General features: G+C 59.8%; 107 protein-coding genes, 1 tRNA gene and 1 other RNA gene (1 of these 109 running past the window's edge). 43 read left to right on the forward strand and 66 right to left on the reverse strand.

Annotation, left to right across the window (positions count from 1 at the left end):
- Positions 1-533: 533 nt before the first annotated feature.
- Together CORTU0001_RS00360 and CORTU0001_RS00365 are read left to right on the forward strand one after the other, a co-directional pair.
- Positions 534-965, forward strand: coding sequence for a hypothetical protein (locus CORTU0001_RS00360; protein ID WP_005326490.1), 432 nt, complete (start codon positions 534-536; stop codon positions 963-965).
- A 1,021-nt stretch (positions 966-1,986) separates the two neighbouring features.
- Positions 1,987-2,295, forward strand: a complete 309-nt coding sequence (locus tag CORTU0001_RS00365; protein ID WP_005326492.1) for a hypothetical protein — start codon at positions 1,987-1,989, stop codon at positions 2,293-2,295.
- 219 nt (positions 2,296-2,514) lie between these two features.
- Here CORTU0001_RS00365 and CORTU0001_RS00370 read toward each other — a convergent pair whose 3' ends face one another.
- From CORTU0001_RS00370 to ftsE, 11 genes are all read right to left on the reverse strand, one after another.
- On the reverse strand, positions 2,515-4,053 hold the full coding sequence (locus CORTU0001_RS00370; RefSeq protein ID WP_005326493.1) for a DNA primase family protein: 1,539 nt from the start codon (positions 4,051-4,053) through the stop codon (positions 2,515-2,517).
- Positions 4,050-4,925, reverse strand: coding sequence for a bifunctional DNA primase/polymerase (locus tag CORTU0001_RS00375; protein ID WP_084771585.1), 876 nt, complete (start codon positions 4,923-4,925; stop codon positions 4,050-4,052). Before CORTU0001_RS00375 ends, CORTU0001_RS00370 begins: the two co-directional genes overlap by 4 nt.
- Positions 4,915-5,175, reverse strand: coding sequence for a hypothetical protein (locus tag CORTU0001_RS11670; RefSeq protein WP_005326498.1), 261 nt, complete (start codon positions 5,173-5,175; stop codon positions 4,915-4,917). Before CORTU0001_RS11670 ends, CORTU0001_RS00375 begins: the two co-directional genes overlap by 11 nt.
- Positions 5,175-5,384 carry a helix-turn-helix domain-containing protein gene (locus CORTU0001_RS00385; protein ID WP_005326499.1) on the reverse strand — a complete coding sequence of 70 codons (210 nt, stop codon included), beginning with the start codon at positions 5,382-5,384 and terminating at the stop codon, positions 5,175-5,177. Before CORTU0001_RS00385 ends, CORTU0001_RS11670 begins: the two co-directional genes overlap by 1 nt.
- A 257-nt stretch (positions 5,385-5,641) precedes the next feature.
- Positions 5,642-6,328, reverse strand: a complete 687-nt coding sequence (locus CORTU0001_RS11255) for a hypothetical protein (protein WP_050776564.1) — start codon at positions 6,326-6,328, stop codon at positions 5,642-5,644.
- On the reverse strand, positions 6,328-7,623 hold the full coding sequence (locus CORTU0001_RS00400) for a tyrosine-type recombinase/integrase (protein ID WP_005326502.1): 1,296 nt from the start codon (positions 7,621-7,623) through the stop codon (positions 6,328-6,330). The genes CORTU0001_RS11255 and CORTU0001_RS00400 overlap by 1 nt, the downstream gene beginning before the upstream one ends.
- Before the next feature lie 169 nt (positions 7,624-7,792).
- Positions 7,793-8,173: a transfer-messenger RNA gene (gene ssrA / locus CORTU0001_RS11330) on the reverse strand.
- A gap of 62 nt (positions 8,174-8,235) precedes the next feature.
- On the reverse strand, positions 8,236-8,592 hold the full coding sequence (locus CORTU0001_RS00405; RefSeq protein WP_005326504.1) for a DUF488 domain-containing protein: 357 nt from the start codon (positions 8,590-8,592) through the stop codon (positions 8,236-8,238).
- On the reverse strand, positions 8,585-9,088 hold the full coding sequence (gene smpB / locus CORTU0001_RS00410) for an SsrA-binding protein SmpB (RefSeq protein ID WP_005322310.1): 504 nt from the start codon (positions 9,086-9,088) through the stop codon (positions 8,585-8,587). The genes CORTU0001_RS00405 and smpB overlap by 8 nt, the downstream gene beginning before the upstream one ends.
- 44 nt (positions 9,089-9,132) lie before the next feature.
- Entirely contained in the window at positions 9,133-10,035 is a 903-nt protein-coding gene (ftsX, locus tag CORTU0001_RS00415) for a permease-like cell division protein FtsX (RefSeq protein WP_005326506.1), read from the reverse strand.
- On the reverse strand, positions 10,032-10,721 hold the full coding sequence (gene ftsE / locus CORTU0001_RS00420; RefSeq protein WP_034667888.1) for a cell division ATP-binding protein FtsE: 690 nt from the start codon (positions 10,719-10,721) through the stop codon (positions 10,032-10,034). The genes ftsX and ftsE overlap by 4 nt, the downstream gene beginning before the upstream one ends.
- A gap of 109 nt (positions 10,722-10,830) precedes the next feature.
- On the opposite strand from ftsE, the gene CORTU0001_RS00425 reads away from it, so the two are divergent.
- Positions 10,831-12,450 carry an AbgT family transporter gene (locus tag CORTU0001_RS00425; protein ID WP_005326508.1) on the forward strand — a complete coding sequence of 540 codons (1,620 nt, stop codon included), beginning with the start codon at positions 10,831-10,833 and terminating at the stop codon, positions 12,448-12,450.
- Between the two features lie 83 nt (positions 12,451-12,533).
- Here CORTU0001_RS00425 and prfB read toward each other — a convergent pair whose 3' ends face one another.
- Entirely contained in the window at positions 12,534-13,637 is a 1,104-nt protein-coding gene (gene prfB, locus CORTU0001_RS00430; protein ID WP_005326509.1) for a peptide chain release factor 2, read from the reverse strand.
- 60 nt (positions 13,638-13,697) lie between these two features.
- On the opposite strand from prfB, the gene CORTU0001_RS00435 reads away from it, so the two are divergent.
- Together CORTU0001_RS00435 and hisN are read left to right on the forward strand one after the other, a co-directional pair.
- The gene (locus CORTU0001_RS00435; RefSeq protein ID WP_005326511.1) at positions 13,698-14,534 is read left to right on the forward strand and encodes an inositol monophosphatase family protein; all 837 of its coding nucleotides are present in this window, start codon (positions 13,698-13,700) and stop codon (positions 14,532-14,534) included.
- Positions 14,527-15,309 (forward strand): histidinol-phosphatase, encoded by a 783-nt coding sequence (gene hisN, locus CORTU0001_RS00440; RefSeq protein WP_005326513.1) that lies wholly within the window; start codon positions 14,527-14,529, stop codon positions 15,307-15,309. The genes CORTU0001_RS00435 and hisN overlap by 8 nt, the downstream gene beginning before the upstream one ends.
- A gap of 253 nt (positions 15,310-15,562) precedes the next feature.
- Here the strand turns inward: hisN and feoB are convergent, their stop codons facing one another.
- The 3 genes from feoB to CORTU0001_RS00460 form a co-directional block, all read right to left on the reverse strand.
- Complete coding sequence (feoB, locus tag CORTU0001_RS00450) at positions 15,563-17,485, reverse strand: ferrous iron transport protein B (protein WP_005326515.1); 1,923 nt, start codon at positions 17,483-17,485, stop codon at positions 15,563-15,565.
- Complete coding sequence (locus CORTU0001_RS00455) at positions 17,485-17,730, reverse strand: FeoA domain-containing protein (protein ID WP_050776569.1); 246 nt, start codon at positions 17,728-17,730, stop codon at positions 17,485-17,487. The genes feoB and CORTU0001_RS00455 overlap by 1 nt, the downstream gene beginning before the upstream one ends.
- Positions 17,731-17,992: 262 nt before the next feature.
- The gene (locus CORTU0001_RS00460; RefSeq protein WP_005326518.1) at positions 17,993-19,081 is read right to left on the reverse strand and encodes a trypsin-like serine protease; all 1,089 of its coding nucleotides are present in this window, start codon (positions 19,079-19,081) and stop codon (positions 17,993-17,995) included.
- A 149-nt stretch (positions 19,082-19,230) separates the two neighbouring features.
- Between CORTU0001_RS00460 and CORTU0001_RS00465 the strand changes: the two genes are divergently transcribed.
- Positions 19,231-19,674 (forward strand): DUF1990 domain-containing protein, encoded by a 444-nt coding sequence (locus CORTU0001_RS00465; protein ID WP_005326520.1) that lies wholly within the window; start codon positions 19,231-19,233, stop codon positions 19,672-19,674.
- Between the two features lie 66 nt (positions 19,675-19,740).
- On the opposite strand, the gene CORTU0001_RS00470 is transcribed toward CORTU0001_RS00465, so the two are convergent.
- The 7 genes from CORTU0001_RS00470 to CORTU0001_RS00500 form a co-directional block, all read right to left on the reverse strand.
- Entirely contained in the window at positions 19,741-20,448 is a 708-nt protein-coding gene (locus CORTU0001_RS00470) for a hypothetical protein (RefSeq protein ID WP_005326522.1), read from the reverse strand.
- Positions 20,449-20,472: 24 nt separating this feature from the next.
- Positions 20,473-21,285, reverse strand: a complete 813-nt coding sequence (locus tag CORTU0001_RS00475) for an ABC transporter ATP-binding protein (RefSeq protein WP_005322324.1) — start codon at positions 21,283-21,285, stop codon at positions 20,473-20,475.
- A 2-nt stretch (positions 21,286-21,287) separates the two neighbouring features.
- Positions 21,288-22,271, reverse strand: coding sequence for a FecCD family ABC transporter permease (locus CORTU0001_RS00480; protein ID WP_005326524.1), 984 nt, complete (start codon positions 22,269-22,271; stop codon positions 21,288-21,290).
- Positions 22,261-23,223 carry a FecCD family ABC transporter permease gene (locus tag CORTU0001_RS00485; RefSeq protein ID WP_005322326.1) on the reverse strand — a complete coding sequence of 321 codons (963 nt, stop codon included), beginning with the start codon at positions 23,221-23,223 and terminating at the stop codon, positions 22,261-22,263. The genes CORTU0001_RS00480 and CORTU0001_RS00485 overlap by 11 nt, the downstream gene beginning before the upstream one ends.
- Positions 23,223-24,098, reverse strand: coding sequence for an ABC transporter substrate-binding protein (locus tag CORTU0001_RS00490; protein WP_005322327.1), 876 nt, complete (start codon positions 24,096-24,098; stop codon positions 23,223-23,225). The genes CORTU0001_RS00485 and CORTU0001_RS00490 overlap by 1 nt, the downstream gene beginning before the upstream one ends.
- A gap of 148 nt (positions 24,099-24,246) precedes the next feature.
- Positions 24,247-24,323 (reverse strand) — tRNA-Met (locus tag CORTU0001_RS00495).
- A gap of 151 nt (positions 24,324-24,474) precedes the next feature.
- Positions 24,475-27,432 (reverse strand): UPF0182 family protein, encoded by a 2,958-nt coding sequence (locus tag CORTU0001_RS00500; protein WP_034667819.1) that lies wholly within the window; start codon positions 27,430-27,432, stop codon positions 24,475-24,477.
- A gap of 123 nt (positions 27,433-27,555) precedes the next feature.
- Between CORTU0001_RS00500 and CORTU0001_RS00505 the strand changes: the two genes are divergently transcribed.
- A complete protein-coding gene (locus CORTU0001_RS00505) occupies positions 27,556-28,092 on the forward strand; it encodes a PPA1309 family protein (RefSeq protein ID WP_005322346.1) in 537 nt (178 codons plus the stop codon).
- A 46-nt stretch (positions 28,093-28,138) separates the two neighbouring features.
- Positions 28,139-28,810, forward strand: coding sequence for a hypothetical protein (locus tag CORTU0001_RS00510; protein ID WP_005322348.1), 672 nt, complete (start codon positions 28,139-28,141; stop codon positions 28,808-28,810).
- Positions 28,811-28,815: 5 nt separating this feature from the next.
- Here CORTU0001_RS00510 and CORTU0001_RS00515 read toward each other — a convergent pair whose 3' ends face one another.
- Positions 28,816-29,880: a YlbL family protein gene (locus CORTU0001_RS00515; protein ID WP_005322350.1), complete on the reverse strand. Its 1,065-nt coding sequence runs from the start codon at positions 29,878-29,880 to the stop codon at positions 28,816-28,818.
- Positions 29,881-29,973: 93 nt separating this feature from the next.
- Here CORTU0001_RS00515 and CORTU0001_RS00520 point away from each other — a divergent pair, with 93 nt between their 5' ends.
- The gene (locus CORTU0001_RS00520) at positions 29,974-31,395 is read left to right on the forward strand and encodes a zinc-dependent metalloprotease (protein WP_005326529.1); all 1,422 of its coding nucleotides are present in this window, start codon (positions 29,974-29,976) and stop codon (positions 31,393-31,395) included.
- Here the strand turns inward: CORTU0001_RS00520 and CORTU0001_RS00525 are convergent.
- Positions 31,392-31,913: a M48 metallopeptidase family protein gene (locus CORTU0001_RS00525; RefSeq protein WP_005326531.1), complete on the reverse strand. Its 522-nt coding sequence runs from the start codon at positions 31,911-31,913 to the stop codon at positions 31,392-31,394. The two genes, CORTU0001_RS00520 and CORTU0001_RS00525, sit on opposite strands and share 4 nt — an antisense overlap.
- 62 nt (positions 31,914-31,975) lie before the next feature.
- Here CORTU0001_RS00525 and CORTU0001_RS00530 point away from each other — a divergent pair, with 62 nt between their 5' ends.
- On the forward strand, positions 31,976-32,863 hold the full coding sequence (locus tag CORTU0001_RS00530) for a hypothetical protein (protein WP_005326534.1): 888 nt from the start codon (positions 31,976-31,978) through the stop codon (positions 32,861-32,863).
- On the opposite strand, the gene CORTU0001_RS00535 is transcribed toward CORTU0001_RS00530, so the two are convergent.
- The 8 genes from CORTU0001_RS00535 to CORTU0001_RS00570 form a co-directional block, all read right to left on the reverse strand.
- Complete coding sequence (locus tag CORTU0001_RS00535; protein ID WP_005326537.1) at positions 32,841-34,898, reverse strand: ATP-dependent DNA helicase UvrD2; 2,058 nt, start codon at positions 34,896-34,898, stop codon at positions 32,841-32,843. The genes CORTU0001_RS00530 and CORTU0001_RS00535 overlap by 23 nt on opposite strands.
- Entirely contained in the window at positions 34,891-35,622 is a 732-nt protein-coding gene (locus CORTU0001_RS00540) for an NAD(+) diphosphatase (protein WP_005326539.1), read from the reverse strand. Before CORTU0001_RS00540 ends, CORTU0001_RS00535 begins: the two co-directional genes overlap by 8 nt.
- Entirely contained in the window at positions 35,623-36,741 is a 1,119-nt protein-coding gene (locus CORTU0001_RS00545; protein ID WP_005326540.1) for a potassium channel family protein, read from the reverse strand.
- A 72-nt stretch (positions 36,742-36,813) separates the two neighbouring features.
- Entirely contained in the window at positions 36,814-39,993 is a 3,180-nt protein-coding gene (locus CORTU0001_RS00550) for an ATP-dependent helicase (RefSeq protein ID WP_005326542.1), read from the reverse strand.
- The gene (locus CORTU0001_RS00555; protein ID WP_208853845.1) at positions 39,986-43,093 is read right to left on the reverse strand and encodes an ATP-dependent helicase; all 3,108 of its coding nucleotides are present in this window, start codon (positions 43,091-43,093) and stop codon (positions 39,986-39,988) included. Before CORTU0001_RS00555 ends, CORTU0001_RS00550 begins: the two co-directional genes overlap by 8 nt.
- A gap of 32 nt (positions 43,094-43,125) precedes the next feature.
- Positions 43,126-43,911: a hypothetical protein gene (locus tag CORTU0001_RS00560; protein ID WP_005326547.1), complete on the reverse strand. Its 786-nt coding sequence runs from the start codon at positions 43,909-43,911 to the stop codon at positions 43,126-43,128.
- Positions 43,912-43,920: 9 nt separating this feature from the next.
- Positions 43,921-44,859, reverse strand: coding sequence for a DUF3152 domain-containing protein (locus CORTU0001_RS00565; protein ID WP_005326549.1), 939 nt, complete (start codon positions 44,857-44,859; stop codon positions 43,921-43,923).
- Between the two features lie 61 nt (positions 44,860-44,920).
- The gene (locus CORTU0001_RS00570) at positions 44,921-45,145 is read right to left on the reverse strand and encodes a DUF3107 domain-containing protein (RefSeq protein WP_005322370.1); all 225 of its coding nucleotides are present in this window, start codon (positions 45,143-45,145) and stop codon (positions 44,921-44,923) included.
- A 71-nt stretch (positions 45,146-45,216) separates the two neighbouring features.
- Between CORTU0001_RS00570 and CORTU0001_RS00575 the strand changes: the two genes are divergently transcribed.
- Both CORTU0001_RS00575 and CORTU0001_RS00580 read left to right on the forward strand, forming a co-directional pair.
- Positions 45,217-46,542 carry a DEAD/DEAH box helicase gene (locus CORTU0001_RS00575; RefSeq protein ID WP_005326552.1) on the forward strand — a complete coding sequence of 442 codons (1,326 nt, stop codon included), beginning with the start codon at positions 45,217-45,219 and terminating at the stop codon, positions 46,540-46,542.
- Entirely contained in the window at positions 46,539-47,777 is a 1,239-nt protein-coding gene (locus tag CORTU0001_RS00580) for an Rv3212 family protein (protein WP_005326554.1), read from the forward strand. Before CORTU0001_RS00575 ends, CORTU0001_RS00580 begins: the two co-directional genes overlap by 4 nt.
- 72 nt (positions 47,778-47,849) lie before the next feature.
- On the opposite strand, the gene CORTU0001_RS00585 is transcribed toward CORTU0001_RS00580, so the two are convergent.
- Positions 47,850-48,338, reverse strand: a complete 489-nt coding sequence (locus CORTU0001_RS00585) for a hypothetical protein (RefSeq protein WP_005326555.1) — start codon at positions 48,336-48,338, stop codon at positions 47,850-47,852.
- A gap of 497 nt (positions 48,339-48,835) precedes the next feature.
- Between CORTU0001_RS00585 and CORTU0001_RS00590 the strand changes: the two genes are divergently transcribed.
- Together CORTU0001_RS00590 and CORTU0001_RS12040 are read left to right on the forward strand one after the other, a co-directional pair.
- Positions 48,836-49,096 carry a WhiB family transcriptional regulator gene (locus CORTU0001_RS00590; protein ID WP_005322377.1) on the forward strand — a complete coding sequence of 87 codons (261 nt, stop codon included), beginning with the start codon at positions 48,836-48,838 and terminating at the stop codon, positions 49,094-49,096.
- Between the two features lie 83 nt (positions 49,097-49,179).
- The gene (locus tag CORTU0001_RS12040; protein WP_100067784.1) at positions 49,180-49,254 is read left to right on the forward strand and encodes a 50S ribosomal protein bL37; all 75 of its coding nucleotides are present in this window, start codon (positions 49,180-49,182) and stop codon (positions 49,252-49,254) included.
- A 265-nt stretch (positions 49,255-49,519) separates the two neighbouring features.
- Here the strand turns inward: CORTU0001_RS12040 and CORTU0001_RS00595 are convergent, their stop codons facing one another.
- Positions 49,520-49,792 (reverse strand): anti-sigma factor, encoded by a 273-nt coding sequence (locus CORTU0001_RS00595; protein WP_005326557.1) that lies wholly within the window; start codon positions 49,790-49,792, stop codon positions 49,520-49,522.
- The gene (locus tag CORTU0001_RS00600; RefSeq protein WP_005326558.1) at positions 49,792-50,394 is read right to left on the reverse strand and encodes a sigma-70 family RNA polymerase sigma factor; all 603 of its coding nucleotides are present in this window, start codon (positions 50,392-50,394) and stop codon (positions 49,792-49,794) included. The genes CORTU0001_RS00595 and CORTU0001_RS00600 overlap by 1 nt, the downstream gene beginning before the upstream one ends.
- A 37-nt stretch (positions 50,395-50,431) precedes the next feature.
- Here CORTU0001_RS00600 and ybaK point away from each other — a divergent pair, with 37 nt between their 5' ends.
- A complete protein-coding gene (gene ybaK / locus CORTU0001_RS00605) occupies positions 50,432-50,935 on the forward strand; it encodes a Cys-tRNA(Pro) deacylase (protein ID WP_005326560.1) in 504 nt (167 codons plus the stop codon).
- Here the strand turns inward: ybaK and CORTU0001_RS00610 are convergent.
- On the reverse strand, positions 50,921-51,568 hold the full coding sequence (locus CORTU0001_RS00610; protein WP_005326562.1) for an SOS response-associated peptidase: 648 nt from the start codon (positions 51,566-51,568) through the stop codon (positions 50,921-50,923). The genes ybaK and CORTU0001_RS00610 overlap by 15 nt on opposite strands.
- Between CORTU0001_RS00610 and aroA the strand changes: the two genes are divergently transcribed.
- Positions 51,567-52,868, forward strand: a complete 1,302-nt coding sequence (aroA, locus tag CORTU0001_RS00615) for a 3-phosphoshikimate 1-carboxyvinyltransferase (RefSeq protein ID WP_005326563.1) — start codon at positions 51,567-51,569, stop codon at positions 52,866-52,868. The genes CORTU0001_RS00610 and aroA overlap by 2 nt on opposite strands.
- Positions 52,861-53,886 carry a ribosome small subunit-dependent GTPase A gene (gene rsgA, locus CORTU0001_RS00620; protein WP_005326566.1) on the forward strand — a complete coding sequence of 342 codons (1,026 nt, stop codon included), beginning with the start codon at positions 52,861-52,863 and terminating at the stop codon, positions 53,884-53,886. The genes aroA and rsgA overlap by 8 nt, the downstream gene beginning before the upstream one ends.
- Here the strand turns inward: rsgA and CORTU0001_RS00625 are convergent.
- Genes CORTU0001_RS00625 through CORTU0001_RS00635 form a run of 3 tightly spaced genes read right to left on the reverse strand, consistent with a single transcriptional unit; the run spans position 53,883 to position 55,073 of the window.
- Complete coding sequence (locus CORTU0001_RS00625; protein WP_005326568.1) at positions 53,883-54,131, reverse strand: hypothetical protein; 249 nt, start codon at positions 54,129-54,131, stop codon at positions 53,883-53,885. The genes rsgA and CORTU0001_RS00625 overlap by 4 nt on opposite strands.
- 16 nt (positions 54,132-54,147) lie before the next feature.
- Positions 54,148-54,663, reverse strand: a complete 516-nt coding sequence (locus tag CORTU0001_RS00630; protein ID WP_005326570.1) for a DUF6912 family protein — start codon at positions 54,661-54,663, stop codon at positions 54,148-54,150.
- A complete protein-coding gene (locus CORTU0001_RS00635; protein ID WP_005326572.1) occupies positions 54,663-55,073 on the reverse strand; it encodes an HAD-IA family hydrolase in 411 nt (136 codons plus the stop codon). The genes CORTU0001_RS00630 and CORTU0001_RS00635 overlap by 1 nt, the downstream gene beginning before the upstream one ends.
- A 176-nt stretch (positions 55,074-55,249) precedes the next feature.
- Here CORTU0001_RS00635 and CORTU0001_RS00640 point away from each other — a divergent pair, with 176 nt between their 5' ends.
- A complete protein-coding gene (locus CORTU0001_RS00640; protein ID WP_005322397.1) occupies positions 55,250-55,633 on the forward strand; it encodes a hypothetical protein in 384 nt (127 codons plus the stop codon).
- Between the two features lie 22 nt (positions 55,634-55,655).
- On the opposite strand, the gene CORTU0001_RS00645 is transcribed toward CORTU0001_RS00640, so the two are convergent.
- The 9 genes from CORTU0001_RS00645 to CORTU0001_RS00685 form a co-directional block, all read right to left on the reverse strand.
- Entirely contained in the window at positions 55,656-56,474 is an 819-nt protein-coding gene (locus CORTU0001_RS00645) for a hypothetical protein (protein WP_005326574.1), read from the reverse strand.
- 151 nt (positions 56,475-56,625) lie between these two features.
- Positions 56,626-59,211, reverse strand: a complete 2,586-nt coding sequence (gene secA / locus CORTU0001_RS00650) for a preprotein translocase subunit SecA (RefSeq protein WP_005322400.1) — start codon at positions 59,209-59,211, stop codon at positions 56,626-56,628.
- Between the two features lie 225 nt (positions 59,212-59,436).
- Positions 59,437-60,081 (reverse strand): ribosome hibernation-promoting factor, HPF/YfiA family, encoded by a 645-nt coding sequence (hpf, locus tag CORTU0001_RS00655; RefSeq protein WP_005322401.1) that lies wholly within the window; start codon positions 60,079-60,081, stop codon positions 59,437-59,439.
- Positions 60,082-60,225: 144 nt separating this feature from the next.
- Positions 60,226-60,765 carry a ComF family protein gene (locus tag CORTU0001_RS00660; protein ID WP_244262067.1) on the reverse strand — a complete coding sequence of 180 codons (540 nt, stop codon included), beginning with the start codon at positions 60,763-60,765 and terminating at the stop codon, positions 60,226-60,228.
- A 123-nt stretch (positions 60,766-60,888) separates the two neighbouring features.
- Positions 60,889-62,622, reverse strand: coding sequence for an MtrAB system accessory lipoprotein LpqB (lpqB, locus tag CORTU0001_RS00665; RefSeq protein ID WP_005326578.1), 1,734 nt, complete (start codon positions 62,620-62,622; stop codon positions 60,889-60,891).
- Positions 62,623-62,624: 2 nt separating this feature from the next.
- On the reverse strand, positions 62,625-64,382 hold the full coding sequence (mtrB, locus tag CORTU0001_RS00670) for an MtrAB system histidine kinase MtrB (protein ID WP_034667897.1): 1,758 nt from the start codon (positions 64,380-64,382) through the stop codon (positions 62,625-62,627).
- An 89-nt stretch (positions 64,383-64,471) separates the two neighbouring features.
- A complete protein-coding gene (mtrA, locus tag CORTU0001_RS00675) occupies positions 64,472-65,164 on the reverse strand; it encodes an MtrAB system response regulator MtrA (RefSeq protein WP_005326582.1) in 693 nt (230 codons plus the stop codon).
- 3 nt (positions 65,165-65,167) lie between these two features.
- A complete protein-coding gene (locus CORTU0001_RS00680) occupies positions 65,168-65,782 on the reverse strand; it encodes a dTMP kinase (protein WP_005326584.1) in 615 nt (204 codons plus the stop codon).
- Positions 65,783-65,863: 81 nt separating this feature from the next.
- Positions 65,864-66,247, reverse strand: a complete 384-nt coding sequence (locus CORTU0001_RS00685) for a DUF4259 domain-containing protein (protein ID WP_005326586.1) — start codon at positions 66,245-66,247, stop codon at positions 65,864-65,866.
- Between the two features lie 216 nt (positions 66,248-66,463).
- Here CORTU0001_RS00685 and CORTU0001_RS00690 point away from each other — a divergent pair, with 216 nt between their 5' ends.
- Positions 66,464-67,252: a hypothetical protein gene (locus tag CORTU0001_RS00690; RefSeq protein ID WP_005326588.1), complete on the forward strand. Its 789-nt coding sequence runs from the start codon at positions 66,464-66,466 to the stop codon at positions 67,250-67,252.
- A 242-nt stretch (positions 67,253-67,494) separates the two neighbouring features.
- Here CORTU0001_RS00690 and manA read toward each other — a convergent pair whose 3' ends face one another.
- Positions 67,495-68,724 (reverse strand): mannose-6-phosphate isomerase, class I, encoded by a 1,230-nt coding sequence (gene manA, locus CORTU0001_RS00695; protein WP_005326591.1) that lies wholly within the window; start codon positions 68,722-68,724, stop codon positions 67,495-67,497.
- A gap of 6 nt (positions 68,725-68,730) precedes the next feature.
- Positions 68,731-69,753, reverse strand: a complete 1,023-nt coding sequence (locus tag CORTU0001_RS00700; RefSeq protein WP_244262068.1) for an exopolyphosphatase — start codon at positions 69,751-69,753, stop codon at positions 68,731-68,733.
- 41 nt (positions 69,754-69,794) lie between these two features.
- Between CORTU0001_RS00700 and cobA the strand changes: the two genes are divergently transcribed.
- Positions 69,795-70,532: a uroporphyrinogen-III C-methyltransferase gene (cobA, locus tag CORTU0001_RS00705; RefSeq protein ID WP_005326595.1), complete on the forward strand. Its 738-nt coding sequence runs from the start codon at positions 69,795-69,797 to the stop codon at positions 70,530-70,532.
- Between the two features lie 106 nt (positions 70,533-70,638).
- On the opposite strand, the gene CORTU0001_RS00710 is transcribed toward cobA, so the two are convergent.
- The 4 genes from CORTU0001_RS00710 to CORTU0001_RS00725 are packed head-to-tail and all read right to left on the reverse strand — an operon-like array spanning position 70,639 to position 74,304.
- Complete coding sequence (locus tag CORTU0001_RS00710) at positions 70,639-71,688, reverse strand: sulfite exporter TauE/SafE family protein (RefSeq protein ID WP_005326597.1); 1,050 nt, start codon at positions 71,686-71,688, stop codon at positions 70,639-70,641.
- On the reverse strand, positions 71,682-72,368 hold the full coding sequence (locus CORTU0001_RS00715; RefSeq protein ID WP_005326598.1) for a sirohydrochlorin chelatase: 687 nt from the start codon (positions 72,366-72,368) through the stop codon (positions 71,682-71,684). The genes CORTU0001_RS00710 and CORTU0001_RS00715 overlap by 7 nt, the downstream gene beginning before the upstream one ends.
- A gap of 11 nt (positions 72,369-72,379) precedes the next feature.
- On the reverse strand, positions 72,380-72,631 hold the full coding sequence (locus CORTU0001_RS00720; RefSeq protein ID WP_005322420.1) for a hypothetical protein: 252 nt from the start codon (positions 72,629-72,631) through the stop codon (positions 72,380-72,382).
- Complete coding sequence (locus CORTU0001_RS00725; RefSeq protein WP_005326600.1) at positions 72,628-74,304, reverse strand: nitrite/sulfite reductase; 1,677 nt, start codon at positions 74,302-74,304, stop codon at positions 72,628-72,630. Before CORTU0001_RS00725 ends, CORTU0001_RS00720 begins: the two co-directional genes overlap by 4 nt.
- 254 nt (positions 74,305-74,558) lie before the next feature.
- On the opposite strand from CORTU0001_RS00725, the gene CORTU0001_RS00730 reads away from it, so the two are divergent.
- Entirely contained in the window at positions 74,559-75,914 is a 1,356-nt protein-coding gene (locus CORTU0001_RS00730; protein WP_005326602.1) for an FAD-dependent oxidoreductase, read from the forward strand.
- Here the strand turns inward: CORTU0001_RS00730 and CORTU0001_RS00735 are convergent.
- Complete coding sequence (locus CORTU0001_RS00735; protein WP_005326604.1) at positions 75,911-77,278, reverse strand: phosphomannomutase/phosphoglucomutase; 1,368 nt, start codon at positions 77,276-77,278, stop codon at positions 75,911-75,913. The two genes, CORTU0001_RS00730 and CORTU0001_RS00735, sit on opposite strands and share 4 nt — an antisense overlap.
- 54 nt (positions 77,279-77,332) lie before the next feature.
- The gene (locus CORTU0001_RS00740) at positions 77,333-77,800 is read right to left on the reverse strand and encodes a DUF3499 domain-containing protein (RefSeq protein ID WP_005326605.1); all 468 of its coding nucleotides are present in this window, start codon (positions 77,798-77,800) and stop codon (positions 77,333-77,335) included.
- Between the two features lie 96 nt (positions 77,801-77,896).
- Between CORTU0001_RS00740 and CORTU0001_RS00745 the strand changes: the two genes are divergently transcribed.
- A complete protein-coding gene (locus tag CORTU0001_RS00745; protein ID WP_005322429.1) occupies positions 77,897-78,367 on the forward strand; it encodes a metallopeptidase family protein in 471 nt (156 codons plus the stop codon).
- Between the two features lie 81 nt (positions 78,368-78,448).
- Here the strand turns inward: CORTU0001_RS00745 and CORTU0001_RS00750 are convergent, their stop codons facing one another.
- The 3 genes from CORTU0001_RS00750 to CORTU0001_RS00760 form a co-directional block, all read right to left on the reverse strand.
- On the reverse strand, positions 78,449-78,697 hold the full coding sequence (locus CORTU0001_RS00750; protein ID WP_005528147.1) for a WhiB family transcriptional regulator: 249 nt from the start codon (positions 78,695-78,697) through the stop codon (positions 78,449-78,451).
- Between the two features lie 565 nt (positions 78,698-79,262).
- Complete coding sequence (gene manB / locus CORTU0001_RS00755) at positions 79,263-80,357, reverse strand: mannose-1-phosphate guanylyltransferase (protein WP_005326610.1); 1,095 nt, start codon at positions 80,355-80,357, stop codon at positions 79,263-79,265.
- A gap of 101 nt (positions 80,358-80,458) precedes the next feature.
- Positions 80,459-81,358, reverse strand: a complete 900-nt coding sequence (locus tag CORTU0001_RS00760; protein WP_005326616.1) for a glycosyltransferase family 2 protein — start codon at positions 81,356-81,358, stop codon at positions 80,459-80,461.
- Positions 81,359-81,482: 124 nt separating this feature from the next.
- Between CORTU0001_RS00760 and CORTU0001_RS00765 the strand changes: the two genes are divergently transcribed.
- The 7 genes from CORTU0001_RS00765 (at position 81,483) to CORTU0001_RS00790 (ending at position 88,613) form a co-directional block, all read left to right on the forward strand.
- Positions 81,483-83,108: an LCP family protein gene (locus CORTU0001_RS00765; RefSeq protein WP_208853844.1), complete on the forward strand. Its 1,626-nt coding sequence runs from the start codon at positions 81,483-81,485 to the stop codon at positions 83,106-83,108.
- A gap of 25 nt (positions 83,109-83,133) precedes the next feature.
- A complete protein-coding gene (locus CORTU0001_RS00770; RefSeq protein ID WP_005322438.1) occupies positions 83,134-83,796 on the forward strand; it encodes a TIGR03089 family protein in 663 nt (220 codons plus the stop codon).
- A gap of 45 nt (positions 83,797-83,841) precedes the next feature.
- Positions 83,842-84,579, forward strand: a complete 738-nt coding sequence (locus CORTU0001_RS00775) for a sulfite exporter TauE/SafE family protein (protein WP_005326623.1) — start codon at positions 83,842-83,844, stop codon at positions 84,577-84,579.
- A gap of 503 nt (positions 84,580-85,082) precedes the next feature.
- The gene (locus tag CORTU0001_RS00780; RefSeq protein ID WP_005326625.1) at positions 85,083-86,474 is read left to right on the forward strand and encodes a hypothetical protein; all 1,392 of its coding nucleotides are present in this window, start codon (positions 85,083-85,085) and stop codon (positions 86,472-86,474) included.
- Positions 86,475-86,622: 148 nt separating this feature from the next.
- Positions 86,623-86,784, forward strand: a complete 162-nt coding sequence (locus CORTU0001_RS11590) for a glycine betaine ABC transporter substrate-binding protein (protein WP_005326628.1) — start codon at positions 86,623-86,625, stop codon at positions 86,782-86,784.
- A gap of 161 nt (positions 86,785-86,945) precedes the next feature.
- The gene (locus CORTU0001_RS00785) at positions 86,946-88,265 is read left to right on the forward strand and encodes an amino acid permease (protein WP_034667827.1); all 1,320 of its coding nucleotides are present in this window, start codon (positions 86,946-86,948) and stop codon (positions 88,263-88,265) included.
- 12 nt (positions 88,266-88,277) lie between these two features.
- A complete protein-coding gene (locus CORTU0001_RS00790; RefSeq protein ID WP_005326631.1) occupies positions 88,278-88,613 on the forward strand; it encodes a YrhK family protein in 336 nt (111 codons plus the stop codon).
- A 266-nt stretch (positions 88,614-88,879) separates the two neighbouring features.
- Here CORTU0001_RS00790 and CORTU0001_RS00795 read toward each other — a convergent pair whose 3' ends face one another.
- The 3 genes from CORTU0001_RS00795 to CORTU0001_RS00805 all read right to left on the reverse strand — a co-directional run bounded on the left by CORTU0001_RS00795 (position 88,880) and on the right by CORTU0001_RS00805 (position 93,637).
- Positions 88,880-90,199: an MFS transporter gene (locus tag CORTU0001_RS00795; RefSeq protein ID WP_005326634.1), complete on the reverse strand. Its 1,320-nt coding sequence runs from the start codon at positions 90,197-90,199 to the stop codon at positions 88,880-88,882.
- A 398-nt stretch (positions 90,200-90,597) separates the two neighbouring features.
- Positions 90,598-91,908, reverse strand: coding sequence for a threonine/serine exporter family protein (locus CORTU0001_RS00800; RefSeq protein ID WP_005326636.1), 1,311 nt, complete (start codon positions 91,906-91,908; stop codon positions 90,598-90,600).
- 511 nt (positions 91,909-92,419) lie between these two features.
- Positions 92,420-93,637, reverse strand: a complete 1,218-nt coding sequence (locus tag CORTU0001_RS00805; RefSeq protein ID WP_005326638.1) for an amidohydrolase — start codon at positions 93,635-93,637, stop codon at positions 92,420-92,422.
- Positions 93,638-93,897: 260 nt separating this feature from the next.
- Here CORTU0001_RS00805 and CORTU0001_RS00810 point away from each other — a divergent pair, with 260 nt between their 5' ends.
- The 6 genes from CORTU0001_RS00810 to CORTU0001_RS00835 all read left to right on the forward strand — a co-directional run bounded on the left by CORTU0001_RS00810 (position 93,898) and on the right by CORTU0001_RS00835 (position 100,679).
- Entirely contained in the window at positions 93,898-94,878 is a 981-nt protein-coding gene (locus tag CORTU0001_RS00810; protein WP_005326639.1) for a carbohydrate ABC transporter permease, read from the forward strand.
- Between the two features lie 27 nt (positions 94,879-94,905).
- Positions 94,906-95,751: a carbohydrate ABC transporter permease gene (locus CORTU0001_RS00815; RefSeq protein WP_050776571.1), complete on the forward strand. Its 846-nt coding sequence runs from the start codon at positions 94,906-94,908 to the stop codon at positions 95,749-95,751.
- A gap of 81 nt (positions 95,752-95,832) precedes the next feature.
- Positions 95,833-97,155, forward strand: coding sequence for an ABC transporter substrate-binding protein (locus CORTU0001_RS00820; RefSeq protein ID WP_005326641.1), 1,323 nt, complete (start codon positions 95,833-95,835; stop codon positions 97,153-97,155).
- 47 nt (positions 97,156-97,202) lie between these two features.
- Positions 97,203-98,324, forward strand: coding sequence for an ABC transporter ATP-binding protein (locus tag CORTU0001_RS00825; RefSeq protein ID WP_005326643.1), 1,122 nt, complete (start codon positions 97,203-97,205; stop codon positions 98,322-98,324).
- Between the two features lie 176 nt (positions 98,325-98,500).
- Positions 98,501-99,118: a zinc metalloprotease gene (locus CORTU0001_RS00830; RefSeq protein WP_034667830.1), complete on the forward strand. Its 618-nt coding sequence runs from the start codon at positions 98,501-98,503 to the stop codon at positions 99,116-99,118.
- Positions 99,119-99,284: 166 nt separating this feature from the next.
- Positions 99,285-100,679 (forward strand): GntP family permease, encoded by a 1,395-nt coding sequence (locus tag CORTU0001_RS00835; RefSeq protein WP_005326645.1) that lies wholly within the window; start codon positions 99,285-99,287, stop codon positions 100,677-100,679.
- Here the strand turns inward: CORTU0001_RS00835 and CORTU0001_RS00840 are convergent.
- A complete protein-coding gene (locus tag CORTU0001_RS00840; protein WP_005326647.1) occupies positions 100,676-101,185 on the reverse strand; it encodes a gluconokinase in 510 nt (169 codons plus the stop codon). The two genes, CORTU0001_RS00835 and CORTU0001_RS00840, sit on opposite strands and share 4 nt — an antisense overlap.
- Before the next feature lie 135 nt (positions 101,186-101,320).
- Here CORTU0001_RS00840 and CORTU0001_RS00845 point away from each other — a divergent pair, with 135 nt between their 5' ends.
- Together CORTU0001_RS00845 and CORTU0001_RS00850 are read left to right on the forward strand one after the other, a co-directional pair.
- Positions 101,321-103,903, forward strand: a complete 2,583-nt coding sequence (locus CORTU0001_RS00845; RefSeq protein WP_005326649.1) for an AAA family ATPase — start codon at positions 101,321-101,323, stop codon at positions 103,901-103,903.
- Between the two features lie 46 nt (positions 103,904-103,949).
- Positions 103,950-105,008 carry a 5-methylcytosine restriction system specificity protein McrC gene (locus tag CORTU0001_RS00850; protein WP_244262071.1) on the forward strand — a complete coding sequence of 353 codons (1,059 nt, stop codon included), beginning with the start codon at positions 103,950-103,952 and terminating at the stop codon, positions 105,006-105,008.
- Positions 105,009-105,152: 144 nt separating this feature from the next.
- Here the strand turns inward: CORTU0001_RS00850 and uriH are convergent, their stop codons facing one another.
- Positions 105,153-106,094, reverse strand: coding sequence for a uridine-preferring nucleoside hydrolase UriH (gene uriH / locus CORTU0001_RS00855; protein WP_005326655.1), 942 nt, complete (start codon positions 106,092-106,094; stop codon positions 105,153-105,155).
- Positions 106,095-106,103: 9 nt separating this feature from the next.
- On the reverse strand, positions 106,104-107,528 hold the full coding sequence (uriT, locus tag CORTU0001_RS00860; protein ID WP_034667834.1) for a uridine transporter UriT: 1,425 nt from the start codon (positions 107,526-107,528) through the stop codon (positions 106,104-106,106).
- Positions 107,529-107,830: 302 nt separating this feature from the next.
- Here uriT and CORTU0001_RS00865 point away from each other — a divergent pair, with 302 nt between their 5' ends.
- Positions 107,831-109,024, forward strand: coding sequence for an amidase (locus tag CORTU0001_RS00865; RefSeq protein ID WP_005326659.1), 1,194 nt, complete (start codon positions 107,831-107,833; stop codon positions 109,022-109,024).
- Here CORTU0001_RS00865 and CORTU0001_RS00870 read toward each other — a convergent pair.
- A complete protein-coding gene (locus tag CORTU0001_RS00870; protein WP_005322490.1) occupies positions 109,021-109,530 on the reverse strand; it encodes a 2'-5' RNA ligase family protein in 510 nt (169 codons plus the stop codon). The genes CORTU0001_RS00865 and CORTU0001_RS00870 overlap by 4 nt on opposite strands.
- A gap of 126 nt (positions 109,531-109,656) precedes the next feature.
- Here CORTU0001_RS00870 and CORTU0001_RS00875 point away from each other — a divergent pair, with 126 nt between their 5' ends.
- The 5 genes from CORTU0001_RS00875 to CORTU0001_RS00895 all read left to right on the forward strand — a co-directional run.
- Positions 109,657-111,186: an ATP-binding protein gene (locus tag CORTU0001_RS00875; RefSeq protein WP_005326661.1), complete on the forward strand. Its 1,530-nt coding sequence runs from the start codon at positions 109,657-109,659 to the stop codon at positions 111,184-111,186.
- A 40-nt stretch (positions 111,187-111,226) separates the two neighbouring features.
- Positions 111,227-113,134: a fructose-specific PTS transporter subunit EIIC gene (locus CORTU0001_RS00880; RefSeq protein ID WP_050776565.1), complete on the forward strand. Its 1,908-nt coding sequence runs from the start codon at positions 111,227-111,229 to the stop codon at positions 113,132-113,134.
- Between the two features lie 564 nt (positions 113,135-113,698).
- Complete coding sequence (locus tag CORTU0001_RS00885) at positions 113,699-114,262, forward strand: CAP domain-containing protein (RefSeq protein ID WP_005326665.1); 564 nt, start codon at positions 113,699-113,701, stop codon at positions 114,260-114,262.
- 212 nt (positions 114,263-114,474) lie between these two features.
- A complete protein-coding gene (locus tag CORTU0001_RS00890) occupies positions 114,475-115,236 on the forward strand; it encodes a LamB/YcsF family protein (RefSeq protein WP_005326667.1) in 762 nt (253 codons plus the stop codon).
- Positions 115,236-115,343, forward strand: the start of a protein-coding gene (locus tag CORTU0001_RS00895; protein ID WP_005326669.1) for a 5-oxoprolinase subunit B/C family protein. Its footprint extends 1,467 nt past the window's final position; only the first 108 of its 1,575 coding nucleotides appear in the window; it begins with the start codon at positions 115,236-115,238; its stop codon lies off the right edge, out of view. The genes CORTU0001_RS00890 and CORTU0001_RS00895 overlap by 1 nt, the downstream gene beginning before the upstream one ends.

Genomic DNA, 115,343 nt, shown 5'->3' on the forward strand with positions numbered 1-115,343 from the left:
GTCCGGATTTCCCGCACCACATGCCAGAGCAACTCCGCGCCAGAAGGCAGGATTCGGTGAGCGGCCTAAGCCATATAGAAGGCCCCAACTCCACTGCGAGATTGCCTTCCCCTAATGCCGCAGGAGAGGGTTCGCAGATCTAAAAGCCATTGCATGGAAAAAGGCCCCCGATTTCTCGGGGGCCTACCGGTGGAGCTGCCGGGAACTGAACCCTGTACCACTATACATGCTGGTAAACGCCCATTCTAAAGAAAGTAAAAGGAATCAATTCCCGTAACTTTCCCGTTTCTACCCGTAAAGACAGGTAACTAACCCATGCACGCAACCCGCACAACAACCACGCCGGCGCGCCGGGATACCACTTCCAGGCCACCACTGCGCCACCTAATCCACCACATCGAACCTAACGGCACCATCCACACACTATGCGGTTTACGGAAGTACCCCAGCCGTGGTGCCACGGTAGCGCCCCACATGGATAAGCAACCATGCGCAGCCTGCGACGCTGCCCGCATCCTCTACGAGGTAGGACTATGAGCCAGCAGCAACTACCACCAGCAGACCAGCCCGATAACTACACCGGCATGTGGAACCGCCACCGCGTGCGCTACCTATACGTAGACCCCGCAGCCGGCCTATGGCACCTAGGGGTAGGTGATGAATACCAGGGCACTTACTGCACTCGCATGAACCCACTAGCCCGCATCGACCTAGCGGGCGTGAAGCTGCGCTTTCGCAACGGCGGCTATCTCGTTGTGCCGCGGGACGGCGCGGAAGTCTCCATCTTCATGCCCCACAAGATGGCCCAGTTCAGGCCAATGACCTACCACGGGCAGGTGCCGGACGTGTGCCCCGACTGTTTAACCATGGCCGCGGTGACAGCGGAAATGAATGGGCAGAATGCCTACCCTGTTAAACGCCTTCTAAAGGCTTTAGCGGGTACTGACACCCCAGCCAATAAATAAAACGCCTTAAACGGCGATATTGAACAGGCAAAACGCCGCCTACCCCCCCCTATCGGCTACAGAGAGAAAATCACTGACAGCACGAGACGGGGCGGTGTCAGGGCGGAGTCTAGTCAGATATTTAAGCCACCCCATACCCGCACAACGCCGCTGAAATGGTGGACGATATGCAACAGTCTTTCTCCAGCTCACCCAAACTTTTGGCCCGTGTGTAAAAAATCTCCGTACCGTGGCGAAACGGTGCAGGGTCAGGACAGCAACCACTCAAACAATTTCGCCGGGTACAGTTTCGCATAACCGCCAAAGCGGCGCGTGGGGTGCTTATCACCCCACATCGCAGTTGGGGTGATCATGCCCCTAACTGATTGGTTTGAACCGTGTCGTGTATGAACACGGTTGCCGGTTCGCGTTTGAAACGCGACCCCGTAACTTTTCGGCACCCTGAAGAAAGTGTCTACAGCACGGGCCAGTTGGGGAGTCGCCCGGCCATTTTCAGATAATTCAGGCACCCTGCTACTTACACGGTGCGCGGAGAGAGACGGCGTGACTCGCAGTGACGGGGCGGGAGTCAGGCCAGGAAGCCGCCTAAGAATTGTCCAGGCCGCATTTCTGGAACCCGTACATACTGCGCCACCCTAAGCCTTCCGAGGGCGTTTACTAGCCACCGGAGGTTAGGCCCCACCGTCCCTAACTCTGGTGTGGTATCACGCGCACGCGATGGGGTATGCAGTGCGCGGGGAGAGAGGACATAGACCCGCCTGCACATGGGCCGGGCCGAAAGCTCTGGTGATTTACCAGGCCCCTACTCCCACGGCGGGACACTCACAGCCACCGTGCATAGACTGTAAACTTTATGCACCAATATGACATAATATATATTATCGGACAACATACAATTCAACGCTTCGCATACACCGTCACTACCTGCATAAATACCTGCATAGTCGGTGTATTACATTGCCTATTATCGTTGTCCGTTTCTTACCGTCATGTTCCCTTCAGTGTTGCTAGACTGCACCACATGGAAGAATACACGCCTACATGGCTAGACGCTATCACCACCGACAGTGCGCGCACCATTGCTAAAGCAACCGGCCTAAGCCACACCACCATTAGCAGGGCCGCGGATAACCCCACTCCCCCGCCGGCTGTCGTGGTTGCTGTAGCCCGCGCCTATGGCTATAACCCCGTGGAAGCATTATCGCGCACAGGGCTACTTACGCCCGTGGAAGCGCGGCCTGTAACTGGTGAAGCCAACCTGCGCCGCGTGTCCACCCGCGTGCTTCTCCAGGAACTGCTGCGCCGGGAAGCGGGCCAGGCCGGGGTGTAACCACTCCCCTTAGCCCGGCGCGCCATCTTCCCAGAAACTCTTTTGGCTTGGAACCGTGTGTCAGCGTTCCAGCAGTTCAGGGTGGGTTTCTGGCCTGTGTCGTGTCTGTGTCCGTGTTTGTGTCAAAACCTTGGAACACGTTGGAACACGCCGGACACAGTACAAAAATACCTTTTGACCTGTTGGAACACGGGAACTTTGTGTCAAGTAAAAAAGTTTCTAGAAAGCACTCTTTACGAGCTTCACACCCAGGATGTAGCGCTCACGCGGCGGGCGTTTCTGCCCCGGCTTAGGCTTAGCTCCCGGCACATCCAACTGCTTAGCCCTAATCCTCCCGTCTGTTGCGGTAAGCCGGTTGCACATCTCCTCTTGATTACACGGGGTGAAACCGTTGTCCGCGTGCCAGGTTCTCCAGTGGCTGTACACATCCCGGCGCGGCACGATATCCGCAGGGTTGCCCGTCACCTCTAGGTACTCCTCAATGAACCGCCGCACAGGCGCAGATAATCCCTCCATGGCATCTTTCATCTCTGCCATCGTGGCGGGTTCCGTAAACCGGCCCTGCTGCTCCAGGCGCTCCAACCCGTCTAATGCCCAGTTCAAAATGCCAGGCAATTCAGCAGCCAGCTTTGCGCCTAGTTCTTCATCCTCCTGCCCGGCGAAACTCTGCTCCAGGCGCATCATGACGAACCGGCCCACGACCGCTGCAGAGCTATCAATGAGCCGGGGAATCACGTTAGATGCCAGAGCGAAACGAGTAGGCAGACGGCCCACCCAGTCCCCCAGGTACTTCCGCTGCAGACTCACTCCATCCTCACCAATGACATTGAGCAACAACTCTGTGGCACGGTTGGAATTGCCAGCCCGCGCATCACGCGCATCACCAATAATTGCCAGCGGCTTGCCGATAAGTTCAGCCGGGCCGCTATCAGACCCCAGGGAATGCAGGGATGTATCCGTTACGTTCTGCTGCCCCACGAGCTGCCGCAGTACACGCAGAATAGTGCCCTTACCCGCACGAGTAGGCCCGACAATCAGCAGCGCCTTATGCAGGTCTGTGCGACCCGAAATGACGTATCCCAAATACTCTTGGAGAGTGTCGATAGCTGCCGTGTCATGGGCAAAAATCTGTTTCAGAAATTTCTCCCACACGGGTGCTGTAGCCTGCGGGTCATAGGCAAACGGCAACGAGTACGTTGTAAACACTCGCGGGGTATGCCCCACGAGTTCCCGCGTAGACCACCGCAGCAGCCCATTGGACATAGACACATACTCTCCCGGCGCGCCGGGCAACTGTGCGCAGTCACGCAGGAAACACGGGGCATCGTCCGTATCGGACACGACCGCATAGGCCAGGGGCTTTAGCGCGAAAATAATCTCGGAAATTTTGCTGCGGTTCGGACTCCAGGGCACGAGGGTAACGGTGTTGCTCTCTTTCTTCGAGTACACGGCAGAATCGAAAACTTTCAGCAGCTGCCCTGCAATCACGAGGTCTGCATCCTTGGCAGAGCCTGACACGGCCTCCCAGTGGGTGCCGCTATACATCCACCAATCACCACGCCAATAGGTCAACGTGGGTACGCCGTCTGTATCGGAATACAGTTCACGCATGACCTGCTGCGCCACTTTGTACGGCTGCGACGGCCCCGGGTACTCTACAGCGCCGGCGTGCGCGTCCACGTCTCCATTGAGAAATCGCTGTGCATCTGCCGGAGCTTCCGGTAGCTCCACATCCTCAAACTCTTTACGTGCGCTCACGCTGCTACACCTCCCGCAATTTTGTTGTGTGCGCTGGCAACTGTGCGGCGCGCTTCCCACTCTGGAAGCCCCGCTGCAGTCCCCGCATCAATGAGTTGTCTATCTATGTTCAGCCCATCCTCTGCGGCCCTACACGCCGCCCAGAACAGCACTTTGTTGCGCTGCCCCTCTTCACTTTCAGCCACGACACGGATAAGCCCCGCACCGTCACCCGGCGCGATAGTCAACAGGCCAGGGCGCGCCGGGCGGGTAGCGCGCAGCGGTGCGTAGACATGCCGGTATAGCCATTGCGGAAGTGGGGCGATAGGTGCCCAGGTGTGCAGCAGGTACAGCCCGCCCGTATCGGGATGCACGCTAGGGGGCATGACCAAATAGCCCGTGTGGGTTTTCACGTCTATGCCCGAATCTGTAGCGGCGAGTTGCCCGCGCAGCTTCCCTTGGTAGGGCAGACGAAACCACAGGTGCCACCCTCCAGAGCCGGTAAGCACCGTCAACGTTTCTGGCACGACATGCCCCGCGGTGAGCTGCGCCCAGGACTCTATGCCGCCATGCTTCACGTCAATATCAATCACGACCACGCCACGCGGCGGGTTAGCACCAATATTGGCCGTGGGGTACGTGCTCCACCATGACCGCACCCGGCGCGCATCGCTGGTGAAATCTTTAAACCCATGGGGGACAACTGCAGCCAGCGGTGCTTTGCCCTCCAGCGGGCCTACTTTCAACCCGTGGCGGGCATAGCGGTGCGCAGCAGTTGCCCGCCATTGGTGCGCGGGAACGCCTGCATACAGGGTATTATGCGGGTAAGTAGCGGCATCTACTATCGCCCCTGCCCTAGTCCCCAGGGTGGGGGTTATGTCGTTAGTGGGCATCGGCGGCACCGCCCCGCTTCCCGTAGTTGTCCACGAGCCATGCGCCCAGCCCTGCCAGGGAAGCGGCATCAACATTGACGGTTACGCGCCGGCCTTTGTTGTGTTCGGTTAGCTCCAGGCGCAGAACCTCCGCAGGCGTGCCGGCTTTCTTGCCCAGGTTGCTTACGGCTATTTCTCCCTCTACGCTGCGGACTCCAGAGGTGAGCCAATGCAGCGGGAACGAATCACGACGGTTGATAATCGCGGCCATTAAGCTGCACCGCCCGTCCAGGCGTTGGTGGGGGTGAACAGCGCATCTACGTCTTCAGGCTTTAGACGAATGGTACGCCCAGCGCGATAGGCCACGAGCTTGCCCTCTGCGATATAGCGGCGCAATGTGCGCTCCCCCAGCTGCACGCGCTTAGCCGCCTGCTGCAGCGTCTCATACTGTGCTGCAGTGGTCTTTCCAGTGTTAGCCATTGTGGGCTAAATCCTTTCCCGTGCCCACCACGAGAAAAGTAGAAGTGGGCACGCCAAAATTGACTTGCCCAATTGCCACACTGGGAACAGCACCCCGGCCTTTCCGGGGGCGTTCATCTTTAAGACTGTTGTCTAAGCATCCCCAGCGCCCGGCTAGCGGACTGCTGGACACGGAGCGCACCGTGATGCTTCTAGATGTACCACGTGGCCGCAGGTGGCCGCAATTGTAATGCCCTGCCCCGGCGCGCCGGGCGGGCCTAATCCTCCCGCGCCATCCGCTCCACCACCGCACGCACCTGCCCAATAGTGGGCTGGCATTTCTTCCCCGGCATGTTCTGCCGAATCAACCACAGCGCCCGCGCAAACTTACTGGCACGCACCTTATAGCCCACATCAAACGCCACAAACGGATCGCCCCAGTCGCTCGAATCATCCCTATGCACCCGCTGCTTCCTGTAGCCACGACGCTTGCCAGAGACTTTACGATTTAGCCGCCGATTAAACGCGTAGTTAAACGCTCCCCGGGTTCCCATCTGCTGCAGCTCTGTAACGATAGTTATATCCACCCACGGGCATAGCGGCACGCCCTTACGCTCCCGGGCGTACAGCACGCCTGCTAACTCACCCCCCAGGGAGTACAGCCAGAACGACCCCAGCACAGCAGGGCTACGCCCCGGCCTATCCTCCATCACCTGCACGAGTTGATAAGTTGTAGGCCCTGCAACCGCGGGTACTTCCACTTCCCATTCATAGGCGTAAGCCATATACCACTTCACAGACTGCAACCACAGGTCAAAAATGCCCGGCACGGCCGCTTTTTCCAGGGCTTGTTCTTCATCCCCATCAACCGACCGCAGCAGCTCCATGTAGTCCTGAGAAGCGTTTGTTAGCAGCGTCTCCGAGCCATTAACCCACTCCGCTGCCTGCTCCATACTCACCTGCATTACTGCCCTTTTTCTTCCTGCGGTTCCTGCCCGGCTCCCGGCGCGCCGGGTTCCAGAGTTGCGTTAACTTTCTCCATCAACGAGGTTGTGCGCTCTGCTCGCACCTTCAGATAGACATTAAGGATCGTGGTCACATCGTCTTGCCCCAACAGGCGGCCAATCTCTTTCAAGTGCGCACCCTGTTCCGCTAGACGGGTAATCAACCAATTGCGCCCACAGTGCGGATCAATATCGGCACACACCCCCGCCTTCTCTTTCGCCCGTGCAAGCACACTGCGATAACTAGTATCCATCACCATCTTGCCGCTAGCCGTAGAAGTTAAAAGCACGGCACTGCGCGCACCTTCCGTAGTGCGCAGGACTGTAGGCGCGCCGGGCGCATACTTTTCTAAGTGCTCCAGAAAGATAGGCACATCCGCGGCCATAATCGGCACCTCCCGATAACCGGCCTTTGTCTTAGGCGGCTGCACCAACATATAGGTGCCGGCACTGCCTGAAATGCGCTGCGCGTTCTGCTTCACTCGCACAGTTACACGGGGGACAGGCGCGCCGGGGCGGTGCTCTATCCGTACATCGTCGCGCTCCAGGGCGATAGCTTCACCAATACGCAGGCCATGGTGCAACATGAGTGAGGTTAAAGCACGATAGCGGGCAGGCACGTGGTTTAAGATGGCGGCTATTTCCGCATCTGTAGGCAGGTACTTTTCGTTGGTCTCTACGCGCTTGCCCGCTTCCTTAATATCCACGGGGTTGCCTTCTATCATTTCGCGTTCAACCGCCCCAGCACACGCTGCCTTTAGGCGCTTATACGCCTGTTGATTAATCGTGTGGGCATTGGGATAGCACCGCTGTACGCCATCCCACCAGCGGTACACGTCCGCTTTAGTCAGCTTCGCTAACGCAATATCCCGCAAACTGCATACGTCTTTGTCATTAGCTCCAGGGCCATAAGGCTCTGTGATACGCACGCGGGCCACACGGCGATAATTCTGCATAGTGGACGGTTGGGGCGGGGTGGGGCGCTGTTCCAACAGATCGTGGAAGCGGTCTAACCACTGCCCTACCGTTTCGCCTGAAACTTCCTCTTTAGCCCGGCGCGCCTTTGGCGGCTCCCACGTGCCTAGGTCGATTAGGCGGCGCTCTGTGGCTATCCAACCGTCCGCATCAATTTTGTTGGCGAATGAGTGGCCGGGGGTATGGATGGCGGCATCAGGGCCGGTGTATTCCGCGTACCATCTTTTTCCTTTTTGGCGGACGCGCCCGAACGAGCTGCGCTGTGCTTTCTTTCGTGCCATGAATGTGCTCCAGGGATAGGGCGGGAAGCGGGAAAGTGTTCCCGTTATTTTCCCGTTCAGGGTTCCTTTAGTGTCATTCTATGGCAACCTGTGGCAAGATACTAGATAGGCGATAACCTGCATAGATAAAGCAAAACCCCTAGTCATTTACGACTAGGGGAAATGCAGTTAGTGGAGCTGCCGGGAATTGAACCCGGGTCCTTCGTCACCTTGCCAGGGCTTCTCCGTGCGCAGTCCGCACAGAATCTCTGCTCGGCCCTCCGGATCGGGCGAACACGTCCGGATGATGGGCCCAGTCACCAGTAAGAGTCCCGACTGGTCCTGATGACCCGGCCAGCCGGCTAGTTCCTTAGTCGATGCCAGGTTCTAGGTCAGGAACGAAACCTAGGCTGACAGACACGCGTCGCTGTAATTAGGCAGCGAGGGCGTAGTCACGCTGAGAGTTCTTCTCTGCGTTTATTGGTTGCTACGACGCTTATACGGTGGTCGTTAGCCTGCACCGGCACGCTTCCCCTGGCGCAGTGCACGAAGTCGAAACCAAATCAACCCCATGCTGTAGGGACGGGATAGTGCATCTTCCCTACGGTTCGTTCAACACTACCCCACCCGCTTTTATTTCCTCAAGTGCTCCTCTAACCATTCCTTGAGGACTACCGCATGGTTGACCGTGCGGTTGGCGGCGGCGAAGAGGAGGGTGGCGTCGGCAAGCGCACGCAGCTGGGCGAGCTCGTCGGAGTCATTGTCGTCGAGCTCGGCCTTGTAGCGGCGGGCAAACTCGTCGAAGCGATCCTCGTCGTGGTTCCACCACTTGCGCAGCTCGGGGCTCGGCGCGACGTCCTTGAACCACTCGTCGTAGGCCAAGTCGCTCTTGGCGACGCCCCGGGGCCACATCCGATCCACCAGCACCCCAGTGCCATGGATGGTGTCCTCACCCTTTACTACGTCGTGAACCTTCGCCGTCTTAAACATTGATGCCCTTCACGCGGCGGCCGAGCTCGCGGGAAATTTCGCGGTCTTGGTCGCGACGCTTAATATCCTCTCGCTTGTCGTAGTCCTGCTTACCTTGGGCCAGCGCGAGCGAAAGCTTCGCGTAGCCATTCTTGAGGTAGACCTTGAGCGGGACCAAGGTCTTATTGCCGTTGCGCACCTGCCCGTAAAGCTTGTCGATCTCGCGGCGGTGCAGCAAAAGCTTGCGAGTGCGCCGCGGGCTGTGGTTCGTCCACGAGCCCATGGAATATTCCGGGATGTGCAGGTTGCGCAGGTATACCTCGCCATCATCGATGGTAGCGAAGGCATCATTGAGCGAGATTTTTCCCTCCCGCAGGGATTTGATCTCGGTGCCGAGCAGGACGATGCCGCACTCGTATTCCTCGAGGATCTTGTAGTCATGCCGGGCCCGGCGGTTGGTAGCGAGCGTTGCTTCGCCGGACGCCGCCTTCTTATTCTTCTTGCCCTTCTTAGCCATAATTATGGCAGTGTAGTGCCCTTTTAGCCGGCCCGGCAAACGGGCTATTTGCGCACATAGGACCGCAGGGTGATATGTGCCGTGACGGCGGTGACCACCAGTGCCAGGAGGCCAACGAAAGGCAGGGCAATCCATAGATCACCGGACTTCATGGGGGCGAGCAGCTGGGATTCATACAGGCCTTGCAGGGATGGGTCCACCACCTGGGACTTGCCCAAGAAGATTCCGGCACCGCCGAGCACCACGCCGATGAGCGAGGCCAGTACGGCCTCCACCACGAACGGCGCCTGCGTCATCCACCGGCTCGCGCCCACCATGCGCATGATTTCCGTTTCGCGGGTGCGGTGGAACGCGGCGATCTGCACCATATTGGCGACCAAGAAGATGGCTGCCACGGACATCACGATGGCCAGCACAAAGGTGGCATTGCGGATAGCATCCAGGTTGCTTGCGGCATCGCGCACTTCTTGCTGCTGGTCGACGACGTCCTCTACCGCCGGGTTATCCCTAATCGCATCGATCGCAGAAGCGTCTTCTGGATCCTTCAAGCGCACGTGGAACGCTGCCGGCAGTGCGTCGGGCGAGGTTTGTTCCACCATGACGGGGTCGGTGTCTTGGAAAAGCTCCTTGAACCGCTCATAGGATTCCGCACGGTTGCGGTATTCCACGGACTCCACGGAATCATCCGCGTCGAGCTGGCCCTGGAGATCCGCGCAGGCCGGGGTTAAGCAGTCCGGGTCGCCGGCGGAGATGTCCTCATTGAGCTGGACCATGACCTCGACGCGGTCGAGGTAGATCTCCTTGGTGTCCTTGGTCAGGTTGGTCACCATGATGCCGGCAACAACGAGGCCTACCGCAATGGCGGTGGTAATGATCATGGCGATGGTCATGGTCAGGTTGCGGCCGAGCCCCTTGGTGGCCTCGCGGAAAATAAATCCTAGCTTCATGCTTCCCCCTCATACATCGCCTCGTGCTCGTCGCGCACGAGGACTCCATTGCGCAGCTCCAGCACACGCTTGCGTGCCCTATTGACGGCGCGGGCATTGTGGGTGGACATGACCACGGTGGTGCCGCGGCGGTTGATGCCCAGCAGCAGGTCCATGATCTCGTCGGCGGTGGAGGGATCGAGGTTGCCCGTGGGTTCGTCGGCAAGCAGGAGCTTCGGCCGATTGACCACCGCGCGCGCAATAGCCACGCGCTGCTGCTCGCCACCGGAAAGCTCGTGCGGATACGCATCGCGGCGATCCTCGAGGCCCACCAGGTCCAAAACCTGCGGGACCGAGGTAGAGATCCGGTACTTGCTCTTGCCAATAACCTCCAGCGCAAAGGCCACATTTTGATATACCGTCAGCTTGGGAAGCAGGCGAAAGTCCTGGAATACATAACCAATGGACTGGCGCAGCGCGTTAATCTGCTTGCCCGAAAGCTCGTTGACGTGGAAATCATCGAAATAAATATCGCCCTTGGTCACGTTGCTATAGCGCACCATTAACTCCAGGAAGGTGGACTTACCGGAGCCGGACGGACCAATGAGGAAGGCGAATTCACCATCCGCAATCTCGAAGGACACCCCGTCGAGCGCTGGGCGAGACGCGGCGGAGTAGGCCTTAGTCACGTTGTCGAATCTAATCACGCGAATCACTGTAGCAACTAAAGTTGACACCGCGCTGTGAACTATATTTAAGTAATGTGGTCTAAGACACTAATTTGTTCCGACCCAATCGACAGAAAGTGCCGATACAATGGCCGAAACCGAAACTAAAGAAAAGCCACGTTCTGCAAGCGGCTTCCTGGGCACTGTAGAAAAGATTGGCAATAAACTGCCGGATCCCTTCTGGCTCTTCGTTATCCTCGCAGCCATCGTCGCTGTGACTTCTTGGCTAGGACACCTCATTGGCATGACCGCAGAGGACCCCAAGACCGGCGAAACCATCGAAGTAGAGTCCCTGCTGACCACCGAGAATATCTCGCGCATGGTTACTGATGCAGTGGAGAACTTCACCAGCTTCCCGCCGCTCGGCGTCATCCTTGCCGTGATGCTCGGCGTGGCCGTGGCGGAGCAGTCTGGCCTGCTTTCCGCGTTGGTGCGCGCGATGGTGACCAAGGTCAGCGCCAAAATGCTGACCTTCGTTGTGGCGCTGGCCGGCGTGACCGGCTCCGTAGCCTCCGACGCCATCTACGTCATTCTGATTCCGCTGGGCGCAATGGCCTTCCACGCCGTGGGCCGCTCCCCCATCGTGGGCGCGATGGTGGCCTTTGCGGCATCGTCTGCCGGCTTTAATGCCTCGCTGATTCTCAATATCACCGACCTCCTGCTCGCGGGTATTTCTACCCCGGCCGCACAGTTTGTGGACCCAGAATATGAGGTCAGCCCGCTGGCCAATATCTTCTTTGTCATCCCTTCCGCCGTGGTGCTCTCCCTCATCATTACCGCGGTCACGGAATTCCTCATGGTCAAAAAGGCCCGCGAGCTGGTGGACCACGACCACATCAATTACGAAGAGGTGTCCTTTTCCAAGGCCGCCGGTGGGGCCGGCGCGAATGCAGAGGAGGGTGAGGAGTACGACTTCACCGATGATGAAGAGGCGATGCGCATCAAGCCCAACGAGCAGCGCGGTCTGATTGCTTCCGGCATCGCGCTGGTGCTCTTCCTGGCTGCCTTCTTTGCCTTGCTCTTTATCCCCGGCTCCCCACTGGCAAGCCAGGGGGATAGCTTCATGGAGTCGCCGCTCATTAGCGCCATCGCGGTGCCAATTGCCCTGGCGTTCTTGGTATGCGGCATCGTCTACGGCTTGGTGGCAGGCACCGTGAAGTCTTTTGCTGATGTTCCGGAGTTTATGGCCAAGGGCATCGAGACCCTCGTTCCCATGCTGGTCCTCTTCTTCGCGGTGGCACAGTTCCTCGCCTGGTTCGAATGGTCGAACTTGGGCGTATGGACCGCCATCAAGGGTTCCGAACTGCTCCAACACTGGTCATTGCCACCGCTACTCATGTTTGCGGCACTGGTGGCCATGGTCGCACTGCTTAACCTCTTCATCACCTCCGGTTCCGCCCAGTGGGCGCTGATGGCCCCGGTCATCGTACCGATGATGATGTATGTGGGCGTCTCACCTGAGGTTTCCCAGATGCTCTTCCGTATCGGTGACTCCCCAACGAATATCATCACCCCAATGTCGCCCTACTTCGCGCTGGCGTTGACCTTCTTGCAGCGCTATTACAAGCCGGCAGGTGTGGGTACCTTGATGTCACTGGCGCTGCCCTATTCTCTCTGCATGATCGTGGGTTGGTTCGCCTTCTTCGTCATCTGGTATCTCATCGGCATTCCGCTGGGACCAGGCGCGCCGATGGACTACGCGGGTTAAGTCCATAGAGATCAGGCCGAACTGAGGATTTTCTCCCCTCAGTTCGGCCTTTTCGCGTTCAATTCAGCCCGATCAGTATGGACCTAAGCTTGGTCTTCTTGTTGCTGCATGCGCCAGCGGATACCGGATTCAAGGAAGCCATCGATATCGCCATCGAGCACCTTGGAGGGATCGCCCACCTCAAAATTGGTGCGCAAGTCTTTGACCATCTGGTACGGGTGCAGCACATAGGAACGCATCTGATTGCCCCAAGAGGCGTTGCCACCGGCGCCCAACGCATCGAGCTCAGCTTGTTCCTCCTGCCGCTTGCGCTCCAGCAGCTTCGCCTGCAGCACGCGCATGGCCGAGGCCTTATTTTGAATCTGCGACTTTTCGTTCTGGCAGGTCACTACAATGCCGGTGGGAATGTGAGTCAAGCGCACCGCCGAGTCGGTGGTATTGACGGACTGGCCGCCCGGACCAGAAGACCGATAGACATCGACGCGCACGTCATTATCCGGGATATCGATGTGGTCGGTCTGCTCCACCACCGGCAAAACTTCGACCTCGGCGAAGGAGGTCTGGCGCCGGCCTTGGTTATCGAAGGGCGAAATGCGCACCAGGCGGTGCGCACCCTGCTCCACGGAGAGCTGGCCGTACATGTATTCACCGTGGACGACAAAGGTCGCGGACTTGATTCCGGCCTCCTCCGCATAAGAGATGTCATAGACGTCGACCTTGTGGCCATGCTTTTCCGCCCAGCGCGTGTACATGCGCATGAGCATCTCGGCCCAGTCGGCCGCGTCCACACCGCCGGCGCCGGAGCGGATATTGATAACCGCCTCGCGCGGGTCATACTCACCAGAAAGCATGGTGGTGACCTCCAACGATTCGATGGCAGACTCCAGGGAATCGAGCTCATCATCCGCCAGGGAGGTATCCCCCTCTTCTTCCGCGAGTTCGTACATCACGGGCATGTCCTCCAGCCGCCCGCGCAGCGATTCCAGCTTGCGAACCTTAGCCTGCGCTGCGGAAAGCTCGGACGTTACCTTTTGCGCATGGGCGGGGTCATCCCACAGGGACGGGTCGCCGGCTTGGGCCTCTAGTTCCCGAATGCGGGCAGCCAAAGCCTCCGGGTCCATGACCTTCTCGATGGTGGTCAGGGTGGTTTCCAATTGCTTGAGCCGTGCTGTTACTTCGGGACGCATAGGCCCCAATCCTACCCACCCGGCCGGCATAATTAGCCATCGGCCGCGTTTAGGGTGACAATGGTGGGCATGGATCAAAAGCCGAGCTTGCAGGAGATGATCGACGCGGTCATCAAGACCTTCATTGTCGCGCACGCGGATGACGGGGATGCGCACCTAGCGCAGGCCCTTGTCTATAACGCCGGCCGCCTGGCCTGGCGCCTGCGCGAGATGGGCGTCGACGTAGAGCACAAGACATCTATCTCGGACGTTGTTACGGATGCGGACCGGGCGGCCGAGCGCTTCGTTGCGGGCGTGCTCGAGGCCGTGCGTCCGGAAGACGGCATCCTCGGCGAAGAGGGTGCGGCCCGCGAGTCCCAGTCCGGCCGCACCTGGGTCATTGACCCAGTCGATGGCACTTATAATTTCTCCTCCGGATCCGATTATTGGTGCTCTGCCCTCGCGCTTGCCGACGCCACGGGGATCACCCTCGGCGCCGTCCACCGCCCCGCCATGGGGTACACCTGGTTCGGTGGCCGGGACTACCCCACTTCCCTCGACGGCAAGGAAGTAACTCGCCTGCAGGAGAAGCCAGCCGAGCAGATTTCACTATCCACGTATCTGCACCCAACCTCGCTGGCGGATGGGGATATCCGCGGGGCATGGCAGCGCGTGGCAGAAAACTTTGCTACAGTCCGTATGCTCGGTGCCGGTTCTGTTGACCTGTCCTCCGTGGCCGATGGCACATGGGGCGCATGGATGCAGCATTCGGTAGCGGATTGGGATTGGTTCCCCGGCAAAGCCCTCGTGGAGGCAGCCGGCGGTGCTGCCCGCAAGGTAGAAGCCGGCGGCGTCGAATGGTGCCTGGCCGGCAATAAACAGGTAGTGGATCAGATGGAGGATTGGCTCCGTGGGTAAGTTTAAAGAAGACTTGGGCCTCGCGCTCGAGCTGGCGGGCCATGCCGATGTAGTGACCATGCATCGTTTCGAGGCCTCGGATCTTTCCGTCAAGGAAAAGCCGGATATGTCTCCCGTATCGGATGCGGATCTCACCTGTGAGAAGCATATCCGCGAATCCCTCAAGCGTTCCCGCCCGCGCGACGAGGTGCTGGGGGAGGAATACGGCGGGGAGGCCTGCTATAAGGGCCGCCAGTGGGTTATCGATCCGATCGACGGCACCAAGAACTTTGTGCGCGGCGTTCCAGTGTGGGCCACGCTGATTTCTCTATTAGAAGACGGCGAGCCTGTAGTTTCCGTCGTCTCCGCTCCTGCCCTGCGCCGCCGCTGGTACGCGGCCAAGGGAGCCGGCGCTTATCGCGTCTTCGGCGGCGAACCGAAGCGCTTGGGCGTTTCCCACGTAGAAAAGCTTGCCGATTCTTCACTGGCCATGAGTTCCCTGACCGGCTGGGCGGAGCGCGGATTGCGCGATAGATTCCTCGCGCTTACTGATAAGACGTGGCGCCTGCGCGGCTACGGAGACTTCTGGTCCTATTGCCTCGTGGCCGAAGGCGCGGTGGACATCGCCGCTGAACCGGAGGTTTCCCTCTGGGACCTCGCCGCACCATCGCTCATCGTGACCGAAGCCGGTGGCACTTTCACTGATCTTGACGGCAACCCCGGCCCGCACGGCGGATCCGGCGTGGCCTCTAACGGCCTGCTCCACAAGCACGCCCTAGCCGCACTGCAGGGCTAGGGTCTTCTCCGCAGCTGGAGCAGAACTGGGCCGCGGCGCTCGGCAACCGCACCCGAGCAACCACCCGCCTGCGAGCAACTCCCGCAGCCACCGCTAGGGCACGAGGTCAGCGATTCTCTCACTAGTTCCTCACTTCGCTCGAGGTAAGCCAAGATTACCTCCACGGTCCCCTGCCCCAACCCCGTCGCCTGTGCTATGTCGGCGGGATTGGAATTTCCCTGTGTGATGGTCTCCTTGACCTTCTCCGTGGGGCTCATAGGAAGACCTTGAGGATTTGAAATACTCCTACCGCAAGGATCCAGGCGGTTGCTAGCTGCAGCGCAAACCCGATGAGGGTCCACTTCCAACCTATTTCTCGCCGCTGTGCGGCCACCGTGGCCACGCAAGGGGTATAGGCCAGAAGGAAGACCATATACGCCCACACCGCAGCCAGCCCGTGCCCACCAGAGGCCGCATCAAAGTCGGCGCGAATATGGCTAGCCAACGGGGATTCTGCTTGCTCCTCTGGTGCATCGTCAGTGACGTCTTCTACCGCATACGTCTGGGCCCAAGTGGAAATGAGAGTCTCCTTCGCCACGAACCCGGTGACAAGCGGCCCGGTTAGGGACCAAGAATCAAACCCAGCAGGCGCAAAGACAGGGGACATCGCTTTAGACACCGCACCGTAGGCGGAATCTTGCGGCGGTACCGCCTCTTCGTTGAAGGAGTGCCCACCAGTGACCGGAATAGACATCAGCAACCAGATGACTACGACCGTAGCCACAATGATGCCTCCGGCGGTGTGCAAAAATCCTTTGAGCCTTACCCACATGACCGACACCGTGAGTTTAAACGTAGGCAGCTGATAAGCCGGAAGGTCGATAACGAGGGCTTCGGACGGCATGGCCCGCCACACCGTGCGGCGCAAAGCGAGGCCCACCAACACCACCAGTGCGATAGACAGCACGTACATGGCGAATACCGCGGAACCAGCATGAGCGGGGAAAAAGACCTGCGCCAGCATCATAAATACGATGAGCCGGGCCGAACATGAGGTGAAGGGGATAAGCAGGCAGGTAAGGATGCGATGGCGGACGTCGCCAAGCACGCGCGTAGCCGAAATCGCCGGGACATTGCAGCCATAGCCCACCACAATGGGGATAAAGGCCTTGCCGGGCAGACCGATGGCGCGCATGACGCGGTCAGTGACCACCGCCGCGCGCGCCATATAACCGGAATCCTCTAGCACCGCCAAGCACAGAAACATCAGCGCAAGGAGCGGCGCAAAGGTGAGCACCATGCCCACACCACCGATGAGCCCATCTACCAGCAGGCCCGTTACCAACCAATGGTCTGGGAGGATGCTGCGCGCTGCATCGGATACAGGGCCGGTAATGAACGCCTCCAATCCGTCCTGCAGCGGTCCTGCGACCGTAGTGGTAATGAAGAACACAGCCCACATAACGGCCAGAAACAAAATGGGCCCGAGCACTGGGTGCAATACCAAGCGGTCCACGCGCTGGCTAAGTGGCTCCCCCACATTTTCATGGCTGACTGCAACTTTCTCGGCCGCATCCAGATCCGCAAAACGTTGGTCCACATCGGCGTTGGGCCGGATAGTCTGTGGCTCCGTCTGCATTGCTTTTGCAACGGCGCCCTCCAGCGCATCTAGGTTTTCTCGGCGGCGACCATTGACGCTGACCACCGGCATGCCAACGACGCGCGATAGCGCGGCGATATCGATGCTTATGCCCTGCTGCTTGGCGACGTCCTCTTTGGTCACCCCAATCACTACCCGGTACGGGTACTCCGCGATCTGGAACGCAAGGTTCAGCCCGCGCGCCGGTGCGGTGGCATCCACCAACACCACAACCACATCCGGGCGCTCACATGGCGGACCTTCGACGAGCATGTCGCGGGTGAATTCCTCGTCCGGACTCATTGGATCCAAGGAATAAGCACCGGGCAGATCGATGATGTCGAAGGCCTCTGGCTGCGCATTCCACAAACCACGGCTGACTTCTACAGAAGTACCCGGCCAGTTGCCGGTCTGGACTTTCGCTCCGGTCAGCGCGTTGAACAAGGTAGATTTGCCGGAATTTGGAGCCCCGACCAAGGCGAGGACAGGTGTTCCCTCCGCGGCGATACGCATGGAGGATGTGGAGTGGCAGCTTGGCGCTGCGGTTTTGCGTGCCATTATGCTGCTACCGGGATAACTTCGAGCTGGCGCAGCGTATGCGCGTCTACCGCATACCGGGCGCTGCCGATAGTAACCAAGCGCGCCCCGCCGGCCACCTTGCGCCCCATCTTCACGCGCACCCCTGGCCGGAATCCCAGTTCACGCATACGCAGTGCCAACGCCGGCTGCGACTCAATCGCATGCCGCAAGCAGCATTCAGGGAGTTCTACCAATGCGTCCACTGGGGCTTGATCGGCACGCATACATTCGGACCTTTCGCAGGTCTGCTGGGTACGAGTGCGGGACAATAACGACAGCTGTAACATCGCGGGTCACCTCGGTTCTCTCAGTCCGGCTCACGCCGGTGATGTTAGCCACACCTAAGTGGCTTCTAGATAAGCCTAACCTTAGTCCGCAAAAGGGTTTCACACAAGCGCCGATTAGTTGTGATTATCGGCACTAGACAGAGACATAAAAGTGCCCGCTCCCAGTAGCAACGGGAGCGGGCGAAGAGCAGGGACGAGGTTAGTCCTGCGGTAGCGCGAAACCAGCGCCTACGCCGCCACGGCGATTCATATCCTCCAAGACCGCATCCATGGTGGTTGCGGCGGTTGGGTTATGGACCGGCCCCTGCAGTGGGGTACGGCACGGGAAATTCACCGGCAGGAAACCACCGGTAATCGAGCCAACTAGGCGGCCATCGACCAACAATGGAGCGCCGGAATCGCCCATCATGGCGCATACTTGGTTAATCTGAATCTTCTTGGCCTGCTGATAGGTCATGCCGCAGGTCTTGCCAGTAGCAACACCCTGCTTGCACACCTGCTGACCCGGCTTTACGCCACCACCCAATTGATTGACGGTTACACCGTTGTAGGAACGAGAAACCTTAGCCTTGGAGCCGAACTCGATAACGGCGTAATCCAAGTCCTCGTTCTTAGACACTACAGTGCCGGTTGGGCCGATTTGCTCAGAATCAGCGGAGGTAACAGGGTCTCCCACATTGCCGCAGTGCGCGGCGGTCAGGCCCACCTTGCGGCCAGCATTATCGTTGCCCGCCACGGTCAAGGTGCACATCGTTTCCTTATTGACATAGAGCGGGGTGCCTGGGCCGTAGAGCGACTCCCCTTGGTTCATGGCGGCAACGGACTCTTCAGGGATGCGTGGGGCATCAAACATAGAGCCCGGAACGCGGTGCAATACGTAGTCCGCCTGTGGTTTTCCCGCAGCTACCTTGGAAAACCCATCATTTTTCCACTGGTAGTTTGGGTTGGTTCCCTTTGGTTTAAACTCCGGTTGTGTGGCCTGCTCCGCCAGACCAATAGGGTTCGGGTTAGTCATTGGCTCTGCGTACTGAGCCTGCTGCGCTTTCTGTTGCACCGCGTTGTGTGCATTGCGTACAGAAGAATCCACAGCATCGGTAACGCTCTTGTCCACCTGCGGGGTTTGGATACCAACCCCCGCCAGGCCATCTCGGACCTGGTTAATAATCCCTGCGGAGTCAAAATCCGGTTGGGGCAATTCCTGGGCGCCTGCGGCCGGGGAACCCAGGAAAAACGCACCAGCGAAAGCCGAGCCCACCAGGACTTTCTTGAGGTGCGGTATGCGAAGCATCAAGGTACCTACTTTCCGTTGTCAACATCCTGCTAGCTCGATATTGGCACGAAAGAATTGTGGAAGCAGCAAACTCTTGTGACTGTGTCCAAGCCGTTATATTTCTTCCAGACTTCGGGGGTGATCACCCCTCCCCTATCATTGAGAATATGCCCACACCGCTGTCCTATTCCGATACCTCTGGCTTTCCGCAGCTACATATGTCGCGGGTTATCAATGCCGACTTTGACGCCGCCGCACACCGTCTTTTCCGCTGGACAATCCAACGCAGCGGGCTATTCCGCGTTCGGGCAACCCACCCCGTAGTCGAGCCCGGCGCAGAGGTCACCCTCGGCTTGGGGCCGTGGGATTTCCGCTGCCGCGTAATAGAGGTCTTCCGCGAGGATGGCCGCTGCGGGTTTACCTATGGCACCCTCCCCGGACACCTAGAGCGAGGTGAGGAGACTTTCACTCTGGAGCGCCTACGCGACGGCCGAACGCTTTTGCTTATAGACGCCGCCTCAGAGCCCTTCCTCCCCTGCCTGCGCCCCCTCGTGGACGTGCCAAGGCGCCTGCTGATTAGCCGGCTCTATCTTCACGCTTTAGACGATTAGCAGGATTGTATATACGACAAAAGCCGCCTCCCCGAACCCGGGAAAGCGGCTCAATCTCAGCGCTGGTTAGTTCTTGCGCTTGTCCTCGATGGACTCGCGTGCATCGCGCACAGCGCCCTTGACTCGGTCAAAGAAGCCACCCTTCTTCGTGGACTCCTCTTGGTACTCGTGTGCCTTGTCCTCCACGAAGCCCTTAGCGCGCTGGAACGCATCGCCGACGGCGCTACCAGCCTCGGATGCCTTGCCCTTTAGCTGATCCAGGCGCTCAGAGGACTGCTGACCGTTGACGTTGTCCTGGTTCGGCGCAGTAGCAACACGCTCTTCGTTTGCTTCGCCTACGATGTGCTGGCTGGGCGCATAGTCCGAGTTACCTTCATCCAACTTCTCCTGCAGGTCCGGCTGCTGCGGGGCGGAACCAATGTGCTCTTCCTTCGCGCCACCTACGATGTGCTGGCTGGGCGCGTAGTCAGAGTTATCCTCGTCCAGCTTTTCTTGCAGATCTGGCTGCTCGGCAGCTTTAGCCACATGTTCTTCCTCCGCTCCAGCGACAACGTGGTTCTGCGGTTCATACTTACTTGCGGTGGACTCATGTCCGTCCGCAGACGGCTTTCCGACCGGCTTGGACAGGCCGGCTGCACCTGCGGCACCAGCTGCAGCTGCAGCGGACTGCGAGGACTTGTCAGATTTAGCCTCCGAAGACGCGGTGTCTTTAGATGCTAGGTACTTGTATTCGTTGCGGTCCAAGTCGACCTCGTGGCCTAGTTCGTTTGCCATTGCTACGTACTCCTTTAAATAGATTTATCTTCTTCCTTCTAGGGTTCCAGAAAATTCAGGAGCGTGCACGGAAATGGGTATGGGAAAGCGTCGACCGGTGGAGGGATCAGTCATCTCTAAACACTCAACATGGAAGGTTTCGCGTACGAGTTCAGCGGTCATCACCTCCTCGGTGGCCCCTTCGGTCACAATGCGTCCCTCACGCATGGCTACGATTCGATCGGCGTAACGCGCGGCATGGACCATATCGTGGACCACCATGACCACCGTGGTCCCAGCGCGGTTAAGGTCTCGGATGAGATCCAAGATGGATAATTGGTGCGCCGGGTCGAGGTATGTAGTCGGCTCGTCAAGCAAGGTAATTGGCGTTTCTTGGGCCAACGTCATGGCGAGGAAGACGCGCTGGCGCTGACCGCCGGAAAGGTCTGCCGCGGGGGCGTCGAGAAGCTCGCTCACCCCAGCACGCGAGGCAGCACGCTCAACCGCTGCATGATCTCCGGCCCGCATCGTCGCTAGCGCCCCTGTATAGGGATAGCGGCCGTAACCGATGACCTCGCGCACCAGTACCCCTTCCGGTGCCACGGGATGTTGTGGCAGAAAAGAAACTTCACGGGCAAAGGCACGCGAGGAATACCCGCTGATATTTTGGCCCGAGAGATACACCGCGCCTGCGCTGGGCGTAAGCTGGCGGCCCAATGTCCTGAGAAGCGTCGACTTGCCGCAGCCATTCGGCCCGATCAGAGCGGTTACTTGACCGCTGGATAAGTGAATATTTACATCCTTGACCACATCGGGGCCACCGTAGCCCACGGTTAATCCGCTACACGTCAGTGTCATGTCTAGCCTCCGTTTCGCACTCGGGTCAGCCGAGTCAATAAGAAAATGAAATACGGTGCACCGATCAGCGCGATTAGCGCGCCAACGGGGATTTCCGTGGGGGCGAAGGCCCAGCGCCCGAGCGTATCGCATGCGGTCACAAGGACCGCACCGCCTAGGGCCGCCGCGGGTATTTGCCGGCGCAGGTTAGCGCCAACAACCAAGCGAGCAGCATGTGGGACGATGAGTCCGGCGAAGCCCAGGACCCCGGCCGCGGCGACTCCTGCGGCCCCGAGGAGGACGGCTAAGGCTACTGCTATTAGGCGCCATATCTTGGTGCTCACGCCGATGCCGGCCATGGTCGAATCATCCAGCGCGAGCATATCCAGGTGACTTGCCACCACCATCGCGACGGTTAGGGCGAGAAGGATAAAGGGGGCGACAATGGTAGCATCGCCAAGCGAGCGGGCGTAAAGCGAACCTTTCAGCCATGTCATGGCCGCTCCTGCCTCTGGGGCAGCCCGCACAAGGAGCAATTCGGTGATGGCGCCCAGCCCAAAAGATACCGCCACCCCGGTAAGCGGTAGGCGCACTGGGTCACTTGCCCCGCGTCCGGCGAGAAGGAGAACCAACCCAGTTCCCGCCAACGCGCCAATAAAGGCAATCAAAGTCAGCAGGTGGGCCGACAAGGCGCCTGCTCCCATGAGTACCGCAACGGCCGCGAGTCCGCCGCCGGAGGTAATACCCACCGTATCTGGTGCGGCCAGAGGATTGCGTAGCGCGGACTGCAATAGACAGCCCGAAACGGCCATGGCAATACCGGCGCAGATTCCCACCAAGATCCGCGGGGCGCGGTACTTCCAGATGAGCGGCTCTCCGGTAACGAAGGCGGTGATCACCTCGCCCGGCGGTTTCATCACCGCACCGACGCCCATGCCGATGATTGCGCTCAACGCCAACGCCAGAATGAGTCCTACTAACACCCCAACAAATCTCTTATGCCACATGCTTCCTCCTCCCCAGCGCATGGACGGACCACAACACTAATGGCATGCCAGCCAAAGAAGTCACGATGCCCACTGGGGTCTCGGCCGGCGCCCAGATTGTCTGGCCCACCGAATCAGCCACCAAAAGCACCGCTGCTCCAACAACTCCAGCCACGCACAGCCCCATGCGGTGGTGCGGGCCGCACACCCGCCACGCTACGGCCGCAGCCATCAACCCCAAGAAGCCAATCGGCCCAGTTGCAGCTACGGCCGGAGCAATAAGCACTACCGCCGCCACAATGGCAGCCAACCGAGTGCGCTCCGGCTTCGCGCCGACAGCACCGGCCACGGCATCGCCTGCTACGAGCAAGTCCAGCGTTTTTGCACCTACTAAGGTCAAAGGAACCACGACCAGCACGGCAATCAGCGCCGGTATAATATCGTCCAAACGCACACCGGCAAGCCGGCCAGAAAGCCATGACATCACCGTAGCCAGTTGAGCTTCATCTATCACCAAGAAAATGGAGGTCAAGGCGCTACACAGCGCGGAAACAGCAACGCCAACGAGTACCAAGCGCTGGATCGCACCGCTCTTACCGACGCCCACCGTCACCCCCACAGCAATCCCCGCACCCAACAGCGCACCGGGCAACTGGTCAACACTCGAGGCTTCGCTTCCCAAAATCATTGCTGTTGCGACTGCGCCGAGTGCCGCACCGGAGTTCACACCAGTGATGGACGGATCGGCTAGCGGATTCGCGGTTGCCGTACGCAGTAATAACCCGCCTACCCCTAATGCGATACCGACGACCGTGGCGGCAAAGAGACGGTCAGAGGCTACGCTATGCAGCTCTTCTTCCAACCACGGGGTATCAGCTGGCACCTGAACATGGCGAAGCCGCCACCACCACACGAAGGCGACAGCAGCGGTTGCAAGGACCAGGCAGGCGCTGGCCTTAGTTCGTGGTGCCACTACTTTTCAGCGGCGATCATGTCATCGAGCATATGCTCGGCGGAAAGCGGCCCGCGGGCGCGCGACCAGATATCTTGGTCCACTTCTACGATGTCGCCACTGCCCTTGGCATAGGGCGTCTTTTTAAACGCATCGACGTCCTTGTACATAAAGACTCGGTCAGCCTTCATACCAGGGAGCTTATCGCCGGTCAGTTCCGCTACATCAGTCTTAGATTCGATGGATGACTTCTCACCTTCGAAAGCATAATTATAGCCCACCTCACTCAGTAGCGACTGGGGGAAGGAAGGGTTGACCCAGGTATAGAGCATCTCACTGGACCACCCAGCCACAACAGCACGGCTGCCCGGCTTTACCGCGTCCTTGGTATGAGCAATCTTGTCCTCGATGCGCTGACGGACTTCTTTGGCCTTTTCCTCTTTACCTAGCTTGGCCGCGATCTCATCCATCGAGTCCAGGACGTCCGAGTAAGTCTCATCTGTGTAGGATTCGGTCTGCGCAATCTCTTCCAGCTGCGGCATGATATCCGCTTGACGGGTAGGGCTAGCCAGGATCAGGTCCGGCTCCAAGGACTGGATAACCTCTAGATTCGGCTGCTTGGCCTGGCCCACAGAGGTCGCCTGACCCAGCTGCCCTTTCAAAGTGGTCGGTGCCTCCGACTTACCGATTTCCACGATTCCCACTGGGTCCACATCGAGGGCCTTGAGAATTTCCTCGTAGCGCCAATCGAGCGCCACAACTCGCTCGATCTTCTTTTCACCGTTTCCTTCCTTGGAAGAAGAATCAGAAGAACACGCAACAAGGCCTGCACCTAGGGCTAAGGTGGCTACGAGTGCGATAACTGCACGCACATTCATGAAGTCTTTCTTTTGCATAGGCTTACCTTACCTAGGTAAGGGTTTGCTGTCTAGGGCTCGATTACCACTGCCCCGATACAGACCTTATGGCCGCACGTCCACTAGAATCCGCCGTAAGCAAAAATAAAAATGGCCCCCACCGGCGAACCGATGAGGGCCTGGAAGTTGGTAGCGGGGGCAGGATTCGAACCTACGACCTCTGGGTTATGAGCCCAGCGAGCTACCGAGCTGCTCCACCCCGCGTCGAGATGACTTCCATCATCTGCGCTTGAACAGTGCGTTAACACAAAGTGTATTCGCTCTGTCCCGGCGACTCATGTAACTATACATAGGGAAAGGCACCTACCCAAATCCGCTGGGCAGGTGCCTAATCGATCGCGATTATAAGCCGGAACTACTTGTCCGTCTTCTGATAAGACTCCACAGCCTTGTCGAGCTCATCCAGGGCGCGGCCGTATTCCTCGAAGGAGCCATCGCGCGCATCTTCAAGCCCCTTCAGGGCCTTATTGATGTCATCGATGGCACCCGCCTCGTCGGAAGAAGACGGAGCGGAAGCCGGGGCCGAAGGCTTATCGTCCTTAGACTCCTTCTTGTTCTCCTCATCCTTGGCGCCGCCCTTGTCCTCGGAATCGCCGTCGACTTCCTCGATGTTCTGGGCAGACTTGGCGTCGATTCCCACCTGCTCGAGGGCATCGCCGATGGTCGGAGCATAGCCCACGCGGCCCTTATAGGACACGAGCACGCGCAACAGCTTCGGGAAGGCAGAAGCCTGGTCCTTGCGCTGGGAGTAGATCGGCTCGAGGTACAGGATTTCGCCGCCGCCTACCGGCAGTGCCAGCAGGTTACCGTTGTGCAGGTCATTGGTGCCCTCCCACAGGGTGCGGTCGCGGGCGACCTGGTCGGAGGACATCATCGCATCCTGTGCCTGCTTCGGGCCCTGGGTCTGTGTATTGGTGGGCAGCACGCGCACGGTGATATCACCGTAGTTTTCCGGTTCGGAGGATACGGCCATGTGCGCAGACAGGAACTCGCGGTTAAGACCACGGTAAGAGGTGGTCAGCTGGAAAGTCGGCTTGCCGGTCTCCGGGTCAGCGGCCATCACGTAGTACGGCGGCTGATTGAGCTGGCGGGATTCCTCCGCGGTGGGGTCATTCGGCACGGACCAGAAGGCATCGTTATTGAAGAAGACATTTGGATCATCCACGTGGTAGCGAGCTAACAGGTCACGCTGCACCTTGAACATATCCTCCGGATAGCGGAAGTGCTCGCGCAGCTCATCGGAGATCTCCGCCTCAGGCTTAACGACGTCCGGGAACACACCCTCCCAAGCCTTGAGCACCGGGTCATTCTTGTCGAACTCGTACAGGTCCACAGTGCCGTCATAGGCATCGACGGTGGCCTTGACCGAGTTCCGGATATAGCCGACCTTGTCATTGACCAAGCGCTGGGTGGTGCCATCGGGATTGAGGGTGTCCTGGGTGGCGTCGGAAAGCGAGGCACGCTGGGAGTAAGGCAGGGACTCCAAGGTGGTATAGCCATCCACAATCCACTTCAGGCGGCCATCAACCACGGCTGGGTAGGTAGCGGAATCGGTGGTCAGCCACGGAGCAACCTTTTCCACGCGCTCGCGCGGATCGCGGTCATATAGCAGCTTGGACTCGCTGCCGACGCGATCCGAGAGCAGGAAGTTCAGCTCGCGATACTTGGCGGCATACATGGTGCGGTCAAAGATATTGCCGATGCCAACGCCGCCCTTGCCGTCATAGGTGTAGGTGGAGCTATCGGTGTCGTATTCGACTGGGTTATCGCCGGTCTTGCCGGTAATCGCATAATCCATGCCGTCGGCCGCGCCGGCAATGACCGGGCCGTAGTAGATGCGCGGCTGATCTACCTTAATGCCAAGGGACTTCTCTGCGTCCTGGGTCTCGCCTTCGCCCTCGGACTCGCCGGCCTGAGTCTGTAGGTCAGACACGGTAAAGATGGGGAAACCACCGCGGGCAGAACCTGCATCGCGGGCCACCTCGTCGACCTTATTGGCCTGCGCTGCCACGAAGCCATTGCCGTGGGTGTAGACGGTGTGGCGGTTAATCCAGTCCGACTGATTCTCTCGCAGCTCGTTCGGATCCAGCTCGCGGGCGGCGACGACGAAGTCGCGCTTCTTGCCGTCGATCTCGTAGCGGTCCATCGACAGCGTCTCTGGGAAGCCGTAGAAGTTCTTCAGCTGCTGCATCTGGGTGAAGGTAGGAGAAAGGATCTCCGGATCCAGCAGGCGGAGGTTATTGATGGTGGCGTTATCAGAGGCCACCTTGTCATCGGAGACATCATCCCCGCCCCAGTTGTCTTCATAGGTGACGTGATCATCCGTGAGCCCATAGGCATAGCGGGTGGCCTCGATATTGCGGGCGATGGATTCTTCTTCCTTTGCCTGGCGGTTGGGCTGTACGGAAAAGCGTTCCATCAGCAGCGGCCATGCCTGGCCAATGACCAGCGAGGACAGCAGCATCAGCACCACGGCCAGGCCGGGGATGCGCAGGTCCTTGATGACAACGGCCATAAACAGGGCCACGGCCACGAAGATGCCAATGATCATCAAGATAATTTTCGCCGGCAGGTAGGCGTGAATATCGGTATAGGAACCACCGGTAAAGAGGTCGTGCTGGGTATTAAGCAGCTCATAGCGCTCCAACCAGTAGCCGATGACCTGGACTACCATCCACAGGCCGGCGGTAATCGCCAGCTGCAGGCGAGCGGGGTGGGAGATCGAGCCGCGCACACCGGCGGTCTTATTGCCAATGCGGATGCCGCCCAGCACGTAGTGGCCGAAAAGCGCAATAAGGAAGGCCAGGATCAACAAGATGGACAGGGTGCTAACCACCATCTTGAGAACTGGCAACGTGAAGGCATAAAAACCTAGATCGTGGTGGAACTGGGCGTCTTGTTCGCCGAATTCCTGACCGTTGAGGAAGAGCAGTACCGTGCGCCAATTGGACTGGCCGATGAAACCGGCGATGATGCCCACGACGGCGGGGATGACCTTGAAGAAGACACCCATGGACTTCTCAATGGACTTGCGGTACTGATACACCGGCGAGTTCAGGTCTCCCAAGTCGAGCGAATCCGGGCGCCCGCGCCAAGCAAAGTAGCCGGCGGCCCACACCACTGCAGCGGCCACAAGACCGAAGATGATAAAGAGGACTATCCGCGCAATAATCGCGGTGGTGAAGACGTTCCGGTATTCAATCGCACCAAACCACCTCCAATCCGTGTACATGCCCACGAGCATGGGGCCGAAGAACAAGAGGACGGCAATGATGGCCGCAATGATTGTCGCGACCCGCGGGGGCCGCTTCAACGGGGCGGCTGGTGTGGATGACCCTAAGGACAACGCCAGCTCCAATCAACTAGTGCGAATTTAAAACCTGTAGACTTCTTCCAGCTTAAGGAAGCAATACACAGATAACGAATAAGGATGTTCATGAGTTCCCCCGAATTATCACAGCCAGCTTTAAACCGCGCGATGACCGAAGCCGTGGAATTCGTCCACGCCGAAGGCTGGGACGCCCGCCCCACCATCTTCGCGCTGGTTCCCACCCACTTGGTAGCCGATCAGCTTGCCGCGCTCGATGAAGAGGACGCGGCGCCGCTTACCCTCATCGTGCAGGATAATGTGCCCGAAAACATTGAGCCTGGTTCTGAGCAGCTGGCCGATTATGTCTCCCGCCTGGCCTGGCCGCGCGAGGTCGCCGGCGTCATCTTGGCCCAAGAGATTAAGTTCCGCGATACCTCCAGCGAGGACCCCTCCCCTCGCCCGGCGCGCCTTTATTCCGGTGCGCTGCGCGAGGAAGGCATCGAAACCACGTTGCTGCAGCTGCGCCCCACCGAGGAGGAGTTGGAAGCGGCCGGACCGTTCGCGGAAGATGACATCCAGCTGCGCGGCGGCCCCCAGGTAGCTCCGGGGGTCATTGCGGCCTTGCGCTATGGGCTGAACCAAGACCCGGATGAGCTAGATTAGACTGAAGTGACAATTCTCGCCTGCGACTAAGGAGCATTTTCCTACCGTGCGACGCATTACTCTCACTCGCCTGACCTCCACCCGCGCCACCGCAGCAGCGCTTCTGCTGGGTGTAGGCGTGAGCACTGCCGCTTGTTCCTCGGACGATGCCGCGCCTGCCGACGCCCCCGTGGAGACCACCACCGCAGGTGCCGAGTCCACCGCCCCTGCGGCGGATACCGCTGAGGAAACCAGCACCGCCTCTAGCTCCTCTTCCACCGTTGAGTCCAGCGCGGAATCGAGCGCGGCGGAAAGCTCGGAGGCGTCTGAGGGGGCGTCGGCAAGCAAGGAGCCCGACAACGAAAAATTGGAAAAGTCTGTAGCCAAGGCCTATGACATCTTTGCTCCGGTAGCGCCCAAGGAGCTCTTCGCGCACTTCGACCGCTGCGATTCCACGGGCGGGGACGATTCCTATAATTGCTCTGGGCCGGAGGTAGGCCAGTTCCAGTTCTTCCGCTCGCACTCCAAGGCCAAGCAAACCACGCAGGTGCTCACCGAGCTGCGCAGCTCGCAGGTCATTGAGGATGACGGCGACCGCGTCGTAGGCTGGTCCACCTTGGGAACCACCGCGGTCATCACCGTGGTGGACAATAAAGAAGGCATGGTTATGCAGCAGATGATCTCCTCCGACCAGGAAGACCCGGAAGAGAAGATCAAGGAGCTGGGCCTAGCTAAGTAAGCCGGCTACTGGCAGGTTTTAATCTCCTTGCCGTCCGCGAAGTCCTTCATCGTGGACACTGCCTCATCCAAGGTGGAAACTTCCGCGATGGGCATATCGCCGTGGTCGCTCGCGGCGGCCTCGGAGCAATTGTCCTTCGGCGCGAGGAAGAGCTCCGCGCCCGCCTCGTGTGCCGCGGCGATTTTATGTTGGATGCCGCCAATGGGGCCCACTTTGCCATCTTCCTGAATTGTGCCCGTACCGGCCACGAACTTGCCGCCGGTGAGATCTTCCTCGTTGAGCTTATCGATGACCGCCAGGGTGAACATCATGCCGGCGGAGGGGCCGCCAATATCCTGCAGGTTGTATTTGACCTTTATATCGTCTTGCGGAACCGAGAGCATGGCGATGCCCAGCATTGCCTGCCCCTTTTGGTGGGGGTTCTCCCCTAGCTCGATTTCTTCTTCTTGCTCCTTGCCGCCCCGCTGGACGGTCAGCGTGACCTTATCGCCAGGGCTTTTCTGCTTGATGACGTCTTGGACCTCGCCCGGCTCCGAGACCTCCTTGCCGTCTACTGCGGTAATGACATCGTCCTTCTTCAGCGTGCCCTGCGCCGCGCCCTCATCCAAAACTTCCGCGATGGTGATCTTTACCGGCAGGTGCAGGTAATCCATGGCCGCCACGGTGGCTGCAGACTCGGACTGGGTAAAGGCCTGCTTATTGGACTCTTCTACCTCTTTATCGCTCATATTCTGCGGAATGACGGTATCGATGGGCACGATGGTGTCATCGGTCATCATCCAGCGGCCCAGCGCCTGTGCGAGGGTCATATTGGTGCGCACGGAGACCGTGGTCATGTTGAGGTGGCCGTCGGTGTCATAGGTTTTCGGCGCCTGAACATCAACGACCTGGGTGCCGTCGACCTCCCCCAACGTGTCCACCGTGGGACCTGGGCCCTCGGCGGCATAAGGCACGGTCAAAGACACATCGGTGCCGGGGATATGGTCAAGCGATACCAACGCACCGGTGAGGACGACGGGGATGGCGCCCCAGGCGATGGTGCGGACGCGACGGCTAGCAGGAGAATTCACGGATCAATACCCTACAACCTTTGCCGTAGTGTTCGCTGTCAGCGTAGCGGGGATCATGGAAAGTAGCCGGATGGTGCCGGTAGATTAGGACGCATGAGCAACGGATTCGGTTTTTCTTTCCCCAATAACGATGACGACGATAATGACGGACGTCGTGACCAGAACCCGTTCGGCGCATTCGGCGGCGCTAATGGTGGCGGCCTGGGTGACATGCTGAACCAGTTCGGTCAGATGCTGTCCGGCATGGGCTCTTCCATGAACTCGCCGGAAAACTCCGGCCCAGTCAATTACGACATGGCTAAGCGCATCGCCCTGCAGCAGATCTCGCAGTCCAAGGCGGTAAGCGCGGACGATACCAAGGCCGTAGAGGAATCCGTCCGCTTGGCGGAACTCTGGCTTGATGACGCCACCTATTTGCCCACCGCCTCTGGCACGGCCAAAGCCTGGGATTCCAAGCAGTGGTTGGAAGAGACCATGCCGGCGTGGCAACGCATGGTCACCCCGGTGGCAGAGCACATGAATGATGCTCAGCTGGACTCCATGCCAGAAGAGGCCCGCGAGATGATGGGCCCCATGACCAAGATGATGAACCAGATGTCTGGCATGAATTTTGGCATGCAGCTTGGCCACGCCTTGGGCGATTTGGCTTCCCAGGCGCTGACCGGCTCCGATTTCGGCCTGCCCATCGCCCCAGCCAATACCGTGGCACTGTTGCCACAGACCATCCAGAAGGTCGCCCGCGAGCTCAATGTTCCTGGCCAGGAGGTACTGGTTTATATTGCCGCCCGCGAGGCTGCCCGCCAGCGCCTGTTCAAGCACGTGCCGTGGCTGGTAGAGCGCATCGTCTCCTCCGTGGAGGAATATGCCATCGGCCTGGTTATTGATACCTCCCACCTGGAGGAAGTCACCCGCGAACTCAACCTCGAGTCCGGCGATCCACAGGCAATCCAGGATGCAATGAGCAAGTTGCAGGGCATGGACCTCTCCCCGCGCATTACGTCGAAGAACACTGCGGCCGCATCCCGCCTCGAGACCCTCTTGGCGCTGGTGGAAGGCTGGGCCGAGCACGTCGTTACTGAGGCACTGGGCGAGCGCATCCCGTCGACCTCGAAGCTGACCCAGGCATGGGCGCACCGCCGCAGCACCGGCGGTTCCGCCGAGAACGCCTTCAGCAAGGTGGTCGGCATCGAGCTCAATGCCCCGAAGGTCTCTGAGGCCGCTGAGCTATGGCGCCGCGCCACCGTCGCCGTAGGCGCGGAAAAGCGCGATAAGGCTTGGGATCACCCGGACTTCCTGCCTACTGCGGAGCACCTCGATAACCCGGCCGCCTTTATCGACTCCCTGCTGGACGAAGGCCCGGATGAGGGCTTTGAAGAAGAGTTTGCCAAGCTGGAGGAAATGCTGAAGAACGGCGAGGATACCTCTGCGGCGCAGGGCGACGAGTCCAAGGAGTCCGAGAAGCCGGAAGACCAAGACGACAAGAAGGACAAGGGCAACGAGGACGAGGAGAACTAGCAGCCCCAGCGCTGATAGGCCTCAAGATAGCCCTTCGCCCGCTCAGCGTGGGGCGCCCTGTCCGCCCACTGCCAAAAATCCCGCCCGTGACGCGGAATAAAAGTGTGGGTGAGCTCGTGAATAATCACTGAATCCAGCACATAGTCCGGCACGTGTTGCAGCCGGTCACTGAGCCGAATATCCGCGGTGGAGGTAGTACAGCTACCCCACCGCGTATTTTGATTGTTCACCCACCGAATAGAGCCGATGGTTGCACGGCCATCTAAATACGCCGCGTTGAGCCGCCGCGCATGTTCTTCGAGCTGGGCGTCCGTGCGCCGGCCGCTGCCCTGTTTCTTCTCCACCCGCGCCAACATATCCGCGACAGCTTCGCGCTCATCGCGCGCGGACATCCACGCGGGAATGCGTACCTCGAGCACCCCGGATACCATGCGCGCCTGCACGGTTTTCTTCCGCTTGGCAGAGCGAATGACTTTGACCTCTGGGGACTGCGGTGCGACAGGCTGCGTGCTCGACATGACAGGTGATTGTACCTGTGGTGCAATGGAGACCACATACTTCGGGGGAAGGGGCTAAAAGCGTGGGGATTTCTGCCACCCAGGTGGTCTTGGCGCCAGGCAGCGCAGTGTTTTGCCGTGAGGAAACGGTGATCCAATTCGGCATGGATGCTACCCGCGTCGGGGTTGCGGAAACTGGAAGCGCGCTCGCCGTCGCGACGGCTTTCAACACTGCTCGCGAGCCAGTGTCCCCGGAGGACTTGTCCCACCGGCTACGCGCCGCAGGGCTTGAGAAGGCGGCGGCGCTGAGCCTCATTGAAGACGCGCTGGACTACGGCATCCTCTGGCCACGCAACGCGGCCGATGCCACGGCAGACACCATTGTCCTCATGGGAGAATCCACCCTGGCGGAGAGGCTCCGCGCGCGCCTTGAGGCGGATGGCTTCCAAGTGCGCATACCGCTGGAGGAAGACAATGTCTTTTCCTATATCCACGACCTCGACGGCATGTATCCGGTCCTCGCCGTGGACCAGCTGCACTGCCCGCTGGATTGCGCGAATGCACTCGCGGGCACCGGAACCACGTGGATTCCAGTATCTTTGCTGGACAACCGTGGCGTCATCGGACCGGTACGTATCCGCGGCCAAGGCCCATGCCCATTGTGTGCGCACTTGGCGCGTGTGGATATGGACCCGCTTTGGAATATCATCAGCACCCAGCTCACCCGCGTGCGCCGCACGCCAGAAAACGTGGTGCTCGATGCGGTTGCGGCGCATACGCAGGTGATCATCCGGCGGCTCATGGGGCGGCCGCTGCCGCCAGGCGCGCCAACCGCTAAGCCGCGCCCCGGACAACAATGGGAGGTCGATGTCTACGGACACCACCAGCAGCGCACTGTCATAGCGCATCCACGCTGCCCGGTGTGCTTCGGCGGCAAGACCAACCTGGCTAGCTACGAACCGAACGAATAACCTCTAGTACCTGGGCACCGTAGCGCTCCAGCTTGCTAGGCCCCACGCCGGAAATGGAGAGCATCTCTGCCTCATCGGAGGGCAATTCCTCCGAAATCGCCTGCAGGGTGGCATCGGAAAAGATGACATAAGCCGGCACCTTTTCCTCACGCGCTACCTGGGAGCGCCACGAGCGCAAGGCGGCAAAGACCTCTTCATCGCCGCCGCCCTCGCAATCTTCATGGCGGCCTATGACCTTTTCCGCCGGTGTTCCCAGCGGGCCAGAGCACACGCGGCACCGCTTCGGGCGGCGCGAGCGAGACCCACCGCCGGCGGCATCTTCGGCCGCCGGGACGATGCCATCGAGGAAGCGGGTGCGCTCGCGCGAGGCACGCGAGCCGGTAGTCTTCGCCAGCGCCCACGACAGCGCGAGGTGCTCACGAGCGCGGGTAATGCCGACGTAAAACAGACGACGCTCCTCTTCCACCTGTTCATCGCCAGCCTTGATGGCGTGGTTGATGGGCATGAGCTTTTCCGTTAGCCCCACGAGGAATACCGCATCCCATTCCAAGCCCTTGGCGGCGTGCACGGTAGCCAGCGTCACGCCCTCCATGGCCGGGGCCTGCTTATCGGTAGAGCGCCGGCGCAACTCCCCCAGCACCCCGTTGAGATCGATGCCAGGAGTTGATTCCACAATCTTTTCAATGAGCCCTACCAGTGCATTGAGGGACTGCCAGCGCTCGCGGGCCTGGGCGCCCTGCGGCTCGGTGGAGCTCAAACCCAGCTCGACAAACGCGGCCCGGGCAATCGCCACCGGGTCATCCGGCAGGTCCTCACGGCGGGTCGCGGCGATGAGCACGCGGATGGCCTCCAGGATTTCCGGGCGGCGGAAAAAGCCCTCGCCGCCGCGGACTTGGTAGACCACTCCGGCGTCGGCAAGCGCCTGCTCAAACTGCTCCGACTGGGCATTGATGCGGTAAAGGATGGCAATCTCGGAGGCCGGCACACCCTGATCCAGCAGAGTAAGGACCTGGCCCGCCACCTCTTGGGCCTCAATTTCTTCGGACTCATAGGCCTTGAAGGTGGGCTCTGGGCCGGGCTCGCGCATGCCCTGCAGCTCCAAGCGCGTGCCCGCCGCGCGGCCGGTGGCCTTGCCAATGACCCGGTTGGCCAGGTCCGTTACCTGCGGCGTGGAGCGGTAGTCGCGCTGCAGCTTGACCACGGTGCCATCCGGATACGTGCGGGAGAAATTAAGCAGGTAGTCCGGGGAGGCACCGTTGAAGGAATAAATGGTCTGGTTAGCATCGCCCACCACGGTAAGGTCATCGCGCTCGCCCAACCAAGCGTTGAGCACCCGCTGCTGCAGCGGGGTAACGTCCTGGTACTCATCGACGACGAAGGTCCGGTACTGCTCGCGGAAGGTCTCCGCAATCGCCGGCACATTCTCGATGGCACCTGCAATGTGCATGAGGAGGTCATCGAAGTCCAAGTGCATCATGTCCGGCGTGGCCTTGGACTGCTCGTAGCGGCGGAAAGCCTCTGCCACCTTGGCTGGATCGGCCGGTGCACTGCGGTCCGTATTGGCGATCACGGACTCATAATCTTCGGCACTGACCAGCGCGGACTTAGCCCACTCGATTTCCGCCAAGACGTCTCGAATCATGTCCTTGGAATTATCCAGCCCCACCGAGCGCACCGCGCGGGCAACCAGCGGGAATTTATTATCCAGCAGCTGCCACGGAAGATCTCCTGCTACCTGCGGCCAGAAATACTTCAACTGGCGGCGCGCCGCCGCGTGGAAGGTCTGCGCCTGCACGCCGGCCACGCCCATGGTGCGCAGGCGATCGCGCATCTCTCCGGCCGCTCGCGCCGTGAAGGTCACCGCAAGCACGCGCTGCGGGCTGACAAAGCCTTGGTCGACCAAGTTGGCAATGCGATAGGTAATAGTGCGGGTCTTGCCCGTACCCGCGCCGGCCAAGATGCACACGGGCCCGCGCGGCGCCGTGGCCGCGCGCAGCTGATCTTCATCCAGCAGGGACAAATCCGGCTTAGTCACCGTGATACCACTCCATAATCATCGTGTGTGCAATTGAACCCGGACGTGGAAGCTGAAGCTCAGGCAGCTCGGCGCGCTCCACCCACCGGATTTCTTCCAATTCCCCATCAGTATGGCAGGTGGGGTGGACATCAGCCGTGCGCGCGCAAAAGCCCAGCATAAGGGAACCACTCGGTGGCCACGCCTGCGAGCCCCAATAGCGAATATCATCCACCCTGCGCCCGGTTTCTTCTAGGGCCTCGCGCGCAAAAGCTGCTTCAGCGGTCTCGCCCGGCTCAACGTAGCCGGCGATCAGAGAAAAGAAGCTAGTACGGCGGCGATTGCGCGCCAGCAAAATCCGGTCGGTTCCGCTGAGGCGAATAAGCCCGATGACGGCAGGATCCAGGCGTGGGAAAACCATCTGGCACTCGTCCACAGGATCGCGCCCCACGATTCCCGGTGCTGGGTAGTCGAGCTTGTGGCCGGTCCGCGGATCAAAGCGCTGCTCACGCCGATTGCGGATGAGCGCAATGGCTTGCAAAATCACCGGCTGGTCCGCAAAGAACGTTGCGCTTTCTAGCCGGCCCAGCTCGCTAGCACCGTCTTCCGGATACGCGCACGCCTGCAGGGGACCTAGGTCCACTACTGCGTGCTTGCCGACGCCCCCGGGAACCTTCTCCACCAGCACCGGTTCCCCCGCTGCCGTAACCGGTACCTGGCCGTGAGGGGTTACTGGGAGGAACACTTAATCCTCATCATCATCGTCCATGACCTCAATGGGTTGCTCCATCTCATGCTTGATGTAGAGCAGACGGTCGCCCGGCTTCAGCGCGGAGGCATCCGCAGTATCCACGCGGTGCAGCTCGTTATTGCGCAGGACAGCCAGCACGATATCTGCCAGGTGGCGTGGGTTGGAGCCCACCTCGAATTCGCGCACAGCGCGCTCGGCTACGGAGAAACCCTCGTTGGGTGAGAGCAGGTCTTCCATCATTTCCACCACCGTCGGGGTCACGGTGGCTAGGCCCAGCAGTCGACCAGCCGTCTCCGCAGAGGTGACCACGGAATCCGCACCGGATTGAAGTAAGAGGTGACGGTTCTCAGACTCGCGCACCGACGCCACGATCTTGGCCTTGGGCGCAAGCTCTCGCACGGACAGGCAACACAGCACCGCGGTATCGTCCGTGGATGGGGTAACGACGATGGAGCTGGCATGCTCTACCCCAGCGATCTTCAGCACATCCTGCTTGGTGCCGGAACCAAAGATGGTGACCAGTCCATGGTGCTCAGCGTGAGCGAGGGACGCACGGTTGGTATCGATGACCACGATCTGGGAGGACGGAACATCATCGGCCAGCAGCGCGGCTACGGCCCCGGCGCCCTTGGTGCCATATCCGATAACGACGGTGTGGTTACGCAATTGCTTTCTCCAGTTCTGGATTTGGAAAGTACGGCGGGCCTTATCCGTCAGCACGGACAAGGTCGCGCCAACCAATAAAACAAGGAAGATCAGGCGGGCGGGGGTAATAAGCGTTAAGTTAATGAACCTGGCCTGCGGGGACACGGGCACGATATCGCCGTAGCCCACGGTAGTCAGCGACACCGCCGCATAGTAGGCAGAGTCCAATAGCGACATGTCCTCGCTATACCCACCGCCGTCCACAAAGACCACGGCGGTCACGAAGACAACAATGCCAAAAGCCCACAGCACACGCTTGCCCAACTGACGCCACGGGCTGGAATCTTCATCCCTCGGCACCGTAATGACATCAATGAGCGCGTGGTCTGGCTGCGAGGACAGCTCGACCTGCGGCAAGAAACGACTTCTAAAGCGTGACTTCATTGCCTGCGCACGTTTTTTGGCCACTAGCCCCGCCTTCTTTTCTGGTCTCGAATGATTGCTCAAGAGATTGCGTGCTTACGCAACCGCCCACATACCTTAGCCCTTGTGGTGCTCAACTGACGATTCAAGGAGTTTCTTCAGCTCTTCCCCACGCGGCAGGCGGGCAGGCTCGAAGGTATAACCATCGTGCACATAATAAAACGCGGCACGAATCTTTTCCCCGCCGTGGATGCGGCGCCATGCCTCTGCGTACACCGCTAGCTGTATCTTGGCAGCATCCATAGCCTCTCCCTGGGGAGGGCGGCCGGTCTTCCAGTCCACCACCATCCAGGTGCCATCCTCCAAGCGGAATACCGCATCCATACGCCCGCGCACCACGGCCTCACCGATAGTGATTTCAAAGGGCGCCTCCACGTGCTCCGGCTGCCGCTCGGCCCACTCGGAATTCAGGAAGGCTTCCTTGAGCTCTTCCAAATCGAAGTCCTCCGGTTCATCGATTCCCGGAAGTTCTTCCTCGCCCAATAGCGCTGGGCTGCCGAAGCGGTCCTCCAACCACGCGTGGAAGGCGGTACCGCGCTTGGCATAGGAATTCGGCTTAAACGGCACGGGGCGGCGTTGCCTGCGGGCAAACTGAAGCGGGTCTGCCCGCAGCGCAACCATGTCAGAGGCGGTCAGCTCGCTGGGGAGCTCAACGTCTACCACCGGCTGTTGTAAGGCCTTGTACTCCTCAATAAGAGCGCCAGCTTCCTGCTCCCACAGCTCAAAGGTTTCACCGCGGCTCAAATCTGGGAGCTCTTCCATAGCTTCAAGCACCATGTCCGCACCGGCAACTGCCTCTGGGCTGGCCTGTAGCGCTGGGAATTGGGCGCTCTCCCCATAATCGTCCTCGGAAGGCTCGTCGGGGACGGACCACTCCACCACGTACTGCGGGAATTGCTCTTTCAGACGCTCTAGGTATTCATAGGGAGCCTTCTTATTCTTTCCATTGAGGTTATTGGTGCCCGAGCCGGTAACGGTCAGGGTGGATTCGGTACGCGTCAGCGCCACATAAAAAAGGCGCGCCGATTCTTCCGCCTTGATGGCGCTATCTGCCTTTTTAAACTCCTCGCAGGCGTTGTGGAAATCCGAGCGCTTCTCGGCATCCTCCGGGACCTCAATATAGTCATCGTCTCCCGGGACCTTATCGATCCTGGACAGGAAGGTCTCTGCCTTTGCGCTATAGCTGGACGAATCCGCATGAACCACGCAGACGTGTTCCCATTCCAATCCCTTGGCCTTGTGCGCGGTCATAATCTGCACGCGGTCAGTGGCGGCGGGAACCTCGCCGAGGTCTAGGCCATCTTCCTTCTCGAGCGCTAACGCGAAGTAATCCAAGAGCGCATACAAGGAATCACCATGGAAGCCCGCAACGATATCGGCAAATTTATCCAGGTGTGTTGCTCCCCCTGCGCTTCCACGCGCTAGGACTTCGGTGCGGATATTAAATAACGCTTCAATATCGGCGAAGATGTCCACTAGGGGTTTGGAAAGAGAATAGGTGCGCAGGTGTCGCAGTTTGGCAGAAACCTCTTCCATACGGGCGAGGCCTTGCGGGGTATAGCGGTCTCTTTCACCTAAATCTGCCAGGGCGTCGGCAAGGCCGACTCGCTGATCCGGCTCCTCAGCGGTGACATCTTCCAACTGCGCGCGCAGGTATTCTTCTGGGTCCATTCCCGGTTCCCAGCGCAAGCGCTCCTCCCTCGCGCCAGCCAGGTTTCGTAGGCGGGAAGCAAGTGCTTGAATATCGCTAATTCCCAGGCCACAAATGGGGCCCGCGAGAACGCGCACGGCCGCAGGCAAGTCTTCTGGGCGCACGAGCATGGTGGCAATGGCTACGAGGTCCTGGATTTCTGGCTGCCACAGCAGGCCACCGAGACCAATGATTTCATTGGGTACGCCCGCTTTATCTAGGGCCGCAGCGATGGGGGCGGAGTGCCTATTTATACGCACCAAAACCGCCGCGCTGAAAGTATCTCCTTCGCGCTTGTCCCACTGGTCTTTCAGGTACTCGGCAACGAATTCACGCTCGCGAGCCTCGCTGTCGAAGTACGCCAACTGGATTTCGCCTTCGCCCTTATGCGGGGCGGCAGAAAGCTCGTCCACGGGGCGTTCAACGCCTTCGAATACGCCCTCCGCCACTGAGTTAGCCAAGTCCAGCGCACCTGAAGGGTTGCGCCAAGAGATGGTCAGCTGGTCCTTCGGGGCGGGTGTGCCCGGCGCGACCGGGAAGTCTTCCACGAAGGCAGTGAGGTTTTCAGAGGTAGCACCACGCCACCCGTAGATGGCCTGCATTGGATCGCCCACGGCCGTAACCGACAGGTCCTCTTGGTCCCCTCCGAACAGGCTGCGTAGAAGCACGCGCTGGGCATAGGAGGTGTCTTGGTACTCGTCTAGCATGACGACCTTATAGCGCTGGGACTGCTGCTTTCCCACCACAGGATGGTCGCGCGCGACGCGCGCGGCGACGGCCATTTGCTCGCCAAAGGTGATGACTTGTCGCTCAGATTGTTCCTTTTTCAGGGCCTCCAGTAGCGGCACGTACTGCACGCGGCGCTCCTGTGTGTGGATATATTCCAGCAGCTTTTGCGAGTATTCGGGGCCATTCTTTTGGGATTTATCGAGGTTATCGATGTCCGCCCGAAAGTCGCGGGCATGCTCGGCGATGTGACTTGTGTCCTTGAGCCCATTATCGATATCTTGGCTGAATTTCAGCAGGGTCTCGGTAATCGTGGCTAGGGCGCGATCGTCTTCCAGCTGGCCGGTGTAATTGCGCACCACATCGTAGGCCAAGGAATAGCGCTCGGCCTCGGTGATGATGCGTGCGGTGGGCTCTACTGGAACCAACAGCCCGTATTCGCGAACGAGTTCTCCCGCATAGGAGTCATAGGTAGCTACCTTCGGCGCAATGTTTTCTAACGCTTCTGCCACCTCGCCGCCTGGTGGGATGAGGCCGGAATCGCGCAATTTAATCAGCTGCCGCCGGATGCGCTGCTCCAGCTGTTGCGCGGCCTTACGGGTGAAGGTCAGGCCGAGAACCTGCTCCGGGCGCACATAGCCATTGGCCACCAAGTACACCACGCGCGAGGCCATGGTTTCTGTCTTGCCGGCACCAGCGCCGGCAACCACGAGTTTGGGGCTAAATGGGCCTTCGATGACGTGGGCTTGTTCCTCGGTAGGCGGATAGTCCTTGCCCAAGGCTGCAGCGATCTGCTGTGGGGAAAAATTGCTCTTAGGCATCGGTGGTCATCCTTCCTTCTTCCTGCACGGGGCAGATGGAGCGAATTGGGCACTTATCGCAGTCTTTGTTGGTGCGTGCGGTTATGCGCGGGCCACGCATCTCCTCCACCAGCGGGGGCAGAAGCGCGGCGAATTCTTCCAGGGCTTCAGGTGACTTATCGCTTTGCCAAATCTCACCAATCTTTTTGGTGGTCGCACCTGGATACACCAGCACACCACCCTGGCGCGGCATGCCTTCACCGTCGTGGACCTGGTGGCCGTCGAATGCGCCGTGGGCTAGTGCCAGCTGATAGGTCATCAGCTGCACATGGTCCTCGCCCTCTTTCTTAGCCGGCTTGCTTCTGCCCGTCTTGAGGTCCACCACCAGGTAATTGCCCTCTTCATCGCGAAGCAGACGGTCCATATAGCCGCCGATGCGCACCTCCTCGCTGACACGTACGCCTACGGGGATTTCCACACCGGCAAGCTCTTGATTGACCTCGGATTGGCACGCCCATTCCCGGGCGCGGTCCAACAGGGTGGAAAACTCATCGAGTTTGAAACGCAATTGCCACTGCGGTACGTCCTGAATCCGCTCGAAGGCTTCCATCACCAATAGCTTGGCCTTTTCCGCGTCCATGCCGCGGCCAAGGGCTTCAAAGAAGGCGTGCGCCAAAGTACCGCGGAGCAGGTGTTCCTCGGTGCTTGGGTCCTCAGCCACATTGCCGAGCACGGCCTTGAGTGGACAGTTGAGCAATGCTTCCACACGGGAAGGCGACAAGCTACCGCTGGTATGCAGCGGCACTTCAGCCGCAACGGAGCGCGCAGACCACCATTGCTCCGGGTGGGCGCCAGGGATATCGGCTGCTGCTAAGCGGGCGAGCTGGCGCGCTGCTTGTTTGCGCTCAACCTCACTGGATTCCGGATTGGTAACTACGCGGCGCAATTGTGCAACAAAGGCTGGCACGGACAGCACCGCCACATCGAGGGGATCCACCTCGAGTCCATCGCGCAATGACACGGGTGCGGGTTCGGGCACATCGAGGCCCAGTTCGCGCGGGAGTTGGGTGCGGCGCAGCGCCCGCTTTGCTTGCCGACGCGCAGCTTGACCAGGCACGTCCACGCCACGGCCAGCGAATTCGCTAATGAAGCGCGAAGGCTCAGAGACCGTATCGCCCTCCGGGTTTTCCACAGCGGCAATAAGCAGGCGCTGTCGGTGGCGGGTGGTAGCGACGTGGAAGAGTCGACGCTCCTCTGCCAAACGGGAGGCAACGTGGCTGACGGGGGTATCGGGATCAATATCGTGGTCGAGGAGATCGATGAGATCTTCCTGCCCAAAGATGGAGCCAGTCTCCCCTAGCGAAGGCCAGCTTCCCTCCTGTGCGCCGGCCACAATGACGGTATCCCATTCACGGCCCACGGCGCCGTGTGCAGTCAGGATCTCTACTGCCTGCGGAATAGCGGTGCGGCGGTCACGCACACCGGTGGGAAGTTCCTGTTCGGTGATATGCGTCAGGAAGGCGCGCAGCGAGGAATCAGGGCGGCGCTCGACGTAGTCGCCTGCGGCGTCAAAAAGCGCCATCATTGCATCCAAGTCGCGGTCGGCCTGCGAGCCGGTCGCACCACCGCGCAGCGCCGAAGCCTGCAGGCGGTTATCTAGCTCAGTTGCGCTCCACACAGCCCAGAGGACCTCCTCCACAGAGTCCCCGGAGGCGAGTGCGTCCCGGCCGGCGCTTAGAACCGCGCGTACACGCTCCAGAATGGAGTATTCGCGCTCAGTAAGTTGCCCATTAAAATCTGGGAGCTCGCCATAGAGAAGACCGCGAAGGCTATCGATGCCCCGGGTGGTGGAATCCCAGCGGCGCAGACCACGGATAAGGCGGCGCAGGGTGACGGGATCGGCGCCACCCACGGGGCCGGTGAGCAATTCTTCCAACTCCGAGTTTGATAGGTCTTCCTCCAAGGCACGCAGGGCGAGCAGCACGGCGGAAACCAAACGCTGTTCGGCCAAGACGACGTCGGTAGGGCTAATGTGCACGGGCACGCCGGCGGCCAAAAGGGTGCGGCGCATCTGCCCGATATCACCGGTTGAACGAACGATGACGGCGATATCCCGCCAAGGCACGCCGTCTTCTAAGTGACGGCGCCGCACGGTATTGGCTACGACGTCACGCAGACTGCCGTCCGAATCCACAATGGAGATGCACGCCGGAGCGGGTGTGCGGTGGGGCTCGGTGAGCTCGATGTCGTGGTCAGCTGGGAAATCCCGCAGGAAACGCGAGCTAGCACCGCGGAAGGCAAAGACGGATTGATCGGCATCGCCGCCTACCACCACGAGATCCGCCTGCGGGGCCATGTCGCGAATGAGCTTGCCTGCGGTGGGGTCGAGCAATTGCGCATCATCGACAATGATGGTGTGGAAGGGGTGCTCGCGCAGTAGCTGGGGGCGCTGAAGAACCGCGGTAACCAATTCCGCAGCGGAATAGGAATGGGCGCGGGAAAGGAGCTGCACGCGTTCGTACTCGCGCAGGAATTCACCCGCCGCGGACCACATGGGGCGGCCGTGCTCGGCACCGAGGCGCTCTAGGTCGCCCGGGCCCAGGCCGCGTTCAATGGAGCGCAACAGGAAATCGCGCAGCTGCCGGGCGAAGCCCACATATTCCAGCGCGGGCCGCATCTCCGCGGGCCACGAGCCATGCCCGTCTTCTGCTTGGCCAGTGAGCAGCTCGCGGATGACGGCGTCCTGCTCCGCACCGGTAATAAGTCGCAGCTCCTCCTCGGCCGCTGTGCGCAGCAATGCAAATGCGAGGGAGTGTACGGAACGCACCATGGAGGTCTGGGCGGCGTAATCCTCGAGGCGCTCAGAAAGTTCGCGGCGCAGCCGGGCGCCGGATTCCTTCGAGGGAGCGATAACCAGGATGCCGGAGGGATCCGCGCCGGTCTCCCGGGCTTTATCCAAGGCATGAATGACGGTATCGATAAGGAAGCTGGACACACCGGTGCCGGCGGCACCGGTTACCTTCCAGGTACCGGATTCGGGCAGGCCAACAGGCCAGCTGCGGGTCGTGGCGGACTGGGTACGGGGAACGAGACGCACCTGCGGGGACGGTGGAAGGACCACTCCCGCACGCGCGGTGGAATGGGGGTCGTAACTCACCGCTCCAGTATGGCAGATGCCCGCGACACCAGATGCTGCTCCACCCGTTCAATATGCGAACGCGTGTTTGAACGCGACGCGGAGTGCAGGTCATTGACATGACGGCGATACGACACCGCGCGCAACAGCAATTCCGGCATACCGGGTACATGACTAAAGCGCTGACAGATCCCATCATCGACCGCTTGGCCAATGAGCCCATCCACAATAACCAAAGCGGCCGTCCAGCCGGCTGGGCGCGGGGATTCGCTCGGTACAATGTCCACAATGCCCGGCGGGTTGGAGCCGTGGTAAACCGTGGTGGTGAGAAGAGCGGTGTGGGCGGGGATAAGGGGGACGTCGGCAAGCAGGGCTGGGCGATAAGCCTCGCCCGTTTCCTCCCAGGCGGCGCGCTCTGCGCGAGCGAAGGCATCGCTGCGCTGCCCGTTGGGAAGGGGTACCTCGGCTATAGCCGCATCCAAGCGCAACGCCATCTGTGCGGTTTCATCAATTCGCCCGCGTACTTGGCCCGGAATAAACTGGGTAGCCTTCCACCCAGCGGCCGTGTGCCGGCCATCGCTAGACAGTACCGGCCGGGAAACGCGGGCCCCCTGCACGCTGAGGCGCTCGCGCACCTTAGCGGACCAGGCGGCAAACGGACCGGCCTGGGAATAGACCACGTCGCCCACCTTGATGCCGTTATCCCACACCGGGCCCAATTGATCGCCCTGCGCGCGGCGGGTACCAGTGGCACCGGTTTCCGCGTGGAAGGCGCTTAACACATGCTCTGGGGGAAGCGGCATCCTTAACTCCTATTCGGGTTGGTGGGGATCCTTATTATCCGGATTCGGATAAGGCCACGGGTTTGGTGAGCAGGTCACGTCCTCATCAGGATAGACCTCGCTGGGATTGCGATCGTGCAATTTCTTGTTGTTAAGGTCCAAGGTCTGCTGCATCATGACCGGCGCTAGCTTGCCCTGGCCGCCACACGGCTGGTGGTCCGCATAGCCAATGGCATGGCCCAACTCGTGGTTGATGACGTACTGGCGGTAATTGCCCATATCCCCCTCAAACGGCGTCGCACCGCGCACCCAGCGGGCCTCATTGATAATCGTGGTGGACTCGCCCGTAATGGTGGTGTGGCAGGAGGTTTCCGTTTCAATCTTCTCGCCACAGCGCTCTGCGGCGGTGCCGAGCGAAGTCAGCTGGATGCGGGTATCCGGTTCCGCATCAGCGGCCACGTGCTCGAACTCAAAGTCCTTTTGCGCGGTCCAGCCACGCGGGTCAGACAAGGTGGCCTCCACCATGGCGGCAAAAGACTCATCGCCTCCATACGGTGCGGTGTTAAGGCCATCTTCTACCTCGATGGAATAGCGCACCTTTTGCTCGCCGCCCTTACCCGCAACGGCGCCAGGCTCGCCTACCTCGTGGAAGGTGCCCTTGCCCTGCTTGGTATAGGAGCCACCGGGCGGCATCTCGCTGATTTCCCGCTTGACCGCTGCAGCATCGGCAGGATCAGGGCCCATCTTCTCCGTACTCGTTGGGGCAGCCTCGCTAGTGGCTTCCTCCTTTTCTTCAGAGGAAGAGGCGGTGGCGATATCGACGATGAACCAAATGGTCAGCGCGATCATGAGGGGGATAGCCACCACGCGCCACCAGCCGTATTGACGCGCAAACCGGACCACCGCATTGGGGTGGTCCGGCGCATGGCCCTGGCTCCGGTGAGCGTGGCGATTCTCCCTTTTTTCCATGGGGCCTTAGGTTACCCGTTTGTATTCAAAAAAGCTGAATCAACAGCCCTATGCGCTCGCCTTAGGCGCCGGCGAATCCCACGGCGTGCTTCTTTGCAATGCCGACCTCGACGTAGACCACGCGGTCAGTGCGCACGAGGTACTTGCGGCCCTTGTCATCTTCCAATTCCAGGGTGGAGTTATCCGCCAGGGCACTGTTGATCTTCTGCGTCAGCTCGGCCTGGTCACCTGCAGCGCTAATGACCAGCTCGCGAGCGGTATCCGCGAAGCCAAACTTGATATCCATGAAGATTCCTCCTCTAACTAGAGTTTTATTGTCAATGGCCCCACTATAACCATCCCGGCTACTATCAAGGTGTGTCTGACATAAAATCCCAGCCACCGAGCTTCGCGGAACTCGGCGTTGCGGCCGAAATCTGCGATGGTCTCGCCACTCGTGGCATCACGCGTACTTTTGCAATCCAGGAATTAACCCTGCCCATCGCGCTATCCGGCCAGGACTTGATTGGCCAAGCGCGCACCGGCATGGGCAAGACCTATGGCTTTGGCGTGCCGCTTTTGGACCGCGTCTTTGATGATGCCGATATCGACGAGCTCGATGGCACCCCGCGCGCCCTCGTGGTGGTCCCCACCCGCGAGCTTGCCCAGCAGGTCACCGAGGACCTGCAGGTGGCTGCCGCCCACCTGCCCGTGCGCCTTGCCTCCATTTACGGCGGCCGTCCCTACGAGGAACAGATCAAAAAGCTCAACAAGGGCGTCGACGTCATCATTGGCACGCCCGGCCGATTGATCGATCTCCACGAGCGCGGCAATCTGCAACTAGATCGCGTGGCTATCTTGGTGCTCGATGAGGCCGACGAGATGCTGGACTTGGGCTTTTTACCCTCGGTGGAGGCTATCCTCAAGGCACTCGATGGCAATGCCCACCAGACCATGCTCTTTTCCGCCACGATGCCGGGCGCAATTTTGACGCTCGCCCGCCGGTTTATGGAAAAGCCCATCCATATCCGCGCCGAATCCGGCGAGCAGGATTTCACCCATTCCTCCACTCGCAAGGTCACCTTCCAGGCCCACCGCATGGATAAGGTTGCCGTCGTCGCCCACGCCCTGCAGGGCTCCGGCCGCGGGCGCACCATCATCTTCGCTCGCACCAAGCGCGCGGCCGCCCAGTTGGCCGATGATCTTGCCCGGCGCGGCTTCCACGTGGGCGCGGTCCACGGCGATCTGGGGCAAAAGTCGCGCGAGAAGTCGCTCCATGCCTTCCGCACCGGCCAGGTGGATATCTTGGTCGCCACTGATATTGCTGCCCGCGGCATCGACGTTGATGATGTCACCCACGTCATCAACTATCAGGTTCCGGATGATCCGATGACCTTTGTCCATCGCATTGGCCGCACGGGGCGCGCCGGCCATACGGGCACCGCTATCACCATGGTGGGCTACGATGAGCTGGGCAAATGGCAGGTTATTAATGATGAGCTGGATTTGGGTGAGCCGAATCCGCCGCAGTGGTTCTCCACGTCTCCGGAGCTGGCCCAAGCGCTAGACATCCCCGCGGAGGTAGACGAAACTGTCGGCCCTGAGACCAAGGTCGTGGGCCAGGTGCCTGTCCGCGAGAAATCCCCCACCCGTACCACCGCGCGCCGCGGCAGCTCTCGGCGCCGGCGAGGAGGCCGCCGATGACTAAAGCTCCCATTTTGCGATCGACGCCCGCCGATTGGAAGGCCACCGGCATTATTGCCGTGGTCTGCGCCATCGCGGTCGGCGGGGCGGCTATTACTGCCAATATTAATCAGGCGCATCTTAGCCAAGCGGCAGTTCCTGGGGATAAGGATGCACCCGCGCTTGCCGACGTCCCCGAGGCCCTCCACGAGTCCTTCAGCCTCCCCAACGCACCGGTTCCTGGCCAATACCGGGCGGTTTCGGCGCACGGCCTGACCATCACGCACGCCGATCACACGCTCACCGCCACTAACCCGGACGGCTCCGAGGCGTGGACTTATGAGCGCACGGACGCGGATCTGTGCTCGCTGTCTACTGCATGGGGCAAGATCGTGGCGTCGTATAAGACCGGTGTGGGCTGCGGGGATACCGTGGCGATTGATGCCGCAACTGGTGAGTATGACAGCACCCGCAGCGCCGTCAACTCGGAAGAGGTAGTACCCGTTTCCTCCAATGACCGGGTAGGAACGGTCTCCACCGACCGGATTGATCTGTGGCGCTCCGATATGGTGCGCACCGTGGAATACGGTGACGTGGAAGCAAAGCAGGAGCCGGACAAGCAACCACATGAGGACTGCACCATTAGCTCCGCCCTCACCCGTACCGAGAATTTGGCGCTGACCGAGTCCTGCCCCGATAAACCGGGCACCACCTGGTTGCGTTTCCAAAACACCACCCCTGATGATTCCCGTGAGCCCGATATCGCTGCCGATGTGGACATAGCCACCGACGGCGCCCGGCTTGTCGCTGTGGGACAAAAGGCCGCCGCCGTCTACCGCCCAGGACCGCACCCCACGATCGAGTCCTATAACAATAAGGGCGAAAAGCTGGACTCTACTTCGGCAGAGCCCTCTCCAGACATTGACGCAGGCGCCTCGCCGTTCGCCCCGGCAACCGCGGATCTTCCGCACCATATGACGTGGTTTGATGGCTCCCGGCTCTATCTCTTCAAGCCGAGCGACCTCGCAGTGGATCACGTAGTAGAAGATGCCATCGGCACCCCCATCGCCGTCGACGAGCACATGTTGGTGCCTACCCAAGAAGGCATTGCTGTCATGGATTGGTCCACCGGCAAAACCCTGCGAACCATCCCGGTTGATCGCGGCAGCTACCACGGCCCCGTCTACCTCACCTTGGCGGGCGACACCATCGTGGAAACCCGCGGCGATCAGGTCGTGGGCCTAAGCGCCGATTAACACCCTCCACTACAGAAAGGGCCGCGCCTTCCGGATTTACCCGGGGCGCGGCCCTTGTGCGTGGCAACGAATTTAGAAGTTTGCTGCCGCCCACTCGGTGGAAGCGCGGACGAACATGAGCAGGAAGATGACTACGGCGGCGCTCGCCAAGGTCACCGCACCAAGTAGCGGCGATCCGCCGCTAAACATCTGGAAGGAGCTCGCTGCCAAGATGAGCTCCACCAAAATAATGGCTCCCCTACCCCAGCGCTTTCCCTTGACCATGGCCCAAGCACCGACAATGACAAAGCCAAAGACAATAAAGATAAATAGTGCGGTGCCCAGCCCCACAAAGCTCCCGGAGCCAGAGTCCGAGACCATGGAACCATTTTCTGCGCCGGTCACCTCGCGCACAATCAGAAAGATACCGAAGCAGATGACGGCGATGGACTGAACCACGGCGAGCGCTGCGGCCACGAGGACCGGCTGTGGCGCGCCCTGTTGGGGCTTCGCCTCACGCGCCGGCTGCGCTGAGGCCGCACTTTGCTTTTTGTTTACCTGCTTTTTCTTCTGCTTAGACACAAACCCACAGTCTACTCACCGGTCAACGCCATTTCCTTGTGCGCCACTCAGGTTTCGCAGGGGCAGGGGCTAGCCGGGCAGATTTGACGCTTCTTCAGTCACCGCACTCAATGATTTTTGGGCAATACGCCAGTTCAGCGCGTTTCTCACAGGCTTCTTTCAACTCACACGTCGACCTAAATGACCCCCACACTAGTTTCATTCACGTGAGGTTGACCACAATTTCGCCTCTACCCCTAGCGGAGTCTGAGTAAACATGTCATGATTCTGGGGTAGCAAAAAGAAAGAGGACGTAAACCTCTTCTTAACTTGAAGGAAACTTCAAGTAACCACACTGTGAACCATTGGCGGCGGCGACGCTGGCCCGACCTCGAGACCGGGCCCCACTGCACGCAGACCAGTTCACACAACCACCCACCCTGGCATTGGTTGCTTTTCATTTTCGTGAAAAGTGCTTGTGCTTACTGCTGTCGAATTTTTGTTAGGAGATATCAATCATGGATTGGCGCCACGAAGCTGTTTGCCGCGACGAAGACCCCGAGCTGTTCTTCCCAGTAGGCAATTCTGGTCCTGCACTTACCCAAATCGCTAAGGCCAAGCTGGTCTGCAACCGCTGCCCCGTTGCCTCTTCCTGCCTGAAGTGGGCGCTGGAATCCGGCCTGGACGCCGGTGTCTGGGGCGGCCTGTCTGAAGAGGAGCGCCGCGCCCTCAAGCGTCGCCGCAACCGCGGCCGTGGCCGCGCCCGCGTTTCCGCTTAATAAGCGGCCCCCAATTTTCGTTTCGGCGCCCTTAGCCGCTACAGTTGAATAAAGTTCAGATACCCTCAACGAAGGAGTGCGCAATGAGCAAGCGTGGTCGCAAGCGCAAGGATCGCCGCAAGAAGTCCGCTAATCACGGCAAGCGTCCTGGCGCATAACGCACAGCATTACTCAAAGCCCGGTTCCCTCGGTCACTTCGACCGTAGAACCGGGCTTTTGCTATGTCAGACGCACATCGATGTCGTCTCCTAGCCCCCGCTTGACCTCTCCGTGCCTTAAGTCCAATGTGATCGGGCCGAATTGAACACATTGGGGTCTCAATTCGGCCCTTCCGCCCTCAATTCGGCCCGATCAGTATGGACTCAAGCAAAAAGTTGGAAGATCATGAGACCAGACCCCACCACAGCGGATGAGCAACAGTGCCTACCACGCCGTGTCGATGCGGGTGATTTCTACAGAAATGCGGCGGCGCAGCGCCTGCGGCGCCTTGGCCTGGCCGTTACAGCAGTTGCGCACCAGGGAGCGGATAATCTCCTCGCTCTCGAGGCGCTGCTGACAGAAATCGCACTGGGCGATGTGCTCGCGGATAGCGAGTGCGCGGGCATAGGTGGTCGATTCATCGAGAAGCTCGCATAGGAGGGCCTGTACCTCTGGGGAGCTACACGCACCACAGTTGTGTTCCGTTGCGCGGTCCATTACTTCTCCTCCATGTCTGGGTGTTCTAATCCAATGCCTTGTTCTCGTGCCACGTCTTTCAACGCTTTCCGGAGCAATTTTCTTCCCCGGTGCAACCGGGACATCACCGTGCCCAGTGGAGTATCCATGATTTCTGCAATTTCTTTATACGCCAAGCCCTCTACATCCGCGTAGTACACCACCATTCGGTAGTCATCGGGCAGGTCATTCATGGCCTCTGAAATGGTGGCGTTTGGCATGTCCTTAAGCGCAGCTACCTCGGCGGATTCCAGGCCAGTGGAATCGTGTCCCGCAGTGGTATAGAGCTGAAAATCGCTCAGGTCATCGGCCGAGGACTCCGTGGGCCGGCGCTTCGCCTTGCGGTAGGAGTTGATGTAGTTATTGGTCATGATGCGATACAGCCAAGCCTTAAGGTTTGTACCTTGCTTGAAGGAATGAAAGGACTTATAGGCCTTGAGGTAGGTCTCCTGCACGAGATCCTCAGCATCTTGCGGGTTGCGCGTCATGCGCAGGGCACCGCCGTAGAGCTGGTCTAGCAGGGGCAGCGCTTCCGCTTCGAAGCGGCGCTGCAGCTCCTTTTCGCTGATTGTTTCTTTAGCCACAATTTCTATCCTAACGCGTCGCGTTAGGATCCCAGTCATGTCTAAAAAGTCCCCGCATGCAGCCACCCCAGCGCTTAAAGTCGTGGAAGATGCCGGCGTAGACCACCACGTCTACACCTTTGAGGCGGGCAAGGATCACTTCGGCGATCACGCCGCGGCGGCCCTCGAGGTAGAGCCGGAACGCGTGCTCAAAACCCTGGTCATCGATTTAACGGCGGGCAAAGGGTCCAAGCGGCAGTTGGCGGTGTGCGTCATCCCTACCACCCACCACCTGAGTCTCAAGAAAGCCGCGGCCGCCCACGGCGTTTCTAAGGCCGCCATGGCGGATCCGCATGACGCGTCCAAGTCCTCCGGATACATCCCGGGCGGCATTTCCCCGCTGGGACAGAAGAACCCGCTGCCCACGGTGATTGAGGAAACTGCCGTGCTTTTCGATACCGTTTTCATCTCCGGCGGGCGCCGCGGGCTGGATATCGAGCTCAATGCGGAGGACCTCGCAGAGCTGTGCTCTGCCAGCTTTGCCGATCTACTCGCCGAGTAGCTCCGGATAATCGTTGGATACGCTGCCTACAGCCTTGTCGGCGGGGTGGGTGTGGAAGCCACGAAGGGGCGTCGGCAAGAGCAGCTCAGCGGCTTCCTCGGGGCTGCCTTCCAGCCAGGTACGCATTTCTTCGGCCGCCAAGAAGCGAGGCAGGCGGTGGTGCAGCCACTCCATTTCTTCCGTCGCCGCAGTGGTAACAATCGTGGCAGACAGGCGGTCCAGGCCGGTGTCCCATAGGCCTGCCGCCCACAACAGGCCCTCTTCCGCGCGGACGAAATAGGGCTGCTTGCCGCCTGCTTCTTGGTGCCATTCGTAGTAGCCGTTCATGGGGATAAGGCAGCGCTGCCCCTTAAAGGCATGCCGGAAGGAGGGCTTGCTGGCCACCGTCTCCGCCCGGGCGTTAAACAGCGGCGGGCCGTCCAGGTCCTTCTTCCAGTGCGGCAGCAGTGCCCACCGCGCAGGGTCGACCTGGGCGAGGCTTTCGCGCACGCGCACTATCGCCACCGGCTGGGTGGGCGCAATATTGTAGCGCGGGCCTGGGGTGCCTTGTGGGGCGTGGACCTCAGTAACTCCGGGCAGTGCGCCCACTTCATCGAGAAGGGACTCGGTAAAAAGAACGAATCTTCCGCACATGCCCTCTATTATGGACGATATGTCTCAACCTTGGTCCGCCCCGCAAGCGGCAGGCCCCATTACGTGGGCCCAGCACGTGCCGGGCTCGAAGTCTATTACCAACCGCGCCTTCATTCTGGCGGCGTTGGCCGATGGCCCCTCTACCCTGCGCGCGCCGCTGGTCTCGCGCGATTCGCAGCTGATGGAAAAGGCCCTGGAATCTATGGGCGTGCGCTTCGAGCACGAAGGCGAGGATATCCACGTCACCCCAGGCCCGCTTAAGGGTGCCACGGTGGACTGCGGCCTAGCCGGCACCGTTATGCGCTTTATCCCGCCGGTTGCGGCCCTGGCGGACGGCGCCGTGCTTGTCGACGGCGACGAGCAGGCCTACGCCCGCCCCATGTCCACCACCCTAGATGCACTGCGCCAGCTCGGCGTCGAGGTGGACGGCGATAGCCTGCCCTTTACCGTCCGCTCGCACGGGGTACCGGAAGGCGGCGAGGTTACTATCGACGCCTCTGGCTCCTCGCAGTTCGTCTCCGGACTCCTGCTGGCCGGCGCGCGCTTTGCCAAGGGCATCACCGTCACCCACGAGGGCGGTCCCCTGCCGTCTATGCCGCACGTGGAGATGACCGTAGGCATGCTGCGCCAAGCCGGCGTACGCGTGGATTCCGGGGAGAATACCTGGACCGTACACCCTGGCCCGATTGCCGGGCGGGAGTGGGCAATCGAGCCGGATCTCTCCAACGCCACGCCCTTCCTTGCCGCCGCTGCCGTCACCGGCGGCCGCGTGACCATTAAGCGATGGCCTGCCAATACCACCCAGCCGGGCGACGCCATTCGGCATATTTTGGTGGATATGGGTGTCATGGTCACCCAAGAGCCGGGCTTTGTTACTGCCAAGGGCGCCAAAGACGGCGCGCTGCAGGGGATCGAGCGCAACATGGGCGATATTGGCGAGCTCACCCCCACCGTCGCGGCATTGTGCGCCCTGGCGGACACCCCCTCTACCCTGACCGGCATTGCGCACCTGCGCGGGCACGAGACCGACCGTTTGAAGGCGCTGGCGGATAATATCAACGCCCTCGGCGGCAAGGTCACCGAGCTTGCCGACGGCCTACACATCGACCCCGCCCCTCTCCACGGCGGGGAGTGGCCGTGCTACGCGGATCACCGCATGGCCACCGCGGGCGCGATTATCGGCCTGCGGGTACCGGGCGTAGAGGTAGAAGACATTGCCACCACCGCGAAGACCCTTCCCGGCTTCGACCGCATGTGGGAGACGATGGTGGACCCCGAGCAACAGGAGAGCAATGGCTAGGCGTTTCGGTTCTTTCGATGAATCCGATGTGCGCGTGCGCCCCGGCAAGGGCTCGCGGCCGCGTACTAAGGACCGCCCCAAGCACAAAGATGCCAAGTTCGGCATGGTCATCACCAAGGACCGCGGGCGCTGGGGCGTAGCGCTAGACGACGGCCCGCGGGTCACCGCCATGCGCGCCCGCGAGCTGGGCCGCACCGCCATCGAGGTAGGCGACCGCGTGGGCGTCGTGGGCGATACCTCCGGCAAGAAAGACACCCTAGCGCGCATTGTGAAGCTGGAGGAACGCACCTCCGTCCTCCGGCGCACGGCGGATGACACCGACCCTTATGAGCGCATCGTGGTGGCGAATGCGGACCAGATGCTCATCGTCACCGCCGTGGCCGATCCGCCGCCGCGCTCCGGATTTGTCGAGCGCGCCCTCATCGCTGCGTTTGTGGGCAATATCCACCCCATCCTGTGCTTGACCAAGACCGATCTCACGGACCCTGCTCCCTTCGCGGCGGAGTTCGCCGATCTCGATGTCACGGTGGTGGAAGCCGGCGTCGACGACGGGCTCGAGGCGGTACGCCACCACATCGACGGCCACGTCACCGCGCTCATCGGGCATTCCGGCGTGGGCAAATCCACCCTGGTCAACCGGCTGGTACCGGATGCGGATAGGGAGACAGGGGAAGTATCGGGCGTCGGCAAAGGCAGGCATACCTCCACCCAATCGGTGGCGCTCCCCCTCCCCGCCGAGGATGCCTTCACCGGCGGCTGGATTATCGATACCCCAGGCATCCGTTCCTTTGGCCTCGCACACGTGGATGCCGATGACGTGCTGGGCGTCTTTGAAGACCTTGCCGCAGCCATCGAGGACTGCCCCCGCGGTTGTACGCACATGGGCCCGCCTGCGGACCCAGAATGCGGCCTCGATGATCCTGCGCTTATCTCCCCTGATACCGCCAGTGCGCGGCGGCGCGACGCGGTGCGCGGCCTACTCGAGGCCCTGCGCACCAACGTGGAGTGGGAAAATTAGAGGTGGAAGCCGGTATCGGCCATAACACCCAAAATGCCATCCACGATGCCGAAGAATACATCGAGGATCTGGCCCCAGGTGCCCTGGGACGAGGTCTCTAGCAGCGCCAGCCACGGGGTGGTGGGCACGGCGTCGGCAGCCGCATCTGCAGCTGGGGTGGTATCTGCCAGGGCGGCCGGCGCGGCGATGAGGGCTGCGCCTGCGGTAACGGTGGCCGCAGCGAGGTTCTTGAAACGCTGAGTCATGTTTTCTCCTTGAGTTTTAGAGCAATTCTACGAGGAAAGGGAGTTCGGTGGGGTGATAAAAGGCCATGAACTTATCCAGTGCATCGCCCACGGCCAGCTCCGCGTCTTCATCGCCCAGGTCTGCGGTATCGATAGCCTCGATGGCCTTTGCGGTGGTTTCCTCGGACTCCGCAATATCCACGTGGATGGCTGCTAGGTCATCCTTGCTGAACTGCGCCGGCTTGAGCTCTACCACCGGCTCGCCCATATCCGGGCGCGGGGTGAGGACAGAATCATCCAAGTCTACCGAGATAACCACGCGGCGGTGCGGGAACTTCTCTTCATCGCCGATGGCCAATAGGCGCATGGAGGCCATAGAGGCCTCGAGGAAGGCCGAGTAGGCAATTTCTTCTTCATCGCCCTCGGTATAGAACTCCTGCAGTGCAGGGGTCACCATAAAGCCCCAGCCGGAGCGCGCGGACAGCGAGCCGGTTTCTTCCAGCTCCGCCAGCATGGCGTAGGTCGCAGGGATGTAGACGCGGGCTTTAGCCACTAAAACTCACCTTCAATATCGAAGACTGCCTGGATTTCAACGGAGACGCGGTCAAAGCTGGTGTACAAAAAGCCCACCATGCCGGATTCCACGGCGGCACGCACGTTGAGGATGGAATCATCAACCATGACACAGTCATTGAGTGGCAGTTCTAGGGCATCTGCGGCCGCCTGGAAAGCAGCGGACTCAGGCTTTTCCGCCCCCACCTCTCCGGAGAGAACGACTGCGTCGACGTTTCCGCGGTACCCCCACTCGCGGATGTGCTCCGCGCCTGGTCCGCCTGGGTCATTGGACAGGATGGCGGTTGCTGCGCCATTTGCCTTGGCGGCGGCCAGCAGCGCTTTCCAGCGGCGGTTGTCTTCTTCGGTGCCGTCAAGGACGCCGACATAGTCAACGATTAGACCACGCATGTACTTAAATCCTTTGGTTACGATTCTCTTTAACTCCCCGAGAGTATAGCGAACCGCGCGCTCATTCGCGCCCATCCCTTTCAGGAAACCCTCAGAAATGGCGGGGTTGGGGCGGGCATGAGACAATTATCACGCGTCCGCCTCCTGCCCTTATTCAGGAGCACTACTTCCCCACCATGTACGAGCCCATTCCTGGCTACTCGCACCTCAAACTCTTCATTGCACCCCACCGCGTGCACTATGGCCGCTTGCCGACGTCCGCGGAAGTCGCCGCCCAGCACCGCATCCAAGGCTGGGTAGTCTTCGCGCTGGAGGTAGCCGCCGGCTATCGCCCGCTAGCCCATCTCAATTCCCCGCGCTATTCGGATGCCATCCGCCTGCACATTGGATCGTGGGTACGCCGACGCACAAGCCCCTATGCCACGGACAGACTGCAATTGACCAGCCTGCACGCGCGGCCCAATGGCGAGTACTTTGGCTCCGCCTACATAGGCCAACAGCAGCATGCATTTACGGGCTCGGCGAGCCCCACCGGTTTAACGTCATTCCGCTTGCTCTAACTCAGCGGGCAGGGCTTAACGCCTAGGAAAAGAACTGGCCCAGGTGAGAAAGGATCTCGGACCAGTCGAGTGCGGACCATCCGAATCCGACGGCGCTGGTCAGCGCCGCCAAACCGGTGGCTAGGAGGCCGCCTTCAAAGGCGGATAGACCGGAATGCTCGTCCGCCGCCGCATCCTCAGGCACGGTTCCCGCAGCATGGTGCGACGCGGCGGCCTGCTCCAAGGGTGCATTGACCTGCTTGGTGATGGTGACAATATCGCGCAACGCCGCCGCGTAGGCAGGAAACTCATCTGGGAACGCGGAGCCGGTTTCCCCGATGGTCGGCAGCTGGGCACGCGGAGAGGTAGCCGCGTTGCCGGCGGGGGCCTGTGGCAAGTCCTTGGTAAACTCACCCAGTTCGGCACGAATTACCGCCTGGGCATAGTTGGCGCCCAGCATGTCGAGGTAATCCAATACGGCCGCTTCGGTGTACTGCTTGCCGTCTAGGGATTGCGTCCGCTCCTCTGGCTCCCACGGGAAGTCCAGCGGGGTGGAATAGATATTGCCATCGGTGCGCGCGGTATTGAGCCGGGCTTTGCCAAAGTAGTACTCGAAGGCGGCGTCCGCTTTGTCCTGGTGCAAAATTCCATCGGCCACCAATGCTTCCTTGCGCTGGGTAGCAATAGCCAGGATGGCGGCAGCCGCGTTATCCTGCTCAATCTTTTCGCCCGAATCCAAAATGATGCGCAACGAGGTGGCAGAATCACGCTGCATCTCATAGGCCACGGCCGGGGTGGCGCCACCGAGCAAGGTGGCAGACAGGAGCGTCGTAATACCGAGACGCAAAGAGCGGCGGCGCATCGTCAGTGAAGATCCTCACAGGAAATAAGCAGAATGGACGGGTTTCTTATATTCTACTCATTTTGTCCTGAAAAGAAACCTGCCCCGCGCCCACTATCACGAGCGGGGGCGGGGCGGGGTTGGGGCGGGATTGGACGAAGGGCGCCGAGGCCTAGGCCTCTACGGTGCCCTCACCGTTGCCGGAAGCGGTAGCAGCGGATTCGCCGGCCTGCTCCTCTTCCTGCTGCTTGAACTGCTTGCGCAGCATAAACAGCTGGCGGACGGTCTCTTCCTTCACGCCATCGTTCATGGCGTTGAACATCTCGCCGCCCTCCTTCTGGTACTCCACCAGCGGATCGCGCTGCGCCATCGCGCGCAGGCCGATGCCCTCCTTGAGGTAGTCCATCTCATAGAGGTGCTCGCGCCACTTCTGGTCGATGATAGGCAGGATGACCATGCGCTCGGTATTGCGCATCTGCTGCTCGCCGCCGATGGCGGTCACAGACTCTTCGAGCTTGTCGTACTCATTATTGGCGTCCTGCACCAGGGCGTCGCGAAGCTGCTCAGCAGAGAGCTCGCCTGGGGAACCATACTCGGAGCCTTCCACCAGCTCCTCATGGGAAATGGTGGGGCCGTAGAGGGAATCCAGCGCATTCCACAGCGCGTCCAAATCCCAGTCCTCCACGTAACCGGTGGCGGTAGCGCCAGCGACATACGCGGACACGGTGTCATCGATCATGCCGCGGATATTGTCCTGAATATCTCCGGCATCAAGGATGTCGTGACGGGTAGCGTAGACCACCTTGCGCTGCTCGTTGAGCACCTCGTCGTACTTGAGGACGTTTTTGCGCATCTCAAAGTTCTGGTTCTCCACCTGCGCCTGGGCACCCTTGATGGAGTTGGAAACCATCTTGGCCTCGATGGGGACATCGTCCGGCACGTTGAGGCGGTTCATCATGTTTTCCATGGACTGGCCCACAAAGCGCACCATCAACTCATCGCGCATGGACAGGTAGAAGCGGGTCTCACCCGGGTCACCCTGGCGGCCGGTACGACCACGCAGCTGGTTATCAATGCGGCGGGACTCGTGACGCTCAGTGCCCAGCACGTAGAGGCCACCGGCCTCGCGCACCTGGTCACCCAGCTTCTTGGAGCGCTCCCTCTCGGAATCGATTTCTGCTTCCCAGGCCTCCTGGTACTTCTCTTCATCCTCGAATGGGTCTAGGCCGCGCTCGCGCAGCTTCTCATCGAGGATGACCTCGGGGTTGCCACCGAGCACGATATCGGTACCACGGCCGGCCATGTTGGTAGCCACGGTGACGGTGCCGGGGCGTCCCGCACGGGCGATGATCTGGCCCTCTTCCTCGTGGTGCTTAGCGTTAAGCACGTTGTGCTTGATGCCGCGCTTAGACAGCAGCTGGGACAGGTACTCGGAGCGCTCCACGGAGGTGGTACCGACCAGAACCGGCTGGCCGGACTCGACGTGCTCGGCAATATCGTCCACTACGGCAGCGAACTTAGCTTCCTGCGTCTTGTAGATGCGGTCAGAGTGGTCGGCACGCTGATTCGGCTTATTGGTAGGAATCGGCACCACATCCAAGTCATAGATGGAGTGCAGCTCGGCGGCCTCGGTTTCTGCCGTACCGGTCATGCCGGAGATCTTCTCGTACAGGCGGAAGTAGTTCTGCAGGGTAACGGTAGCCAGGGTCTGGTTCTCGTTCTTGATCTCCACCTGCTCCTTGGCCTCAATGGCCTGGTGCATGCCCTCGTTGTAGCGGCGGCCGGCCAGCACGCGGCCTGTGAAGCCGTCCACGATCATGACTTCACCATTGCGGACGATGTAGTCCTTATCGCGGGTGAAAAGCTCCTTAGCCTTCAAGGCATTGTTCAGGTAGGACACCAGCTGGGAGTGCTCGGGGGCGTAGAGGTTATCGATGCCGAGCTGATCCTCGACGTATTCCACGCCCTCTTCCAGCACGCCGATGGTGCGCTTCTTGTGGTCCACCTCGTAGTGGATACCCTCGCGCATGCGCGGGGCCAGCTGCGCGAAGACGCTGTAGAACTGGGAGGAACCATCTACCGGGCCGGAGATGATGAGCGGGGTACGGGCTTCATCGATAAGAATCGAGTCGACCTCGTCCACGATGCAGAAGTTGTGGCCGCGCTGCACCACATCATTGAGGGAGCGGACCATGTTATCGCGCAGGTAGTCAAAGCCCAGCTCGTTATTGGTGCCGTAGGTAATGTCGCAATCGTAGGCGGCCTTGCGCTCTGGCGGGCGCATCTCGGACAGGATGACGCCCACGGACAGGCCGAGCCAGCGGTGGACACGGCCCATCATCTCGGCGTCGCGCTTTGCCAGGTAATCGTTAACGGTCACGATGTGGACGCCCTTGCCGTCAAGGGCATTGAGGTAGGCCGGCAGCAGCGAGGTCAGGGTCTTGCCCTCACCGGTGCGCATCTCGGCGACGTTGCCGAAGTGCAGGGCCGCACCGCCCATGATCTGCACGCGGTAGTGCTTCTGATCGAGGACGCGCCAGGCAGCCTCACGGACGGTGGCAAAGGCCTCGAGCAAGATGTCATTCATCTCTTCGCCGTCTCGCAGGCGAGTCTTGAACTCGTCGGTCTTCGCCTTAAGCTCGTCGTCCGAAAGCTCCGCGTACTTATCCTCAAGGGCAATTACATCGTCTGCCATTTTGCCCAGGCGCTTGACCGTACGGCCCTCGCCCGCGCGCAGCAGCTTGGAAAGTCCAAACACGGTTAGTTAGTCCTTCTAGTCGCGACAATAAAGTTAACTCGTCGCTATTGTACTCACTCGCTTTCACAAAGCATCTCCCGCCTAGCACAAAGGGCAGGCGGACAGCCTCCGTTCAGCCTGTATATCCCCCGCAACCTGCTTGCCGACGCCCCCTCCCCTAACCACACATTCGACCCCGCTGCATACTCGCAGCAGGGTCGTTAGCTAAGAGATGTATGAGCTCCTTTAAGCTTCAGCGTCTTCCGACAGGGAGATAATGCCGTAGTCGTAGGCGTGGCGGCGGTAGACCACGGACGGCTTATTGTTCTCCTCGTTGACAAAGAGGAAGAAGTCGTGGCCCACCAGCTCCATCTCGCTCAAGGCATCATCCACGCTCATCGGGGTAGCCGGGTGCTCCTTGGTACGCACGATCTGGCCGGGGCGAACGTCCTCCACGGTCTCAGCATAGGGGTCAACGTAGCGCTCTTCCTTGGCGCGCTCCGCTTCAGCTTGGGCCACCATCTCAGCGGCAATCTCGCCGGTACCCTTTTGTGCACGGTGACCGCCCTTGACGTTTTCGCGGCGCACCTTCACCTTGCGCAGGGAACGCTCCATCTTGCCCAAGGCGGTTTCGAGCGCTGCGTAGAAGGAATCTTCCTTGGCTTCAGCGCGGGCGATATGTCCCTTGCCCGTAGCGGTGATCTGAAGACGCTCCGCTTCGGAGTCACGGCGCGGGTTTGGTTCGTGCTGCAGCTCCACGTGGAAGAAGGTCAGGGTGGGGTCAAGGCGTTCAATCTTGGCCAGCTTGTCATTAACTCGCTCTTGGAAGTGCTCGGGGACCTCGACATTGCGGCCCGTAATCGTTACCTGAGCTTTGTTTGGCTGGGACATTGAGATGCCTCCCTTGAGTAGTGGGGACTAGAATCAATCACAGTAACTATCTCTCTGTGACACTCCTCATGGTAGCACTGGTTATGACCTTTGCGGGAAATTTTTAAGCAACTCCCCTACCTCGAGGGTGGGCGCCACCCCTATCTAGGCATCCGCAAAGACCAATGCCCCGCAGACTTCCACACCCGCGGCCTGCAGGGCGGCGATGCTCGCGGCGAGGGTGGCACCGGTGGTAATGACGTCGTCGGCAAGCAGCGCAGGCGCCTGAGCACTGGGCACGCGCACGCGGACTCGGCCCTGCAGATTTGCCCACCTATCCTGGGCATTGAGCTCGGACTGGTCCGCGGTGGACTGGCCCATAGTAAGCGCCGCGCACACGCCCACGCGCTGGTGCTGCGCCGCGGCGTGACACACAGCGGACACCGGATCTCCGCCGCGTGCCCGCGCCGAACGCGGCCGAGTAGGCGCGGGCACAAGGGTGAACTCGCGCGGGATATCGCCGCGGGCGCTCAGATGGGCCAGCCCGGCCGCGAAGACGGCCCCCACATACTCGCGAACCGGCTGATTGCCTCGCTCCTTCATGCCAATGATGATGCGGCGGCGAATATCGGAATAGGGGCCGAGAGCATAGACGGGCGCGCCGAGCGGCCGGGGCCGCGCCACCATGTAGGGCGGCTGCCGCAAGTGATCGCGGCACTGTGGGCACAAAACCTCGCCCGGCGCGCCGCACCCAGCGCACGCACGCGGAAAAATAAGCTCCCCCAAGCCCATAATCGCCTCTCCCCAGCCGCGCAGGCCCTCTGGCGGCTAATTAGAAACGATAGGGGAAGAACGCCGACCCTGCAGGCCGGAGACCTCGCGCCAGTTGGTTTCATCCATGACGGTGGAAGGAAGCTCAAGCATGGCGTGCGAATCAGTTATAAAGAGCTTGGTGGGCGAGGTTGCCACGGCCACCACGGGGGCGGTGATATTGCCGGTAGGCATGGTCGAGGCCGAGGAACCATCCTGCTCGATGCGCCATACGGGCGACTGGCTCGAGGAAGTACCCACGATAAGCGAGCCATCCGCATTCCAGTCCAGCGAAAGGGCCGAGCCGGATACTTCGGGGCCCACCTCGCGGGCGTTGACGATCCGCTTATCGCCGCTGCTAGATTGGGCAACGGCCGCGATATACACGTGGCCATCAATAATCATGGCCACGCGCGCACCGCTATGGGACAAGCGGATAACGGAGATTTCGCCCTCAATATCGTCGATGCTGCGGGCATCCACCTCGGATTCGGAGATGCGGCCTGTGGTTTTAGAGCGCACCACGCGCACGATGCGATCGCCATCGACCACGGTCCATGCGGCTTGCCCGTTGTACTCGAAGGTCGGCCGTGCCAGTGTGGGACCCTCCACCGAATCTTGCAGCTGGCCGTCAAGCTCGCCTATCTGCAGCGAGAAGTCATTATTGGACTTGCGGCGCACGGCCGCAACGAGGCCGCTTTCGGCAACATCTACGGATTGCACGTCACCGCTGCTGCCCAGCGTGGATTTCACGGGCTCGGCCACGCCATCGTCCACCTCGAGCAGGTTGCCCTCATTGAGGGCGTAGAGCTTAGACAAAGAGGTGCTGCTTTCCTCTGGGTTATAGTCCGCGAAGTCATCCACGCTCAGGCTATCCATGCCCTCCACCAAGTCACCGCCATCGGCCTTGACCTTGAAGGGGCCGGTATGGCCGGCTTCCGTGAGCGTCCACACTAGCTGGGCTGCAAAGAGGGTGCGATCTTGGGCGTCTAGGTCAGCAAGGCCCTCGAATTGGTAGCCCTGTTCGCGATCGTAGCCGGCGAAGGTGACATTCTCCCCCGCTGCCCGGCGGGTAGCGGGAGCAATGCTAGATGAAGGTCCCTCCATCAACAGCGTAAGGAGCGTCGACTCCGATTGTTCGCCGCCCTTGTACAGCCAGCGGCGGTCTGGAACCAGCACATCGTTGCTCTGCTTAAAGAAGTACAGCGATTGTGGGGTGTAGTGATTGCGCATTTCATTGCGCTCCATTACTACTCCGGCCGGCAAGCCATCGACGCGCCACCTATCGTCTTGCATCTTCATGTAGATGACGGCCTCGTAGCCCTCGTTTTCCGGCACGTACGCACCGCCGGATTTCAGGCGGCCGATGATGGTGCCGCGCACCGTGAAGGCGCGCTCATTATCCCTCGAGCTTTGCTTACTTGCGGGCGCGGTAACGATGTCCAGGCTATCGACCACCATCACATCGCCGCTGGCGTCCCAGGCTTCGCGGGCGTTATCGGTTAGGAAGCCGCGCGCGACCTCATGGTCGTTTCCCGGCACGGCGGAAGCCTGGTAGAAATCACGCAACGTCAAGTCAGGATCATCGCCCGGTTGCGGTGCAATGACTTCCTCAGGGCCATTCTCTTGCTGTTGGTAGGTTCCGACTACTTGCGGGCCGGTGTTATTCGGCAGCGTGGAACAACCGCTGACGAAAAGCACGGCCGCTGCGGTGCCGACAACCGCGGTCTTGCGATAGTTCGCTCTCAACACGCTTACTTCCTCCTACCCTCAAAGTCCGGGGCCTTATAGGCGCGCCTGTCTGGGGCGGCCGCGCCGCGGTTAAGTTCGCGTTCCGAAGGCCAGAGGATGCCATCGCCCTCCGCCTCGCCATCGGTGCCCTTTTCGCTCTTGTCGACGTGCGGCGAGCTCATGCCCGAGGAAATGGCCGGCGTTGCAGAGGCAGGCCCGGCATCCGGCGCGGCGGCGCCAGTATCCTGTGCTTCTGGAGCTTCAGCTTCGGGTTCTGCCAGCTCGCTACCGTCTGCAGTGCTGGTGACTGGGGCGCCGGGAATCTCCACGGCGATGGGAGCCTCGCCCACCTCGGTATTCGGGGTGCGCGGAATAATGAGGCGGAAGCGAGAACCAAAGCCCTCGTAGCCGGTAGCATCTAGCGTGCCGCCATGCAGGACGGCGTCCTCGCGGGCGATAGCCAGGCCCAAACCGGTGCCGCCGGAATGGCGCTTACGGGAAGAATCCGCACGCCAGAAGCGGTTGAATACCAGCTCCTCCTGGCCAGGTTTTAAGCCCACACCGTGGTCCGTAACGGTAACGCCCACCGCAGTGTCCGTGGCAGCAACGTCGACTGCCACCGGATTGCCTTCCGAGTGGTCAATGGCATTGGCCAGCAGGTTGCGCAAGATGCGCTCGAGGCGGCGGGAATCGGCCTCGACTCCGATGCGCTCCTCCGGCAGGTTGAGCTGGACCTCCACGTCGAGCTCGCGGGCCAAATGCTCCACCTGCCCGTAGGCCGCCTCCACACACGAGCGCAGATCAATGGCTGCCGTAGACAAATCCGCCACACCAGCATCGTGGCGAGAAATCTCCAGCAAGTCCGCGAGCAATTCCTCGAAACGGTCGAGCTCGCTCGACATCAAGCGGGAAGCGCGCTGGGCGCCGTGCGGCAGGCTATCGCTCTCAGCCTCAATCATGTCCGCGGCCATGCGCACGGTGGTCAATGGGGTGCGCAGCTCATGGGAGACGTCAGAAGTAAACTGCCGCTGCAAATCGCCGTACTCCTCCAGCTGTGCAATTTGGGAGGAAAGCTTATCGGCCATGTTATTGAAGGACGCGGCCAAGCGACCCATCTCATCATCGCTATCGACTGCCATGCGCTCCTTCAAATGACCCGCCGCCAAGCGCTGTGCAATTCGAGAGGCCGAGCGAATCGGCGTAATAACCTGCTGGGTGGCCAGCCAGGCAATGCCCACCAGCAACACCACGACCACTACGCCGGCCGCTGAGAGCAGGCCGCGCATCAACGCCATGGTGGATTCTTCCGATTCCATGGACAGCGCCAGGTAGACCTGGGTATGGGGAATATCGGTATCGGTAGGCGTGCCTACGAGCAGGGCGTTGTAGTATTCGCCATTTTCGCGCGGCGCCGGGAAATACTGCTGCGCAATCTGGCCTTGATCCACCATCTCCCGTAGCTGATCCGGCACGGGGAAATCCTCGGGCGAAGTGGTAACAGAGCCATCCTGGTTTTCCACCACGATGACCGGCTCATAGACCGCCTGGGCATCGCCCTGTTGGGCGGAGAGCTGGCCCAACGCAGCACGCGCAGAGTTGATTCGCACCTGGACGGAGTTAGCAGAACTGGTGGCATCGATCTGCTGTTCCACGGCCGTGCGGGCACGCTCCAGCTCCTGTTGGGCCACGTCTTCCTTCTGGCTGACCAGGCGCTGGGTAAGCACGGACACCAGCGCGTAGGCCAAGATGATCATGACCACCGAGGAGGCGACCAAAATCATGCCAATGACGCGCGCCTGCAAAGAGGTGCGCCACGTTGTAATGAAGGCGTCTCGAATGCGCCTTAGACGCTCAATGATGCCGATGGTCCTTACTCCCCGGCGCCGGCCTTGCCGGTCTTATAGCCCACGCCGCGCACGGTCAGCACGATCTGCGGGTCTTCCGGATCGTGCTCGATCTTGGCGCGCAGGCGCTGGACGTGAACGTTAACCAGGCGGGTATCAGAAGCATTGCGATATCCCCACACGGAGTCCAGCAGCGATTCACGCGTATGCACCTGGCCGGGGCGGCGCGCCATTTCCAGCAGCAGGTCGAACTCCAGCGGGGTCAGGTTCAGCTCGGTGCCATCGGTGCGGCGCACGGTATGCTCCGGCACATCAATGACAAGGTCCGCAACCTCCAGGATTTCAGATTCCGCAGAATCGGTGCGGCGCAGGCGCGCACGGATGCGGGCGATGAGCTCCTTGGGTTTGAATGGCTTAGTGATGTAATCATCCGCGCCGGATTCAAGGCCGAGCACCACATCAACCGTATCGGTCTTGGCGGTCAGCATAACGATGGGCACGGAGGATTCACGGCGGATGGCACGGCAAATATCTACGCCATTCATGCCCGGGAGCATGAGGTCCAGCAGGATGAGGTCCGGCTCGTGCTGCTCAAAGGCAGGCACGGCGTCATTGCCGTCCATGACCGGAATGGGCTTGAGCCCCTCGGACTCGAGCACAATGGTCAGCATCTCTGAGATAGCCGGATCGTCATCGACAACCAAAATCTTGGGCGCCACGTTTTATTCTCCTACAAGGTCTTTTATCGCTGAAATAATAGTATCCGCATCGGCGGTAGCGATCCAGCGTCCACCCCAGCCCGCATCTGCTAGGCGCCGGTAGGCTGCGGCGGTGCGTTCTTGCAACCCGCCATCGCGTTCGTAGCGGTCGCGTTCCCGGCTGGCGTCTGCCTGGGCTCGTGCCTGCGCTCTTTCCGACGCCACCTCTACCGCAGTATCCAAATACACCTGCAGGTCTGCCTGCGGCAGGCAGAGGGTGCCAAATTCCAGATCGTGCACCCACTCCATCACCGCATCGTCTTCGAGCCGCGCCGCCGAATACGCCGCATTGGAGGCCACGTAACGATCCAGTAGCACCACGGTGTCGGATTCCTTGGCGCGCTGCAGCTGATCCTTTACGCCATAGCGATCCAACGCGAATAGCGTCGCCATGGCATAAGCCGAATCCGTGAGGTCGCCCATCTTTCCGTAGAGCGCCTTTTGCGCTAGTTGCGCGTGAATCGAATCTGCATAGCGCGGAAAGGCAATAACCTCCACGGGCCGGTCAAACGACTCCTTGAGTGCGGAGACCAACGTATTTTTACCGGCACCGTCGATGCCTTCAATGCTGATCAGCATAGGTGTGGGCTATCTTCCCTTCTGTTATTTCACCCGCGGGGCCGCTCTCGCGCGGCCGCTGCCGCGGGCAGCAGGTTCGGCTTAGGACAGGGCCTCAATGAATGGTTCGAGGTCATATTCTTCCTCGACGTTTTCGAGCACCTCGAGCGCATTTTCCGTCAAGGTCTCGCTGCCAGAGCCCACCAGTTCCCTAATATAGGGGTAGTCTTCGACAACTTCGCCCGCGCTAAACGGCGCACCAGCCCAAATGGCAGCAATGGTGGCCGCCGCTTGAGCATTCTGCTCTTCTTCTTCGCTGAGTTTTGGCTTGCTGTGTGCGACCTCGCAGGCATCCTCGACGGCGCGAATTACCCCTTCTTCATCGAGGTTTGCCATCTCATCCAAGAAATCGATGTTGAGGTCCGTGCTGAAAATATTTTCGTCCCAAGTACTCACTTTTGACTCCTTCGGTGCTTTCAGCGCCATTTATACACGCTTTCTTGATGAAAGAAAGCAGACGATGAAAAGGTTTGCATGGCCTTCTACGCCCGTGAACTGCCTTTTTGTTTACTTATCACAGAAACGCGACGCCGTCGCAATGTTTCCTAAACATGATAGCCTCGTTACCAACTTGTTACCGGGGCACTGTATCGCCCTCCCCCTTGGGCTGAAACCGCCCGCCTCATAGAAAGGACAGCCACGATGAAGCCAGATTCGCGCCGCGTCTACGTGTTCATTGTGGCCGGACTGATCGCCGCGGTCGTCGTCGGAGTCGCCGTCTGGCGCATGAGCTCGCCGAGCGCCAACTATTCCAATGCCGCGGATCAGTCCGCGACCACCTCCGTCTCCCCGACCCACACCGCAGCCGAGGAGACCACCACTTCTTCCACGGACCATTCCCCCTCGAAGAAGCACTCCTCGCGCACCACGAGTTCTACCGCCTCGTCCGGCGATGCCAAGCACCAGCAGCCGCACAACAACGATCCGTTTCTCGCCCCTAATGCGGTAGTGCGCCCACAGGCAGCAACCCAGCCCACCAAGGTCTACCGTCCAGAAAACATCTCCCCGCAGGGCACCGCCTCGCAGGGCAATACCACCACCCAAGGTGGTCAAGGTACCGGCCAGGGCAATCAGCGTCTGACACCCGATTACCCGAGCAACCAGAACGGCTCGCAGTCTACTGGCGCTCCACAGAACAACCAGGGCGGCACCACCCCGCCGGCCACCTCTGGTCCGTCCACTCCACAGCCCTCACCTGAGGCACCTGCCGCGCAAGATAACTCGGGCAAGGCTTCCGACGCACCGGCCCAGGAACCAGCTGGTACGGAGCGACCCGAGGCCGAGAAGGCGGAGCAGGAACAGCTCACCGGCCATGCCGCTGCAGAGCGACCCTCCGCCGATCAGAACCAGGAGCCTACCGACCTGGTACCAACCAAGCAGGCACCGGTCACGGCCCAGCAGGCTCCGAGCGAAGCGGCGCCTACGCGCTAATTCGGAGCCGGTTCTCGGCGTAGACGAACAAAACAAGCACGTTTCCTCGATTTTAAAGGCAGAAATCGGGGAAACGTGCTTGTTTTGCATGTGCTGGCACGCGGAAGCTACGAAGCAGCCACAATGTGCGCCAAGAATTGAGCGGAGCAAGCCACAACGCGGCCGCAATAGAAACTGAAAAGCACGCTTCGCTTGAAACCGGAGGGTGGCAGCGAAGCGTGCTTGTGTGGGCTAATCGCGGACTAGGCGCGGGCGACGAAGAGGTCGGCGGCGTCGGATTCCGCGGTAGCGGTAACGAGGCCCTCGGAGGCTGGCAGCCAGACGGCCTGGCCTGGGGTCGCGGTGAGGGTCTTGCCTGCAGCATCGGTGAAGGTTATGGAACCTGCGGTGCACAGGGCGATGGTCGGGCCATCGTAATCAAGATCCACCGAAGACGAACCGGTAAGCTCCACGCGGTCAAGCAGGAATTCCTCGATGGGTACCGGGTAGGACCATGCTGCGGCATCGTGCACATTGTCTTGGGCGGACTTATCTTGTTGTTGCACACGCGGCTCGTCGGCAGCGCCATAAGTCAATACCTTGACCAGCTCTGGAACGTCCACGAACTTAGGCGTCAGACCACCGCGCAACACGTTATCGGAGTTCGCCATGATCTCCACGCCGAGGCCAGAGACATAGGCGTGAAGCTGACCGGCATCCAAGTAGACGGCCTCACCGGGCGAGAGCTCGATGTGGTTGAGTAGCAATGCGCCCAGCACACCAATATCGCCTGGGTAGCGCTGGTTAAGATCCAGCACCGTGGACATGACGCGGGACTTCCAATCGGCCGGGTCGGCGGCGATCAGGCGCTCGCCGGCGGCCACAATGGCGGAAATGAGCTCCTTGCGCTTGGCAGACGGAATGGTAATCCACGTGGTGAAAAGGACGCGCAGGTTGGCGGACTCGGTGGTTGCCGAGGGGTCGTCGTCAAGCATGGCAACGTAGTGATCCAGCTCAGGGCACTCGAGGGCGGCAAAAAGCTCGCGGGTGCGCGCCAAGGGGCGGAAGCCGGCCATGGCATAGAAATCCGTGAGCGCGACGATGAGCTCGGGCTTGTGGTTATCGTCCTTGTAATTGCGATTGGACGCGGTGAGCTCGATACCGGCGGCGTTTTCGCGGGCAAAGCCCTCTTCCGCCTGCGTCTTTGACGGGTGAGCCTGCAAGGACAGCGGCTCCTCGGCCGCAAGCACCTTGAGCAGGAAGGGCAGGCGCTCACCGTACTCGGCAGATACGCGGCTGCCTAGCTGCCCTGCCGGATCCTCTGCAATGACCTCATTGAGCAGGCGGCCATCCACCGTGGAAGGGTCGCCGGGGTGGGCGCCGAACCACAGCTCTGCGACGGGCTTGTCGGAATCGGGCTGGCCCTGCAGGTGCGGGATAAGGGTACGCGAGCCCCAGGAATAATTGCGAGTGGCGCTGTGCAACAGCTGCATGTGTTTCTATCCTTTAGAAATCTCGTAGGCGGTCGCGGCAAAACTCCGCGTAATAAGCTGCAGTGAGCGGGCAAGATGCCCCAGGCCCGGTTCCGGGTCGATGCTGCGGACTGCAAGCGAGTTGGGCAGGTTCGCCTCTTCCTGCCCCCAGAAAATCACCTTCAAGGGTACCAAAGCGCCCCCGGCACCATCGCCATCAATGAACGGGTCAAAGAAGAGATCAGTGGCCGGGGAACTATCAGAATCCCGGTCGAGCGCGCGGCGCAATTCGGCTGGGTCCACATAAGCGCTCGGCAGGCCGTGTACAGCCCAGATGGTCGCGGCCATGCGGGCCACGAGGGCGTCGAGCTGCACGTGTTCGCGACGCTCGGAATAGGAATACGGGTCGAGCACGCAGGAATGGATGACGCGGGCGCCGTCAATAAACTCGCGCAATTGGCGGCCCGGATTGGTAGTGGCATCGCGCTCGGGCGACAGCTGTGCAAGCTCGCGGTCCACGGCCGCAGCGAGGTCCTCGAGGGTCTCCTTCACCGCGGTCGGTCCCTGATAGAGCAGGCGGCACAGCGCATGCAGGGCGGCAATGCTGCGCGCGGGCGAGCTGCCCTCGGCCGTCGGCAAGCAAGAGGCGACGAGCGTGTCTTCCGGGCAGTCCTCCACCAGCGATCCCTTGGCCGGCCCGATGAGCACGGTGGTGGCACCGCGCTGGCTGGCGGTAACGAGGGCGCGCGACGCCCAGTCGCACTCGCCGGGTTCGCCGACGACCACGACCACGTCCAGCGCCCCCACGTAACGCGGGAGCGATTCGGTCACCACAATCGGGATTCGCAGCGGTTCGGCTAGGCCAACGCCCAGGTGGGCGGCCTGGCGGGCAATCGCGTCGGTGGGAATAATGACAAGCGAGCGGGGATTGAGCCCGCTGAGCGCCTCGCCCCAGCGCTCCACTTCTCCGGCCACTAGGCGGATTTGGGCGCCTTCGTGCGCCACATCGAAAAAGCGCACGGTTTCGGCATCGTAATTACCGGTATCCATGTGGCCCAAGCATAGTCGGGCGCCCACTAAGATGAAGTCCTATGACTTCCGCACAGATTCATCCCGTAACCCTGATTGGCGGCGGCCCCGGCGCATGGGACCTCATTACCGTGCGCGGCATGCGCGCCCTGCAGGATGCAGAGGTTATTCTTGCCGATCACCTGGGACCTACGGCGCAGCTCGATAAGCTGTGTGATATTTCTTCCAAAGAGCTTATTGACGTCTCTAAGCTCCCCTATAAGAAGTCAATCTCGCAGGAAAAGATCAACGAGCTGCTCATCGAGCACGCCCGTGCCGGCCGCAAGGTGGCCCGCCTTAAGGGGGGCGATCCCTTCGTCTTTGGGCGCGGCTTTGAAGAGGTGCAAGCGCTGGCGGAAGCGTCTATTCCCACCGCGGTCATTCCGGGCGTGACCTCAGCCATTTCCGTTCCTGCGGTCGTCGGCATCCCGGTAACCCAGCGCGGCATTGTCCACGGATTCACGGTGGTCTCCGGCCACCTGCCGCCCGGCCATGAAAAGTCCTTGGTGGACTGGGCAGCGCTCGCCCGCTCTGGCGCTACGCTCGCGGTCATCATGGGTGTGAAGAATGCCCCGGCGATTGCCAATGCTCTTATCGACGCCTCCCTCTCCCCCTCCACTCCTTGCGCCATCATCCAAGAGGGCACGCTTTCTACCGAGCGCGCCTATCGCTGCACCTTGGGTACCTTGGCGCAGACGATGGCCGAGCATGAGATCTCCGCGCCGGCGGTCTACGTCATCGGCGAGGTGGCCGGGCTATAGCACCCCTCGAGGCCCTCAGGGTCCGCGAGGCCAACTTGTGGCCGCGCTCTACCCCACCGCAGTTGGGATTTGGCCCGTATCGTGGCCACAAGTCGCGGCGGAAGGGCTACGCGCGGTCAGCGGCGGGGCTTTCGGGCGCCTTATCCTGCACGATGGTTACGCCAGACTTGCGCGAACCGTGGACGCGGTAGGCGGCCGCGACGCGCTCCGGATAATCCGGGGCATGGAAATCCGCATGGGCGGCTTCCTCGGCGTTTTCGGCTTCCAATTCCGCCGCACGCGCACGCCTGGTGCGCAACGCGCCACGGATGGTGGCGGCTACGCCGGCCGCGACCACGACCGCGATGACAACCGGGGTAACTGCTGCAGGCACTGCCCAGCCAAAGTACGTCTCGGCACCGCCGATCACCTTGCTGATGTTCAGGCCAACGATGGCGGTGCCCACCAGTCCGCCGAGTAGGATCGGGTTGATGCGGGAGATGAGCCACGCGGCGATGGGCGCGGTGATGGCACCGCCGATGAGCAGGGCAATGACTGCGGCCAAGTTGGCGACGATATCGTGCCAGAGACCGACGATAAAGCCTGCGGTGGCGCCGAAGGTCACCAGGAACTCGGCGGCGTTGACCGTACCCACGATGCGGCGCGGCTGCTCGCGGCCGATGGCCATGAGCGTGGAAGTCGACACCGGGCCCCAACCGCCGCCACCGGTGGAATCGACGAATCCGCCCACAAGGCCCAGTCCGGCCAGAAACGGCGTGGAGTGAGTGCGCTTATAGGCGGAGCCACGGCGGCGTGGTTGGGAGAAACGCCAAATGAGGTTGGCGCCGATGCCCACCAGGATGAGTGCGGTCACCGGCGCGGCCGCCGCGGTGGAGATATTCGACAACAACGTAGCGCCCAAAAAGGCGGCGATCCCGCCCGGCACGCCGAGACGGACCACGGTTTTCCAATCCACGTTGCCAAAGCGCGCGTGGCTCAATCCAGAAATGGCCGTGGTACCAAGCTCGGCGGTATGAACGACGGCCGAGGCCTGCGCGGGACCGAGGCCCGCCAGCAACAACATCGTGGTGGAGGTGACGCCAAAGCCCATGCCGATGCCACCGTCCACGAGGTTGGCGGCCGCACCGGCGAGCGCGATGAGGATGAGGGTTAGCATGGCGCGAACACCTCCTGTGTGGTGCGGCGGGCGTGGTGAAAGCGATCTGCGACGAGGCCCGCGAGGTCGGTTCCTAGCGGGCGGTCGACGGTTGCGGGAACGCCCGCCAGCCGGTCTAAGAGCAGGCCCTCGGTCACGAAGAGCGGAATAACGCGTACGCGAGCGGGGTCTTGATGCTCGCGGCACAGGGACACGATCCCTTCGCGACCACCGCGGGTGGCAAATTCCACCGTCGTAGGCACGCCGGTGAGCGCGAAGGTGCGGTGGGCGAGCTCACGGATGGCATCGTTAGCCGCGGTATCGGAGGAACCGACGGAGTAGATGACCACATGGGTATCGCCAGGCCGAGTACGGGAGGCGAGCACGCGGGCGAGGTCCTCGCCGGTGCCGAGCCCAGGGGCAAGGTGGAGGGAAAGGTGGGAGGTTTGGGCGGCGTCGGCAAGCGCGCGCGGGACGTCCACGCGCTGGTGGTAGCCCTGGGTAAAAAGCAGCGGAACTACAACGGCCTCGGTCTCCCCTAGCTGGACGAGCTCGAGCGCGGCCGTGGTGAGGTCGGGCTCGTTGAATTCCAGGTGCGCCGCGCGGGCTGGGCGCAGACCCGTGGCCTGGGTCAGGCGCTCAATGCCGGCCGCGGCACCCGGATGCCGCGAACCGTGGGACAGGGTAATAAGTGCGGGCATGGGGCGAATCCTTAAGCCTGCGGTGCCGTGGAGTGTCCGCGGCGGGCAAGCGAGCGCTTAAGGGCCTCGTTGGAAGACACGGCCGGTGCGGGGGCTACCGGGGCATCGTCTTGGCCGTGAAAGCGCACGGAGAAAATCCGCAGGCATTCCTGGCACTTCCAGGCAAAGTCATCTTCCTCATCCGGGAAGAGATCGGTGCCGGCGCAATACGGGCAGAAGCTGGGATGATTGCGGTTGGGATTGGGCTGGCGGCGAAAATTCACTGCAAGTCCTCCTCCTTGGCACGCAAGACCCAGTGGCGGAATTGCTCGCCGTCCTCGCGCTGCTCTTTGTACTTATTGACCAAGCGAATGACATATTCGGGCACCTCATCGGCGACGACCTTGTGGCCGCGCAGTTTGCGGCCCCAGTCCGGGGACAGGCCAAGGGCGCCACCCAGGTGGACCTGGAAACCCTCGACGCGGTTGCCCTCGGAATCGGTAACAATCTGGCCCTTCAGGCCGATGTCCGATACCTGCGAACGCGCACAGGCGTTGGGGCAGCCGTTGAGCGCGATGGAGATCGGCACGTCCAGATCGCCCAAGGTGTCTTCCAGGATGTCCACCAACTCGATGGCGCGGGCCTTCGTGGTCACGTGCGCGAGCTTGCAGAACTCCAGGCCGGTGCAGGAAATGACGCCGCGGCGGAATTCGGACGGCTGGGAGTATAGACCGGTCTCATCGAGCGCGCGGGAGAGCGCCGGAATGTCTTCTTCCTCCACATCGAGGAAGAGCAATTCCTTCATCGGGGTGGTGCGGATGCGGCTGATACCGAACTTCTCGGCCACGTCCGCGATGGCGATGAGCTGCTCGCCGGTGGCGTGGCCCACGGTGGGTTTTACGCCGACGTAGAACTTGCCATCCTTCTGGCGGTGCACGCCAAGATGATCGCGGGAGCCAGGCTCGACCTCCAGAGGGATACCATCCAACAGCGGCTTGTCCAGGTATTCCTCCTCCAGCACTTGGCGGAACTTTTCGATGCCCCACTTGGCTACCAAGAACTTCAGGCGGGCACGGTTGCGATTGCGGCGGAAGCCGTAGTCTCGGAAGATGCCGACCACACCGGCCCAGACCTCCGGCACGCGCTCGAGGGGAACCCAGGCGCCGAGGGACTGCGAGAGCATCGGGTTGGTGGACAGGCCGCCGCCAACGAAGCAATCGAATCCCGGGCCGTATTCGGGGTGGTTCACACCCACGAAGGCAACGTCTTGAATCTCGTGCGTGACGTCCTGGCGGGAGTTGCCGGAGATAGCGGTCTTGAATTTGCGCGGCAGGTTATGGAATTCCTCGCGCGGCAGGTAGTTATTCTTGATTTCTTCGATGGCTGGGGTGGCATCGATAATCTCGTCCTCGGCCACGCCGGCAACTGGAGAGCCCAAAATGACGCGCGGCACATCGCCGCAGCCCATGAGCGTGCTCAGCCCCACTGACTCGAGCTTGTCCCAGATGGTGGGCACATCCTCGATTTGAATCCAGTGCAGCTGGATATTCTGGCGGTCCGTAAAGTCCGCCGTGGAGCGGGCATAATCGCGCGAAATCTCACCCACGGCGCGCAGCTTGGCAGGATCGGCACGGCCGCCGTCGAAGCGCACGCGCATCATAAAGTACTCGTCCTGCAGCTCGGCGTTGGACAGCTTGGAGGTCATCTCGCCGCCCAAGTTCTGGTTGCGCTGAGTATAAAGGCCCAGCCACTTGAAGCGAGGGGCTAGGTCATCGGCCGGAATGGAGGAAAATCCCTGCTTGGAATAGATATCGATGACGCGCTGCTTGGCAGAAAGCCCGCCGTCTTCCTGCTTAATTACCTCATCGTTATTGAGGGGATCGGTGCCGTCAATCTTCCATTGGCCTTCGGGCTTTTTGGCGCGGGGTGTGCGCTTGGTATTAGTCGCGGTGGTCATGGTGTAGATCTCAACCTGCCTTTCCTAAGTATTGGAAGACAACCTACCCGTCTAAAATGAGCAGACAAAGCGGTCTTTTTTATTTTCAAGTCAAAAATCGCCCTGAACTGGCCAGAAGGGAGAATATTTTTAGAATCTAATTCAACTCCTTGCCGCAAACTAGACTAAACGGTTCAATTGCCAGAAAGATAAGCCACAAAAAATGAACCTAACGGTCTAGACCCCCGCGATTAAGAGAAAGGCATTCACGCAGTATGAATCAGTCCTTGAAGGTAGCCGTCATCGGCGCAGGTCCGGCCGGCATCTATGCCTCCGATATCTTGGTAAAAAAGACCGGCGGCGAGGTACAGATTGACCTCATCGAACAGATGCCCGCGCCCTTCGGCCTCATCCGCTACGGCGTAGCGCCGGACCACCCGCGCATTAAGGGCATTATCAAGTCCCTGCACCGCGTGCTCGATACCGAGCAGATTCGCCTGTTGACCAGCGTGCACATCGGGCGTGACATCACCGTCGACGAACTGCAGCAGCACTACGATGCCGTGGTCTTTGCCACCGGCGCCGTGGGCGACCGCCACCGCGATATCCCTGGCGCGGACTTGGACGGCGTGCATGGCGCCGGCGAGTTCGTCGGCTTCTACGATGGCAACCCGCACTTTGAGCGCGACTGGGATCTCTCCGCCAAGGAGGTGGCAGTCATTGGCGTAGGCAATGTGGGCCTTGACGTCTCCCGCATCTTGGCCAAGACCGGCGATGAGCTCAAGGTCACCGAGATCCCCGATAATGTCTACGAGTCCCTAGCCAAGAACCAGGCTGAGACCGTGCGCGTCTTCGGCCGCCGCGGCCCGGCGCAGGCCAAGTTCACCCCGCAGGAGCTCAAGGAACTGGACCATTCCGAGTCCATTAATGTTGTGGTCTCCCCCGAGGACATCGACTATGACGAGGCCTCGCTGGCCGCGCGCCAGGAGAGCAAGTCCACCGACTTGGTGTGCCAGGTGCTAGAGCAGTACGCGATTCGCGATCCAAAAGAAGCGCCACACACGCTGCAGATCCACCTCTTTGAGCAGCCGGTAGAGATCTTGGGCGAGGACGGCAAGGTCAGCGGCATCAAGACCGAGCGCACCGCGCTCAACGGCGATGGCAGCGTGCACGGCACCGGAAAGTTCACGGAATGGCCGGTGCAGGCGGTTTACTTCGCCACCGGCTACCGCTCCGATGCGGTCGATGGCGTGCCCTTTAATCAGGACAAGAACGTCATCAATAACGATGGCGGCCATGTTATCGATGCGGCCGGCGCAGTGGTACCGGGCCTCTACACCACCGGGTGGATTAAGCGCGGCCCGGTGGGCCTGATTGGCAATACCAAGTCCGATGCCACGGAGACGATTGGCATGCTGCTTGCCGACGCCGCTTCTGGCACCCTCCCCTCCCCCTCCAGCGCCGCGGATATCACCGAAGTCTTTGCCGAGCGCGGTATCGATTATCTGACGTGGCAGGATTGGCAGCGCTTGGACGCGGCCGAGCGCGCCCTAGGCGAGCGCGAGGGCCGCGAGCGTAAGAAGTTTGTGGAGTGGGAGGACATGGTCTCCCACTCGCGCGCCGAAAATTAGCGGCGAATGATGGCAAGGACCTCGTCGACGATGGACTGCACCTCGTCGGTGGTCTTTGCCTCTACGTTAAGGCGCAGCAGCGGCTCCGTATTGGACGCGCGCACGTTGAACCATGCCTCGGTTCCCTTGAGCTCGACGGTCACGCCATCGAGTTCATCGACGGACTCAATCTTATCCGCCAGCTCATCCAGTACTGCCTGGGTAGCGGCCTTCTGGTCCTCCACGGTGGAGTTAATCTCGCCGGAGGCCTCGTAGCGGGAGTATTCCGCCATGAGCTCGCTCAGCGGCTTGTCGGACTGGCCCAGTGCGGCCAGCACGTGCATCGCAGCAAGCATGCCGGAATCAGCGTTCCAGAATTCCTGGAAGTAGTAGTGCGCGGAGTGCTCGCCACCGAAGGCAGCCTTGTGCTCGGCCATCTGCGCCTTGATGAAGGAGTGGCCCACACGGGTGCGCACCGGGGTACCGCCCTTTTCCTTAATGAGCTCCGGCACGGTCTTGGAGGTAATCAGGTTGTGGATGATGGTAGCGCCGGGGAACTTCTCCAGGTAACGCTCAGCCACCAGCGCACAGATGGCAGAAGGAGAAACCGGCTGGCCCTTTTCATCCACCACGAAGCAGCGGTCCGCATCGCCGTCGAAGGCCAAGCCAATATCGGCCTTCTGATCCACGGTGAACTTCTGCAGGTCTACGAGGTTCTTCGGGTCCAAGGGGTTAGCCTCGTGGTTCGGGAAAGTGCCATCGAGCTCGAAGTACAAATCGCGGACGTCGAAAGGCAAGCCATTGAAGACGGCCGGCACGGTGTGGCCACCCATGCCATTGGCGGCATCGACAGCTACGACGAGCGGCTTGGAATCCTCTAGCGGTACCAGCTTGCGCAGGAAGTCGGCGTAGCCGGCCAGAATCTCCTGTTCGGCAATTGCACCCTCGGTGCCAGTGAACTCCGGGGTGCCGTCGATAAGCATCTGCTTAATCTGCTCCAAGCCGGTCTCCTGGCCCACCGGTACCGCGCCGGCGCGGCAGAGCTTAATGCCGTTGTACTTGGCTGGGTTATGGGAGGCGGTAAACATAGCGCCCGCACACTCCAGGGAACCGGCGGCGTAATAAAGCTCGTCGGTAGAGGTTAGCCCCAGCAGGGTCACGTTGAGGCCCTGCGAGGTGACACCCTCAGCAAAAGCGCGCGCCAGAGACGGCGAGGACGGGCGCATATCGTGGCCGACTGCCACGGTATTTTCGCCTTCTTCCCGCAGGATGGCGGCAAACGCGGCGCCCGTATCGCGCACGAAGTTCTCATCGATATCTTCGCCCACCACGCCACGGACGTCATAGGCCTTAATTACTGCATCAAGATGCTCACGAGTTCGCATAACCTGCAATAGTACTCCCGCCCGCTGGGAAACTACCGCACCACTGGGTTCGTGTCAGTCCTGTTCCGGTTCCACTGGCGCCGATTCATCGGGCACGACGGAAAGGTGCGCGCGGCGCGCCTTTTTGGCATAGGCCACGCGACGGGTGCGAAAGACCGGGTGATTCGAATTGGCAGGGTCTGCCCCATCAAAGGTGGCGGAGTAGTCGATAGGGTCTGCACCGGAGCCGGCGCTGCGGTCATCGACCAAGCCGGTAGTCACGCGACCGTCTTCCTTGACCGCCTCCGCCAAGGCCATCAGGTCATCTTCTTCGTCCAGCTCGATGCGATCCACGCGCACCAGCTCCCAGCCCACCGGGGCGGAAATGCGGTCGCGGTGGGTGGCGCACAGATCCCAGCTGTGTGGGTTCTCCTCTTCCGCCAGCGGTCCGACGACGGCCGTCTGGTCCGCGTAAGCGTAGGTCAATGTCGCCACGGCGGGGCGGCCGCAGCCTGGGCGGGAGCAATGGCGAGAAATAGTCACAGCGCATAAGTCTAAACCCTTGGTTGAGATTTAGATAGTCTTCGCCCCGGCGTGGCTCCGCTAAATCCGGCCTGCCAGCACCTTAGAATCAGGGTCATGACCGCCGCTCGCCCGCATATCCGCCCTGCCCGCGACCGCCACGGCCACGGCATGCGCGGACCACTCCTCCCCCAGCAGACCCCGCGCTACCGCAGCGCGCGCGAGCACTTCGACATGGCCGTATTGGAGGCCTATGCCCCCATCCAAAACGCCTTCGCGCCACAATTGCGGGGCCTCGACTTGGCCGTAGACACCATCCCGCGCATGCGGCTTTCGCCCGATATGACCGTGCTACCGGATGAGATTATCGCCGATGGCCCAGTCCCCCTCGGCCGCGTGGTTCCTGCCGGCGTAGATTCCGAGGGCCAGCCCACCCGCGCACGCTTGGTCATCTTCCGCATGCCCATTGAGCAACGTGCTTCTACCCCGTCCGAGCGCTCCGAGCTCCTAGGCACCGTTATTACCGCGCTGGTGGCCAACTACCTCAACTTGGATCCAGAAGAAGTGGACCCGCGCTATAGCTGGTAGCCCCGGTAAATTTCGCGGCGCAGCAGAAAAGCCCCTGGCCGCACATTGCGTGTTAGCCAGGGGCCTTACTGGACACCTTAATTATCCAATCTCGCGCTTGAGGCGGCGGCGCTCACGGTCAGATAGCCCGCCCCAAATACCGAAGCGCTCATCGTGCTCCAGCGCGTACTCCAAGCATTCATCGCGCACCGCGCAGGCCTGGCAAATGCGCTTGGCCTCACGGGTAGAGCCTCCCTTTTCAGGGAAGAATGCTTCAGGGTCGGTCTGCGCACACAGCGCCTGGTCCTGCCACTCCTGCTCGACGGCACCGAAGAGTTCATCGAGCGACATCTCTGCAGCAGCACCGCCACGGAGAATGGCGTTGTTATTAGCCATTTTGTCCACGCCTTTTCCTTTCTCCGAGGTTGGGTAATTCTCATCAGTGCGACCGACTGTACACCACATTCCCCTTGGGTAACCCCGCCGGGATGGTGTGGAAGTAACGGCGCCGGCCGCTGTTTCTTTCACTGATGTAATTTCACACCGGATCACTAAATATCGTCAACCCGAATTGGCGGCTTCTTCGCGCTTTCCGGCAAAAACGCAGCACACGATCCCCATCCGTCACATCCGTAACAACTGATCCCCTGTGGGGGTATAGGTAGGGGGTACTACATGTAGTGGTACCCCGTTTTTCTGTCAACAATTTTCAGGAAATCCCGGCGTGTCGCGCGCACAACCCCGCAAAGAAGGGATCCATGCGCTTCACATCTATGAAGATTCCGCACCATGTCGGCCGGTTCGCCTAGGCGCAGCGACTGGCCCCATAAAAGAAAGGCCGAACCGAGGCTCTATTTTCCTCAGTTCGGCCTATCCCATCTGGGCCTAGTGCAGTGCCCAGACCACGGCGGAAGCGTTAAGCATCGGAGCTAAAACGCACGCCGGCATCGGGGATGGAAACGCCAGGGAAGACACGCATGCCGTCGAGAAGCTCGCAGCGTGCACCGATGTGGGCGCCTTCACCAATGACGCAGTTCTCAATGACCGCGTTGGCGCCAATGTGGGCACCGGAGGCAATGATCGAGTTGTGGATGATGGCGCCTGGCTCAATGCGCACGCCGTCGAAGACAACGGTGCCCTCCAGGCGGGAGCCCGCGCCCACCTCGGAGCCACGGCCCACGGCAGTACCGGACAGCAGCAGCACGCCCCCGGCGATGCCGGCGGAGGGATCCACCAAGGATTCACCGGTCTTGCCCTCAATCAGCGGGGACGGCGCGATGCCGCGTACCAAGTCGGAGGAACCGCGGGTGAAGTCATCCGGGCGGCCCATATCGCGCCAGTAGGAATTGTCTACGTGGCCGACAACCAGGCGGCCTTCCTCCAGGAGCCCTGGAAAGGTTTCGCGTTCCACGGAAACAACGCGGTTGGCCGGAATGGACTCGATGACGGAACGCTTGAATACATAGCAACCGGCGTTGATCTGGTTGGTTGGCGGATCCTCGGTCTTTTCTAGGAACGCGGTTACTCGGCCGTTGGAGTCGGTCGGCACGCAACCAAACGCACGCGGGTCGGCCACGTTGAGCAGGTGCATCGTGACATCGGCATCCTTGTCATGGTGCGTGGTGAGGATGCCTTCCAGATCCATGCCGGAGAGCACATCGCCATTGAAGACCATGACCGTGTCATTGCGCAGTTTGTCGTAGACGTTGCGGATGCCGCCGCCGGTGCCCAGCGCAGTCTCTTCCACTACGTACTCGATCTCCAGGCCCAGCTCGGAGCCATCACCGAAGTACTCCTCAAAGACCTCGGCCTTATAGGAGGTAGACATGACGACGTGCTCAATGCCGGCGGCCTTGATGCGGGCGAGCAGGTGCTGCAGGAACGGGTAATTTGCCGTCGGCAGCATCGGCTTCGGCGTACCGATGGTTAGAGGGCGCAGGCGGGTGCCGCGGCCGCCGACGAGAATCACTGCATCCGTGCTGGCACCGTGGGTGGTGGCTGCTTCAGTCATAGTCTTCCTTATGTATGCGGACAGTTTTATTCTGTGATTTTCTGAGGGACAGTGTAGAGCGTAGGGAGCGCAATCCAGGTCAACGGCACGCGCACTGGACGTTAAGAACGTGCCGAGGCTGAGGCAATCAGCCCGCGGACTCGCAGTCCCAGCCACAACGCGCCACGCAGCGGGGCCTGCCACCATGCGGGGTGGCGGTCTGCTTGGAAGCGATAGGCGGAGTTGTGGTGGGCGCGCAGCATCGCTCCGGCGTGCGCTTGGGTGGAATGCCCCTTAGCGTGGCTGATGACGGCCTCTGGGCAAAAGATGTTCTGGTAGCCGGCGCGCGTGAAGCGATCTCCTAGATCCACATCTTCGAGGTACATGAAATAGCGCTCATCAAACCCGCCAATGGCCTCGAAGGCCTCCCATCGCACAAGAAGGCAGGAGCCGGATAACCATCCGGCTGGGCGCTGGGCGGTCATATCGGATTCATCGCGGTAGGCGCGCGACCATGGATTGGACGGCCAGATCGAAGAAAAGAGTGCGTGCCCAATGCCGGTAGCCACGGTGGGCACGGCGCGGGCCGAGGGATAATTGCTACCATCCGGTTCCACGATGCGCGGGCCCACGGCCGCAGCATCCGGCCACTGGCGGGCGCACTCGATGAGCTGGTCAATAGATCCCGGGGTAAAGGTGACATCGGGATTAGAGATAAGGAAAAATTCCTCATCCACGCCACCGTGCTCGCGGGCGAAGCGGGCACCCGCGTTCATGCCAGCGCCGTAGCCGATATTTCCGCCGGTATCGAGAAAGTCCACCCCGGCGCATTCGCGGGCGGCGGCCTCGGGCACGCCGTCGGTGGAGCCATTATCCGCAAGCACGACCTTGGTGCCGCGAGCGCAGGCGCCCGGCAGGGAGTCCAAAAAACTACCGAGGTATTCACCGGGACTATAGGTCACGGTGATCACGGCCAGCGGGGATTGATTTGGTGTAGTCACAATGGCCCCGAGCTTAGTCACAGGCGCTCCTCGCACTGGGCAGGAACACTGCCCGAACACGCGAAATCGGACGCGGATCACTAATTTTTGGCTTTTCTGCCCTAAACTGTCTCCAGATCCCCACCAATCTAGAAAGCCTCCACTTGTGACTTCTGAGAACACTCGCCGGGCACGCACCATCCAACCGGCCCCCTCTGCCGCTAGTGCCCTAAAGCAAAAAGGTTCCACGGCCATCAAGGCGATCGTGGCACTCGTGTCTGCCTTGATCCTGGTGGTATCTGGCGTGGGTTATGCCACCGTAGGTCGGCTGGATAATGGCATGTCTTCGGCCACGGACTTGTCCCTGGACGGCCAAGGCTTGTCCGGTGACTCGCTCGATGGCGCGGTGGATATCTTGCTGGTGGGCAAGGATTCGCGTACCGATGCCAAGGGCGATCCCCTCTCTGAGAAGGAATTGGCGGACCTGCACGCCGGCGTGGCCGATGGTGAGGAAAATACCGACACCATGATGCTCATCCGCGTCCCGGAGGACGGTTCCCGCGCTACCGCCGTATCCATTCCGCGCGATACCTATGTCAAGGATCCGGACTACGGCAATATGAAGATGAATGCCGTCTTCGCCTCCCATAAGAACGCCAAGGTGGAAGAGCTCGAGCAAGAAAATGCCGAGGCGGAGGCTAAGGGTAAAAAGAAGCCGCACTCGGATAAGGACATCGAAAAGCAGGGCGTCGAAGCCGGGCGCGAAGGATTGCTGGCGATGGTGCGCACCCTGACCGGTGTGTCTATTGATCACTACGCCGAGGTGGGCCTACTGGGCTTTACCCTGCTCACCGACGCCGTCGATGGCGTAGATGTCTGCCTCAACGATGATGTTGATGATGACATGTCTGGCGCTAAGTTCAGCAAGGGCAAGCAGACCCTCGACGGCGCCAAGGCCCTAGCTTTCGTGCGCCAGCGCTATAACCTCCCGCGCGGCGACCTCGACCGCATCGTGCGCCAGCAGGCCTTCATGGCGTCCCTGGTCAATAAGATCCTGGACAATGACACCCTGGCTAATCCTTCCAAGCTGTCCAAGATTGCCAAGGCGGTAGAGCGCTCCGTGGTCATCGATGACGGCTGGGACATCATGGGCTTTGTCACCCAGCTGGCCGGCCTTGCCGGCGGCAATGTCACCTTCACCACCATCCCGGTAACCTCCATCGACGGCCAGGGCGATTATGGCGAATCCATCGTCACGATCGATGCCGCCGAAGTCCACCGCTTCATGGATGACCTGGCCAAGACCCACGATGAAGCCACCGATGAGTCCAAGGCCGAGGATAAGGACAAGCAGGACAAGGCGGACAAGGACGTCGATCCGAATATCAATATTCACGTCCTCAACGCCGGCAATATTGATGGCTTGGCATCAGGCATCGGCTCTTGGCTGGAAGGCAAGGGCTACACGGTGGAGCGCTCCGCGAACGCACAGCCGGGCATCTACAGCGAGTCGCAGGTCGTCGCCGCCGATCCGACGAGCGAGGATGCTAAGGCCCTGGCCAAGAAGCTGGGCGGGTTGCCGGTGGCAGAGAATCCGCAGCTCGACGATGACACCCTCATCGTGGTTGCTACCGATGATTACCAGGGACCTTCCGATAAGGAAGCCAGCGACGAGCAGCCGGAAGAAGACACCTCCAGCCAGCCGGTTGGCACCCCGGGCAATGATTTCGGTACCGCCAAGGTTTCCCCGGAGATTGACGCTGGTGGCGACGGCCCGCGCTGCGTGAACTAGCACTTCTCCCCTACGATGGGCGGGTATGGAACTACTCGCCCATCTTTTGCGTGCCGACGCCGCCTCCCCGCGGCTAACCGTATATAACGAGTCCACCGGTGCGCGCATGGATTTTTCCGCGCAAACGCTCGACAATTGGGTAGCCAAGATCGCCAATATGCTGGAAGAAGAACTCGACTTAGAGGAAGATTCCACCATCGCTATCGATCTTCCTTCCTCGTGGCAGGCGGCCGTTGTAGCCTTAGGTGCCCTTGCTGCTGGCCCTTCCTATAGCTTTGGCGAGTCTGCCGCGCTTGCCGACGTCGTCTTTACCTCCCCCTCCCGCTACGCGGCCGCCCATGAGCGCCAGCCCCAGGCCGACATCGTGCTCATTAGCGAGGACCCCTTTGGCCGCGGCGTCGTCGAGTCCGGCGGGGAGCTGCCCACCGGCGCCATCGATTTTGGACCCACCGTGCGCTTCTACGGTGATCAGTACTTCGGCGAAACCCAACCACTGCCCCAGCTTGTCGATGCCCCCGCTACCGCCGAGCGCCTGCTTTCTACCGGCTGGTCCGATAATGAGTCTTTCTCCCGCGCCGTGCTCGAACCCCTAGCCGCTGGCGGTTCCGCGGTTATCGTTGCCGGCATGTGCCCGGCCGAACGCTTGGAGGAAATCGCCGCCAATGAAAAGGCCACCGCCCGCCTCTAATAGTTTCAGAATGCAGACTGGGCCCAGATACACTTAGCCCTCGTTATGTTTCTGGGAATCTCTGTAGACACATGGTCTTCTATCTTCATCGGCGTCCTCATCCTCGCTGGCACCATTACTCAGGGCACCATCGGTTTTGGCTTAGGCACCATTGCCACGCCCATCATCGCGCTCATTCGACCTGAGCTCGTGCCCACGCTCATTCTGCTGCTCGCGCTGTGCATTTCCAGCTATACGCTCGCGCGCACCTACCGCGAGACGTCCTGGCGCGTTGTGGGCATTTCCTCCCTAGCCCGCATTCCCGGTTCCCTGGTGGGCGCTTGGGCAATTGCCAGCCTCTCCCCCGATGGGCTGTCCATCTTTATCGGTTGTGCTGTACTCCTTGCTATGACGCTATCCAGCTTGGGATGGCGCCCTCGCCCCACCACCGCCAATACGCTCATCGCTGGCGTAGCCTCCGGCATCCTGGGCACCTCGACCTCCATCGGCGGCCCGCCCATGGCGCTGATCATGAAGCGTTTTGATCCCAACCGCACACGCGGCACCTTAGCGGGCACCTTTGTCCTCGGAACCTTAATTTCTCTTATAATTCTGACGTTCAATGGGCAGATCAGCGGCACCCAGGTGACCGCAGCGGCGGCCTATTTCCCCCTTGTTGTCGTGGGTCTCATTGCCGCCAACTACCTCAACCGATTTATAGATAGGCACCTCCTCAACCGCATCGTCATCATCGTGGCCATCTGCGCGGCGCTCATGCTTATTGCCGAAGCCGCCCTTTTCTAGCCCTACTCGCCACCCCTCAGCGGAAGGCCCCGGCAGGTTCCTGTTGCAAAATACACCAACCTCTGCCATGTAAACGCCCATAACTTACGACACGTAACATTCACTAGCGGGCATTTTATAACCCTTCCCTACCCCGCTTAAATGCAGCGTACGACGCATATTGTGACGTGTCCACAACCTTTTAACGGGACCCCAAACGCCTTCCAGAGGCCGCCAAAACACCCCCATATAGGGGCCCACTCCCTTCGTGCCGATTCTCGATTGTATAGACAATCATCCATCAATATTTTTGCACGTACTATCAGCCGCTTAGCGGGAACAAACACCAATAAACAGGTTGGTCTATATAAAAACTACCCACCCGCCGGGGTGGCAAATATATAGACATCTAAGAGATGAATTAATTCTGAGCCTGTTTTAGCGTTTTCTTAGCGCAACATTGAGAGTTGCTGGATTTCATTCATAAGTTCATTCATTTTCTACCTGCCTAGGAGAAGTTCTATATGTCGATTCGTCGTCGCATGACCGGCCTGACCGCCGGCCTCATCGTCGCCGGCACCGCATTCGCGGCACCGCTGGCTGGCGCAGCTACCCAGACCGAGTCCTACCCGGAGACCCCGGCCCTGAACCCGGATCTGCCAATCATCCACACCACCCACGGTTCCGACCACATGAAGGCGAACATCCTGAACCCTCGCCCGGTATGTAACCCGTGGGAGGACCACCGCACCGTGGTCTACAAGGTCTCCGACCGCTTCCTGCCGGCCGGCACCATCTCCACCACCAACCAGACCAAGAAGGACATCCCGCTGCAGCAGGATCTGTCCAAGTCTCAGTCCATCTCCCTTTCCGTCAACGGTGACCGCACCGAGACCACGTCCATGAACCTGGGCGGCAAGGGCTCCAAGAAGGGTGCAGAAGGTTCCTTCGGCATCTCCCACGAGATCGCCACCAAGATTGGCGCTAGCGCTTCCTACTCCCTGTCTTGGGATGCTGGCCAGTCCATCGGACCATACGATGTTCCGCCAAACCACACCGGTGAAGCTACCTACGGCTTCCGCGTGCTGAACATGACCGGCACCCAGCAGTACTGCAAGCCAAACGGCACCTGGTCCACCCCGACCGCATGGAACGCAATGCAGCCGGTAAAGAACGAGGTTCGCGTCAAGCTGTACGACAAGCTGTCTGACTCTTACGCTCCTAACAAGGACGCTCAGAACACCACCGACGTCAATGACCCGAAGGTTGTTGAAGAGGACAAGAACCTCGAGGCTGACGCAGAGGTAATCAAGGACTCCGAGGGCAACGCCAAGGAAGCAACCGAAAAGGTCTCTGAGGCGGAGGGCAAGAACGAAGAGGCTGCTGACAAGAAGAAGCAGGAAGAGGTTGATGCCAAGGAGGACAAGAAGGACTCCAAGCACAAGCTCGACCTCGAGCCTTACCTGACCGTTTCCGGCGCTAAGCACGCTGGTTTCGCAGGCACCGTTGCTCTGCGCGCTAAGAACGTTGGCTCCGAGCGCTACTACGGCGAGTTCCCAGCTACCCAGTTCCGCGTTGACGTGAAGACCGCTAAGGGCCCGAAGGGCGTTGACCGCCTCATCACCCCGCGTTCCTCCAACGGCGCTCACATCCGTGACCTGGGCTTCAACGAGAAGACCTCCACCCGCTCCTTCGAGGTAACCCTGGCTAACCCGATTAACGCTGGCGAAGAGGCCCGCATCGCTAACCTGGACTTCGGCGACGGCAAGACCAAGGAAGGCCGCCTCATCAACAACATCGAGGTAACCCAGACCTCCCGCATCAAGGGTGATGACTCCAAGCACAACGACCAGAACGTTGACTCCCGCGAGCACACCCTGAAGGACACCGGCAAGAAGGCTGAGGGCCTGTTCTAAGAACACCCCACTTCTGCCCTAGGGACATAGTTTCCTAGCCAGTCTCATCCAAAAGGCCGCTGCACCATCAAACGGTGCGGCGGCCTTCTTTTTACCCTCGCCCACCCATACGCGTCACAACTCCGCTTCAGATGTTCCCACCGAAGTCTTGGACGAGCACCCAGAGATTGAAGAGCTCTTCGCTCCCCTTTCGCAGTTGCTTACTGACGAAAAGATGCAGGAACTCAACGCCCGCGTCGACGTCGACGGCGAGGACTACACCACCGTGGCGCAGGATTTCTTGCAGGAAGAAAACCTGATCGCGGACTAGCTGCGGCAGGTTAACAAGATTCCCAAAGACCGCTGCACCACCCTTGGTGCGGCGGTCTTTTACATTTATTTAACTTAGATCACAAATTTGCTTTCGTTCTCCATAACCTTCAGATAGATTGTGTATGTTGTCTCGTTCACAAAAACTGGAGGATGAATTCTATGTCTCACACGACTGCGAATGCGCCTGCTTCACCAGCCAGCCCACCCACCACTGACGGCGCAGGTACTTCACCCAGCGGCCAAGTGACCACTAATAAGGCCGTCAATAGCCAATGGACCATCACGCTCTTCGGCACCGCCGTGGGCGCAGGCATCCTCTTCCTGCCGATTTCGGCCGGTAGCTTCGGTTTCATCCCGCTGCTGGTGGCCACCCTGCTCATCTTCCCGATGACCTACCTGGCCCACCGCGCGTTTTCTTGGATCATCAGCTACTCGCCGCTACACGGCGAAGATGTCCTCGCGGTACTCACCCACTTCTTCGGCCGCGGCAATGGCATCATCCTCGCCATCATCTACTGGTTCACCATCTTCCCGGTGGTGCTAATCTACGGCGTATCGATTACGAATACGGTCGATAGCTTCATCGTCAACCAGCTGGGCGGCCCGGAAATCTCCCGCTACATCCTGGCGCCACTGTGCGTGGGCCTCATGACACTCGCGCTCGCCTTTGGCAACGCCATCATGCTCAAGATTGCACAGTTCGTGGTCTACCCACTCATCGTGGCGCTCGCAGCAGTATCGCTCTACCTCATCCCGCAATGGGACTTGGGCTCCTTCCTGGAAGCTGGCGACCACAGCGCCGGCGGCGTCCTCAAGGCCATCATCCTCATCCTTCCAGTCTTGGTCTTCTCCTTCTCCTTCGTTGCCGCCATCTCCCAATTCTCCCTGGGTATGGAAAAAGAATACGGCGATGACCACCACGCCCAGTCCGATAAGATCATCCGCAATGCAGCCATCCTGCTGACCATTTTCACCATGTTCTTCGTCTGGTCCTGCGCCCTGGCCATGGGCGCGGACGGCATGCAGGAGGCTAATGACAAGAACCTGCCGGTACTCTCCTACTTCGCCAACGAAACCGGCACCCCGTTTATGGCCTACATGGCGCCCATTGTCGTGATCTGTGCGGTGGCGTCCTCCTACTTCGGCCACGCCCTTGGCACCATCGAGGGCACCCAGTACCTCTTCAACCTGGCCGCGCCAAAGGCCACGAAGAAGATGTCTACGCGCACGCTCGACCTGTGGACCTACCTCTTCATCTTTGTTTCAACCTCCCTGGTGGGCATTTTCAACCCCTCCATCCTGGATATGATTTCCGTCGTGGGCGGCGTCTTCTTCGCCTTCATGACCTACCTGCTGCCCATCTGGGTCATCTACCGCGTGGAGGCACTGGCGCGCTTCCGCAGCAACAAGACCAACTATTTCGTGGCAATCATGGGGCTTATCGTACTCTTCGCCACCATCTGGGGAATGTTCCAATAATCCCACAAAAACATGGTTCAACAAGGCCTTTTCCTCTCTGGCAGGGTGGGAGACATCAAGTCAGAACAGGAAAAGGACCCCGACCTAAAAATTAAGCTCGGACAGAACAACGAAATCAAAATTAAAAACAAATACGAGACGTTTTCCATCGCCAATGACATCGCCATCTCCGTGGTCTTCATCCTTGGCTCGGTGCTAACACTTGCCGGCATGTCAATGGTCGCCACCGTCTTCTACCTTCTCGGCAGCTTGGGCATGGCAGCCCGCCCGGCCATCCGCCTGAAGCGCCGCACGCACCTGCAGCGCATTGGGGCGGATGCCAATACCGCCGAAAGCTACGACTACTAGGAACAATGGGCAGACGCGGCTAACAGTAAACTTTCAGCAACTGGCAGCGACCTATCAGGCGCAATCCATTGCAGTAGCAGCCCCGTACCCCATACTTAAATCATGCGTTTGAGAGAGCGCATACGAGAGAGATAGAGAGAACCCCTCAGTTTCCAGAGGGCGGCTTTAAGCCGATACATGGAAACACCTTGTAGAGAGAGACGCCTGCGGCCCTCGGAACCATTTAGGTTCCGAGGGCCGCAGGCGTTTTACACGGTTCCACGGTGCTACTCATGCAACTTATTCTTCTTTGAGGCGAAGAGAACCGCGATGCCGGTCACCAGTGCTGCGGCCACCAAGTAGAAAGCGGGGGCGAGCTGCAGCCCAGTGACGTCAATAAGCCACGTGGCAATCATCGGTGCGGTACCACCGAATACGGCGTTGGCGGTATTAAACGTCAGCGCGAAGCCAGACAGCCGCACATGCGTGGGGAATTGCTCGGAAAGGAAGGAGGGCAGGACGCCGTCGTTAAGCGCCAGCACCCCACCCAGGCAGACCTGGATGATAATGACGAGGAAGAGCCCGGCGCCATCGAGAAGCATGAAGGCCGGAATGATGGTCGCGCCCATGAAGGCGGCCGCGCACAGCATCGTCGTGCGGCGACCAAGACGATCCGAAAGCATGCCGGTGAGCAAGGCAAAGCCCACATAGAATGCGGACGCCACCGAGGACGCAATAAACGCCGGCGTCGCGGCCATGCCCAGCTCCTCCGACAGGTAAGTGGGCAGGTAGGTCAAAATGACGTAGAAGCCAATGGCATTGAGCACCGCACCCGCAAAGGCAATGGCCAGGGCTTTGGGGTACTTCAGAACCTCGCGCAGCGGGGACTCCTCTGGCTCGTCCTGGTCCTCAAAGTGGGAGGACTCTTCCGTGTTGCGGCGAATCCACAGGCCGTATAGACCCAAAGGCAGCGCAATCAGGAATGGCACGCGCCAGCCCCAGGAATCCAGGGCGGCATCATCAAGCACACCCGTCAGCAATGCCGCAATGAGCGAGCCCAAGAGCAAGCCCGAGGCCGTCGCGGACGGCACCACCGCCGAATAGATGCCACGCTTGCCGGCCGGGGCAATCTCAGCCAGGTGCGTGGCCGCGCCCGCATACTCACCGGCTGCGGAAAAGCCCTGCACCATGCGGCACAGCAATAGCAAGATGGAGGCGGCAAAGCCGATGGTGGCATAGCCCGGCAGGAAACCAATGCACGCTGTTGCCACCGACATCATCACAATAGACACCGTCAGTGTATGGATGCGCCCGTATTTATCACCAAAGTGGCCCCACACGATGCCACCCACCGGCCGCACCAGGAACGACAGCGCGAAGAGCGCAAACGTCATAATCAGCGCGCGGCGTCCTTCCATCTCTGGAAAGAACACCCGGGAGATAATCGCGGACATGTAAATATAGGCCGCATAGTCGAACCACTCGATGAAGGTGCCAATAAACGCCGCCTTAATGGCCGAGCGATGTTGGTGCCTGGTTTCCCCCGTATCCTCGACCTGCGCCGCCGCGGCGTCACTGGCTGGGGGTTGGGCTGTGAGAGGAGACATGCTCCTCACCTCGATTCTGTAGCTCTACAAGCAGGTGAAACGGCGCAGCCTGACTGCGCACATATCTTCCACCCTACAGAAACACACTATGTTCTACGTCACTTGCGCGCTTCAATGTTGCACACCTCTACCACTGCCCCGCTTTCCGACGCCCTCCCCACCCAATTCCCAGCCACTAACAGCAACCCAACAGCCGGACCCCATGGCCGCTACAGCCCAGTGCCCCATACTGAGATTGTGCGTTTGAGAGAGCGCATATGAGAGAGATAGAGAGAACCCCTGCAGTTTCCACAGGGCGGCAGCTGCCGATACATGGAAACGACATGAGAGACGCCTGTGGCCCCCAGCTCCGAAAGGAACCGGGGGCCACAGGCGTTTCCCTAGCTAGAGTCTAGGCATCATGTGGAAGAAGGCCGTTGCGGAAGCTTTTTATCAAAATCAATGAGGCGCCCCAAGGCCCAATCCTTATCAGTAAGCAAGCGAGAAAACACCAAACCGGCACCAATAGATCCAACTACCATCATTCCAGTTGCCACATTGGCCAACGCTTGATCCATCTGACCATCGTTCAAATAAAACACCGCCCGGAACATTGTCACCCCTGGGATCATAATCACCGCGGCCGGAACGGTGGTTGTAATACGAGGAAGACGCGCCCTTTTAGAAGCTACTGCCCCCAGCAACCCGATGATTAATCCACCCACAAAGGCTGCAAAGAAAATGGTTGTTCCCGCGTGAATTAGAATCAAACGAAGCTCATTTGCCACGGTTCCAACGCACGCCGCTACTAAGACCATGCGGCGAGAAGAGTTAAAAAGAAAAGCAAACCCAGCAATGCCCAGAAAACTTGCCAGCGGCGCCAACAGAAACCATTGCATATCCTGTGCAGGTGCAGGCGGGTCGGGGCTAAGTTTAGTCAGCCAGCTAACCATAGAGACCGTGAAAGCGGCCGTAAATATAACGGTAAAAGCATACCCCAGCCTGACAATACCCGCATCAAGATCAAATCGCGCTATGTCAATCAAAGCAGAGAAAAGTGGAAACCCGGGAATCAGGAATAAAACGGCCGCCACAAAACCCGAGGACAGTTCACTCGGTTCCACCGAGCCTATAGCCCCGAAAAATTCCGTCAACAAGAAGAAAACTATGCTTGCCGTCGCACCACCAGCAATCACTCCTCCAATTTGATGAACGTGACGGTGGAGAACTGTATAACGAACAAACTGGCCGGCAAACGCCGCCAAAGCAACCAACCCCACTGCTTCCAGCGGGAAAAAATTAAGATACGCAAACGCCGCACATGCGATCGCGGCAGCGAAAGAAAGAGTTAGACCGCCCCAGCGCTTTTTGACATTATGCTCAATAGTATCCAGCATCGCCGCTAATTCCTGAGCGGTGATCCCTGCGTAGAGGCGATTGTGGGTTAAATCTTCCAAAGCTTCAATCCGAGAGGCATCAACTGCAGGCGAATGTTGCCGAGCAATGACCGTCCGGAAGTATTCGCCGCGGTGAAACGTACAGGTAATCTGCGTCAGACCCACTGTGGCATCTAGATGGTCAAACCCCAATGCTCGCGCACTCCGTTTCATCCCTCTAAGTACGCGATAACCAGAGGTGCCGGCACCCATTAGGAGCATTCCCACCCGCAATACAACGTCCGCCTCGACGCCCATTTGCCGATGCATCTCTGGATCAAATTGTTGTGCCATATCTCCTCCTCTGACATTGCTCTTGGCGCACAATTAAAGACTTATCGACCCCAACCCGATAGCGCGCTTGTAGCATTCCTAGAATCTTACGCAAAAGAAGCCTCTTGTGAATCATGTTCAGCAATCCAAAAGCCTCCACCTTTATACCCGTAAGCTGATTGAGCCATTTTTACCCTCCGCCAAATGATTGCCACAATATTCACAGACAAATACCAGACCTATGGCAGCCTAGCGCGTTATCTTTAATTTACGTGTTCGAGAGAACGCAAGAGAGATAGAGAGAACCAGTTCCAGCGCCCTGTGGCCCCAAGCGAGGCCCGGGCGTTGGAGCTGTTTTAGGGGTCTGCAGGTTGGGGCGTGGAGGAAGGAGAAGACGTCGGAAAGCGGTGCATGCCTCAGATTCGCGGTTATTGATCCTGCGGACTACTCCCCCGCCACCTCATACAGCGCGCATGCCAAAAGGAATGGCCGCACGCACCATGGGACCGTGCGGCCGAATGCTGCGTATCGGTTAGCTGTTTCCTAGGTAGCTCATCGCAGCAGCGATAAGGGCTTCGGTGCCGGTGAGCAGGGTGGGCTGGAGTAGCGGGGCGAAGTGAGGGCTGTGGCTGGGGATATCCTTTTCTTCTTCGCGGCCGGAAAATACCCAGAAGCAGTAGGGAACGCCGAAGGCGCGGGCAATGGTGGAAAAATCCTCCGAGGCGGTGAGGGGCTCGGCATCAAGGACGCGGTCGGTGCCGAAGTAGGACACAAAGGCTTCCTTAAGGCGTTCCGTGGTGTCCTCATCGTTGCTGGTAAGCGGGTAGGAATCGTGATAAGTGAACTCGGCCGGCTGCGGACTGCCGGCAGCCTGACACTCGGCATTGACAATGCGCTCGATGGCGCCGGTGATTTTATCGCGTACCTGCTCGCTATAAGCGCGCACATTGATTTTCAGGTTGGCCTCGAAGGGGATGATATTGGCCTTCGAGCCGGCGTTGATGGCTCCCACGGTCAGCACGCCGAATTCGGATGGGTTGAGTTCGCGGGAGATGACCGTCTGTAAACGCATGACGATGGCGCTGGCCAGTACCACGGGGTCAACGCTGAGGTGCGGCATGGAGCCATGCGAGCCTTGGCCATAAACCTTGACGTCCATGCTGACTGCGGTGGACATGAAAGGACCGGAGGCCAGCGCCACGGTGCCGGCGGGAAAGTTGCTGGCAAAGACGTGTTGCCCAAGTACTACGTCGGGCGTGGCGACCTTGTCCACAAGTCCGTCATCCACCATGGACTGGGCACCGGCGGCAATCTCCTCGCCCGGCTGGAAAATGAGCTGTAGGGTGCCGGACCACTGGTCAGTGGCCTGCCCCATGAGCGCGCCCATGCCCAGCAGGCTGGCCACGTGGGAATCGTGGCCGCAGGCGTGCATGACGGGGACCGTGTTTCCTTCCTGGTCAACGGCGCTATCGGTAGAGGCGTAATCCAGGCCGGTGTCCTCCTTAACCGGTAGGCCATCGAAATCCGCGCGCAGCATGACGGTAGGCCCGGCACCGTTTTCCAAGACTCCGACCACGCCGCCGCCTACTTCAATGTGGTGGAAGCCGAGATCGGCAAGTTTGTCCTTGATAACGCCCAGCGTGCGCTCCTCCTGCATGGATAGCTCCGGGTGCTGGTGCAGATCCTTATACAGCGGCTCCTGCCAATCCTTGACGGAGTCATAGTTGCTGCAAACGGTACGGACAGACATTGCTTCCTCCTAGTGGGGTCGCGGTGGATTGTGGGGGCCAGTGTAGTGGGGTGGGAGGAAGGTGGGCGTCGGCAAGCGGGGCATCTTTGTAATGCCGGACATAGTTTGGCGGTGGAGCGACCAGCGCCATAGTGTGTTGCGCTGCGGCTTTATAGAATCTTTGATGACGCGTCCACCTTTAACTCATCGGCTTCTTATTATTCATCAGAAGTTTGTTTTCTGTGTAGCTGGGTGTCACCTAACCGCCCTAGATTGACCGAGTGACTTTTCAGGAAGACTCTCCCGGTGCCGGTGGCGCCGGCACTACAACCGCATCTCCCGCACGCGCGGAAAGCCCCGGTGATTCCGCGGCGCTTGTCCGCAAGGCCAAGCGCAACCGCCATAAAGAATGGTTGCTGGCCGCGGCGCTCTTAGCGCCGAACCTTATCTTGCTGGCCGTCTTTACCTACCGGCCGCTGCTGGACAATATCCGCCTTTCCTTTTTCAATTGGAATATCTCCAGCCCCAACTCCACCTTCGTGGGCTTGGATAACTATGTGGAGTGGTTTAGCCGCGATGACACGAAGACCATCGTGCTCAACACCCTGGTCTTTACCTTCTTTGCGGTGATTGGCTCCATGGTTATCGGCCTAGCGCTGGCCTTGCTGCTGAACCAAAACATTAAGGGCCGCAACTTTGCGCGCTCGGTGGTCTTTGCCCCCTATGCCATCTCCGGCGCGGCCATTGGCATTGCCTTCCAATTCGTCTTCGACCCCAACTTTGGCCTCATCCAGGAAATCCTGGGCTGGTTCGGTGTGGACTCCCCCAACTTCTACGCCGTACCGGGCTGGGCCATGTTCATGGTGACCTTTACCTTTGTGTGGAAAAACCTGGGTTATACCTTCGTCATCTACTTGGCGGCGCTGCAGGGCCTGGACAAGGAATTGGATGAAGCTGCCGCTATCGACGGCACCGGCCGCTGGCGCAAATTCTGGCGCGTGACCATGCCGCAGCTGCGCAATACCACCTTCTTCCTGTCCATTACGGTGCTGCTTAATTCCGTGCAGGTCTTCGACATCATCAACGTCATGACCCGCGGCGGCCCGCAGGGCAATGGCACGCAGACGCTGGTCTTTCAGATCTACAACGAGACCTTCGTCAACTTCCGCGCCGGCTACGGTGCGACTGCCGCCACCATCTTGTTCCTCATCCTGCTCATCATCACCCTGATCCAGGTCCGCATCATGGATAAGCGAGGTTAACCCAACATGGCTACTTCTACCCTTCACATGGTCACGGATGAATCTCCCACCGCCCGCCGCGCTAAGCTCATCGGCGGCTACCTGGGCATCCTAGCGGTCCTGCTGCTCATTGGCCTGCCGCTGTTTTGGATCCTGATGACCTCGTTTAAGGCCAAGGGCGATATTTATACCGACCCGGTCAATTGGCTTCCGCCGGTGTGGGAGACCGAGAACTACTCCGATGCCACCACCCGTGTGCCGTTCTGGACCTACCTGCGCAACTCGGTGTTCATTACCGCGGTGCTGTCCATCATCAAGATTGTGCTGGGTGTCATCTCCGCCTATGCGCTGGCTATCCTGCGCTTCCCGGGTCGCCACCTGGTATTCCTGCTGGTCATTTCCTCGCTCATGGTGCCGAGTGAAATCACCGTCATTTCCAACTACGCCCTGGTCAATTCCTTGGGCTGGCGCAATACCTTCGTGGGCATTATCGTGCCGCTGGCCGGTGTGGCCTTCGGTACCTTCTTGATGCGCAACCACTTTTTGTCCCTGCCCTATGAGCTGGTGGAAGCCGCCCGCATGGACGGTGCTGGTCCCATCCGCCTGCTGACCAAGGTGCTCCTGCCGGTCTCGTGGCCCACGCTGACCGCATTTTCCGTCATCACCATGGTCAATGAATGGAATACCTACCTGTGGCCCTTCCTCATGGCGGATACAGAGGACGTCGCCCCGCTGCAGGTGGGCCTGACCATGCTGCAAAACAACGATGGCGTGACCAACTGGGGCCCGGTCATGGCCGCCACCATCCTCACCATCATCCCGATGGTCATCATCTTCCTAGCCTTGCAAAAGTACATGATTCAAGGCCTCACCACTGGCGCCGTGAAGGGTTAGAAGGCTTCTTCCCCACCCACGCTCGCCGTTTCCGCTTGCTTTATTTTCCACCCCTTAACCACGCTTTTTAAGGAGAACTACATGCTACGCCGCAAATTCCTCGCCCTGGCCTCCACGGCCGCTTCTGCCACCGCTCTCGCCGCTTGTGCCGGCACCTCGTCCACCAACCCTCAGGGCGGCAACGACAAGGGCGGCGACGGTGAAGTCACCGAACTGACCTGGTGGTCCAACCACCCGGGCACCTCCAAGGACATTGAGAAGGAGATCATCTCCCGCTTTGAAAAGGAAAACCCGGACATCAAGGTCAACCTCGTTGACGCCGGCAAGAACTACGAAGAAGCGGCACAGAAGTTCAACGCCGCACTCACCGGCCAGGACCTGCCGGACATCGTGGTGCTGTCTGACGTCTGGTGGTACAACTTTGCCATCAACGGCCAGATCGCCAATGTGGACGACCTTGCCAAGGAAGCAGACATCGACCTGTCCACCTACGTGCAGCCGCTCTACGAGGACTACAACTACGACGGCGGCCACTTTGCCCTCCCCTTCGCCCGCTCCACGCCGCTGTTCTTCTACAACAAGGACGCGTGGAAGAAGGCCGGCCTACCAGACCGTGGCCCCAAGTCCTGGGATGAGATGGATGAGTGGTCTAAGAAGCTGGCCGAGGCCGATTCCAAAATGAAGCCTTTTGGCTGGGGCGATGCCGTGGACTACCTGGGCTGGATCTTCCAGGGCCCGCTGTGGTCCAAGGGTGGCGCCTACTCCGATGAGTGGGACCTGAAGTTCACCGATGACAAGACCATCAAGGCCGTCGAGTGGCTCAAGGACATCACGGATGAGAAGAACGGTTACTCCTACGTGGGCAATGACATGGCCATGGAGTTCGGCACCGGCCGCGCCGCCGCCACCGTCCTGTCCACCGGCGACCTGGCGGGTCTGACCGATACCGCCAAGTTCGAGCTCGGCACCGCCTTCTTGCCTAACCCGACTGGCGACGGCGCCTGCCCCACCGGTGGTGCCGGCCTGGCCATCCCGGCTGGTATCAGCAAGAACCGCCAGCTGGCCGCTATCAAACTCATTGACTTCATCACCAATGAGGAAAACACCTGCTACTGGTCCCAGAACGTGGGCTACATGCCGGTGCGCTCCACCGCGGTGGACAACGAGGACCAGAAGAAGTTCATGAAGGACAACCCGAACTTCGAAACCGCTATCAAGCAGCTGCCGGAGACCCGCCCGCAGGATAATGCCCGCGTCTTCCTGCCCGGCGCGGACCAGGAAATCGGCGGTGCCTTTGAAAAGATCGTCACCAACCGCGATGACGTGACCAAGGTGCTGACCGATCTGCAGAAGACCCTGCAGTCCATTTATGACAACCAGGTCAAGACCGTCATCAATAAGTAGGCTCTCGCAGCCACTCCCCTTCCCCCACTAGTTTCTGAAAGGTAACCATGGCTACTGTCACCTTCGATGGCGCAAGCCGCATCTACTCCAAGGACGCGGAACGCCCCGCCGTTGACCGCCTCAACCTGGATATTGCCGATGGCGAATTCTTGGTCCTCGTTGGCCCATCCGGCTGCGGCAAGTCCACCAGCCTGCGCATGCTGGCAGGTCTTGAGCCCACCGACCGCGGCTCCATCCGCATCGGCGGCAAGGATGTCACCGGGGTCAGCCCATCGGACCGCGACGTGGCCATGGTCTTTCAGAACTATGCCCTCTACCCCAATATGTCCGTGGCGCAGAATATGTCCTTCGCGCTAGAAAACCGCAAGGTCCCCAAGGACGAGATTCAATCACGCGTGCACGAGGCGGCGAAGATCCTGCAGATGGAAGACCTGTTGGACCGCAAGCCGGCCAACCTCTCCGGCGGCCAGCGCCAGCGCGTGGCCATGGGCCGCGCCATCGTCCGAGAACCGGCCGTATTCTGCATGGACGAGCCGCTGTCCAACCTGGATGCCAAGTTGCGCGTTTCCACCCGCGCGCAGATCTCTAACCTGCAGCGCCGCCTTGGTACCACCACCGTATATGTCACCCACGACCAGACCGAGGCGATGACCATGGGTGACCGCGTCGCCGTTCTCAATGCCGGAGTCTTGCAGCAGGTGGATACCACCCGCACCATTTATGACCGCCCGCAGAACGTCTTCGTCGCCGGTTTCATTGGCTCCCCGGCGATGAATATCTATGACCTCACCCATAACTCCTCTGAGCTCACCATCGGCTCTACCCGCATCAATCTGGCCAACTACAACTTTGAGGGCGTGGAGACCGTTACCGTGGGCATCCGCCCGGAAGACTGGCAGCTAAGCGATACCGGCAACGGCGGGGCAAAGTTCACCGTCGCGCACGTCGAGGAGCTGGGCAACCAGACCTATGTCTATGGCGAGCTTAACGACGCCGCCGGCAACAGCTCCACCGACGGCGTCCTCAAATCCTCGACCCGGATGGGCGGCCAGACCGGCATCCTGGTTGATGCCCGCGGCCGCTATGCGGTGGGCGATACTTTCTACGTTTCCCCCGACCCAGACCGCGTGCATTTGTTTAGCACCACCACTGGGCAGCGATTGAACTAGAAGGCGGTAAAGAGGCAGTAAGTTCCTCAGTTTCTTATTTTTCCCTTTGCAGACAATAAGAAACTGATATATGCTCGCACGCATAAGAGACCCGCATAATACCGTTTACCACGGATATTGCTGGGAAACATGCACTCTGCGAACCTTAAAATCAACCGAAAGGTAACTCACTGCCTATGCCTTCTTTCAAGAAGCTTTCTGCCGCCACCCTGGCCGCTTCCGCCATCCTTGGCACCGTCGCCGCACCGGCCGCTAGCGCTAAGAGCGACCCAGTTCGCTCCCTCATCTCCCCGAGCACCTGCAAGACCATCACCAAGCTGGCTAACGATGGCAAGCCGGTCCCGGATCCCTCCATCCTCCACGATGAGGACTCCGTAAAGCCCTACTTCCAGGACGGCGTACTGGAGTACAAGGTGGTCGGCGACTTCCCGTACCGCAAGCAGCTGGATGCCGCGGTAGCCGAGTGGAACAAGGCTCTCAAGGGCAAGGCTTCCCTGAAGGAAGTAAAGCCTTCCGAGGCTGACGATGACACCGTCGCCATCATCTACAAGCCGGACCCAAATGGCTACGTCCAGGGCGCCGCCTACCCGGATCACAAGATGGTCTTCATCAAGATTCCTAATGCCCAGTACCCAGAGGCAGTCCAGGGCACCATCGCCCACGAGCTGGGCCACATGATGGGCGCAGGTCACTCTTGCGCCGGCGCGCTCATGGCCGGCGCTAACCAGAACCCCATCTCCTACCACGTGACCCCGCTGGATGCGGCGGCTATCATCCAGGGCCAGTTCGACTAAACTGCCTGCCCCTCCCCTAGGCCCAGTACGGTGCCTAGGGGATTTTTCTGTCTTCACCCGGCTACGTGTTGGGTAGGTCGCATTTAGCCGATTGCTTTAGGCAGCGCACAGGACCACTGCTAACGTTTCCATTATTCAAAGGTTTGCAAAGGAAAAGGAACTCTCTATGGAAACATGGGAACCTACACTATCCACCGGCCCGCTGCTGGGCATTGCGGTGGCCGCCATCGCCGTAATTTTGGTGCTGGTCATCTATTTCAAGCTCCACGCCTTCCTCACGCTACTGGTGGTCTCGGCGCTCACGGCGCTCGCTGCGGGCATTCCGCTCGAAGGCATCGTGCCCACCATGACAGAAAGCTTTAGCTCCACTCTGGGCTCGGTGGCACTGCTCGTAGGCTTGGGCGCCATGATCGGCCGGTTGGTGGAAGCCTCCGGTGGCGCCAAATCGCTTGCCGACGCCATGGTTCACCGCTTCGGCGAATCCAAGGCGCCCCTTGCACTCGGCCTGGCTTCGCTGATTATGGGCTTTCCCATCTTCTTCGACGCCGGCCTGATTGTGATGCTTCCGGTTATCTTCGCCGTTGCCCGCCGCTTGGACGGTCCGGTCCTAGCGTTTGGTCTGCCGGCCGCCGGCGCGTTTTCTGTCATGCACGTCTACCTGCCGCCGCACCCAGGTCCTGTGGCGGCGAGCGAGTTCTACGGCGCTGACCTCGGCCTCGTTCTGCTCGTCGGCCTGCTGCTTGCGCTTCCTACCTGGTATATCTCCGGCTACCGCTTCGGCCTGCTTTCCGGCAAGAAATTCCCCCTCAAAGTTACTGATGCCATCGCCGGCCCGGTGCTTTCTGAGGAAGAACAGCCGCTTAAGCCGGCCTCTGCCCCAACGGTGATTTGCCTCCTGCTCATCCCGATGGTCCTCATCTTCTTCAACACCGGCCTCAATGCCCTGGCGTCCTATGGCACCATCGATGCCGACGCCGCGTGGGTACGGTTCTTTGTCATGCTCGGCCAGACTCCTATCGCACTGCTCATCACGGTGCTGGTCGCGCTCGTGGTCCTGGGCCTGCGCCGCGGCGTGGACAAGACCGCGCTGGAAAAGCTCATTGATTCCTCGCTTGGCCCCATCTGTTCCGTCGTTCTCATCACCGGTGCCGGCGGCATGTTCGGCGGCGTTCTGCGCACTTCCGGCATTGGCGACGCCCTGGCCGATTCGCTTTCCGGCCTCGGCATCCCCGTTATCCTTGCCTGCTACCTCATCGCAGTGGCGCTGCGCCTAGCCCAAGGTTCGGCCACCGTGGCGCTAACCACAGCCGCCGCCCTCATGGTTCCCGCCGTGGAAGCCGGCGGATTCAATGAGCTGCAGCTCGCCCTCATCGTCGTGGCCACCGCCGCCGGTTCCGTCTTCGGCTCTCACGTCAACGACTCCGGCTTCTGGCTCGTCGGCCGCCTGATGGGCATGGATACGGTCACCACCCTGAAGACCTGGACGGTCAACCAAATTCTGATTTCCGTCATCGGCTTTGCCTTGGTCTTGGTGCTCTACGCAGTAGCAGCGCTCTTTTAGGCACCAGCCTTAATCCAAGCAGCAGCCTCTTGGGCAATCTCCTCGACTGGCCGCGTCACCTCAAAGACGCGGCCAGTTTCGTCTTCTTCCAGCGGCTCCAAGGTATCGAACTGCGACTGCAAGAGCGACGCCGGCATAAAGTGCCCCGACCGGTGCTGCATCCGCTCATGCAGCACATCAAAGTCACCGTGCACATGAACGAACGCCACGGCTGGGCAGTACTCGCGAATCAAATCCCGGTACTTCCGCTTCAGCGCGCTGCACCCCACCATTGCACCTTCTGGCCTATCCGCCAGCCACTGACCAATCTGCTTCAACCACGGCTCCCGGTCCGCATCATTGAGCGGTGTACCCGCAGCCATCTTGTCGATATTGGCCTGCGGGTGCATATCGTCGCCATCGCGGTACTCCAGACCTATCAACGGCGACAGCGCCTCCCCCACCGTTGTCTTTCCCGAGCCGGATACTCCCATCACTACGATGTGGCGGAAACAGTGCTGGTCCATGGTGGCTCCTTGGGTTGGGGTTCTTCCCCTCGAGTTTATCCTCCTGAGGTTCCCAATTGAGATGCGCCCATCCCCTGTGAATCGTTCTCCTACTATTATGAGAACGCCCCTGCTTTGACTTCTAAGGATGCTTTGATGAGTAACCGACAGCAATCTTTTTCCTGGAGAACCGTTCTTCCCGTCGTCTTAGAAACGATGCGGGGTACGTCAGAGGTCGCTTACCCTGAACTCTTTGAACACGTTCAAGAAATTGCTGAAGCGGACTTTCCAGGACAAGCTCACCGCCAGCTCAAAAGCCGATCAGTTGTGGAAGACCGAACCCGATGGGCGGTGTTCTACGCAAGGAAAATAGGGTTTGTCAGTTCCTCTAAGCCGGGATCCTTTTCCTTGACCGCCGAAGGCGCCAATTGGCTTGCTTCCAACCCATACCCTTTAGAAAAACATCAGATCCGAGAAATCGACGAGCTTATTTCTAAGGCGTATAAGCAGCGAGAAGTCGATTCGGGCCCACAAGAAGAACTTCCTGAAGAATCTAGTGCGGATTTTTTCTGGGTACTTCGCGCGGGCCGTAATGGTGAACGCGAAAAACAAGCTCTGGAGTCCAACTTAGGCATCCCAGGTATGGACTACGGCCCGGAGGTGAATAAGCAAAATACCTTGGACTCTATCAAGGCTGCGATGGTGCGAGAGCACCCAGATCTCAAAGCACAAACATCCACAAGCTACGCTTCTCAACTCAACCGGTTTAAAAACCAAATGCAGGTAGGCGACCTGGTTCTGATGCCGAGCAAGTTGCACAAAGGGCGAGTTTATTTTGGCTACGTCTCCGGCGATTACGAGTACCGCCCTCATGAGCCGAAAGAAATGCGGCACGTCCGACCGATCAACTGGTCAAGCGATTTCTTCAATCGCGATGACCTAGGAATAGACCTCCAACGATCTCTAACTTCACTGCTTACTATCTGCCAGGTTTCACGCAATCATGCTTACGACCGAGTAGAATCCGTCATCCAAGGCATGGGAGATCCTGAATTTTCCTCTGAGACTCCATTGTCACCGTCGTTTGACTGGCCGGAGTTTTTCGAAGAACTCGCCACCAAGCTACTCGCATTCAAAAATAACCGCGCGGAGCTACTCGAAAAGCTAAAAGAGACCGCTGAAATCTCAGGACGCCCGCTCCGGTTCAAGCACCTATGGAATTGGCACATAGATGATAAAGAAGTGCCCGCTACTGATATGGATCCTTTTACCATCCTCGGCGTTGCTAACCGGCAAATTTCGGCATCTAATAAGGTGGCAATTTGCCAAGCCTTTAAAACCGTCTTCGGAATTGAAGCCCCAGCACCAACGGATTTTTCGGGACTGCCCCAACTCAACAACTTACGCTCGTGCTTTGCTACGAAGCCGTCAGATGTTATTAATCTAGATTTTTGGGAGAATAGCTGGAGTCTTTTCGCTTCGGCCCTCGCGGTGAGCCAATCAGATACGCCCGAAAATCGAGCTCAGTTTATACACGATTTCGACGTGATGACCAAAGACCGCCAGATCACGGCATACACCATGGCATTGTTCTGGGCACGTCCCCGGTATTTCCTCACTTTCGATTCGGTCATCACCAAGTATCTTGCCCAAGACTCCGCGCTTGGAATCAATATTCAGAAAAATGTTTCGACGGGTAAAGATTATTTGCTTACGCTCGATGAAATCCGAGACTGGCTTACTACCGCCGAGATCGAACCGGCTAATTTTCCGAGATTGTCATATGAAGCTTGGGGTTTTAACCAAGAACCAACGGATGCTACTGCCCAAACCGTAGAGTCCTCGTCGGAAGAAGACCTGTATACCATTTCCGGACTTATCGAAGACGGCTGCTTTATCTCAAAAGACTATATCGAACTAATGCTGGAACGCCTGAAGGAGAAGAAGAACCTAATTCTCCAAGGCCCACCAGGTACAGGCAAGACTTGGCTTGCTCGCCGCTTAGCTTATGTCTTGTGTAAATCAGATGCGGAAGATGTCGTCACCTCCGTTCAATTCCATCCATCTACGTCTTATGAGGACTTCGTTCAGGGCTTTCGCCCCAGCAGTAATGGAAAGCTGGAATTGAAAGATGGACCGTTTCTCCAAGCTGTGGAAAAGGCTAAAGAGGACTCCAATCCACACGTAGTAGTGATTGAAGAGATTAACCGCGGCAATCCCGCGCAAATTTTTGGCGAGATGCTCACCCTCTTAGAAGCTGACAAGAGAAATCCAGAAAATGCACTCACCACGCTATATAGCCAGGAAGGGGAAGCAGTTTTCTTACCTGATAACTTCTTTGTTATCGGTACGATGAACCAGGCAGACCGATCCCTCGCCATGGTAGATATGGCTTTACGACGCAGGTTTGCCTTCATAAATCTCGAACCGCAGTTGGGTTCTACTTGGCGAAATTTCTGTGTTGCCCAACGTAACCGCAATGACCAAGCTCTCAGTGAAATCGCGCGAAGAATCGAAGAGGTTAATCAATTAATTCGAGACGATTTCAATCTCGGTGATGACTACCTAATCGGACACAGCTTTGTTACTCCACGCCGAAAGCTAGCAGACAGTTCTTTCGATGCAACTATGGAATGGTTTAACCAGGTAGTAGCCTCGGATCTCAAGCCGCTCATAGGAGAGTACTGGTTCGACAATCCTGCGAAGCGAGAGCAGGCTCTCAATGTCCTCATCGGCTAATTCGCTACAACCGGAAGACATATACGTTCCTATCCGTAGTGTATGGATGCTCCAGTTATACGCCTCGCAGTCTTTCGTTGATGGGCATATATCTAATTCCGCGGTGGAAGACGCAAGCGTTGAGCTTCCAGAGCTCATTGGAACAATGCTGTGTGACGCTGTAGAAAAGCGTTTCCGGAGAGAATTAAGCATCGGATTTACGCTGACCGAACGAAATATAACTCGGGTGCGAGGCCGAATTAACATGTACGAAACTGCCCGCCGCCAACTCCTTGAGAAGGGGCTTATTGCCTGTGAGTTCAATGAGCTCACCATCAACAGCGAAGTTAACCAATTCCTTCGATACGCCCTCGAATACGCAGCGCAACTACTGTCCAGCGTGGACAGTGACGCCAGTGCCCGACGGTGTAAGGTGCTTTCTCAAAGGCTTTCTCAAATGGGAATTTCCGAACCAAAGTCGACGGTATTTCCTCACTCCAAGCTATCCCCTGCAGACAAGAAACCAGTTGCCGTAGCTAGATTGCTTTTAGAATTTGCCGTCCCCACGCGCGGGGACGATGCCCTTTCTCAGTTCAGCAGAAAGCACTTCACGCAGCACGAGATCCGCAAGCTTTTCGAAAAAGCTCTATTTGGTCTGTTCCAACACCATCTCTGCCCTTTAGGTTGGAAAGTAAGTAGCGGCGAATGGCTGTACTGGAATGCTCAACAGGTGCCCAAAGAATTACCGAGCATGCAAACGGATATCATTTTGCAATCACCAGTAGGTGAAATTTCCGTTATCGATGCCAAGTTCACGCATATGCTCATTGAGAACCGAGTAGGAAACGAATCCTTAAAAAGCCCGCACCTTTATCAGCTTTACGCTTACTTACGCAGCCAAGAAACTCTCGGCGAAGAATGGAAAACCGCTAAGGGCATCATGCTCTATGCTTCTTCGGGCCGAAACCAACAGGATGAGACGATCTCATTCCTTCTCGACGGACACCCTGTAGCTTTCGCTAGCGTCGGTCTCGAGACCTCAATTCGCGAGTTTCGCCAGAAAGTGCTTCATCTTGTGGCCCCGAATCTCGAATTTCCCCAGAAAGAACCTCACGATATTCCTTAAAGAATCTCCAAGGTACGCAAGCCTAGAAGAGGTGAAACATAAGGGCCAAAGCAGCCACGTTGCCTCCTCTAACTGGTGGTTCAAGGGCGATAACGTGGCTGAAAGTTGGGTTCCCACGCAGCGGGGGCGCGGCAAAGATGTGACCTAGACGAGGTTCTTGAGGGCGTCGGTAACCAGCCGCCAGAAACCGGCGTGGTCGAGGGTGGTGGCGACTTGGGTGTGGCATGAGGCGTCGGCGGGCTCGCGTAGATCGGTGACGGTCATGCCGGTGGTAAGGGCGCCGGCGAGCTCGACGTGGACGGGTGCCTTGCGGGTCTGGACGATGTCCGGATCGATGAGGTAGGCGATGGTGCACGGGTCGTGAACCGGTGGGTTATCGAAGCCCTGGTTGGCCTGGTAGGCCTTGCGGAAGAAACCGAAGAGGCCCACGACGAACTCCGAGACAGGAGTATTTAATGCCTGGATCTCGGCTTCGACCTCTGGGGTGGCAAGCGCCTGGTGAGTGAGATCGAGGCCCACCATGGTGACGGGCCAGGGCTCTTCGAAGACGATGTGGGCGGCCTCAGGATCGATCTTGATATTGAATTCGGCGACTGGGGACCAATTGCCCTCGTGATAACCGCCGCCCATGAGGACGACTTCCTTGACGCGCTCGACGATGCGCGGCTCCTTGCGCGCGGCCATCGCGATATTGGTAAGCGGGCCGGTGGGCACCAGGGTGATGGTGTCGGGCTCATGGGACATGACGGTGTCGATGATGAAGTCGATAGCGTGGGCGTCGGCAAGCGCCGTGCTTGGCTCCGGAAGTTGGACGCCCTCGACGTCCATGCCGGTGGAGCCGTGGATAGCCTCGGCAACCTCGACGGGGCGCACGAGCGGGCGATCGCAGCCGGCATAAACCGGAACCTCCGGGTGCCCGGCGATTTCCTTGACCACCAGGGCATTGTGGGAGACCTTATCCAAGGTCTGATTGCCGCCGACGGTGGTAATGCCCAGCAGGTCGATGGTGGGGTTGCCCATCGCTAGGAGCAGGGCCACTGCGTCATCGTGGCCGGGGTCGCAGTCCAGAATGATTTTTCGCGTCATGCCACGAGCCTACTTTCGGGCGTTGACGGCCGCCACGGTGTCATCGATGGACTCTGGGCGAGGAATGAGGAAGGACAGGGCAAGAGCCGCAAGGAGAATAATGACGCCGGCGATCATGCCCGCGCGGTAGCCGTGCTCGAAGGAACCGGAAACCGCAAAGAGCACGGCGAAGGACAGGCCCGCGCCGAGGTTGAAGGCGCCGGCGTTCATGCCGGGAAGGTAGCCCTGGTTATCGGCCGGCGAGAGCACAATGCCCAGGCCGTTGAGCATGATGTTGGCAATGCCGGCGTAGGTTACGCCCAAGAAAATGGAGACGAAGAGCAGGGTCCATGCGTTCGGGGCGCCGACCACGAAGATGGAAATAATCAGGCCAACGACGGTGCCGATGAGGCCGGTCTGCAGGACGTACTTGTAGCCCAGCTTGGAGGCCATCCAACCGGCAATCGGGCCGAAGACCAGGCCGGCGAGGGCGTACGGGGTAAGGGTGACCCAGGAAATGGTGCTGGCGGAAATGCCGGCGCCGGCGTCCGTGTCCTGGCCGAGGTTCGGAATGAGGCCGTTCATTACGGCAAAGACGCCGGTCATGGTAAGCAGCGTGGTGGAAAGCAGTGCCCAGGTGCGGCGCTGCTTGAGGTAAGCCACCGGCACGAGCGGGTCGGCGACCTTCTTCTCCACGTTCCAGAAAGCCCAGAAGCCCGCGGCACCGATGAGAAGAAGGATAATGACGAGGAACCAATTGGCCTCCGCAAGCTTGCCGGCCTCGTTAAATGCGGTGAGAACGCAACCCAGCGCCACGGCCAGGGGCAGCACACCCGACCAGTCCATGCGCGGGGTTTCGGTGGCCGTGGATTCCTTGGTAAATACCTGCACTGCTACTACCGCGATGGCACAGAGTACTGCCATGGTCCAAAAGACCGAGCGGTAGCCAAAGTTACCCGCCAGCCAGCCGCCGGCCAGGGCGTCCACGCCCGCAATACCACCATTTACCGAGGTCACAATGCCCAGCAGCAGTGCATATTGCTTCTCATTGAGCACCTGCTGGCGCAGCATGATGAGGCAGAGCGGGACGGTCGGCCCGGCCACGCCCTGGATGATGCGGCCGATGAGCAGCACGGCTACGTTGGGCGCGACGGCGGAAGCCACGCAGCCCAGCGCAGCAACCGCCATCATGCCGACGAGGACCTTCCTGCGCCCGATAAGGTCACCCCAGCGCGGTAGGAAGAGCGAGAACAATGCCGCGGCCGTAAAGAAGGCTGTCTGTGTTAGGCCAATCTGTGCGGTGGTGGCACTCAGCTCATCCTCCATCGTTGCCAAGGCAGGCGAGAGCATCGACGCATTGAGCTGGAAGGCAAACACTGCCGCAAGCAGTGCGAACATCAATGGAATATAGGAGCTGGGCTGGAGCTTTGGCGGCTCGGAGGTGGTGGAAGTCATGGCTTTAAATGTAGTTGATGAATCCTGCGCTCCATAGTGGGGAGCGTGGCTCAATTGCTTGGCGTTGCGCAGTGGTTTGAGTTGCAATCGATGGGAACCGCTGTGTTCGCCGGATGGCATGCGTCTAGCCCAACGTAAAGGGGATAAGGCCTCTGGTCACCGTTACCGTTTGGCACATAACCCACGCACTTCCAGACTTTGCTGCTAGAACGTTCCTCTGATGTACGGTAGTAACATCTGCGTTCTTCTAATACATCGTGAGCGTCCTAGGACGCCGAGGTTGAAAGGACTTAGCTCCCGTTATGTCTACTGTTTCTGATCGCCTGCACCACGCCCAGCAGGAATTTAACGCGGTGATTGCCGTCATCCCGTTTGATGAGCACGCGGTGGAGGAATCGCCCACGCTTAATGGACAGCCGGTGGCGTTCAAGGACATCGTGGATGTGGCGTTCGTGCCTACCACCTGCGGCACCAATGTGGATGTGGGCCGCACCCCAATCGAGGATGCGCCGGTGGTGCAGCGCTTGACGGCGAAGGGTGCCCTGCCGGTGGCAAAGGCGAACCTGCAGGAGTTTTCCTATGGCATTTTGGGCGATGCCTCGGCTTATGGTCGCGTGATCAATCCGCGCGATCCGGAGGTGTGCGGCGGCGGATCGAGCTCCGGTTCGGCGGCGCTGGTAGCTTGCGGGGCGCTGCAGCTTACGGTGGGCTCCGATAGCGCCGGCTCGGTGCGCGTGCCGGCCGCATGCCAAGGCGTGCTGGGGTTCAAGCCCACCTTTGGGGTGATTCCGGTCGAAGGTGTCTTCCCCTTTGCCCCGAGCTTTGATTGCATTGGTTTCTTTGCCAGCTCGATTGACCTGATTGAGCAGGCTTTTATTGCCACTGCGGAGGAGGAACCGGCCGCAGCGCAGGACGTTTCTGCTGTTGATGTCACGGCGCTTAAGGCCAAGGGCGAGCGCTTCGCTAATCTGTTGGCGGCGCTGGAGCGATCGGACTTTGAGCTCACCGAAGGCGCGGACTTGGAAGAGACCATCGCCGCCACGGCCGAGCTCTACGAGCCGATGCGCTTGAAGGAGGTCTACGACGTCCACCGGCCGCTGCTGGACCAGCGCGATAAGTACCAGGACGTCATCCTGCAGCGCGTCCTGGGCGGGGAAAATATCAGCCAGGAAGATTACGACGCGGCCGCACGGGGCGTAGAGAAGCTGCGCGAAGACGCCCTTGCCCTGCTTGCCGACGCCCCCATTATCCTCACCCCTACCCTCGACTCCGGCCCCCTCAAGTGGTCCGATATCACCCCGGACAATACCGCGGAGTCGGCCGCGAGCCTGCGGCGGTGGACCGAGCCGTTCAATGTGCTCGGCTGGCCAGCCATTACGGTGCCGCTGCGCGGCGAAGAGGAAGAAGGCGTGGGTGATGCGGTGCAGGTCGTCGGCAAGCCGGGCGAGGACCTGACCGTCCTGCGCGTTGCCCGGGCCCTACGCGCTTTACTCTAAGCCCCTGCTAGAAGGGTCTTTTCCTGCGTGCGCGGCCGCCAATAGGCGGCCTCGACGGCGGTAAGTTCCTTGAAGTGCGCTGAGGTGAGCTCGTCCATCGCTTGGATATAGCCGGGAACCTCTTCGCGCGGCAGGCGCAACCCCATGGTCAGGTGCGGAGTCCAGCGCGGCCCGCGCCCGTCCGGGTTTGCGGCGCTGATTTTGCGCGCGGCGATTTCTAACTCGTCGGTAGTTTCCAGCAGCCAGGCCACCGTCTGTTTACGCTTGGTGCCAAAAATAACGTTTCCTACCCGCCGGAAATCCGCGGGGATAACGGCCGGCAGCAGCTGGGCCGCCAAGTCCACCACTTCCGGCTGCATGTGCGGCGAAAAGGTGACCGTAATGTGCGGGCGTTGCTGCTGGACGGGAAAGCCGCGCTCAGCAAGGCCGGCAAAGATGTCACGCACCTGATCTTCCTGCTTTTGCGGCAGGTAGAGCAAGATATTATCCGGCGATGCTTTACTCACGAGCGAGCGTTCCCCTTTCTATTGCGGAGTGCCTCCAGCGTACCGTTCATCACAATGAGCGAGAAGCCCCTTCCCCCTCATTAAAAAATCATTGCCACTTTGCAATGAGGGTTTTATAATGACGCCATGGGTTGGGATGCAATTAGCCTCCGTGAGGCACTTGAGCAGCTGCGGCTTTTTGGCGATGACCGCACGATGCTGGAATGTAAGCGCTCCTTCCTTCGCGCACCGCATGATTTGGCTCGCACCATATGTGCTTTTGCAAACATGCCAATGGGCGGTGACATCCTTTTGGGTGTCGATCAGAGCCTCAACTTTGCCGCCACCGGCGTCGCACACCCTGCACAGGTAGAAAAGGCTGTGGCGGACCAAGCAAGAACGCTAATAGAACCTGCGCCCCAGCTCTCTTTTACCCACATCAGCATCGATGAAGCGGTAGTAATCGCAGTGACGGTAGCGCCCCTTTCACCCATGCTTAAACCAGCCCGCATCAAAGGAGAGGCCTACCTACGGCAAGCGGATGACAATTATGTGATGGGTCCTAACGATTTGCGCATCCTCGAGGTAGCGGCACTCCACGCATCTGAGCAAGAATTTTATGACCAGCAGCCAGTGCCTGGCAGCGGCCTGCGGGACATGGATGAAAGCATTACGGCAGAGACGCTACGCGCAGCCCGCTCACGCAGTAGGCGCCTATCCACCATCGCGGAGGACAAGCGCCTCCTCGAGGTACTTGGCGCAACCGTAAACGGGCAACTGACCGTAGCCGGAAATTATGCTCTCGGCTTCTTGCCACAGGGAAAAATACCTGCCCTCGGGGTAACCGCGGCGGTGCAGCTTCCGCGGGAGCACGCCGCGCGCACGCGGAATCTCACCCATTTCGACGGCCCTCTACCCGCTCTCCTCGATGATGTGGTGGATTGGCTACGTGCCAATCTGCAGGCCGACCTGCGCTATGCGGAAAGCGGTCATATGGAAGAGATCCCGGAAATTCCGCCGGCCGCCCTTCGGGAGGCTGTAGCCAACGCGTTAGTGCACCGCGATTTAGGACCACACACGCGAGGCGTGGGAAAAAGAATTGAGGTTCGCATCACCCGGCAGGCAGTGATCATTACTAGCCCTGGTGGGCTGCGAGGGGTCTCGGTCTCCCAATTGACCAGCACCACCCTATCCAAAGCTGCAGTAAATCAGCGCCTTTATGAGCTTGCCAAACTAGTTCGCACCAGCGAAGGACACCCGGTCATTGAAGGCGAAGGCGGAGGCATCCGAGAGATGATTCGTGCCTGTTTAGATGCAGGCCTAGCTGCGCCGCGCCTTATAGATACTGGCACCGAGTTTCGTGTCATCTTCCCCCGCACCAGGCCTGATAGCCCGCATCGAGTTTCTGCCCGTCCCACGGTTAGAGCAGTGGAAGCCAACGTAGAGGACGAGCTTCGCCAGCTGGGCAAAAACGTTCCGCAAGTTTTTCACAGTATGCAGCTAGGCGCAGAGGCGGACTATGCTCCCGCCTTAAGCCTTCACGAGATCGCGGAACGCACCCAACTCAGTACCGGGCAAGCGCGCTACGCACTCAAGGCCTTGGAGAGGAAGGGCTGGATTGTCATGCGGGGCCAGCGTGGCTCGCAACGCACGACTTACCAGATCCGCAGAGAATAGACGCACCGGCTCTTGTGCCAACGCAAACGATTGCCGTTTAATGAGAACCATGAGCACTACAGAGTCATCGCCCCTCATCCTCGCCATCACGGCGTGTCCGACGGGCATCGCGCATACCTATATGGCGGCCGAGAACCTCGAGGCCGCAGCCCAAGAACTGGGCTACCGCATCAAGATTGAAACTCATGGTTCCATCGGCGTCGAGGGAGCCTTTAGCAAGCAAGACATCGAGGAAGCCGACGCCATTGTCATTGGTGCCGATACGGTCATTTCCAAGGACCGCTTCCATGGCAAGCGCCTCGAGGCCACCGGTGTGGACGAGGCCATCAAACACCCGAAGGAACTGCTCAGCAGGTCCTTGAGCGCCTCGCGCTGGGAGGGCTCTTCCGAGAAGACGGAGGAAGAGACGCCTCGCAAGAATAGCGTGGGTCAAACCTTGTACAAAGCACTGATGAACGGCGTCTCGCACATGATCCCGTTCGTGGTGACCGGTGGTCTGCTCATTGCGGTCGCCCTCTCCATCGGCGGCACGCCCACGCCTGAGGGCATGGCGATTCCGGAAGATAGCTTCTGGAACACGGTCAATGAGCTGGGCGCCCTGGCGTTCTCACTGATGGTCCCAGTCCTCTCCGGCTACATTGCGGTGGGCATCGCGGATCGCCCGGGCCTTGCCCCTGGCCTTATCACCGGCCTCATTGCCACCACCGGCTCGCTTTACGGTTCTGAGGCGGGCGCCGGATTCTTGGGCGGCATTGTCACCGGTATTTTGTCCGGCTATGTGGCTCTTGCTATTAAGAAGATTCCGGTGCACAAGTTCATCGCACCGATTTGGCCCATCATCGTCATCCCGATTTTCACCACGCTCATCGTGGGCCTCATCTTCATTTTGCTCATTGGCGCGCCGGTCTCGGCCGCGTTCGAGGCAATGACCGACTATCTCGCTGGAATGCAGGGCTCCTCCGTCATCGTGCTGGGCCTTATCCTGGGCGCCATGATCGCTTTCGATATGGGTGGTCCTTTCAATAAAACGGCCTTCCTCTTCGGCGGCGGCATGATCGCGGCCGGCAATGCGGCGCCGATGGGCATGGCGGCATGTGCGATTGCCGTACCTCCCCTCGCCGTGGGCGTAGCGACGCTCCTGCGCCGCCGCTGGTTTACCAAGGCCGAAAATGATGCGGGCATCGCCGCATTGTTCATGGGATTCTTCGGCATTACCGAGGGCGCCATTCCGCTCGCGGCTGCACGCCCGCTACAGGTCATCCCCGCCAATGTTGCCGGTGGTGCCGTAGCCGGTGCGCTCGCCGGTCTTTTCGGTGCACAAGACCACGTCATGCACGGCGGCCCGATCGTCGCGGTGCTCGGCGCGGTAGATAACGTCGTTGGCTTCTTTATCGCCATGCTTGCCGGCATCGTTGTTTGCGCTGGACTTATTCTCCTGCTGGTGGGATTGACGCAGCGCAAGGATAAGCCACTTGTTGCAGTCGATACGATTAGCCTCGATAAAGATTTGGGTTCTTCTAGCGAAGAGGTCATTCGCTCCATGGTGAAGCTCACCTCCGCGCGCATGTCTGATGCCGAGGCGGTCGCTAGCGCCGCATTGAAGCGCGAATCTACCCGTTCCACTGGTGTGGGTCACGGCGTGGCCATTCCGCACGCTCGGTCTGCCGGAGTGAAGGTACCAACGCTCGCCTTCGCCCGCCTGCCGCACGGCGTCACGTGGGCAGAGGGTGAGGACCCGACCACCTTGGCCTTCCTTATTGCTGTTCCGGATAACGCTGGAAAGCAGCACCTCAAGCTGCTGTCCAAGCTGGCGCGCAACATCATGAAGGAGGACTTCCGCGCTCAGCTCCACGGTGCGAAGACGCGCAAGGAAGCCGCAGACATCATTTCAAAGGTGCTCTCCCCTGCACCATCCACTGACAAGGCGGCCTCAACCACCCCGGCCTAAATTGTCTTGTAGCTACTAGCGCTCAGCGGTTATCCCCGCTGGGCGCTTTTCTTTTGCCAACACCGCGCAGGAATGGGGCGGATCGGGCGGTGTCGCGGGAGGGGCAGCGGTAGCGCGGCAGGTTCAAGCGAGACCCGGCATCACCTTGATGCTCTCTTACGATCCTTAGACAGCCAGAAATACACAAGGTTTCTCATAGGCTCTATCAAGAAAATGGCTAGCTTTGCCAGCAACGAACTTAAAACAAGGGCCGTATACCTTAAAACAATCTCATTTCTCTGGGAACCTGAGATATTGGTTGAAATCTACCCCCGTGGGGGCGGGGGGCTGAGCGCCATCACTAAGGGAATTTAGGGGTTTCCTAACTCAAATCGAGAAATAACTAAGAGGCAATTAGTTTTGCGCGAAATCAACTTCATGAATCCTAATATTTGCTGGTCAACTGGCTTTTTCCCGGGTGGAATTGATTAACTTTTAAGTGAAGGGGAACGGAAGTTAGCCGTTAACACTCCAAGATCCCCGCCCTATAGATTCCCGCTAGGTCCCAGTAGAAAGGTACCGTTCATGTTTACCCCCAAAGTTCACTTCTCCGCCAAGAAGTTCGTCGCTCCTGCACTCGCAGCAGCCGTCGCACTCGGTGTTGGCGTAGCCCCTGCAGAGGCATCGAGCTCTTTGAGCAGCTTCGGTCGCGTGAACCTTCCGGTACCCTCCGTCAACCTGCCTGCCGCTCCGGCTGCCGCTGCAAAGCCAGTTGCTCCGGCCTCCAACCGCGTACAGAGCATCATCAATCACACCAACGCTTACCGCCGGGCACACGGCCTGCGCCCGGTTCGCGCCAACGCCGCACTCAATGGACTGGCTCAGGATTGGGCCAACCAGCTGGTTCGCGCCAATAAGCTCAGCCACCGCCCACAGCACTGGAACTACTACCCTTCCAATATCCCGGCCGGCGGCGAGAACGTACTGCAGGCATGGAGCGACTACTCCGATGCACAGCTGGTTAAGCTCTGGTACGAATCCCCGGGCCACCGCAAGATCATGCTCGACCCGCGTGCCAAGACCATCGGCGTTGGTGTTGCCGTCAACTCTGAGGGCAAGCTCTACGCTGTCCAGAACTACGGCCGCTAAAGATTTCACAAGCTAGGGCCTTCGGGCCCTTGGGCTCTAGCGGGCCACGCCGCCTCCTCCCGGACCTCTTACCCGGGGCGGGGCGGTTTTCTCGTACCTAGGTGGGGGTGCGCACGCGGGTAAATGAAACGTAACCGCCTTCACAAATGGCAGTGGCGAGGGTTACACTTAATGACATTCGAATTGTTCAACAATCTTAAGGACGGTGTTGAATGTCCTCGCTCCATATCGATCTCAATGCGGATTTGGGAGAGACTACTGCAGGCAACCCGGTCGCAGATGACGCGGCAATGCTGGAGATGGTGTCCTCCGCAAACGTGGCCACCGGCTTCCATGCGGGCGACCCGCACTCGATTGCCTGCACCCTCAAGGCGGCAGCAGAAGCAGGCGTGACCGTAGGCGCGCACGTGGGTTATAACGACGCCGCGGGTTTCGGCCGCCGTTTTATCGATTACAACCCGGACGAGCTTGCAGACGAGGTGACCTACCAAATTGGCGCGCTCGACGCTTTGGCCCGCGCCAATGGCACCAAGGTTTCCTATGTGAAGCCACACGGTGCGATGTATAACGCAATCGTGAAAGATGAGGCGCAAGCAGAAGCCGTCATCAAGGGCATTAAGACCTTCGGAGGCTTGCCGGTGATGTTACTGCCAGGGGGTGTAGCGGTGGACGTCGCCAAGCGCAGCGGGCTTAACGTCATCCGTGAGGCTTTTGCGGACCGCAACTACAACCCCGATGGCACGCTGGTCTCGCGCAAGGAAGCCAATGCGGTGCTTGGCAGTGCCGATGAGGTGGTGCAGCGAGTTCTTGAGGTGGCGCAGACCGGGTCGATTACGGCCGTGGATGGCACGAAGTTAGAGGTGGATGCGCAATCCGTATGCACCCACGGCGATTCGCCCGGCGCGGTGAAGCTGCTGCGCGGCGTGGTGGAGCGCCTGCGGGAAGAAGGCATCGAGATTCGGAGCTTTATCTAATGCACATTAATTTTGTGGGCACGCGCGCGTTGCTCATTGACCTGGATGGATTGAACCAGGTGATGGATTGGCACGCGGCGCTTTCTGCCAAGCCGTTGAAGAATCAG

Origin of the sequence: Corynebacterium tuberculostearicum SK141 (genome assembly GCF_000175635.1) — a bacterium.
Lineage (GTDB): Bacteria > Actinomycetota > Actinomycetes > Mycobacteriales > Mycobacteriaceae > Corynebacterium > Corynebacterium tuberculostearicum_C.

Excerpts from the sequence above, each read along its gene's own strand:
- hpf (WP_005322401.1), bottom strand. The coding sequence starts at position 60,081 with ATGTCCCAGCCAAACAAAGCTCAGGTAACGATTACGGGCCGCAATGTC.
- CORTU0001_RS00525 (WP_005326531.1), bottom strand. The coding sequence starts at position 31,913 with ATGTCGAGCACGCAGCCTGTCGCACCGCAGTCCCCAGAGGTCAAAGTC.
- CORTU0001_RS00400 (WP_005326502.1), bottom strand. The coding sequence starts at position 7,623 with ATGGCACGAAAGAAAGCACAGCGCAGCTCGTTCGGGCGCGTCCGCCAA.
- manA (WP_005326591.1), bottom strand. The coding sequence starts at position 68,724 with ATGCAGCTGTTGCACAGCGCCACTCGCAATTATTCCTGGGGCTCGCGT.
- CORTU0001_RS00795 (WP_005326634.1), bottom strand. The coding sequence starts at position 90,199 with ATGTCTCCTCTCACAGCCCAACCCCCAGCCAGTGACGCCGCGGCGGCG.
- CORTU0001_RS00640 (WP_005322397.1), top strand. The coding sequence starts at position 55,250 with ATGTACGAGCCCATTCCTGGCTACTCGCACCTCAAACTCTTCATTGCA.
- prfB (WP_005326509.1), bottom strand. The coding sequence starts at position 13,637 with ATGCGTCCCGAAGTAACAGCACGGCTCAAGCAATTGGAAACCACCCTG.
- CORTU0001_RS00785 (WP_034667827.1), top strand. The coding sequence starts at position 86,946 with ATGTCTCACACGACTGCGAATGCGCCTGCTTCACCAGCCAGCCCACCC.
- CORTU0001_RS00635 (WP_005326572.1), bottom strand. The coding sequence starts at position 55,073 with ATGCGTGGTCTAATCGTTGACTATGTCGGCGTCCTTGACGGCACCGAA.
- mtrB (WP_034667897.1), bottom strand. The coding sequence starts at position 64,382 with ATGATTTTGGTCGCCTCCTCGGTGGTCATGATCATCTTGGCCTACGCG.
- CORTU0001_RS00465 (WP_005326520.1), top strand. The coding sequence starts at position 19,231 with ATGCCCACACCGCTGTCCTATTCCGATACCTCTGGCTTTCCGCAGCTA.
- CORTU0001_RS00780 (WP_005326625.1), top strand. The coding sequence starts at position 85,083 with ATGTCGATTCGTCGTCGCATGACCGGCCTGACCGCCGGCCTCATCGTC.
- CORTU0001_RS00750 (WP_005528147.1), bottom strand. The coding sequence starts at position 78,697 with ATGTCGCTCGATGAACTCTTCGGTGCCGTCGAGCAGGAGTGGCAGGAC.
- CORTU0001_RS00685 (WP_005326586.1), bottom strand. The coding sequence starts at position 66,247 with ATGGCGCTGAAAGCACCGAAGGAGTCAAAAGTGAGTACTTGGGACGAA.
- CORTU0001_RS00505 (WP_005322346.1), top strand. The coding sequence starts at position 27,556 with ATGAGTTCCCCCGAATTATCACAGCCAGCTTTAAACCGCGCGATGACC.
- CORTU0001_RS00820 (WP_005326641.1), top strand. The coding sequence starts at position 95,833 with ATGCTACGCCGCAAATTCCTCGCCCTGGCCTCCACGGCCGCTTCTGCC.
- CORTU0001_RS00425 (WP_005326508.1), top strand. The coding sequence starts at position 10,831 with ATGGCCGAAACCGAAACTAAAGAAAAGCCACGTTCTGCAAGCGGCTTC.
- CORTU0001_RS00770 (WP_005322438.1), top strand. The coding sequence starts at position 83,134 with ATGGAACTACTCGCCCATCTTTTGCGTGCCGACGCCGCCTCCCCGCGG.
- CORTU0001_RS00490 (WP_005322327.1), bottom strand. The coding sequence starts at position 24,098 with ATGCAAAAGAAAGACTTCATGAATGTGCGTGCAGTTATCGCACTCGTA.
- CORTU0001_RS00470 (WP_005326522.1), bottom strand. The coding sequence starts at position 20,448 with ATGGCAAACGAACTAGGCCACGAGGTCGACTTGGACCGCAACGAATAC.
- CORTU0001_RS00715 (WP_005326598.1), bottom strand. The coding sequence starts at position 72,368 with ATGCCCGCACTTATTACCCTGTCCCACGGTTCGCGGCATCCGGGTGCC.
- CORTU0001_RS00805 (WP_005326638.1), bottom strand. The coding sequence starts at position 93,637 with ATGTCTGTCCGTACCGTTTGCAGCAACTATGACTCCGTCAAGGATTGG.
- CORTU0001_RS00730 (WP_005326602.1), top strand. The coding sequence starts at position 74,559 with ATGAATCAGTCCTTGAAGGTAGCCGTCATCGGCGCAGGTCCGGCCGGC.
- aroA (WP_005326563.1), top strand. The coding sequence starts at position 51,567 with ATGCCCTCTATTATGGACGATATGTCTCAACCTTGGTCCGCCCCGCAA.
- CORTU0001_RS00610 (WP_005326562.1), bottom strand. The coding sequence starts at position 51,568 with ATGTGCGGAAGATTCGTTCTTTTTACCGAGTCCCTTCTCGATGAAGTG.
- CORTU0001_RS00775 (WP_005326623.1), top strand. The coding sequence starts at position 83,842 with ATGTTTCTGGGAATCTCTGTAGACACATGGTCTTCTATCTTCATCGGC.
- CORTU0001_RS00835 (WP_005326645.1), top strand. The coding sequence starts at position 99,285 with ATGGAAACATGGGAACCTACACTATCCACCGGCCCGCTGCTGGGCATT.
- CORTU0001_RS00595 (WP_005326557.1), bottom strand. The coding sequence starts at position 49,792 with ATGGACCGCGCAACGGAACACAACTGTGGTGCGTGTAGCTCCCCAGAG.
- CORTU0001_RS11670 (WP_005326498.1), bottom strand. The coding sequence starts at position 5,175 with ATGGCCGCGATTATCAACCGTCGTGATTCGTTCCCGCTGCATTGGCTC.
- CORTU0001_RS00435 (WP_005326511.1), top strand. The coding sequence starts at position 13,698 with ATGGTGGGCATGGATCAAAAGCCGAGCTTGCAGGAGATGATCGACGCG.
- CORTU0001_RS00590 (WP_005322377.1), top strand. The coding sequence starts at position 48,836 with ATGGATTGGCGCCACGAAGCTGTTTGCCGCGACGAAGACCCCGAGCTG.
- CORTU0001_RS00385 (WP_005326499.1), bottom strand. The coding sequence starts at position 5,384 with ATGGCTAACACTGGAAAGACCACTGCAGCACAGTATGAGACGCTGCAG.
- CORTU0001_RS00885 (WP_005326665.1), top strand. The coding sequence starts at position 113,699 with ATGTTTACCCCCAAAGTTCACTTCTCCGCCAAGAAGTTCGTCGCTCCT.
- CORTU0001_RS00745 (WP_005322429.1), top strand. The coding sequence starts at position 77,897 with ATGACCGCCGCTCGCCCGCATATCCGCCCTGCCCGCGACCGCCACGGC.
- CORTU0001_RS00360 (WP_005326490.1), top strand. The coding sequence starts at position 534 with ATGAGCCAGCAGCAACTACCACCAGCAGACCAGCCCGATAACTACACC.
- CORTU0001_RS00875 (WP_005326661.1), top strand. The coding sequence starts at position 109,657 with ATGGGTTGGGATGCAATTAGCCTCCGTGAGGCACTTGAGCAGCTGCGG.
- CORTU0001_RS00550 (WP_005326542.1), bottom strand. The coding sequence starts at position 39,993 with ATGCCTAAGAGCAATTTTTCCCCACAGCAGATCGCTGCAGCCTTGGGC.
- CORTU0001_RS00865 (WP_005326659.1), top strand. The coding sequence starts at position 107,831 with ATGTCTACTGTTTCTGATCGCCTGCACCACGCCCAGCAGGAATTTAAC.
- CORTU0001_RS00830 (WP_034667830.1), top strand. The coding sequence starts at position 98,501 with ATGCCTTCTTTCAAGAAGCTTTCTGCCGCCACCCTGGCCGCTTCCGCC.
- CORTU0001_RS00455 (WP_050776569.1), bottom strand. The coding sequence starts at position 17,730 with ATGCGTGCCGATCAAGCCCCAGTGGACGCATTGGTAGAACTCCCTGAA.
- CORTU0001_RS00890 (WP_005326667.1), top strand. The coding sequence starts at position 114,475 with ATGTCCTCGCTCCATATCGATCTCAATGCGGATTTGGGAGAGACTACT.
- CORTU0001_RS00815 (WP_050776571.1), top strand. The coding sequence starts at position 94,906 with ATGGTCACGGATGAATCTCCCACCGCCCGCCGCGCTAAGCTCATCGGC.
- smpB (WP_005322310.1), bottom strand. The coding sequence starts at position 9,088 with ATGGCTAAGAAGGGCAAGAAGAATAAGAAGGCGGCGTCCGGCGAAGCA.
- CORTU0001_RS00645 (WP_005326574.1), bottom strand. The coding sequence starts at position 56,474 with ATGCGCCGCCGCTCTTTGCGTCTCGGTATTACGACGCTCCTGTCTGCC.
- cobA (WP_005326595.1), top strand. The coding sequence starts at position 69,795 with ATGACTTCCGCACAGATTCATCCCGTAACCCTGATTGGCGGCGGCCCC.
- CORTU0001_RS00840 (WP_005326647.1), bottom strand. The coding sequence starts at position 101,185 with ATGGACCAGCACTGTTTCCGCCACATCGTAGTGATGGGAGTATCCGGC.
- CORTU0001_RS00845 (WP_005326649.1), top strand. The coding sequence starts at position 101,321 with ATGAGTAACCGACAGCAATCTTTTTCCTGGAGAACCGTTCTTCCCGTC.
- CORTU0001_RS00690 (WP_005326588.1), top strand. The coding sequence starts at position 66,464 with ATGAAGCCAGATTCGCGCCGCGTCTACGTGTTCATTGTGGCCGGACTG.
- CORTU0001_RS00570 (WP_005322370.1), bottom strand. The coding sequence starts at position 45,145 with ATGGATATCAAGTTTGGCTTCGCGGATACCGCTCGCGAGCTGGTCATT.
- rsgA (WP_005326566.1), top strand. The coding sequence starts at position 52,861 with ATGGCTAGGCGTTTCGGTTCTTTCGATGAATCCGATGTGCGCGTGCGC.
- CORTU0001_RS00365 (WP_005326492.1), top strand. The coding sequence starts at position 1,987 with ATGGAAGAATACACGCCTACATGGCTAGACGCTATCACCACCGACAGT.
- CORTU0001_RS00800 (WP_005326636.1), bottom strand. The coding sequence starts at position 91,908 with ATGGCACAACAATTTGATCCAGAGATGCATCGGCAAATGGGCGTCGAG.
- ybaK (WP_005326560.1), top strand. The coding sequence starts at position 50,432 with ATGTCTAAAAAGTCCCCGCATGCAGCCACCCCAGCGCTTAAAGTCGTG.
- CORTU0001_RS00625 (WP_005326568.1), bottom strand. The coding sequence starts at position 54,131 with ATGACTCAGCGTTTCAAGAACCTCGCTGCGGCCACCGTTACCGCAGGC.
- ftsX (WP_005326506.1), bottom strand. The coding sequence starts at position 10,035 with ATGAAGCTAGGATTTATTTTCCGCGAGGCCACCAAGGGGCTCGGCCGC.
- CORTU0001_RS00475 (WP_005322324.1), bottom strand. The coding sequence starts at position 21,285 with ATGACACTGACGTGTAGCGGATTAACCGTGGGCTACGGTGGCCCCGAT.
- uriT (WP_034667834.1), bottom strand. The coding sequence starts at position 107,528 with ATGACTTCCACCACCTCCGAGCCGCCAAAGCTCCAGCCCAGCTCCTAT.
- CORTU0001_RS00460 (WP_005326518.1), bottom strand. The coding sequence starts at position 19,081 with ATGCTTCGCATACCGCACCTCAAGAAAGTCCTGGTGGGCTCGGCTTTC.
- CORTU0001_RS00480 (WP_005326524.1), bottom strand. The coding sequence starts at position 22,271 with ATGTGGCATAAGAGATTTGTTGGGGTGTTAGTAGGACTCATTCTGGCG.
- CORTU0001_RS00565 (WP_005326549.1), bottom strand. The coding sequence starts at position 44,859 with ATGGAAAAAAGGGAGAATCGCCACGCTCACCGGAGCCAGGGCCATGCG.
- CORTU0001_RS00725 (WP_005326600.1), bottom strand. The coding sequence starts at position 74,304 with ATGACCACCGCGACTAATACCAAGCGCACACCCCGCGCCAAAAAGCCC.
- manB (WP_005326610.1), bottom strand. The coding sequence starts at position 80,357 with ATGACTGAAGCAGCCACCACCCACGGTGCCAGCACGGATGCAGTGATT.
- CORTU0001_RS00735 (WP_005326604.1), bottom strand. The coding sequence starts at position 77,278 with ATGCGAACTCGTGAGCATCTTGATGCAGTAATTAAGGCCTATGACGTC.
- CORTU0001_RS00825 (WP_005326643.1), top strand. The coding sequence starts at position 97,203 with ATGGCTACTGTCACCTTCGATGGCGCAAGCCGCATCTACTCCAAGGAC.
- CORTU0001_RS00700 (WP_244262068.1), bottom strand. The coding sequence starts at position 69,753 with ATGGATACCGGTAATTACGATGCCGAAACCGTGCGCTTTTTCGATGTG.
- CORTU0001_RS00850 (WP_244262071.1), top strand. The coding sequence starts at position 103,950 with ATGCTCCAGTTATACGCCTCGCAGTCTTTCGTTGATGGGCATATATCT.
- CORTU0001_RS00580 (WP_005326554.1), top strand. The coding sequence starts at position 46,539 with ATGACTAAAGCTCCCATTTTGCGATCGACGCCCGCCGATTGGAAGGCC.
- feoB (WP_005326515.1), bottom strand. The coding sequence starts at position 17,485 with ATGGCACGCAAAACCGCAGCGCCAAGCTGCCACTCCACATCCTCCATG.
- CORTU0001_RS00710 (WP_005326597.1), bottom strand. The coding sequence starts at position 71,688 with ATGCTAACCCTCATCCTCATCGCGCTCGCCGGTGCGGCCGCCAACCTC.
- CORTU0001_RS11255 (WP_050776564.1), bottom strand. The coding sequence starts at position 6,328 with ATGCAGGTGAGTATGGAGCAGGCAGCGGAGTGGGTTAATGGCTCGGAG.
- CORTU0001_RS00880 (WP_050776565.1), top strand. The coding sequence starts at position 111,227 with ATGAGAACCATGAGCACTACAGAGTCATCGCCCCTCATCCTCGCCATC.
- CORTU0001_RS00405 (WP_005326504.1), bottom strand. The coding sequence starts at position 8,592 with ATGTTTAAGACGGCGAAGGTTCACGACGTAGTAAAGGGTGAGGACACC.
- CORTU0001_RS00375 (WP_084771585.1), bottom strand. The coding sequence starts at position 4,925 with ATGCCCACTAACGACATAACCCCCACCCTGGGGACTAGGGCAGGGGCG.
- CORTU0001_RS00520 (WP_005326529.1), top strand. The coding sequence starts at position 29,974 with ATGAGCAACGGATTCGGTTTTTCTTTCCCCAATAACGATGACGACGAT.
- uriH (WP_005326655.1), bottom strand. The coding sequence starts at position 106,094 with ATGACGCGAAAAATCATTCTGGACTGCGACCCCGGCCACGATGACGCA.
- CORTU0001_RS00790 (WP_005326631.1), top strand. The coding sequence starts at position 88,278 with ATGGTTCAACAAGGCCTTTTCCTCTCTGGCAGGGTGGGAGACATCAAG.
- CORTU0001_RS00680 (WP_005326584.1), bottom strand. The coding sequence starts at position 65,782 with ATGCTGATCAGCATTGAAGGCATCGACGGTGCCGGTAAAAATACGTTG.
- CORTU0001_RS00560 (WP_005326547.1), bottom strand. The coding sequence starts at position 43,911 with ATGCCGCTTCCCCCAGAGCATGTGTTAAGCGCCTTCCACGCGGAAACC.